Genomic DNA, 107,775 nt, shown 5'->3' on the forward strand with positions numbered 1-107,775 from the left:
ATCGACGGCGATCTGACGCCGCGTCCCAGGTCGCACGGGCTCGCAATACGCCGAAATGGACGCCCGCTCGAAGACGCTCTATGTGTTCGCTTCGCGCATCAGGTGCTCGACGAGCGCTTGGATCGGCGGGCTGGCGCTGAACGAGTGTCCCGTTGCCCTTAACTCGGATCTGCTTCGCTCTCGGTGGGTCTTCCTCAATTTGGGTGGAAGCTCCAACCTAAGGGACCGACTTCATCAAGCGGCGCGTCACCGTCTACGGAGAAGAGGTCAAGCTCACTCTCACGCGCAAGGAGTACGATCTGTTGCGGACTCTCGCGCAACACGCGGGCCAAGTTGTCACGCACAAGCAATTGTTGGCTGCGGGCTGGGGCGCCGCGGTGACAGACACGCAATTCGTGCGGGTCTACGTTGGGCAGTTGCGCCAAAAGATCGAGGAGGATCCGAGCGCGCCAAAGCTCATTTTGACCGAGCCCGGCATCGGCTATCGCCTGCAGGACGAGTAATTGGGGCTTTGTCGCAGATTATAAGGGTCTTCGTCGCTTTCCGGGGAGCCGATTGTCGAGGTTGCGCCTTCCATGCACTCGAAGGGGGATGCGAAAGGACATCAAACTGTCAGTCGGTCCCGGAACGGAAGTCGAAGGCGGCGCGTGCGCGCAAGGCGACGGGTTGATGCGTCGGCTCGCGTTCGCTACGGAAAGATCGCTCTTCCGATCGAGCCCGCATGCCTCTCTCCCATCGACGGCGCCCTCTAGCGCGCTTTTGGCAGAGACAAGCGGAAGGTCGCGCCGCCGCCCGGCGTGTCCTCGACCCAGATGCGGCCCTGGAGCTTGTCCATCAGCTCGCGCGCTATGGCGAGGCCGAGGCCAGAGCCCGGCGTCGCCTCGTTCTTGCGCCAAAAGGGCTCGAAAATCGCCTCGCGATCTTCGAGCGGCACGCCTTCCCCGTGATCGATCACGCTGACGATCGCATCGGCGTCCACGTTTAATATCACGGCGCCGTCGCGCGGCTCGGCGCGCAGCGCATTGTCGAGGAGATTCGCGACGACCGATTCGATCGCACGCCGATTTCCGCGAACGATCACGGGCGCATCGCTCGCCTCGAACTCGATGAATCGGTCGCAGTCCATGGCCAGCGGCAGCATATTGGTGACGATCTCGCGCGTCGCCTCGCAGAGATCGACCTCCTGCTCGAGGGACACTTGGCCTTCCGCGACGCGCGCGGCGATCAGCATTTGCTCGACGATGGAGCGCAACCGGCCGGCGTCGACCAGAAGCTCGTTGTTGAGCGCGGTTTCCCGCGCATTCTCGAGCCGCGCGCGCATGATTGCGAGCGGCGTGCGCAGCTCATGCGCGGCGTTGGCCGTGAAGAGGCGCTGCCGTGCGACTCCCGCCGCGAGACGCGAGAGCGCCTCGTTGACGGCGTCGACCAGCGGCGTGATCTCGGTCGGAACCGCATTGGTCCCGAGGCGCGAGCCGAGCGAATCCATGTCGATCTGCGCTGCTTCGCTGACCGTCGCGCGAAGCGGCTGCAATCCCTGTCGCACGGCGATCCAGGCGGCTGCGGTCGAGGCCACCAGAGCAGCGGCGACATAGGTCCAGACCCATTCGAAATTGGCCACCGTCTGGAGCAGCACGTCGATCGGGCGGACTTGCAGGCAATAGTGCGCCAGATGCATCTTGCCGTAGCGCGTCCAGCTCGTCGACATGAAGCCGAGAGCCGGCGTGCGCGGATCGCCGGGCAGAACGAAATGCGCGTGCTCGGAGCTGATGTCGATGATCTTCGCGAGCGGCGCGACGAGCGCGGGCGACGAGCCGGGAATCGGCGCCCCGGTGATAAAATCGAAGGCGGCGAATTTGAATCGTGGGTTTCGCCGCATTTCTTCCGCAAGCTTGGGCTCTGGATCGATTCGAACGATTCCATCCGCGTCGCGCACGAGCGACGACTGGATCAGCATATTCGCACGAAAGCTCGCCAGCTCGTCGAAGGACATCGAATATTGACCGATCTCCAGCACGCCGAGAATAATCGGAATTGCCCAGCCGACGAGATAGGCGAGGAGCTGCGAGAGAAGGAGATAGCCGACCGTGCGACGAACGAGCGAGGGCGGCGGCGTCACGAATCATCCTCTGCGGCGCCGCGCGACTCCTTGATGCGATAGCCGAGCGAGCGGGCAGAACGGATTTCGACGCCCGCGTCGAGCTCGGCGAGACGGGCGCGAAGCCGCGAGACCAACGAGGTCAGCGCATGCTCCTGAACCTCCATCCCGCGGCCGTAGAGCTGCGCATAGAGCGCCTCCCGCGAGACGACGCGATTGGCGCTCCTCACCAGCGCCTCCAGCAGCAGCAGCTCCTGGCGCGTCAGCAGCGCCTCCGCGCCGCGGATGGAGACGACGCGCTGATCGAGATCGAAAGACAGCGCTCCGATCTCGACCGGGCGCAGCGCTGTCCTGCCCTGCCCGCGGAGCTGGACGCGAATGCGCGCGACCAGCTCGTCGAGGTTGAATGGCTTGGTGAGATAATCATCCGCGCCTGCCTCCAAACCGTCGATGCGGGCGTCGACAGCGTCGAGCGCCGTCAGCATCATGATGCGGATCTCTGGCTGCTTCTCGCGAATGCGTGGGATGATGGCGATCGCGTCGCCGTCGGGCAACCGACGATCCAGCAGCGCGACCGAATAGCGGCAGTCGTCGAGCGCCTGGATCGCCCCCTCGATCGTGCCCACATGATCGACGCCATAGCCGGCGCGCTCGACCTTCGAGGCCACTTCCCGCGCCAAAGGCGCATGATCCTCCACCAGCAAGATACGCATCGACGCCGCTCCTCGAACGAACCCGGCCGAGCATCCGGCCCCGCGCCTCCCAAACTGGCCGAAATCGAGGATCGAAACTGTGGCTTTTATGCAACAGACAGTGCGCCTTGTGGCCTTTTTTTCAATTTATGAGGTTTCCACGACTTTCGCCACTTAGGTTCGGCTGGCCGAGTGTCGTTTCGACAGAGCCAAAGGAACGAACACTCGGCGATTCTATGTTCGTGATGCGGAAAATTCATGAAGGCCGAGCGGATTAGAGATTTGCGTCGCGCGCCTTTGTGGCGAATGCTCGCGCTCGGCCTCCTCGCCCTTTTTCTCGCGCTGCCGCCCATCATCGCTATCGTCGCCGACACGCGCGCGCATGCCGGAGCGGATGGCGGGATCTCGGTCGATCTCGGCGAGGCCTGCAGCGTCGATAGCGCGAATGGCCGCGCTTCGGAGCATCGGGATCATTCGCAATCCTGCCGCTTTTGTCCGGGCCTCTCCTGCGCCGGCGATGGATTGTTTCCAGACCTCGGCGCCGGCGCGCCGGTCTCCGTCGGCGCGCAGAACGCCGACGTCGAAGCAGGGCTTCCTGCCATCGCCCCCGTCCTCGGCGCGAGCGGCTGGGGCAGCTCCTGGACGGCGCAGGCGCCTCCCGCGTTCGGCTGATTCGTCACGCCGCCTCGCGGCGGTCCGCGTCTCGACCCGAACCGAGCGGCACAAGACCGCTTTCAGGAGATTTTCATGCCTCGCCTCCAATTGTCGTGCGGCGTTTCCGCCTGCGCGCTCCTCATCTCGCTGCTATCCGCATCCGCCTCGGCGCAAGAGGCCCTGCCCACGATCGATATCGCCGGCGGCGGCCCGGCGACAGGAACGCAGACCAGCGTCGCCGCGCCCGCCAAGGAAAGCGGCTATCGGCGCACGACCTCCTTCGGAGGCTCCAAGACCGACACGCCGCTCTTGAACACGCCCGTCGCCGTGCAGATCGTCCCGCGCGAAGTGATCGTGGACAAGCAGGCGCTCGACACGATGGAGGCGGTCAAGAACGTCTCCGGCGTGCAGGCGTCCACCGGCACATATTATGATCAATATCTCATTCGCGGCTTCACCAGCGGCAATGGCGTGACCTGGCGCGACGGCCTGAAGCTCGAAGGCATGATCGGCGGCGAGGAGATCGCCTTCACCGAGCGCGTCGAGATTGTCAAAGGTCCAGGCTCGGTCCTCTACGGACGCATCGAGCCCGGCGGCTTCGTCAATGTCGTCACCAAGCGCCCGCAGGAGGAATTCAAGGCGGAGATCACGCAGCAGCTCGGCAATTGGGGCCTCGCGCGCACGAGCGCCGACATCACCGGCGCCGTCGACGCCGAGAAGACCGTGCTCTATCGCGTGATGGGCGTCTACGATCACGCGGACAGCTTCACCGATTTCGATCACCGCGACAATGGCGCCGCGGCGCTGTTCCTCACCTTCCGGCCGACGCAGAATTTCGAGTTCAATCTGCAATTCGAGCATTATCAGAAGAAGCAGACGTCGCCGGACGGATCAGGAACGGTCCCGGTCAACATCGTTCAGGGCGTCGTCAATTATCCGATCAATCTGCCGCGTCATTTTTCGGTCGCCGATCCCGGAATATGGAATGATTTCCCTTATGTGGTGCGGCGGACGCTCTATGGCTTCGACTGGACCTATAAGATCGACGAGAACTGGAAGCTGAAGAATCGCTTTCACATCGTGGACGATCGGGAGAATCAGACCGGCATCGGCAATTGGGCCGGATTCGACGGCGCCAATATCACGCGAACCTTCCATAACAGTCCGCTGACCCGCAATATTCTCTCGACCAATCTCGATCTGACCGGCGAGATCATGACCGGCCCGATCCGTCACAAGACGCTCGTCGGCCTCGATTGGTACAAATATCAGGACGACTGGGTCGGAGTCTACGGCTTCGCCCTGCCGGTCGCTCCGCTCAACATCTACGCGCCGGTCTATGGCAATTTCACCGGGCTTTTGCACAATCTCGCCGATTCGGCGCGTAGCAACGTCCAATGGCGTTCGCGTCAGCAGGATTTCGGCGTCTACGCCCAGGACCAGATATCGCTGTTCGACGATCGCCTGCAAATTCTGCTCGGCGGCCGCTGGGACAAGGCGGTTGTCTCTAGCGCGGCGGTCTATGGCGCGGTCATGGCGGACTGCTTTCCGGGCTGCACCGGCTATCCGCTGAACACTTATTCCGACAAGCCGAAACTGTCTCCGCGCGCCGCTGCGCTGTTCAAGGTCACGGACAATATTTCGGTATTCGGCGGCTATGTGCGCTCTTTCGGCGCGAACAATGGCGTCGACGCGAGCGGAAAGGTCTTTGCCCCCGAAGAAGCGTTCCAATGGGAGGCTGGCGTCAAATCAGCCTGGCTCGACGGCGATCTGACGGCGAGCGTTACCTTGTTCGATCTCACCAAGACGAATATCGTCAAGGCCGATCCTATCAATCCGGGCTTCTCGCAGCCGGTCGGCGTCGTGAACAGCCGCGGCGTCGAATTCGACGTCGCCGGCAAGGTCACCGAAAATCTCAGCGTGATCGCCAGCTACACATTCGATGTGGCCAAGATCGTCGACGACAACAACAATGGCAATAAGGGCCATCGCTTCAACAGCGTCGCGCCGCATGTCGGCAACATATGGGCGAAATGGGACACGGCGCCCGGACGGCCGGAAGGATGGGAGCTCGGCTTCGGCGCCTATGCCTCCGACGAGCGCTGGGGCGCCGACGACAATACGTGGAAAATGCCCGCCTATGTGAAATTCGACATGATGACGTCCTATCGGACGCTCATCGACAATCACAAGGTGACGTTCCGCTTCAATGTCAAGAATCTCTCCGACACGAAATATTTCGAGCGGAGCGACGGGTGGATGTTCGCCTATTACGGCGCGCCGCGCACTTTCATCGGCTCGGTGAATTTTCAATTCTGAGACTATGGGGCGCCGTAGCCGCGGCGCCCTTTTCACATCGATCCAGCGCTCGCGCCTCTATGTCCTCGAGGTCGATTCTGCGCCGAAAGCGCCAGTAAGACGATTCGGCGGTCGTCGCCTCCGTCGGCGCTCGGGAAGAGACGCCGAGCGTCTCACGGAACCGGTCGCTTCGCACCGAGAGTGAAGCAGAGCCAGATCGGCGATTCGTTCTCAGAACTGCCAGAGGAAGCGCCCAATCAGCGCATGAGCTTCCGCGCCGGAGGCGAGACGGGACGAATAGACGAGCGAGGCGAGCGCATTGGGCGCGACGGCGGCGTCGAGCCCCGCCTCGATCAGCAGCGCGTCGACCGCGAGCGGCGCGCCAGCGACGAAGACCGGCGCGGATCCAGGAACGAGGGACATTCCGGTCGTCGGAACGATGCGGTCGAAAGCGTGGCTCCAGGCGACGGACGCTCTGGCGGAGACCGCCGCGGCTCCGATCGTCCATGCGGAGGTCCTCGCTCGGACGCCGATGGAGGAGAAGGTCGTGGCGGTCTGCGCTCCGGCGACGGTCAGGGCCGCGGACCCGCCGCTCTCCCGAAACCCATCGCTCGCCACCCTCACATGAGCCACGCCGGCGAAGGTCTCCGCCCCCTCGAGCAACGGCCAGAAGCCGCGGAACAAGCCGCGATAGGAGGCCTCGCCGAAGGCCTGCGCCGTATGCGCGCCATAATCGGCGTGAGGGGCGTCGGCGAAGCCGCGGAAAGCGATCCGGCGCATCGTCGTCACATCGTGATGCGAATAGGCGCCGCCGACTCGCAAGCCGAGATCGCCGGCGCGCGTGTCGCCATAAACGGCCACATGAGCGGACTCCATGTCGCCGCTCGAGGCGCGGGCGTCGACGCGCGCCGCGCTGTGTCCGCCGCCGGCGGCGCCGCCCAGTCGCGAATCGCCGAGCGCCACATCGACGCCGGCGAGGCCTCCGGCCGTGCTCATGCGCGCGGTCGCGGCGTTGCCGTCGCCGCCGAGGCGCGCCCAATCGCCAAAGCCATGGGCCCAGACCGTGAAGACGGGGACGGTCGAGCCGGCGACCGCCTGTCGCTGCCGCTCGAGCACCGTGTCGCGCAGCGTCCGGCTCTCATCGACGAGCAGGGCGCGCAGGCTCGAATGGATCTCGCCCGAGAGCCCGTCGAAGGCGGCCCTCGCCTCCGCCGCGGTCAGCAGCAGCGCCGGCGCGACGATCGGATGCGCGAGGCCGGCGAGCTCCAGCGCTCGGCCTGCGGCGATCTGATCGAGCGTGCCGCCGACGCTCGAGAAATCGACGCTGTTGCGCACGAGCTTCAGATAGACGTTGTTCGCGTCATAGCTCAGCGACGGACTGTAGAAGGCGAGATCGGTGGTCGCCTCGTCGAAAACGCCGGAGCGCCCGCCCACGGCGGTCAGAATCGTGTAGGAGGCGTTCGGCCCATAATCTCCGCTCGCCGCCAGCGCGCGCACCGCGCCGCCGTCGATCCGCGCGGCGCCGGTCACCGAGAGAAGGCCGCTCGAGGCGGGCGTCACGCCGACGGCGAGCGTCGAGCCCGGTCGCTGCACATAGTTTCCGTCGATGGTGAATTGTCCGCTGTCCACCCGCACGGCGCCGGAATTGGCGACCGCGCCGGCGACGACGCCCGCGCCCGTCAAAGTCGCGCCGCTCTGCACCTCGACCGACGGGCTCGCGAGCCGCCCGTCGACGCGGGTGAGGCCGCTCTGCAGCGTCACGCCGCTCGAAAATGCGCCGGTCCCCGTCAGCGTCCAGGCGGCGCCTTGCATGGAGAGCGTCTCGAAGCCGGAGAATTGGGAAATATCCTGCGCTCCGGAGCCTTGCAGCGCGAGCGCATCGGTCCCCGTTCCGCCATTCACGGCCCCGGCGATCGTCGAGCCGGTCGCGAGCGTCAACGTATGGGCCGCGGCGCCGGAGAAGGCGATGGCGACGCCGCTGCCGGTGGAGCGGATGGTCCCGGAATTGGTCACGGAGCCCGCGCCCGTGAAGAGCAGGGCCGCACGGCCGGAGCCCGCCGCCGATTCGATCGAGCCGGAATTGACGATCGAGCCGCCGCCGGCGCCTTCGACAGCCGGACCGCGCGCCGACGAGATCGCGCCCGCGTTGGTGAGGGAGAGCGGCGCGCTGGCGCTGGAATAGATCCCATTATAGCTGCCGAATATCGAGGCGCCCGCGCCGTTGACGATCGCGCTCGCGCCGCCTGCGACGTAAACGCCGGTGGCGAAGGAGGACGCGCCTGTATTGGAGATCACGCCATTGTTGGTCACCACGCGCGACGCGCCGCCGCTGATGGCGACGGCGTTATTGCCATTGGTCGTCGTGATGGAGCCGCCCGCGAGATTGGTCACCGAGCCGCCGCCAAAGAGCAGCACGATATCGGGGCCGCCTCCGCCCGTTATCGAGCCGGCATTGACGACGACGCCGGCGCCCCCGACTCCCGCCACGCCGAGCACGATGGCGCTCGTCGTCGAGGCGATCGTCGCGCCGGCGGCGTTGTCGACCTCGCCGCCCTTTTTGAACGTGACCGTGTTGGCGCCCGACAGCTTCCCGTCATTGACGAGCGTCCAGGGTCGCAGCGTCGCAGTGACCGCCGGCCCGCCGGGAAACGGCGGCGGTCCGAGCGTCACGCCGGCGGCGACATGGGCGGTCGAGCCGGTATTTCCGTCCAGCGCGAGGCTCGCGGCGTTCGCTGTCACCTCCACATCGGCGGCCAGCGCGCCGGTGGCGGACAGAGCGGCCGACAGAATGGCGAGCCGGGCGACGGCCCGGCCGCTTTCGACGGAATGTGTCATCGCGAGCCCCCGAATGCAGGAGCCCGTACGTAGCCGAGACGCCACGATTCGAAACCTCGCCGTTCAGCCAGGTTCGCTCATCGGCCGAGCCTCCTCGTCTGGCGGGCCTCGTCAGAGGAGTCCGTAGAGCGCGAGGCGCGTCACGCATTCGGACCGCGAGGTCGAGCCGAGCTTCTTCTTCGCGCCCTCTACGTGGAAATGGGCCGTCGAGCGCGAAATGCCGAGCACTTGGGCGATCTCCCAATCGGTCTTGCCGACGGCCACCCATTGCATGCATTCGATCTCCCGCGCGGTGAGCTTCGGCATGTCCTCCGAGACGAGGCCGAAACCGATCTCCCTGCGGCAGCGCTCGTGAAGGGCGCGGGACATGAGATCGAGGCAGGCGCGCTCCTGCGGCGAGAAGGTCGCCGTATCGAATGAGGCGAGCGAAACGAGGCCCTGATAGCCCATGGGGCCGTGGATCGGCACGCCGACGACCTCGCGCCATCCATAGGCGCGGCCAATGTCATAGACCGCTTGCGCGCGCGGCGTCAGCGGGCGGCGCTTCTCCACCTCGCTCCACAGATAGAGCGTCATGGAGCGCCGCGCCTCCTCGACGAAAGGATCGTCGGCGAATATCTGCTTCTCATTGTAGAGCGCGAGCCAATCTTCCGGCCAATCGTTGAAGAAGAAACGGTGGACGCGATGCGTCGAAACGCCGGTCCAGGCGCCGCAGACGGAATGGGCGAGGCCGAGCGTCCCGATGAGGTCCCGAAATTCGGCGATCGCCGAATGAATCTCGACGTCGCCGGCGCACGCGCCGGCGAGCGCGACGGCGCGGGCGGAGAAATCGGCGGACATGGCTCGGCTCCCACGAAAATTCGAAAACGCGCCAGAGCCTAGTCAAAGCTTTGGAAACGGTCCAGAAATGGTTGCGCTCTGTCGGGTTTCCGAGGCGGAGGCGCTGATTCTCGATCGCAGCCGCCCGCTCCGTGCGGACTCTTCGAGAGCGACATCACGCGCTATGACGCCTTTGGACGCCGCCTTCGCTTCGCGGTCACGTTGAATTGTCCGGCGAAAGTCTGTGCCGAGGCATCGGGAACAGCGTAAGGGCTTTCGCAAATAGAGCCGACGCCTCGCGTCGACGGGAGAGCTATGCCAGAACGGAAAGACGAGCTAAAATATGCAAATCGGATCCGAAGCCGAATTCCATTCGACAATGCAAAGAGCAAGCGAGCCTTGGACAGCGGCGGCATGCGCAGCATAGCGGCATTGACCAGGACGCATCGCAGCGGCGCGCGCCGGCAGATTGGCGTAGAGCTCGTTGTGGAGTCCCTTGAACACGATGCGATCGGCGTCGGTCGGCGCATAGGTCGCCTTCAGATTGATCGTCTGCGTGTCGTATTGCGTGTGGAGGATGTGTCCGTCGCCACGCACATCGCTGCCGAAGAGAAACACGTCGAACGGACCGGACTTCTTGCCGATGAGCGCGTAATTATTGACATAGCCGAAGCTGCTGAACTCATGGCCGGTCCGCGCTCCGTCGATGTCCGCGCCGTTATAGGTGCGAAAATTGACGGCGCCGCCATTCGCCCAATTGCCGAACAGGCTCGAGGACGGGCCTCGGTAGACGTCGACCGCCGCATAGGCGTGCGGGTCGTTCGAATCCGTGCGTGACGAGCCGGTGGACTAGAAGCCGTCCTCGAGCAGGACGATGTTGCGCAACGAGCCGCCGACGCGCGCGCCGGAGCCGCGAATGGAGAGGGTGACGTCACGCGGGCCATTGCCTTGCTTGAACGACATGCCCGGGCTGTATTGCAGCAGATCGGCGATGGTGAAGAGCGGCGTATGACGAAAGCGGCCGACGTCGATCGAGGTGAACGTCTGGCCCGTCGGCTCGCGATAGACGGGCAGCTTCTTCTTTTTCGCGTCGAGGCCTGGAGCCGCGCGCTCGGCGCGCGCGGCTTCGCCGATATCGATTTCCGGCAGGACTTCTTGCGCCGTGGCCGCCGACGCCAGAAGGACGCAGTTTCTATCCTTTCGTCATGGTTCCGAAGGCGGCCGGCGCGAGGGGCGCCGGCCTCTGGTCATGCAGCGTCGACGAGAACGATCTCACTGTCCTCCAGCGCGGTGACGCGCAGGATCTCGACATCGCTGATCGCCGCGCCGTCGCGGGCGTTCACGCGCACGTCGTCGATCTGCACGGCGCCGCTCGCCGGCACGAGATAGGCTTTGCGCGTGCGGCCGAGCGCATATTCCGCCGTCTCGCCGGCTCTGAGCGTCGCCGCGACGACGCGCGCATCCGTGCGGATCGGCAGCGCGTCATTGTCATTGTCGTATCCGGAGGCGAGCGTGACGAAGCGTCCCGATCTTTCGCCCTTCGGAAAGGGGCGGGAACCCCAGCCGGGCGCGCCGCCGCGCGCGGTCGGCAGAATCCAGATCTGAAAGATTCGCGTCGTGTCGTTCTCGAGATTATATTCGGAATGCGCGACCCCCGAGCCGGCGCTCATCACCTGCACATCGCCGGCTTCGGTTCGGCCCTTGTTGCCGAGACTGTCCTGATGGGTGATCGCGCCCTCGCGAACATAGGTGACGATCTCCATGTCGCGATGCGGATGCGTCGGGAAGCCCGAGTGCGGCGCGATGGTGTCGTCGTTCCAGACGCGTAGATTGCCCCAATGCATCCGCTCTGGATCGTGATAGTCGGCGAATGAGAAATGATGCTTGGCGTCGAGCCAGCCGTGATCGGCTCCGCCGAGGCTGTCGAAGGGTCTCAGTTCGATCATGTGCAACTCTCCGTCGCGTGAGCGTTCGTTGTCGATGGAGACGGATTTAAGGGTTGCGCGCTCTTCTGTTCAGTCGGATAATTTTGGTTGAACTGTTCGAGAAAGTTGAAAAGTGAGCAATCCGGGCGCGCCCAGCCTCGACCAGCTGGCGATTTTTTTGGCGGTTGTCGACGCCGGGAGCTTCGCCGGAGCGGCGCGGCGGCTGAATCGCGCCGTGTCGGTGATCAGCTACGGCGTCGCCAATCTCGAGGCGCAACTGAGCATAGAGCTGTTCGAGCGCGCTGGCACACGCAAGCCGCGGCTCACAGTGGCGGGGCGCGCGTTGCTGGCGGAGGCGCGGGCGATCTCGCGCGGCGTCGAGGATTTGCGCGCCAAGGTGAAGGGCCTGCTCGATGGGCTGGAGGCGGAGGTCGATCTCGCGGTCGATGTGATGTTGCCGACGGAGCGGGTGGGGACGGTGCTGCGGGAGTTCGCGCAGCAATTCCCGACGGTGCAGCTGCGGCTCCATATGGAGGCGCTGGGCGCGATCACGGCCATGGTGCAGGGCGGCGAGGCGATGATCGGCGTTTCCGGCCCGCTCGCGCTCGGCGTCGAGGGGATAGAGAGCGTGGCGGCCGGATCGGTGACGCTGGCGCCGGTGGCGGCTCCCGATCATCCTCTCGGGCGCATGGCCCGCATCCCGCCCGGCGCCGGGCGCGAGCACACGCAGCTCGTGCTGACCGATCGCTCGCGCTTCACCGAGGGGCGTGATTTCTCGGTGATCAGCCCGCGCACCTGGCGTCTTGCCGATCTCGGCGCCAAGCACGCTCTGCTGCGCGAGGGGGTAGGCTGGGGAAATATGCCTCTGGCCATGGTCGAGGGCGATCTCGCGGCGGGAGCGCTGGTGCGGCTCGCCATGCCGGATCACCCGAGCGGACTCTATCGCTTTTCGTGCATTTGGCGGCGTGACGCTCCGCCGGGACCTGCGGCCTCTTGGCTGCTCGATCGCTTCGTCGCGCTCGGCGCGGCCGATCTGCCGGCCGAAGGGCTGAGCGACGTCTGATCCGGGGCGGATTCCAAAGGCAGAAGATAGGGGCTCATCGAGAGTCGCCTTCTGCTTCTTTCGGGCGCGGCGGAGCGCGAAGCTGAATGGTGAGCGCCGCCGCGCTGAATGCCCCGCCCAAGAGGGCGACCGGCGACCATTCGCCGAGCCGCCATGCGATCATCGCGCTGAACGAGCCCGCCGCGCCGCCGAGGAACATGGTCGTCATGAAGAGCGTGTTCAGTCGCCCACGCGCTTCGGCGCGCAGCGCGTAGATCACATGCTGATTGGAAACAAGCGCCGCCTGCATCGCCAGATCGAGCGCCAAAACGCCTGCGACGAGGCCTGTAAGATCGCTCCAGAGGCCCATCGCCGCCCAAGAGGCCAGCGCCAGCGCTGCTCCCAGCCGAACCATCATGGACGGTCCACGCGCGTCGGCCATGCGTCCGGCGAGCGGCGCGGCGATGACGCCTATCGCTCCGACCACGCCGAACAAGCCGGCATCCGCGGCGCCGAGCCCGAGAGGCGGCGCCGCCAGCCGCAGCGCCAACACTGTCCAGAAGGCGGAAAACGCCGCGAACAGCAAAGCTTGCGTGAATGCCGCGCGCCGAAGGGCCGGGAGGTCGAGCCAGAGATGCCGCAGAGAACCCATCAGCTCCGGATATGTGAGACGCAGCTCGCCGCGCACATCGGGGAGAATCGCGTGGAGGGCGAGCGCCGCCAGCAGCATCGCCGGGGATGCGGCGAGGAACATAGAGCGCCAGCCGAATTGCGCGGCGACGAAGCCCGCGAGCGTGCGGCTCAGCAGCACGCCGAGCAGCAGTCCCGACATCACTGCGCCGATGGCGGCGCCTCGCCGCTGCGGGCGCGCGAGCTCCGCGGTGAGTGGAACGATCTGCTGGGCGACGCTCGCCGCGAAGCCGACGAGCGCGGAGGCGATGGCGAGCGTCAGCGCATCGGGAGCCGCGCCGGCCAAGACCAGCGCAAGTGCGAGCAGAACGAATTGCCCGACGATCAGCGGCTTGCGCCGCGTGACGTCGCCCAGCGGCGTGAGCAGCAACAACCCCGACGCATAGCCGAGCTGCGTCAAAGCCGGAACGCTCGTCGCCGCGCCATGGCCCAGCGACGCCTCGATCAGACCGAGCATTGGTTGATTGTAATAGATATTGGCGACCGCGAGACCGGTGGCCGCGGCGAGCGTGAGCAACAAGCCGCGGCCAAGATGCTCGGCCGCGATCTCCGGAGAGTCGCTGGACGCGCCCATGCTAGAGGGCTCGGACTGGCGCGAGAGTGGGACCATGCGAGACGCGCTCCGGCGCCTTGTGCGCCATCGCGTAGGCATAATCGACGCCCATCTCGTCGGCGCCGAGGATCGGCGCCTCAGGGAAGACTGCGAGCAATTCGGGATAGGCATGGCCGGAGAAGCTCTCCATCCCGACGGTCGTGATCGTGGTCTGGATTCCGAACACTTTCGCCGATTTGGCGAGGGCCACGACATTGTTCGTGAGCGCTGGCCGGTCGATGAAGTTTCGCTGACTGTTCCGAGGGGGCAGCAAATGGAGCTTGGTCATGATGTCCTCCGATAGCGAATGGCGGCGCGCGTCAGCGCTTGGATGCAACCGCCCCATCATACCGAGCGCGAGCTTGGTCAGCGTCGTCGTTGCGACGCACGCTAGGCTCTATGACGTCGCTCCGGCAAGCCGAACTAAGCGATCCGCTCGCGTCCGAGCCGCGGCGCCGTCCAATCGAAATTCTCGATGTCTCGAGCGCCGATATTGCGCGCGTCTGTCGCGGTGGGAGCAGTCGCGTCAGCTTCGTCACGGACGGGAGGACGTGCGAGGCGCCGGCGCCGATCGCGACACTCACCAGCCACCGCCCAGCGCGCGATAGAGTTGGATGGTCATGGCGGATTGCGCCATCTGGGTTTCCAGCAAATCATTCTCGCGCTCGAACACGTCGAGCTCTGCATTCAGCACGTCTCCGAAAGTCTTGCGTCCGCCTTCGTATAGGCCTTTCGACATATGATGATTGCGCCTCGCGCCGGCGAGCGCGTCGCCGAGACGCTCGCTGCGTCGATCCAGGCCGCGTCGTCTGCCATAGGCGTTCTCGATGTCCTCGAGCGCCTGCAGGACGGATTTGTCGTAGTCGGCGACCGCCGCTTCGAGGCGCGCGTCATTCGCCGCTATATTGGCTTCGATGCGCCCGGCGGTGAAGATCGGCAGATGCGCGGTGAGGCCGACCAGGCCGCCCGTGCCTTGAAGGCCGGGGATTCCCTGAAAGTGCAGCCGGCCGTCCTGGCCGAGGAACTCGATCTGGAAGCGCGGCAGCAGATCCGTCTTCGCGCTGGTCAGGCTGGCGATGCGAGCGCGCACGACATCGACGCGGGCGCGCACGTCGGGGCGACGCTCCAGCGTCTCGCTCGGGAGCTGGCCTTGCGGAGGCGGCGGGATGAGGAAAGGCCCGGGCGCCGGCAGAGAGACGGGCGGCTCCGGCGGGCGGCCGGTCAAGACGGCGAGCCGGCGTTGGCGCGTCTCCAGCGCAGAAAGCAGGTCCGGCCGCTTGCTTCGCTGGGTTTCCAATCGCTCGCGAACCAGCGTCACATCATAGGCGAGCGCCTGCCCCGCCTGATAGCGAGCCTCCGCATAGCGAAGAAGCTTGCCGAGAGTCTCGACGGAATGGTCGAGAACCAGAAGCCGCCGCTGCAGCCCTTTGGCGTCCTGATAGTTTTGGGCCACCTCCGAGACGACGATCACTCGCGCGCCGTTCGATTGCTCCGCGACTCCGGCGGCGTTGGCGCGGGCGGCTTCGGCGTTGGAGCTGCGGCCGCCGAAAATATCCGGCTCCCAGCTCGCCGCTAGGCCGCCGATATGGGCGTCGACGCGTCGGGCCTTGCCGGGAATGAAATCGACGACTGGATTGCGCCATTTCACATCCGCTTCCCAGAGACCGGCGTCGGCGCCGAGCGTCGGATAGAGAGCGGATTCCGCGACCGTGACCAGGGCGCGCGCTTCCTCGACGCGCGCCTTCGCAATGCGCAAATCGGGATTGCCGGCGAGCGCCTCGGCGATCAGGCGATCGAGCAGCGGATCGCGCCAGACGGTCCACCAATGGGCGAGGTCGAGCGAAGCGGAGGGCGCGCCGATCGACGACGTCTCGTCGAATGACGCCGGCGCCACGACGGTCGGCGACGGCGGCGTGACGTCGAGCTCACGACAGCCGGCGACGAGAAGGGAGATGAGGATGGCGGCGCGCCTCATCCCTGCCTCGCCAGCATGGAGCGGAAGCGCGATAGCGCCAAAGACAGAAATATCGCCCCCGAGACGATCACCACCGCGATCTGCGGCCAGACCGTGTCGAACCCGGCGTTGCGATAGAGGACCGCCTGCGTCATCGAGACGAATTGCGTGGTCGGCGCGAATCTCACCAGTCCCTGCACCGCCTCCGGCATGCTCTCGACCGGAGTCGCTGCGCCCGAGAGGAGGTAGGCGATGGCGTAGACCGGGACAGAGAGCAGGCCGAATTGCGGCATCGTCGGAGCGAGCGTCGCCAGCCACATGCCGAGCGAGGTGACGGAGAAGAGATAGAGCAGCGCGCCGAAGGCGAAGAGGCCGATGGAGCCTGCGATCGGCACGCCCAGCCATTTCTGCACGACGAGCCAGAGGGACAGCATCGTCGCCGCGAGAATGACGAGGCCATTGGTCATGATCTTCGCGATGGCGATCTCGCTCGCCCGCACCGGCATCACCAGCAGATGCTCGATGGTCCCATGCTCGCGCTCGCGGATCACGGCGGCGCCGACCAGGATGATCGACAGAACGGTCAGATTGACGACGATCTGCATCACGGAGGTGAACCAGAAGGAATCGGTGTTGGGGTTGAATTCTATGCGGCTGACGACGCGGATCGGCAAGCTCGACTCTATGCTCCTCGCGCCGAGGAATTTTTGCGTCTCGACGACGAAAATCTCGTTCAGATAGCCGGCGCCGAGGCCGGCCTGCGTCATCGCCGTGGCGTCGACCAGCACTTGCACGGCGGGCTTGCGCCCTGCGAGGACATCGGCCTCGAAGCGCGGGGGAATCTCGATCACGAAAATATAGCGGCTCTGGTTCATCGCAGCCGCGACATCGTCCCGCGCAATCTCGTCGGGCGCGATGAAATAGGGGGGAAGGATCGCGTCGCGCAGGCGTCGCGACAATTCCGAATGATCGCCGTCCATCATGGCGACGGAGGCGTGCGAGACTTCGGCCTTCACGCCTTCGGACATCAGCTGAACGGCGGCGGTGAAGGCGAAGACGATGAGCGCCATCAGCGTCACATCTTGCAACAGGCTGCGGAGCTCCTTCCCGCTGAGCAGAGCGACATTGACGAGCCAGCGTCCCATGGATTGCTACGCCTCCTGCTTGCGGAGCAGAAGCCGCGCGCCGATGAGATACAGCGCCGCGAAGCCGCCGAGCGCGAGGTAGTTCGGAGCAAAGCTCGAAAGGCCGAGCCCCTTGGTGAAGCAGCCGAGGCTCACGATCTGGAACCAGGAGGAGGGAAAGCCGACGCCGACGGCGTAGGCGCCGCCGGTGAGCGTCGAGATCGGATAGAGCAGCCCGGAGAAATTCACCGATGGGATGAGGCAGATGATCGCCGTGCCGAATATCGCCGCGACCTGCGAGCGCACGAACGCCGATATCAAGAGCCCGAGCGCCGTCACCGCGAGAATGAAGAGCAGCGCGCCGAGCGTGAGCGCGAGAAAGGAGCCGTGCAGCGGCACGCGGAGAATGAAGATGGTGATGAGCGTCAGGCTCAGATAGGAGACCATCGCCACGCCGACATAGGGCAATTGCTTGCCGACCAGAAACTCGCCGATCGTGGCGGGCGAGGCGTAGAGATTGACGATGGAGCCGATCTCCTTCTCGCGAACGACGCCGAGCGCCGTCAGCATCGTCGGGATCAGGATCAGCGCCAGCATGACGACGCCGGGCGTGATCGCATAAATGCTGCGGAACTCCTGATTGTAGATGAAGCGAGGCTCGACGGAGATCGGCAGCGAGGCCGCGGCTCTCGCGCGATCGAGGCTCCTGACATATTCGAGGACGACGCCCGTCGCATAGGCGCGAATGTTCGAGGCGGTGAAAGGCGCGGCTCCATCGATGAAGAAGCCGACCTCGGGCTGTCGGCCGGCTTCGAGGTCGCGGCCGAATGAGGGTGGAATCTCGATGGCGAGCTGGGCCTCGTGGCTGCGCAGACGCGCCTCCATCTCCGCATGATTGCGCGAAGGCGCCATCTCGACGAAATAGCGCGAGCCCGCGAAGCCGCGCAGAAATTCCCGGCTGGCGAAGGTCTGGTCGCTGTCGAAATTCGTGAAGCGTATATTCTCGACATCGAAGGAAATGCTGTAGGCGGACACCAGGAGAAGAACGATCGGGCCGAGCAGCGCGAAGGCGAGGCGGGCCGGATCGCGCGCGAGCTCCATCGTCTCGCGACGCGCAAAGGCGAGAATGCGTCCCGCCCAGCCGGTCGCGCGATCGTCGAACAGATCGGACAGCTCCGGCTCGGGCCGCGTTGCTTCTCCCGGCGATGGCGCGGGGCGCGGAGCTGCGGCCGATGCGCTCTCTTCCGCCTGCTCGAGATAGAGGATGAAGGCGTCCTCCAATGTCGCGGCATCCTTCTCGCGCCGCAGCTCGTCCGGCGCGCCGACGGCGAGAACCTTTCCGCGATGCATCAGCGATATGCGATCGCAGCGCTCCGCCTCGTTCATGAAATGCGTCGAAAGGAAGATCGTCACCTGCTTCTCGCGCGAGAGGCGGATGAGGTGACGCCAGAACATGTCGCGCGCGCCGGGATCGACGCCGGACGTCGGCTCGTCGAGGATCAGCACCTCGGGCGAATGCAGGCAGGCGGCGGCGAGCTGAAGTCGCTGGCGAATGCCGAGCGGCAGAGACGCGGGCGAATGGTCCGCATGTTCCGCGAGCGCGAAATCGATCAGCGCGGCGTCGACGAGCGACTGCGCGCGATCGCCTCCGACACGATAGAGCCGCGCGTGCAGCGTCAAATTCTGTCGTACGGTCAATTCTTCGTAGAGGGAGAAAGATTGCGACATATAGCCGACGCGCAGCCGCGTCTGCATATCGCCGGCGTCGATCGTCCGGCCGAGCAGCTTCGCCGTCCCGCTCGTGGCGTCCAGCAGGCCGGTCAGCATTTTCATCGTCGTCGATTTGCCGCAGCCATTGGAGCCCAGAAAGCCGAATATCTCGCCGCGACCGATGCGAAAGCTCACATTGTCGACGGCGACGAAATCGCCGAAACGACGGGTCAGCGCCTCCGCTTCGATCGCCGGCGCGCCGCCTGGGTCGCGATAGGGCGGAATCTCGACGCCTGACGCCTGCGCGCGGCGGCTCTCCGGCAGCAGCGAGACATAGGCTTTCTCGACCGTCGCCGCGCCCGTGCGGGCGAGCACATCCGTCTTGGCGTCCGCGATGAGAATGCGGCCGTTATCCATCGCCACCAGATATTCGAAGCGCTCGGCTTCCTCCATATAGGCGGTGGCGACGATCACCGTCATCTGGTCGCTCTCGCTGCGCAGCTCATCCACGAGCTCCCAGAACTGACGACGCGACAGCGGATCGACGCCGGTCGTCGGCTCGTCCAGGATCAGGAGCCGCGGATCGTGCACGAGCGCGCAGCAGAGCGCGAGCTTCTGCTTCATGCCGCCCGAGAGCTTTCCCGCGGGGCGGTCAGGAAACGGATCGAGGCCCGTCGCCCGCAGCAGCCTGCGAATGCGCGCGTCGCGCCGCCCTGCGCCGAGGCCGAAGAGACGGCCGAAAAAATCGATATTCTCGTAGACGGACAGCGTCGGATAGAGATTGCGGCCGAGCCCCTGCGGCATGAAGGCGACATGGGGGAGGAAGGCCTCCCTCTCCCGTCGCTCGCGCAGATCGGCCCCCAAGACGTGGACCGCTCCCGCCTGAATCTTCTTCACCCCCGCGATGACGCCGAGCAGCGTCGACTTGCCGACGCCGTCCGGGCCGATCATCGCGATCGTCGCGCGCGCCGGCAAGGACAGGGAGACATTCTCGAGCCCGCGAACATCGCCATAGTCGTGGTAGAGGCCCGAGATTTGGATCGCGGCCGGCGTCTTCGTCTCCTCGGCGGCGGTCATTTGGCGTGTCCGAGAGCGAGCGAGGACGGCCATCGGCCCGTCGGGTCGACGCGCACATAGCCGTTGCCGGTCATGCCGGCCTTCAGCCTGCCGTCGAGACGACGGGCGGCCTCGACCGGAATTCTCAGCTTCACGCGATAGACGAGCTTCTCGCGCTCGCTGGCGGTCTCCACATATTTCGGGGTGAATTGCGCTTCGGCCGCGACGAAGGAGATGGTCGCCGGCAAAGGCGGTCCATCGAACGCGTCCAGGGCGACGCGCGCCTCATCGCCGATCGTCAGCCGGCCCGCCACGGCCATGGGGAAAAAGACGGTCATATAGACGTCGTCCGTCTCGAGCAGCGAGGCGATTCTCCCGCCGGAGGGGAGAACCGCATCCTTCTCCACGATTCGATATTCGATGCGCCCGTTCACCGGGGCGCGTATCGTCGTCTCGTCGAGAATGACCTTCAATCGCGCGATCTGCGCCTCCGCCTCCGAGAGCGCATTATGGGCTTCTTTCACGCCGGCCTCGGCGGCGGCGGCGCCGGCGGCTTCCGCATCCTTCGCGATACGACGCCGGTCGAGCTCGACCTGCGAGACGAGCGCCTTGCCGCGCATTGTCGCGGTCTCGGTCATCTCGAGGCCCGCGAGCCGCAGATTGTTGCGGCGGACGTCGAGCTCCGCCTCGGCGCGTCCTATGGCGCTGATGGCGCGCTGACGCTGCGCATCGCCGCCGGCGATCTGCGCTTTGATCTCCGCCGTATCCTGCCGAGCCAGCACTGACCCCGGACGCACGATATCGCCCTCACGGATCGGCAAATCGATGATGCGCCCCGCATATTTGACGGCGATGTCGATGCGCGTCATCTCCAACCGCCCGTTCGCTCGCGAGACATAGGCTGGCAGAGCGGGCGTACGGCTGCGCCACCACCAATAGGCCGCCGAGGCCGCGCCGATGACTAGCAGAGCCAAGACAATTCGGGCGATCCTGCGGTTCATCGAGAGTATCTCAACCGTTCCTCCGGTGGCCGGGCGGCGTCATGGTAGAGCCCGGCGCCTCTCGATGAAACCTGCGGCCCGGCTCTGCGCCACGCATCGGTATACTCAAGTCCATACAATGATTTCGAGCATAGCGGGAGGCCGGAGGGAAGGCCTCTGACGGACGTCGGCCGAAATTCCTGTGGACGCCAGAGAGCTTTGTCGTAGACGGCGTTTCAGCAATCGCTGAGCCGATTTCTCTGACGATTCATCGCGCTCGCCCAGTTGCTTCCAAAGGAAGTGAAACAAAAAAGATCGAGCCTCTTCCCTCACGGCTTCTCACTTTAATGACACCACCGTGCAATTCCACGACTATCTTTGCCAGGTAGAGGCCGACGCCGGTGCCCGTGATACTGGAAACATTGCTTGCCCGATAGTATCTCGAAAAGATACGATCGACATCATGGCGCGGGATCCCTATTCCGCTATCCGTGACGAAAACCTGCAAGGCGGTCCGCCTGCCGCGGACCTCAACTCGCACCAGGCCTCCAGGACAGGAGTATTTGATCGCATTTCCGATTAAGTTGCTGAATACCTGACAAATAAGATTCCTGTCCCCGTAAAACGGCAGTTTTGCATCGCTGTATTTTTCGAGCACTGAGACGTTGGACGAAATTTCGCGATGCAGATCGCAAACGTCCTTCAGCACCGCGGACATGTCGAGATCGGTCGGATGGAAGTAGAGACTCGGACTTTCGATCACACGACTGGTTTGCAACAGTCCTTCGATCATGACGCTCATCCGTCTCACGGCGGCGCGAATCTTGTTGGCTCGCTCGATAACCACGTCGTCCCGAGGCGCCGGACGAGCGTTCAACAAACGCTGAGCATGCCCATCGATGATCGTCATTGGCGTTCGAAACTCATGCGACACCATCGAGATGAAATTCCGCTGATTTTCGCTCAGACGCCGCTCATGCTCCAATTTCTCCTCGAGCATGGAGGCTTCGGTTGCGAGGGCCTGCTGATTGACCTGAAGCTCGATCGCATTGTCACGAAAAACCACGACGGAGCGCGCCATTTCTCCGAGTTCATCAGGTCGCTCGGTGCTCCGGATTTGAATATCGGTTTCATTCCTCGACAGACGCCGCATGCTGGCGGCGAGTTCCAATAGAGGGTCGGTTATCTGTCGAGTTACGTAAAGCATGATCCCGAGGGCCATAGACACGCCGAGAAAGGCGGCGGCGATGATCAACGCGCGAGCTTCTCGAATGGCGTGGTCGGAGCGCTCGCTCGCCAGGCGAGCCTGCGTGTTGGTTCGGTCGGATATCCTTCCGAGGGCCTCGCTCGTCGAAGCAAATGCGTCCCTGGAGGCCGACATGAAGAGATATCCCGCCGCCGCCTTGTCTCCCTTCGACATGACCTCGAGCGTGTGCTTCGCTTCAGCATGATATGATTTCCAATTCTTCTCGAAGAGTCGATAATCCGCCGATTCGATCTCGTCGTGAAGGATGCTCTCATATCCTCTCTGAGCTGTCGAAATCGCCTCGTCGAGAGATTCCATCTCTCTTTCTATGGCGATGGCGTCGATGTTTCTCGCCGCTATGAGAAAAGCGCCCTCCGCTGCGCGGAAATCCGATGTGAAATTGTCGAGGTCGCCGATATATCGTGTGCTCTTCAACCAACGATCCCGGATGTCGGACCATTCGTGATTGACTCGTTCGAGACGACCCAACCCAAAGATGCTGATGCTCGCGATCGTAGCGAACAAGAGCCACAAGGATACGACCATACGGAATTTTATCGATTGCGTCAGTTTCATCTCGTTCTAAGGCTCGATCAATCCGACGAGCGTGGCTTTGACCGCCGCCTCGATCCGAGTCGCGACGCCGAGCTTGTTTCGTGCGTTGTCTAGATGATAATCGACAGTGCGCTTCGTGATGCTCACGATCGATGCGATCTCGTCGGATGTCTTGCCGCGCGCCGCCCACAGCAAAGTCTCGACTTCCCTTTCGTTGAGCTCGTGCAGTGGAGCTTCTGATACGAAAAATCGCACGCCGCCTCTCAGTCTGGCGTCGATGATCGCATGCAGCAGATCGAAGTCGATCGGTTTGCAAACATAATCATCGGCGCCGAGTCTTCTTCCTTTGAGCTCGGTCTCGCGGTCGCTCATGGCGGTCAAGAACACGAAAGGCGTTCTCGCGACATGGGGGGCCGATCGCGCGAAATTTTCCAGCACTTCGAATCCAGACATCGACGGCATGCTGATATCCGAAAGAACGAGATCTGGCCGAAGGTCCGGCAGAAGTGACAATGCCTGTTGGCCGCTGCTCGCGAGAACGACTTTGAAGCCGCGGTCCTCGAGCTCTTCGGCGATCAAAGAAGAGGTCTCGAAATCGTCGTCGATGCAGAGGATCGTCGCCCGGCCATCGGTCGCAGACATTTTTGGTCTCCGAATGCTCGCTCTCTCTCAGAGTCCGTATTATAGGCTGGAACACATCGCCGTTCCAGCACAGTCCGACAATGGGCGTGCACACAACGAGATGCAAATACGGCGTAAACATGGACGCCGGTGTAGCCGATTTGTGTTTTGGCCTCCTCAAAGCCCACAAGGCTGTCAAAGGCCGTCCCTGCCTCGGCCAGGATCGCAAGATCGCTTTTTCGTTGACCGAGCCTCACCAATGCAATCCCATCCCTCTGGGCGGCATCCAATCGGTGAGGCTCCGATGGCGAGCGCTGACGCTTTGAGAGCGAACGAATTGCAAGACATCGAAGCGAGTTCCTTGTCGCGGCTCGAACTTTAGTCATTGCTCAATCGAACGTCGGCATCAGGCTGCCGCTCACTGGCGGGCTCAACGTCTCGATCTGCTCGTTGGTTGGGCCGTCTGGTCCGTTCGGCGGGAGGTCCCGCAGATTTTCGTCTTTCCAGCCGCCGCCCACCGCGATGAACAGCCCGGCTGTGTCCGATAGACGGTTCCCTTCCGCGACGACGCGCGCCACCGAGGCCACCAGATAGGTGCTTTCGGCGTTCAATACCGAGAGCACATTGACGGCCCCGAGGCGTAGCTCCGCGCGCATGATGTCGAGGCTCTTCTTTGCCGTCGCTTCGCCGTAGGCTGCGGCTTTCACAGCTTTGGCGTCCGCCTCGAGCGCGCGCAACGCATCGGCGACATTCTGGAATGCGGCAATGACGGTCGTGCGATATTGCGCATCCGCCTGGAGGACGCTCGCTTCCGCCGCCCTCTGCTTGTTGAGAAGCGAAAAGCCGTCGAAGATCGTATGCGTGACAGCCGCGGATGCAGTATAGAGCTCAGTGCCGGGCGTGAAGAGTTGTGCGAGCCGATAGGCGCTGTATCCGCCATTCGCGCTCAGCGTCACGTTCGGAAGCCGCGCCGCGATGGCGACACCGACTTGCGCGGTAGCCTCGTGCACATTGGCTTCGGCCGTCCGAATGTCGGGCCGCTGCCGGACGAGTTTCGATGGCAGGCTCAGCGGCAGCTCGTGCGGCGCCGAAAGAGAACCGAGATGAAAGGTCTCGGCGATCTCGTCCGGCGCATATCGGCCGGCGAGCGCCGTCAGCAGATCGCGTTGCTGAGATAATTGTTTTTCGAGCGGCGGCAAGAGCTGCAGCGCCTGCGCGAGGGCCGCTTCCTGGGTGAGGACGTCGGCCTGCGCGGCGTAGCCGGCCGCAAATTGCTTGCGCAGCAGCCCGAGCATCTCCCTTTCTATCGCGATCGATCTGCGGACTGCCTCGATCTGCCCCCGAAGCGCGGCTTCTTGGATCGCCGCCGTCACCACATTGCCGGTCAAAGCCAGATAGGCGGCCTCCAGCTGATAGCGCTGCTGATCCGTCTGCGCCTCCGCCGCCTCGACGCTTCTGAGAGTCTGTCCCCAGATGTCGAGCGTGTAGGCGACGGTGAGCTGCTTCAACAGCAAGCCATAGGGGGAATTCGGAGGACCGATGTTGGTGGTCGGCGAAGTCGTGGCCTGGTTGAAGAGGCTTTGATTGATCGTTTCGAGCGATCGATTGTTGGACTGGAGATTGAGACTGTCCGTGGAGTTGAAAATGGCGGTCGGGAGAAACCCGCCCTTTTGCGCCTCGGCGTTGCGATAGGCGACCCCTATCGCGGCTTCGGCCGACTGCAAGGTCGGATTGCTTTCGATCGAGGCTTCGATCAGCCGATCGAGGCCTCGGTTGTGGAAAACCTGCCACCAGCGCTTCGGGATTTCTGCGCCCGGGATGAATCTTGGTCCTCCGGCGAGAACCGGAGCCTTATTCGACGTAAATTTTTCTATCGGCGGAGGGGAAGGCGATACGAAGTCGGGCCCGACCGCGCAACCGGCCAGCGCGGAAAACAACGGCAAGAGCGTGAGGAAAGTCCGGCGCCTGCAGTGAGTTTTCGGAGTGCACGAGCTCAATATTTGCATCTCTATCCGAGTTTCTTTTCCGCGAGCATGCTCTTATCGAACGTCTTCGTTCGCTCCTGTCGCTCCACGATAATGCGAAGACAGGAGCGCTCGGACCGCGTGACTTCATAGTTAGGTAGTTCTCCTGCGGTCCAGGGTCTACTGTTATAAATCACAGTAGACCGATCGACTGCCGAGCCCCATAGAAAGACTGGGATGATTGGAATCGAGATGCGCTCTCGGTCCCGAGAGACCGTTTCACAAGGCCGTCACATGCGTCTGAGCAAAAAACTCATCGAGGGGAGCGCCTTCGCTGCAGCGGTCCTCGTCGCTCTCGCCCTCTCGAATTGGGCGTTCCGTCAACAAGACGACGGAGATCCACGTCCTAAGGTAAAAGCGACATCCGAAACGGAAGTCGGACTGAACGATAAGCAGGCCGGCGCGCTCGAGATCGAAAAGGCGGATGAGCGCATTTTCGGCGAAGAACGACGAGCCGTCGGGAGCGTCGAATTCAATCAGAATCGCCTCGTTCAGGTCTTCACGCCCTATCAGGGACGGATAATCGACGCCTATTTCAATATCGGAGACCGTGTCGAAAAGGATCAGATCCTCTTCACCATTGATAGCCCGGACCTATTGCAGGCGGGGTCCAATCTGATCGCTGCGTCTGGCGTGCTCACGCTCCAGACGCGCTCGCTCAACCGCGTCAAGTCGCTGGTCAAGATCGGTGGCGTTTCGCAGCAAGCGGTCGACCAGACGATTTCCGATCAGCAGACGGCCGAAGGGGCTCTGAAGTCGGCGCGGGACGCGGTTCGCATCTTCGGCAAGACCGAGGAAGAGATCGACAAGATCGTCGCAGAGCGGCGCGCGGATCCGCGCCTCGTCGTGAAGAGCCCGCTCGCTGGCTACGTCACCGCTCGGGCCGCGTCGCCGGGGCTCTTCGTCCAGCCCGGCGTCGGCCCGGCGCCTTATGCAGTCGCCGATACGTCGACCATGTGGATGCTGGCGAATGTCGTCGAGAGCGACGCCCCGCTGCTACATGTCGGACAGGACGTTCAAGTCAGCGTTGCCGCTTATCCAGATCGAGAGTTCCATGGAGCCATCACCGTGCTCGGACCCTCTGTCGATCCGACCACGCGACGCATGTTCGTGCGCTCGGAGATCAAGGACCCCGATCATCTGCTTCGCGCCGGAATGTTCGCCGACTTCGTCATTCACGTCGGGGCGCCGTTTCGCGCCCCCGCGGCTCCCGAAAGCGCTGTCGTCCGCAAAAGCGACGGGACCATGACCGCTTGGATCACGCAGGATCGCCGACGCTTCAAACAGAGGACAGTCAAGATCGGCTTGCGGCAGAACGGTTTCGACCAAATTGAGGAAGGCCTTTCCGTCGGCGAGCTCGTCGTCTCGAAAGGCGCTGTCTTTCTCGACAACCTCGCCGCGATCGGCGCGGCTGAATAGCGCGCCGCTGATCGAACGAGGTTGTGCCCCGTGTTGAAATCCATTCTCGAATTCGGGCTGACGCGTCGCGCAGTCGTCGTTCTCGCTGTCGGCGTGTTCATCGTCGCCGGCGTGACAGGTTTTACGCGGCTCAATATAGAAGCTTACCCGAATCCGGCGCCCGTCATCCTCGAGATCACCGCGCAGGCGCCGGGCCTCTCCGCCGAGGAGATGGAAAAATATTACACTATGCCGATGGAGATCGCGCTCTACCCGACGCCGCGCGTGACGAACATTCGTTCGACCTCCTTCTACGGCCTGAGCTTTGTTCGCGTCACTTTCGAATATGGGACGGATTATCATTTCGCCTACGCGCAGGCGGCGATCGCCCTGCAACAAGGCGCATCGCTTCCGAACAATGTCTCGCCCGTCATTCAGCAGTCGAGCCTCGTCGGCGAGATTTTCCGCTATCAGTTGGTCGGGCCGCCGCACTTCACATTAACCGATCTTCGGACTGTTCAGGATTGGATCGCCACGCGGCGTCTGCTCACCATCCCCGGCGTCGTTCAGATCAATTCCTGGGGCGGTACGACGAAGCAGTTCAGCGTCGAGGTCGATCTCGGCAAGCTCGAGGCCTACAATGTCACCATTCCACAGATCATCTCGGCTCTCGGCAACGCAAATGTCAATGTCGGCGGGCGGGAGATCGAGCTAGGCCAGCAATCGGTGAATATTCGTGGCGTCGGCCTCATCGACGACGGCGGCAATGACGATCTGACGAAAGGCTACCGAACGGACGACATCGAGACTGTCGTTCTCGCGCAATCGAACGGCGTGCCGGTTCAAATCAAGGATGTCGCGAAGGTCACTGTCGGACATGTTCCGCGTCTCGGCATACTCGGACGCGACCACGACGACGACGTTGCTGCGGCGATCGTCGTCATGGGCCGCACGCAGCACACCAATGAGATTCTGCCGAAGGTCTCGGCCGAGGTGGAAAAAATCAACTCCGACGGGTCTCTTCCGCCCGGAGTGAAGCTCGTTCCCTTCTACGATCGCGGCTCGCTCGTCGCCGTCACCACGCACACTGTCCTTCACAATCTCGTGTTCGGTTGCCTGCTCGTCTTCTTCATCCAGTGGATTTTTCTGGGTGATCTGCGTAGCGCGATTATCGTCGGCGTGAATATTCCCTTCGCCCTGTTCTTCGCGATCATTCTGCTCGTGGCGCAGGGAGAGGACGCCAATCTCCTGTCGCTCGGGGCGGTCGATTTCGGAATCATCGTCGATTCCGCCGTCATCCTCGTCGAGAACATCTTTCGTAATTTTCAGGCGGATCGCCCGGCGCGCAATCGTCTCCTGCAACATCTCACCGAAGGCTTTTGGGGCCCCGATCCTACCGCGCCGACCGGTAGCCACGGCAGCGTGCGCCGCTGGACCAATCGGCTCCGGCTCGTTTTCGTCAGCGCGCTACAGGTCGACAGAGCGGTCTTCTTCACCGCGGCGATCACGGTCACCGCTTTTCTGCCGCTGTTCACCATGACGGGCGTCGAAGGGCAGATCTTCGGACCGATGGCGAGAACCTACGCCTATGCGCTTGCTGGCGCTCTGCTCGCGACCTTCACCGTGACTCCCGTGCTCGCATCGATCGTCCTTCCTACACGCGTCGCGGAGACAGAGACAATCATTGTTCGCCGGATGCGCGGAGCCTATACTCCGATGCTGCGATGGGCGCTCGACAATGTAGGGCTCGCAATAGGCGCTGGCGCTGTGTTCCTCGCGCTCGGTCTGCTTCTTGCGACACGTCTCGGTAGCGAATTCCTGCCGGCGCTCGAGGAGGGCAATTATTGGATTCGCGCCTCTCTCCCTTCGACCATGTCGCTCGAAGCCGGCGTCGAATCGACCCGCAAAATGCGGGAAATTCTTCTGCGCCATCCAGAGATCATCACGGTCGTGACGCAACATGGGCGTCCCGACAATGGCAGCGACGCGTCGGCATTCTCGGACGTGCAGATTTTTGCGCCGTTGAAACCGTTCGATGAATGGCCGCGCGGTGTCACGAAAGAAAAGCTCACGGTGGAGCTCCAGAAGGAGCTCGAAGAAGAGCTGCCGGGCGTAGTCTTCGGCTTTTCGCAATATATTCAGGACAATGTCGACGAGGCCCTGTCTGGCGTGAAGGGCGCCAATTCGGTGAAAGTCATCGGCTCGGATCTCGCGACACTCGAAAAGCTGGCAGAGAAGGTGCGCGAGCAGATCCGAACCGTCGCTGGCGTCGAGGATCTCGAGCTTCTCCACACGCTCGGGCAGCCCAATCTCAATATCAAAGTCGACCGTCAGCGCGCCGCGCGCTACGGACTCAATTCGGGCGACGTCAATACGATCGTGCAAGCCGCAATGGGTGGAACGAACGCAACCACCGTGCTCGAGGGCGATAGGCAGTTCGCGGTCGTTGTGCGCCTCGCGCCGCAATATCGGACGACGCTCGCTGCGATTGGCGACATCAAGGTCGGCTACACGCCTCCGGGAAGGACGACAAACGCCTATGTTCCGCTGCGGGAGCTCGCGACCATTTCCCTCGATACCGGCGCATCTTTCATCTATCGTGAACGGAGCCGGCGCTACGTCCCACTGAAATTCAACATCCGTGGCCGCGATCTCGCCTCGACTGTGGCGGAGGCGCAAGCGAAGGTCGCGAGCGCGATCGCGCTTCCGCCGGGCTACCAAATTCTCTGGGCCGGCGAATTCGGCAATCTGCAACAGGCCAAGACGCGTCTCGCCATCGTCGTGCCTTTGTCCTTCCTGCTCATCTTCTCGCTTCTCTACAGTCTGTTCAATTCACTTCGCGACAGCCTGTTGGCGCTTGCGGGCATACCCTTCGCGATCGTCGGCGGCGTGATCGCTCTCTATGTCTCCGGTGAGAACTTCAGCGTCTCGGCGGCGATCGGGTTCATTTCCCTATTCGGCGTCGCCGTGATGGACGGAATATTGAACATCACTTATTTCCGAGAGCTGACGATCCAGGGGATGGAATTCCGAGAAGCGATTTTTCATGGCGCGGAGCAACGCATGAGGCCGCTCCTGATGACAGCGTTATCGGCGGGCGTCGGTCTCTTTCCCGCCGCCGTTTCGAATGGTATCGGCTCACAGGTTCAGCGGCCATTGGCGACTGTCGTCGTCGGCGGCATGCTGCTCGGACCGATCATGCTGCTCGTCGTCGCGCCCGCGCTTCGGCAGAAGTTCTCGAGGGCTTATCGTCCAGCGAAGGAGTCTACCTGATTTTCCGAAATGCGTGCGGCGATCAGCCGCTGCTCGATTGTGGCGCGGAGACGGCTCGCGTCGCGAAGGAGATCGTTCTTCAATGGTGAAGGCGTCCGGGTCTCTCGACAAGCGGCGACCACGATGATCGACGAGCTCTCGTCGAACCTTCGCGAGTTGACCGGACGCGGTCGATACAGGGCGTGGGCTGTCATCTGATGGATCGAGCGCGTCAGACGAAATCCAGCTCTACCGGGCGGCGCTCAGTTCTCGGCGGGCGAGGACAATCGCTGCGGCGGCGTCATCGTCGCGGCCGAGCCGCCCTTCGCCCAGGCGATCAAGGGCGTCCGAGGTTCAGTTCTCTCGTGAGCTTCTCCCAGCTGTCGACGCCCGCGGCCGCATAGATCGCAGCGAGATGCTTCTTCAAAGCTTCATTGCTGATTCCCGTCGCGGAGAGGCTGTCCCCGCGCGATCCTCCGAGAGCCGCGACAAAGGCGATTTTCTGTTGAAGCGGAGAAACGTCGAGTGCGAGCACACGATCGATCGTCTCGAGCCGTCGCGGCTCTTCCAGCTCGAACGTGACGAGAACCTGCTCGGCGCCATTTTCCGGCGCTGGAGCCATCAAACGACGCGCCGTCACCTCGAGGCGGCCGCCGGGGATCGGTAGCGTCTGGCGCACGATCGCTCGGCCCTGGAGCTGCGCGCACAACTCGCGCACGACGCGGGGCGGCGAGCGGATGGGTCCGCAAAGGCTGATCTCTTGTCCCACGAGCGTGCACATCTTCAGCAGCAATTCGGCGTCTTCATCGAGCATCGCTAAGCGCTCGCCCGAGACATCGACCAACATGTGTCCCCTTCTTGCGCTGCTATTCCAGACTTGTTCTGTCACGGGCGAGGCGATGGCCTGCTGCAAATAGGGCGTGACCTGTTCCAGCGCGGCCGCATCGGTCGTCTCGAAAGCGCGTTGACCGCCGCGAAACAGCAGCACGACGGCGCGTGCGCGTCCGTCGAGGTCGATTCTCAGGTCGAGACTGTGATGATGGCCGCTCGCCCTGACCAATAGGTTGTAGGTGTTGGAGGAGAAATAGGCTTTGTCCGGGCGCGCGACGCGACCGACGCGCGGCCCCGGCGTCCGCGCCAGCGCCGTCACGTTCAATTCGGCCGGGCCGATGAACAGCCGCTCGAATTCATTGACGAACAGGTCGCGTGCGCTGTCCGGCGAGTCCTCATGGAAGAAGCCCTGGGGAAGGCCGTTTTCGTCGAGCCAGAAAATCGAGGCCGCATCGGCTCCCACCAGCTCGCGAATCTGGCGGCAGGCCGCGGGGGCGATCGGCGCGATCCCGGCGCCTGCGCGGCACAAGAGATCGAGCGCATGTAGCTTGCGCCGGGCCGTGTTCTTCTTGGCGGGCATTATCGCGCGGACCTCCCCGCGCGGGGAATAGCATTCGACACTCTGAGCGCCTAGACCTCGCCCCCGGCAAATCGGGCGGGAGCGGGAATATGTCGAAATACGAGTTGTTCTTTCCCGCCGTCACACTGATCGCGCTGGCGCTCTGCGCTGGATCGGCCCGCGCCGCGGATGTTCGCGGATCGCAGGATCATCCTCTGGTCGGCCGTTACGCCGGCTCGGAGATCACGGTCTATAAGCAATCGCAGTTCGGCGAAGCGCGACTGCTCGACCGTCCGATGAACCTTAAAGCTTCCGGCGACAAGCTGGCCGGCGTCAGTCTCACGCTGCAGGGCAGGATCGCCGCCATACGGTATGACGGGCCGAAGGATCGCTCGGCCCTCGAAATCGAACAAAATTTCAAATCCTCTCTCGAGACGAAAGGGTTCGAAATTCTGTTCGAATGCGGCAATCAAACGTGCCTCGGCGGCGAAAGCTCCTATTTTCGTCTCGGCGGGGAACTCGAAGGGGCCATGGTCAATGCGCGCTTCGGCTCGGGCGTGCGTTATCTGCTGGCCAAGCTCGCGCGCGCGGAGGGCGATGTCTACGCCGCCATATTGGTGGGCGAAAGCCGAAGCGCTCCGATCATCTCGGTCACGACCGTGGAATTGAAGCCGATCCAGGTCGATCGAATTGTCTTTCTCGACGCCGGCGCCATGGCCTCCGGGCTCGACGCCTCGGGCCGTGTGGCGCTCTACGGCATATTCTTCGACACCGACAAGTCGGATCTGAAGCCGGAGTCGAAGCCGACGCTGGTCGAAATCGCCAAGCTGCTCGCGGCCCAGCCCGGCTCGAAGCTGATCGTCGCCGGGCACACCGACAATCAGGGGGAGTTCGCCTATAATCTCGGCTTGTCCGATCGCCGCGCCAAGGCCGTTGTCGCCGCCTTGACACGCGATCATGGCGTCGACCCCTCACGGCTCACATCTTTCGGCGCCGGAATGTCGTCGCCGATCGCCCTCAACAATGACGACGCCGGACGGGCCAAGAACCGTCGCGTCGAACTCGTCGCGCGATAAGGACACGAGAGCATGAAGAGAATTATGTTCGCCGCATTGGCGCTGTGCGCCGTTGTTCCGGCGATAGCGCAGGAACGTCTGGAGCCCGGCTTGTGGTCGGTCACGCCATTGCTGCAGGGGCAGCCGATCGGCGCGGCCACAGAGCGTTGCATCACCGCGGAAGAGGCCAGGAGCGCCAATGGCGATGAAAAAGGGATCGCCGCCGCCCTCGACGCAGAAAATCGGAAGAGCAAATGCACGACCAAGGATCTCAAAATCGACGGACCGAGAATCCGCTTCTCGACCGTCTGTCAGGGCATGGCCATGGCGTCCGACCTCACTTACGCCAAGTCGAGCTATGAAGGGACGATGACGATGTCGGGGCCGAGCGGCGATCGGCAGGTCGTCGGGACGAGAGGCCGGCGCATCGGCGCATGTCCTTGAGGGGAGGCCAGGGGTTGCACGCTCGGTTTTTCGTTTCGCTGGCTGTCTGCCTGGGACTCTCGTCATCCGAGGCTTTCGCCGGGGAGGATGTTTTCTATGAGCCCCAGCAGGGTTCGACGGAACGCGCGGCCATCCTCGACGCGCTTCGCCCTTCCGCCGAGGCGGCGTTCGGCAAGCCGATCGAATTTCGCGTCCTCTGGCTGCGCGTCGCCAAGGGGCACGCGCTCCTCCGCGCGCATCCGCAGCGACCCGGCGGCAAGCCCATCAAACTATGGGAGAGCTGCGAGCAATCGGCCGAGGAGTTGGAGCTCGAGGCTTTGATGCGGCGGACGGACGAAAAATGGCGTATCGTGCTTCCGACAAACGGCCGACCGAATATCTGCGGCGACGACGTCACGGTCACCGATTCTGCGTTGAAGGAGCGGGGCCTGCCGCCACAACTCGCTGGCCATGATAAATATCTCGCGGAGTGAAGCGCGACCCGTCTGCGCTGACCTGCCGCTGAAAAATCCGGCTGTGGCGCAAATTTCGCGAACGGCCATCTCGGAAACGGAGCTCGCCGCGCAGACCGGCGACGGTCGGTTGTCTCCGCGCAGCACAAAAGGGGATATCCCCTCGGGCGTCGAAAACCAGTTTTGCGACACGCGCCAGTGGCGCCTGCGGCCAGGCTTGCTCGCTGCTACGGCGTCGGCGCATGCCACCCCTTGGCCGCGACCTCGTTGTCGCGCGCGGAATAGTATTCGACCAGTGATTCCAGCTCGCGCAGCCGCAGACGATAGGCGATGTCGACGCAGGTTTCGACAGCCGTTTCCCCGAAATGCTCGAACAAGCCCTCCTGGATGATGTGTCCGCTGGCGCCGATATACGCGGTCGGCGCCCGCAGACGCCGTTCGCAGCTGTTGCGATAGGCGATCCACCGCGCCTGCTCGCTGTCGAGGCGTTGGGCGTCGACCCGCCCGTTCAGCGCCTGCAATGCGGCGGCGATTCGCACCTCATTGCGGTTGAAGGGAAGGGCGCCGCAGACGATCGTCTTGACGGTGGCGGGCGCCGCCGCGCTCGCGCAGTCGAGCGTCTTCACGACGCCCGCGTCGAACATCTGCGCCGGCCTGGCGGCGATGGTCACGATGTTCCAGTCGCGCAATTGCGCGTCATCGACCAGCGCGACGCCCTTCGAGCCGAACTGCAGCGCCGCGTCCGCCATGGCGCTGCTGCCGAGCATTTCGCGGGTGTAGAGGATGAACATCGACGACAGCGCCTGCACCTCATCCAGGTGCTTGGCGGCCGAGCCGCCCTCGGACGCCGCTGCGTCCGGGTTGACCGACATGGCGTGAATGCCGAATTTTCCGAGCACCGTCCGCGACACGCCGCCGATGAACGCCATGGTGCAGGCGGAATGGCACGCGGCGCCGGCCGCGACCAATGTGTCGACATCGGCCTCTCGAAGGTACGCGCCGAGCCGCAAGCCGCCGACCGCATTGCCGCCGTTGGAATCGAGGCTGACTTGCGGCCGCCGGCGGGCCTTGGTCAGGCTCTTTAGCACGACGTCTTTGCCATCGACGCCCTTGTTGGCGGCGATCAGCGCCTGAAGCCGCTCCGTGTCATCGAAGGCCACGACGCCGGTCGCGACATAGACGGTCCTCGCGGTCGCCAGATCAATTTGTTTCGACCAGTCCATCGCGGCGGCGGGCAATGCGCACAGACACCCCAGCCAGCCAGCGAGGCAGGCGGCAATTCGTCGGGCTTGCGAGAGCATTTCCATATCCGTCTGTCCTTGTGAATGCGGGATGCCGCCCGGGCGGCGGCGGCGCCGCTGCGATCATGACGGCGGCTTCGAGCGGGTTCAGCGCGCAATGCCCTTTTGGAGATGCAGAGGCGCGGAGTCGGCGAGCGCCGCGTCGACCGGCGTGGCGCCGCAGGCCGCAGGCTTCGGCAGACCGACCGCCGCAGTCGCAGCGGCCGCGCCGGTCGCAGGCTTCAGGGCGGCATTGTCGGCCAGAAACTGCAGCAGGCGCGCTTCGGTCGCCGCACCGGCCACTCGCGCCACCGGCGTGATCTCCTTGTTTTTGACGCTGACGATCTCGACGGTGGGAAAGCCTTCGATCTTCAACAGATCGATGAAATGCGCCGCTTCTGGATGCTGCGGCCGAAAATCCGCCGACGTCCGGCGCTCGTGGGTGAGAAGGATAAAATGCGCCCGGCCAGCCAAACTGTTCAACCCATTGCAACGCAGGACATGGGTCAGCGCGATCCGGCACCAGCCGCAAGGTTCGGTCACCACGACGACCACCAACGGTTTGCCGTCGCGCGACGCCTGCTCGAGCGCCGGCGCGATCTCGTCGAAATGCCAGCCGATCCTTTGTCCGGCGACGCCCTCGGCGACCTTCGGCAGCACCAGCGCGCCGGCGTCCTCGGCCCAGGTCGGCGTTTCGATCGCCGATATTGCCCAAATCATCGCCGAGGCGGTGATCCAGCCCCGCCATCGGCGTGTCGACGCCTGTTTCGATCTGTTCGAACGCATGAGTTCCTCTGTCGGCGGGCGGCCGACCTCTGAGGCCGCCGCGGTTCTCTCCGATTTCAGCATGGACGACGGCCGGATGGAATTGCTTTCCCCGGCGGCCGTCGGCGCGGATCGCGGAGAAGCGCGCTCGCCCGCCCTGCTCGGGTCGCGACGAGCCGCGCCGCAGGAGCGTGTCGTGCGTCGGGCCGAGGAGCGCCGTGGATCCGGCCGCGCGAGCGAGGTCTCGCAATGTCGCGGGGCGGTTGCTCGGCGGCAGGCTCGGTCTATTGTGGGCGGGCGAAGCGAGAGGGTCGATGAGCAAGGCCAGGGAGCCGTCGAAGCCGATCTATGCCCTGTGCGGCGTCGAGTCCGGCGGGCAGCGTTCCTCCAGCCCGCGCTCGGTCCAGACCACGTTGATCGGTTCGCGGCAGGCAAATTCCCGCGCACCCCGATCAATGAAGCGGCACTCGCCCGGGTTCTTGGGATAGAGTTCGCGTGACCAGAAACGCGAGTGCCGCTTCCACGAGGGCGGAAATCACAAGCGCATCGAATTCGCTCATCGTCGCACCCTGCTTTCGTGTCGGCGATGGGTTCGCTCAGCCAAACGGCGCGAGGTCGATCTTCTGTTTATATTCGCGCGATCGTCATCCAGGAGGAACGGCGTCGCCGCCAGATTGGAGATGGCGGCGTAGCGCGGATCGACGCTGCGGGTGATGTTTATCGGATCGCCGCAAACCTCTTCGCGTAGCCCGATGGCGAAGACGTGATTGCGAAGCTTCCGAAGCACGATCCCCAGGGTGCGGTCGCTCTCGTCCTCCGGGAACAGTCGGACGGTCCCCTCCTCTATCGCCACTTTCATTTGAGGGCCGTCAGATCGGCCGCTCGCGCGGCATTCCGCTTGCAGCGGCGCAGCCTCCAGCGACGGCTGGCAGATTCCGCCGTTATCGTCGAAAAGCTGGCCGTCATGGACAGCCCCTTTTCATACTCTTCGCGCGACGCTTCCGAGCTGCGCGTTCAGGCGGCGCTTTATCGAGGCGGCAGCGAATTATTGCTGTTCCGCTCGGCGCCGCGTGATCCATTCCAGATCCCGTCGGCGTCATGGCGCGGGAGGCCTGGAAGGGTGACATTTTCTTTTCTTCATTTTGACGGTCGCTTCGACAAGGCCCAGTCCAGCGCGGGATTTTGGCCGCTCGGCCTGTCGGGCTGCGGCGTGTCGGGCGGAAGCGTCGAAAGCGAATTGCGAAGCGCGCGATCCTTGGCGAGAGCATCATCGACGGCTGCGTTTACCCGCGCCTCGATCGCCTTCTGATCCTCTGAATGCCAGCGATCGAGGATCAGAGTGATCGGCCAGGTCGAGCCTTCTACTATCGCCGAGATTGTACTGCGGTTGGCGTGGTCTCGCGTAGCGCCGAACCAGAGCGCGATCAGGAGATACGCGAACATGGCCAGTTTGAGCATGGACCCAAAAAACGTGTCAAAGAGCTTTCCCATCGACCCAATTCCCCAGTTTTTGCTCCCGCATGTGTCGCGGCGCGGAAGGCCCGAACCGCCGGTCCGACGCCCCGGGGTATGATCGCGAGACACCGAAGTGCAGAAAGCACATGCGGGATTCCATAAACGCGATGTCGCCCGAAAACGGATCGCATCGGGGCTCCAGCGCGATCGGCGAGGCAACACGCTCTCCGGCCAGTTCATAGAACAGGAGGGACGGCCGTTTGTCGATGCGCACCTGTGCGGCGGTTCGTTCGGAAAGGCGGAAATCTTCTCGGTGGCCGGTCGTCACGGGGCTTCTCCGTCGGACGCGACAGGAATGGTCCGCCTCGACCGGCGGCCTCTATCCGGCAGCTCGCCACGCAAACCTCGTCGACGGTGGATAGAGAGCTTGCAGCCGCTCGAGCTGACGAGTCCCGCTGAGACTATCATGTGATCTCGGCGCGCTCGTTCGCGCTCGAGAAATCGAACCGCGTGTCGAGGTCCATGCGCTCGGTGACAGACCAGATCGCCGACACGATCGGCGACGTCGGATCATTGTCGAGCGTGACGATCCCGATCTTCCGGTGGAGCTCGGGCGTCAGCGGAACGACCTTCAGCTCCTCGCGCTTGTCGAAATGCGCGAGGAGGCTGTGCGGCATGATGCTGCAAATCTCCGTGCAGAGCACATTGGAATAGAGCGCGAAGACGGAATCGGTCTCGACGACCACATGGGGCCGCGCGCCGGCGCGCTTGAATGCGGCGTCGATGATGCGCCTGTTCTGCATATTGCGCGTCAGCAGGCATAGCGGCAGCTCGGCGGCCTCCTTCCAGCTCAGGGACGAGCGCGCGCCGAGCGCCGTTGCGTCCCGCGTCAGCAGCACGTAACGCTCGCGATAGAGCGGCAGCACGCGAAAGCGATCGAGGTTCTGATCCTCGAGATAGGTCACGCCAATGTCGAGCTCGAAATTTTCGAGCTTGCGGATGATCGCTTCATTGCTCATCGATTGCAGCAATTGCGTCAAATCTGGATAGGCGCGCCAATAGGGACCGGTCAGAAGCGACATGACCGGCATGGTCGTCGGAATGGCGCCGATCCGCAGGCTGCCGCTCAATCGCTTGCGCGATAGAGACGCCTCCTGCCGCAGCCCGTCCCAGGCGACGAGCGTCTGCCGCGCCCAGCTCAACAGGCGCTCGCCATCCTCGGTGAAGCCGACGAACTTGTGTCCGCGCTCGACGATGACGACGCCGAGCTCCTCCTCGAGATGTCGGATCGCGGCCGAAAGCGCCGGCTGGGACACGCAGCAGGCTTCGGCGGCGCGCGCGAAATGACGTTCGCGGGCCAAGGTCACGAGATAGTCGAGTTGCCGAATGAACATGACGAGCGCCGCCGACCTCTCGCGCGCTCAACGAGAAAGCGATGTCCTGCGCGCCAAACGATTGTAGAGCAGGCCGAACCAGATGATCAACACGGCGCCGGCGAGGGTCGGCGCGAGCAGAAAGCTCCAGGACGGATGCGTCGAGAAGATGATGACCGGATTTGAGCCGGCGGGCGGATGCACGGTCTTTGTCGCCATCATCGCCATAATTCCAGCAGCGACCGCGAGAGCCATAGACCACGGGGTCGCGTCCAGCAGGGTGAGGCAGACGAGGCCGATGAAGGAGGTGAGCGCATGCCCGAGTATCACATTGCGAGGCCGCGAGAAGGGCAGCTCCGGGAAGCCGAAGACGAGCACGCAGGTCGCGCCGAAGGAGCCGAGCACCAAGGGCTGGTTCAGGCTTTCACCGAGCCAGCCGAGCAGGAAAATCAGCGCGAATCCGCCGATTCCTGCCGCGATGATCGGCCGAACGTCCTGGACGACGCGCTCCTTTATGACTTTCAGCCGGCACATAGTCTCGCCTTATGTTCGCGGACGCCGATGCGCGCGAAGCGGCCGGCGTCCACACGTTTCAAAGAAAAGCGGCTCACGCCTTCTCAAAGCGAGCGGCTTCTTCCGAGCCGCCGGTGGCATCGCCCTCGCTATAGGAATGCGCGCCGACGCCGGCGAGCTTTCCGCTTTGAACGACGAGATATTCGTTCCGAATGGGACGCTTGTCGAAATAGCTCTCCAAAATCTCCCGCACGCCGGCCGCGTAGCGCGTCTGCGCCGAGAGGCTGGTGCCGGAGATATGCGGCGTCAACGCATGGTGCGGAGCCGTGCGCCAGGGATGATCCTTGGCCGGCGGCTGCGGGAACCAGACGTCGCCCGCATAGCCCGCGAGCTGGCCGCTCTCGAGCGCGCCGACCAGCGCGTCGCGATCGACGAGCTTACCGCGCGCCGTGTTGACGAGATAGGAGCCGCGCTTGAAGAACTTCAGCGACTGCTCGTTGATCATATGCTCCGTTTCAGGATGCAGCGGGCAGTTCAAGGTCACGACGTCGCTGGCTTTCACGAGGCTCTCGAGATTATCGTGATAGGTCAGATCGAGCTCTTCCTCGACCGCGCGCGGCAGGCGATGACGGTCGAGATAATGCAACCCGACGCCGAAGGGCTTCAGCAGCCGCAGCACGCGCAAGCCGATGCGTCCCGCGGCGACGGTGCCGACCTGCATGGCCTCGAGGTCATAGGAGCGCGACACGGCGTCGGCGATATTCCAGCCGCCCTGCAGGATGATGTCGTGGGACGGAATGAAATTGCGCACCAGCGCCAGGATCGACATCACCACATGCTCGGCGACGGCGTTGCTGTTGCAATAGGTGACTTCCGCGACCGTGACATTGTTCTCGATCGCCGCTTGCAGGTCGGTGTGGTCCGAGCCGATGCCGGCGGTGACAATCAATTTGAGCTTCTTCGCTTTGGCGATCCGCTCGGCAGTCATATAGGCCGGCCAGAACGGCTGCGAGATCACGATTTCCGCGTCGGGAAGCTCACGGTCGAGAACGCTGTCCTCTCCGTCCTTGCTCGAGGTGACGACCAGCTGATGGCCATTCGACTCGAGGAATTTGCGCAGCCCTAGCTCGCCCGAGACGCTGCCCAGAAGCGCGCCCGGCTTGAAGTCGATCGCCTTGGGCGTTGGCAGCGTCTGGCCGTCGGGATAGATTTTCGGCTGCGGGACATCGTCCCGCGCGTATGAGGTCGGATAGCCGCCGACCGGATCGTCATAAAGAACGCAAACCACCTTCGCCATATGCGTTTCTCCCTTTTCAGATGGATGATGCGCGGCGACCCGGCCGTAGACGTCGCGCAGGGGCGACATTTCATTTCGAGCGCCGGGGTGTCCATTCGTTCCTGCGGATGCGTCGATAGGCGAAGATTATGATCGCCTGCGACCATCTGGCGACGCGGGGTTTTTGCGCGGGGCGTCGTGAACAGAACGCGCGTAGAGACGGCGCGTTCTCGCGTCGATCGCAGGTTCGTAGGCGAAGGAGAGGGCGTATCGAGGTCGAAGCCACAAACGAGCCCTCGCCGGGCTTCGTTTGCGGACTTCGATGCAACCCGGAGCGAAGGGCTTCTGGCCGGTCCGGGAGGGGCGCGGACGCAATAGGCGACCGGCGCCGACAGTAGCCGAATAGCTAGTGTCCGACATTGGCGAGGCGGCCGAGGCCGCTCGCTTTGGGTCTAGTTCGAGCGGAACGCGGCGTCCAATCCGTTCCTTTTATCGCTCGATAAGGATTGGTTATCGAGCTACTCGTCGCCACCCTATTGCGGCTTCCAGCCACGTCCCCCGCTGCGCCACAGCAGCCACAGAAAGATCGGCGTTCCGACGAGGGCGGTGAGCAGTTCGATCGGGATCTCCTGAGCGCTGACTGTGCGAGCGAGATCGTCCATCGCCAGCATGTCGATTCCGCCGACCAAGGCGGAGACGGGCAAGAGCGCGCGACTCCAGAAACACGTCCGGCCGAGCCGGCCTATACTAAATTATTATTTAATGCTGGCGCCGATCAAAACCTATATCGATCGGTGGAGATTTCTGTAGACTGCAGTGGCCGACGGAACGCGCGCTCTGCAATCGAAGAGACCGTGTACGTGGGGTCCCGTCGCCGACATCCTCGTCGCCCTCGCCGATAAGAGCGCCGCGTCAGAGATCTTATTGGGCGGTTTTGCGATTCGGATGACGCAGGGGAGTTTGTCGAGGCCCCTGCCGCGAGAATATTCGCCGCCGACGAAAAATGAGGAGATCCCGGCCGTGCCGAAAATAGCTCTCTTGCTCTCGCTCGTTTTTCTCGTCGCGGGCGGACAATATGCAGGCGCGGTTTGCCAACATCATCGTCATCGACGACAAAAATGGATGCGATTCGTCCCAGAGGATGAACGTCGCATACAGTCCTCGAGAATCGTCCAAGGACATATGCCGAGCGCTGGAGAAATCTACGGCAATTCTAGCGGTCACTCGGAAGGCCAGGGTCTCTCCATCCCATAGACCTCGGCTCGCTTTGTTATAGGTCTCGTCCGCGAGACCCAAATTCCTTTGTCCTTCGAGATATGCGGAAACTCCCAACGCCTGGTGCTCCAAGAGCGCTCGAAACCGTCCGACCTCCCTTGAAGGCAAATTCCAATACAAAACGCCGAACAGGATGAGCGCGCGCGTCACATAGGCGATCACGGAAATGATCGCGCGGCGAACGACGGCCAGGATATTTTATTCGTGATAGTCAAATATGCGTGCGGACAGCAGCGGATCATGGGAGGGCCGGAATGGAGCCCGGCTGGCGAATTTGAACTCCCAGCGCGATGATCTACGCGCTGCTCCTGCGGGAGAGTGGCCGCCGAACGCCGTTGCGGATGCGGCGCGGACACGTCCGTGTCACGCATTATTTCGTGGCTTTCGCCCGTTCGCCGCACCGAGCCTCCATTTCCGCGAAGACGCGCTCGATCCACTCGATCACGAGCTTGATGCGCGCGAGACGCTTCAAGTCGGATCGAACCAACAACCAGAGGTCTCGGGTGAGGACAGGTTCGGCTCCACTGAGCCGTACGAGACCTTGGTCATGGTCTCCCACGCAAATCGGCATCAGCGAGCGACCCAATCCGGCATGAACGGCATTCATGGCCAAATCGGAGTCGTTGACGATCAAACCCGGGCCCAAGTCCGGCTCCTGCTTGACCGCCTCGGCGAGCCAGCGCGCGAGCGGCAGAGCGGAAAGGCTCTCTTCATAAGTGACCCACGGGAGCTTCGCCGTCGATGATCCGGCGGCTCCGAAAACCCCGTAAGGCAGTTCGCAGATGCGACGGGCGACCAGGCGATAGTCCTGCTCGGGTCGGGCGAAGCGCACGGCGATGTCGATCTCCCTGTTGCCGAGATCCAAATTTCTCGGCTCCGAGACGAGGTGCAGCTGCAACTGAGGATGAGCCTGCAGAAACTCCGGGAGCGCAGGCATCAGGATCCGGTTCATGATCAGGGCCACCGAGGTCAATCTGACCGTTCCCGCGGCCCTGTCGTCGAGGCCCGTCGCGACGCTTTTGATGCCGCAGACGCTCATCTCGATCTGCTCGGCGTGCCGGAGAACCTCCTGACCCATCTCCGTGAGGAGCAACTGCCCATTGGCGCGCTCGAACAGACGCGAGCCCAGAGCTCGCTCGACGCGGGCCACGCGCCGGGCGATCGTCGTTTCGTCGACGTGCAACTGCCGCGCCGCCTTTGCCAGGCGACCAGTCCTCGACACGACAATGACATAGCGTAGATCGTCCCAATTCAGATTCTGCATTTTTGCAGACTGCTCCTGCAAAATCACTTCTGGCAAGGCAAAATTGTCGGTGCTAGCTTGCCTCGGGTCAAGGTGTGGCGTCGACGCTTTTTTCAACGGCTTGCCGGGCCGCCGGATGGATTCGATCCGCCCAGCGGGCGGAGGCGTCGCGTCGCCGATAGGCCCAAGCGTCGAATCCGTCGGCCGCCCAGCGCAGGCCGCCGTTTGTCCGACAAGGACTTCGAAATGCTCCAGCTCGTGCTGATCGCTCTCCGGCGCCCGTACACTTTCGTCGTGGCGGCGATTCTCATTGTCATACTCGGCGGTTTGGCGATTTTCAGGACGCCGGTCGATATATTTCCGGCGGTCGGCATTCCTGTCGTCTCTGTGATCTGGACCTATGTCGGCCTTTCACCGGACGATATGTCCACCCGCATCCTCTATCCCTACGAGCTCGCCTTGACGGCGCTCGTCAACGATATCGACCACGTCGAATCACAGAGCTACAGCGGCATCGGCGTCAACAAGATCTATTTTCAGCCGAAGGTGAAAATAGATCTCGCGCTGGCGCAGGTGGGCGCGGCGGGCCAGACCGTCTTGCGTCTGCTTCCCCCGGGCGTGCAGCCGCCACAGGTCATATTGTTCAACGCATCGACCGTGCCGGTCATACAAATCGCTTTTTCGAGCGCGACGCGGACCGAGGCGGAGGTCGCCGACGCCGTCTACACGCTCATTCGGCCGCCGCTGACGACGGTGACCGGCGCGGCCGTCCCTTTTCCTTACGGCGGCAAATCGCGGCAGGTGCGCATAGACCTCGACCAGGAGAAGCTGCTCGGGCTCGGCCTCACGGCGCAAGACGTGGTGACCGCCGTCGAACGGCAAAACCTCATCATACCCGCCGGCACGCAGAAGATCGGCGACTATGAATATGCCGTCCTCATCAACGACGCGCCCGCCGAAATCGCCGCGCTGAACGATTTTCCGATAAAGCGCGCCGATGGCGCGATCGTCTATCTGCGCGACGTCGCCCATGTCCACAACGGCAACGCGCCGCAAACCAATCTGGTGCGCGTCGATGGCGCGCCGGCTGTGCTGCTGCCCGTGCTGACCTCCGGATCGGCGTCGTCGCTCGACGTGATCAACGGCGTCAAGGCGATGCTTCCGCGATTGAAGCTCGCGCTGCCGGACGGGATCGAAATGACAGTGATCGGAGACCAATCGGACTTCATCAATGGCGCCGTCGTCAGCGTCGCGCGCGAGGCGGCGATCGCCGCCGGGCTCACAGGCCTCATGATCCTGCTCTTTCTCGGCAGCTGGCGCTCGACGATCATCATCACGATCTCGATCCCGCTCTCCATCCTCGCCGCCCTTTTCGCGCTGTCGGCGCTCGGTGAAACCGTCAATGTGATGACGCTGGGAGGTCTCGCGCTCGCCGTCGGCCTCCTCGTCGACGACGCGACCGTCACGATCGAGAATGTCAACCGTCACATGGAGGCGGGCGAGGCGATCGACGACGCGATCGTCAAGGCGGCAAAAGAGATCATCACGCCCGCCACAGTGTCGCTGCTTTGCATCTGCATCGTGTTCGCGCCTCTGCTGCTGCTCGGCGGCGTCGCTGGCTATCTGTTTCGGCCCCTCGCCGAGGCCGTTGTCTTCGCGATGATCGCATCCTACTTTCTTACCTATACTCTGGTCGAGACGATGGCGCGTTATTTCCTCAGCGCGCAGCAGCGCGAGACGCTGCGCGAGGCGAAATTCGGCCCGGCCAGGCGCGGCCTCGTCATCGCGACGCTGACGCGCGCGCAACTGGCGTTCGAAAGAGGCTTCGAAAGACTGCTCGACGCTTACGCGCGCGTGCTCCAACTGGCGCTCGCGCGCCCGAAGGCTTTCGTCGCGATGTTTTTCGCGGGCGTCGCGCTCTCCTTCACGCTGATTCCCTTTCTCGGTCGCGATTTCTTTCCCGAGACCGAGAGCAGCTCTTTGCGGCTGCACGTTCGCCTCCCCACGGGAACCCGCCTCGAGCAGGCTGGCGTTCTCTGTGATCGGATAGAATCGGAGATCCGCGACTCTCTGCCGCATGGCGCGCTGACGAGCATCGTCGACAATATCGGTCTGCCGATCTCGGGCATCAATCTGAGCTACAACAACTCCGGCACCATCGGCACGAACGACGCCGATCTGACGCTGAGCTTCGATCCCGAGAAGGTCGCCGATGCGAGTCCCTTCGCGGAATTATTGCGCGAGCGTCTGCCACGCGCCTTTCCCGGCGTCGTCTTCTCCTTCCTGCCGGCCGACATAGTGACGCAGATCCTCAATTTCGGCCTGCCAGCCCCACTCGACATTCAGATTTCGGGAAGCAAGCGCGACGAAAACCTCGCCTATCTGCAAAAGACACTGGAGCGCGTCGCTCGCGTGCCGGGGGTCGCCGATCCGCGTATGCAGCAGGCGGGCGATTTGCCCACGCTCCACGTCGACGTCGATCGAACGCTCGCGCAGGAGGTCGGACTCTCTGAGCGCGACGTGACGGTCTCCTTGCAGACTATGCTCGCCGGCTCGTTCCAGACCTCGCCGGCCTTTTGGCTCAACGTCAAGAGCGGCGTCTCCTATCCGATCGTGACGATGGAGCCGCAGTTTTGGAACACGAGCCTAGATGCGCTGGCGAGCAAGCCGGTGGCCGCAGGCGAGGGACAACAAATTCTCAGCGGCGTCGCCTCCATTCGGCGCGGCTGGAGTTCGGGCGTCGTCACGCATTTCAACAGCCAGTCGGCGTTCGACATCTATGCCGGCGTGCGCGGCCGCGACCTCGGCGCGATTGCGGACGACGTTCAGAAAATATTGGACGACACCCGCAAGGAAGCGCCGGCCGCCTCCAATCTCGTGCTGCGCGGTCAGATCGCCACGATGCGCAGCGCCTATGCGGATCTGCTGGTCGGCCTCATCCTGTCGATCGTGTTCGTCTACCTCATCATCGTCGTCAATTTCCAATCCTGGCTGGACCCGTTCTTGATTGTCTCAGGCCTTCCGACGGCGTTGGCCGGCATCGTCTGGATGCTCTTTTTGAGCGAGACGACCATATCCGTTCCTGCGCTGACCGGAGCGATCATGTGCATGGGCGTCGCGACGGCGAACAGCAATCTCGTCATCGCCTTCGCGCGTGAGCGGCTCGATCACGGCGACACTCCGCTTCATGCGGCGGCGGCGGCGGGCGTCACGCGCTTTCGCCCCGTCATCATGACGGCTCTCGCCATGATCATCGGCATGGCGCCGATGGCGCTCTCCGCCGAGCAGAATGCGCCGCTCGGTCGCGCCGTGATCGGCGGCCTGACGTTCGCGACCTTGGGCACGCTGCTGTTGCTGCCGGTCATGTTCAGTCTCGCGCATGGCTTCCTCGCCTGCGGCAGAGCGTGGCGCGGGCAGGACGACGCGCCGGAGAATACGGAATTGGAGCAAGCGAATGTCGCACCCTGAGCCGCCTCGTCTCCATCCGCCGGACCCGCTGGCGCAGGCGGAGCTCTTGCGCAGGCTGCGTCCGAGAGGAATCGTCGCCATAGGCGTGTTTCTCATGCTCGCCGTCTTCGGCGTGGCCTCGCGTCACGCGCGCGACGCCGAACTCGCGCGCGTGACGCAGGAAGCGGTGATTCCGACGGTCGAATTATGCGCGCCGACGCTCTCGACGGCTACCCAGGAGCTCGTGCTGCCGGCCAATGTCGAGGCTTTCGTCGACGCGCCGATCTATGCGCGCGTAAACGGATATTTGAAGAGCTGGGCCTACGACATCGGCGCGCAGGTCAAGGCCGGCGACGTGCTGGGCGTCATCGACGCGCCCGACCTCAACCAGCAGGTGGAGCAGGCCAAGGGTCTCTTCGCGCGCAGCAAGGCGGAGCAAAATCTCGCGCGCGCAACGGCGAAGCGCTGGACCACGCTCCGCAACGAGGCCGCGGTCTCGCCCCAGAGCGCGGACGAAAAGACCGGAAATCTGGAAGCGGCGGCCGCCTCGCAGAATGCGGCTCAGGCCAATCTCGACCGGCTCGTCACTCTCGAATCCTATCTCAATTTGACATCACCTTTCGACGGCGTCGTCATAGCGCGCAACGTCGACGTCGGCGCCTTGGTCGACGCCGGCGCCGGGCGGCGCGAGCTGTTTCGGGTCGCCGACATTCACAAAATGCGCATCTATGTCCGCGCGCCGCAGGCCTATGCGGCGAAGATCACGCCGGGACTGACCGCTCGGTTGACGTTGCCGCAATATCCGACGCGGGAATTTTCGGCGAAGATCATGACGACCGCGAGCGCGATCGCCGCGGGCTCCAGAACCCTGCTCGTGCAATTCGAGGCGGACAATCCCGATCGCGCGCTGCTGCCGGGCGCGTTCGGGCAAATCAGGATTTCGCTTCCTCCCGAAGGGGCGCCGCTGCTTCTGCCGGCGAGCGCTCTCGTCTTCGTCAACGCGTCGCCGCAAGTGGCGACCGTCGACGAGCGCGGCGCCGTGCGCATGAAGACCGTGAAGATCGCGCGCGATCTCGGACCATCGCTCGAGATATCGGCGGGTCTCTCCGAGACCGATCGCGTGATCCGCACTCCATGGCAATCCGTGCATGACGGGATCGCGGTGAGAATAAAGAACGGCGAGAAGAAGGAAGCGCAGGCGAGATGAGATTTTTGCGTCGTTTCCTCCTGATGACGGCATGTGTGTCTTTGAGCGGCTGCGACCTCGCGCCGGCCTATATCGCGCCGACAGTGGAGACTCCGGCGAGCTTCAAGGAAGCCAAAGGAGACGGATCCGCCGCCGAGAAAACGCGCGCCCTCCCGAGCGATGGCGGCTTACAATGGTCTTCCGCCGACCCGTCGGATCTACGTCCGCGTGGATCATGGTGGCGGGCTTTCCAAGACAAGCGCCTCGACGCGCTGGAGCGCGACCTCGACCAATTCAATCCGGACCTCGGCCAGGCCATGGCCGTCATGGACCGGGCGCACGCCTTGGCCGCGAAAGCCGCCGTCGGACTTTCGCCGACGCTGACGGCGAGCGGCCAAACGACCGAGAACAAGGAGTCGCTTCATCGCCCGCTTCGATTGGCCAATTCTTATCCGAGCGGCTCCGATTTCGCGCGATCGGCGCAGTCCCATGGCCTGCCAACGAATGCGCCGACCTTTTACGGCGACAATCAGCTGTCGATGCAGTCGAGCTATGAGATCGATCTTTGGGGGCGCGTCCGCAATCTCGCGTCCGCAGGCGTCGCGCAGGCGCAGGCGTCCGAAGCCGATCTCGCCGCCGTCGCCTTGAGCCTACACGCCGAGCTCGCGCGCGACTACATCAACCTGCAAGGCGCCGACAATGAGATCGCGCTGCAGAAGCGCATCGTCGCGGCCTATGGCCGCTCACTCGCCCTCGTGCAGAAACGTGTCGGCGGCGGCATCACCTCGCCGGCCGACGTGACGCGTGCGCAGACCCAGATCGGCTTCGCGAAGGCGCAGCTCTCCGAAATAGAGGCGCGCCGCGCGTTGCTCGAACATGTGGTCGCCATTCTCGCCGGCCATATGCCAGAGAGCTTTTCTCTGCCGTCATCGCAGACGCGCGTCGCCGCTCCGAGAATTCCGCTCGACGCTCCGTCGCAGCTGCTCGAGCGCCGCCCCGACATCGCCGCCGTTGAACGACGAGTCTATGGCGCCAATCTTTCGATCGGCGTCGCGCGCGCGGCGTTCTTCCCACGCTTCACGATCAATCTTTCCGGCGGAACGCAAGACACGGGTCTCAGCCTCTTCAACGCGCGCAACAGCCTCTGGTCGCTCGGACCAGCCGTGACGCTGCCGATCTTCGACGGCGGCGCGCATTCGGCCGATCTGCACGACGCGGAGGCCGCCTATCTCGAGGCCGTGGCGCATTATCGGAGCGTCGTCCTGCGCGCCTATGGCGAAGTCGAGGACGCGCTCGCGCTCATTCGTTATTTCGATCGTCAGGAAAAGGACATCGCCGCCGCCGTCGTCGCCGGCAATAAGACGCTCGATATCTCGCTGAAGCTCTATGAGGAAGGCGTCGTGACTTATGTGGAGGTGGTGACGGCGCAGTCCGACGCCTTCGCCGCGCAGCGTCAAGCGATCGCATTGCGCACGGGACGCTTGCAGGCGGCGTTGTCGCTGATGACGGCGCTCGGCGGCGGTTGGAGCCGCCCGGTCTTTCCGCCCCCCGTCGCGGAGTCGCCCTGCGCTCTGTGCGAAATGGCGACGCAGGCCGCGACGAAGTCCTAAGCGCGCGTCGAAGAACGCGCGTGACAGCGGAATGTCGTGACGGATCGCGCCGTCTCGGATCGCGCCGTCTCGGCCTCCCCCGATCATTCTCTCGCTCGCTGTTCTCGACCTCGGGGTTTCGGGTCTTCCTATCGGCCCGTCGACGCCGGCCGGCCGGTCAAGGATCAGCCTGTCCACCGGCCTTCGAACGCTTCATCGCTTCGAGCTTGTCGCGGATCGGCTGAAATGGGCCGAATTTGTGCTGGGACAGAGAGAACCCGTCGACATAGGGTCCATATCCGGCGTCGACGAATTTCTCGACGCCGACGGGAAAATCCTTGTCTATGCCGACTTTGTGCGGCCGATCCATCGTAGCCATATAGGCCGCTATGTCCCAAGCCTGCTCGACCGTCAGCGCCGGATGATCATAGGTCGCGCCGAAGGGCATGTTCGCATGGATGAAATTCGCCACGGCGATCAAACGCCCCATGCCGGCGCCGTCGTTGAAACTGTCCGAACCCGATAGCGGCGGAAACTCATAGCCTTCGGCGTCGCCGACGACGCCTCTGCGCTTGCCCAATCCGTCGGCGCCGTGACATGCGGCGCAATTCTCGGCGAAGGCCTTAGCGCCCTCCTTTGGATCGGCCGGGCGCGTCAGCTCAGCCATTTGGCCAGCGCCACGCCCTACTTTCTCCGCGCCAGTCGAAAGAAACGCGATATAGGCGACGATCGCGTTCATCTCTTTGGAGTCGATGGGCAGAGGTCGACCGTCGAGGCTGCGTGTCAGACAGCCGTTGATGCGGTCCTGGATCGTTTCGATCGCGCCTTCACGCGCCGCATAGCGCGGATATTCACGGAAGACGCCGACCAAAGGAAGCCCATGCGGCTTCGCGCCGGCTTCGAGATGACAATTCTGGCAAGACAGATTGTTGCCGGCGAATCGGCTCTGCGGATCGTGGCTTTCCGGTCCGATATACTTATACGTTTCCATGATGAGGGCTCGGCCCATTCGCACCGCGCGGCCCCGGGAATCGTCGGGAAGCCGGTCTACATCGGGCGCGATCCTGGCGGCGTCTCGGGTCGGCGCTTCCGCCCGCTCGGCGGCGATCGCTTTTTCGGAAGCGCGCGCGGACGCCTCGATGAGGCCGACACAGGACAGAGCCGCCACTATGATGAAGGCGCCGGCATTAGGCCTATTCACGCGACCACCTCGGCGCTCTTTTCTCGACCTTTCGCCGCCCCTCTGTCGCGGTCGACTCTGGAACTGGAGGCGTCCAAATTTACCGGCGCCGGTCGAACGAGAGGATGCGCGATCGTCGGGATTGCGCCCGGATCGCTTTCTGGATGTAAGGCTTCGCGTGAAAATTAGGCAATTAAATTTTCGATTAATGGGGAGCGCGAGCGCCGCCGCCGGTCTGGGTCGAGTCCGATTCGCGATCGTTTCGCCATCATGACCTTCGGAACAGTTGGACCACGAAGACGCAGCCCTGCGCGACGTCTTTGATTTCCACCTGGAACCCATGCAGGCGAATAATTGCTGCGACCAGAGTCAAGCCGAGTCCGCTGCCTGCCACATGTCTCGTCTCCGGAGATCTGTAAAATCTCTTGAAGACTCGGTTTCGTTGATCGGGCGAGATGCCGGGGCCGGAGTCGTGAATTTCGACGATCGGGCCCTGTAACGTGCTCATCACGCGGATTTCGACCCTCCCCTGCTCCGGAGTAAATTTGACGGCATTGTCGATTAAGTTCGCGAACGCCTCCTGCAGTAGGTCCCGATCGCCGCGCGCAAACCCTTCCGTCTCTTTCTCAACGACGAGTGCTACCGCCTTGCATTCGGCCGCAGGCTGATAGAGCTCCACCAGCTCTTGCAACATTTGTGAAACGTCGAATTCGCTGAAGTGGGCGCCGGTCGATCCAGCATCGAAATGGGCCACACGAAGCAACGCCGAAGTTGCATTCAAGCTCTGATCCAGGCCGTTCATCGCTAGCTCGATCCGGTCATGCGCTTCGGTAGGCAAGACGAAATCGGACTGCACTTGGTCGAGATGAGCTCGCACGCGGCCAAGTGGCGTTCTCAAGTCATGGGCGATATTATTGCCGACGTGTTCCAGCTCGTGCATCGCGGCCTCGAGCTGAGCGAGCATCTCGTTCACAGAATGCGCCAAGCTGTCCAATTCATCGTTCGAATTGCTGACCGTCAAGCGCTCGTGCAAGGCGCCTCTTTTGATTTCGTCCAATTGCTGTTGGGCCGCTCTGAGCCGCCCACTCATCTTACGGCTGCTGAGGGCGCCGATCATCAAAGCGACGACCGAGAACGGAAAAACGCCCTCCATAAAGACGCGCTTCACGGCCTCTTCGAGAACGGCGACCTCGGGCGTTTCTCGACCGATCACGAGAATCCGCTGATCGGGAAGCCGCGCTCCAACGAAGAGGGTCTGTGTCGCAAAACCGCGTTTAGAGCGGACATTCGGGTCGAGAATGAGATGCGCCTTGCCATCTAAAAGCAGGCTCGATGGAATCTCGCGCAGATTCCCTTGCGCGTAAGACCCATCGCGTTCGAACAGGCCAGATACAGATAATCGATAGGCCTGATTATAGGCCTTGTCCTCTAGGCTCAGGTTCTTCTGTCCTTCGAGATATGCGGAAATTCCCAATGCCTGAAGCTCCAAAAGGGAGCGAAATCGTCCAACTTCCCAGGTCGATAAGTTCCAATACAGAAAGCCGAATAGCACGAATGTACCTATGACGTAAGCGATCACGGCCATGATCGCTCGGCGGAACGATGGCCAGGATATTTTAGCCGTGGTGGTCAAATATATGTCCCTGACCTCTGACATTGAGGAAAAATCGGCTGGTGCTTCCCCCTTCGATTTTGTGCCTCAGCTTGCTGATATGCTGGTCGACGACGTTGGTTTGCGGCACAAAGTGGAATTTCCACACATCCTTGAGCAGCATTTGCCGCGTCACCAGCCGACCAGCGTTCGACATGAAATATTCGAGCAGTTGGAACTCGCGTGCCGACAGCTCTATCTTTTCGTCGCCGCGAAACGCGATTCGTCGCAGCAAATCGAGCGTCAGCGGGCCGACTTGAAGTTTGGTGGCGCTGCTCTGCAACGGTCTTCGCAGCAGCGCATCGACCCTCGCTCCCAACTCCTCGAGACTGAATGGCTTGATCAAATAGTCGTCTGCGCCAGCCTCGAGACCGAGAATTCGCTCGTCGACGGCGTCTAGCGCGCTGATAATGAGAACCGGAACGTTGAAGTTTTGTCGGCGTAGCTCCTGAACGATGTTGATTCCATAGACTTCAGGCAAGATGCGATCGATGACGAGGATGTCGAAGCCTCCCTCGCCGACCTTGGAGAGGCCTTCGCTTCCGTTGCAGATATGCAGGACCTCATATTGCCGCTTTGCCAGCGCGTCGATAATAGCGCCCGCGAGCTCCTCGTCGTCTTCGACGAGCAGCACTTTGGCGCGCGGCAAGAAGCCTGTCTGCGAAGCTTTATCGACGCTCAACGCTTTTCGTCCCCTTCCACGATCACTGGCGCTCGCGGAGCCGCTTCCCACGAAAAATGGACGTGGCATTGGCGCTGTCGGGGGAAGACGGCTCGGCATTGCACTGGCGACATCGCTTTCTCGATACCAAAGAATAAGTTATGTAACATGCGGCATGCTGCTCCACAAATAAAATATCGAATCACATATGCACCGCATCGCCGCGACTTGTGCGCATATTGCAGGGTCAAAGCCAGGGTATCGCTTGGCTGTGGTCGTAATAAATATTTACATAGATGATCGTATCGCGCCATTATTGTGCTCCATCGCATGTCATATATAACTATATGCGTGTTCGCACGTATGCTAGTGTTGCATTTACATATGAATGCCGAATATCGAGCGCACGACAAATTGCGCCGAACCCGCAGATCAGAGCGCCTCACCATCGTAGCAGCCGTCACTTTCATGAGTTGCGCGCCAGAACGCCCTGTTGCCCGGCTGGGCGTCCGGCGACGGCGCAGTGCGAATGCAGTGCCCGGCATGAGCCCACCAGTCCTGCAGCTGATCTTTGCGATCGAGTGGGATTATTCCTTGCTTGGGATGTCGCCAGTGGACACAATCGCCACAAGATAAGGTCGCGATTGGACGATCTGGGCTCCATTCGCCACATGCATCGTCCGCGTGGGTGCGCGGCCAATGCGCGACTTCGTCGCCACTACTGCTCGTGCTTGGAGCGCGTCGGTGGCAGCTGCCTCCCTCTCTCTCCATACGCCTCCAAAAAGCGCAGCTGTCGCAGCGCGGCTGCGGGCGTAACCGAGTCGTCATGGCTCGCCTCCCGTTCTCTCATTGCTGGACAGCGCGGCAGTGCGTGGATTGTCGAAATGCCGAAGGTCGGCGGAGGACCAGCCGCCGCCGAGCGAGAGCATCAGCGCAATCGCCGCCTGAAGCCTCTTCCCTTTGAGGCTCAGCAAAGCGTCTCGCGCATCGAGGGCTGCTGTCTGCGCTGTGATCACGTCTAGATAATTGGTGGCGCCGTCTCGATAGAGGACCAGCGAAATGTCGAGAACTTTTTGCGTTGACGCCACGGCCGCACCGATGCTTCTCTCTTGCTTGGCGAGCCAGCGCAAATTCGAGAGATTGTCCTCGACCTCTTGGAAGGCTCGCAGCACGGTCTCCCGGTACTCGGCGACAGCGTGAGCATGACTGGCCTTCGAAGCGTCCAATTCGGCCACTCGTGCTTCGCCGTCGAAAATAGGCAGGGTGATCGCCGGGCCAACCGACCAGACGCTGTTTTTGAAATTGAGCAGACTGAGGCCAGTGTCCTGCGTTCCGCCCGAAAGGTTGATGGTCAGCCGAGGGAAAAATGCAGCCCTCGCCACACCGATCGTCGCATTCGCCGCCGCCACTCGTCGTTCGGCGGCGGCGACGTCGGGCCTGCGCTCGAGCAAGGTGAGCGGAACGGCCGAGGGAATCGTCGGCTGAGCATTGGACCGAGACGAAGGCCGAATCGAGAACGAAGACGCCGCTCTCCCGACGAGCGTCGCAATGGCGTGCTCATACATTGCCCGTTTCGCTTCGAGCTCGGCTCGACGAGCGCGTGCGATCTCGAGCTGCGCCATCGCCCGTGGCTCATCGGAAGGGGCGCCGACATTGCCTTTTACAAGCGTCTTTGTGAGATCGAGCGCCAAGGCATAGCTCGCGACGACGTGATCATATAGGGCGATCTCGCTATCGACGGTTCGCAGAGCGACGTAGTCGCGCGCCACTTCCGCCTGAAGGCTGAGACGGATCGTTTCGAGATCGGCCGCACTCGCCTGCGCTTGCGCTTCTCGCGATGCGATCGAATTTCTGACTCTTCCCCAAAGGTCGACCTCGTAGCTCGATTGCAGGCTCAGCATATTGTTTCCGTAATGGGATGGCTGATCGAATGGCCGGCCATCGATCAACGCCTGCTCGAGTCCTTGAGGCGACGCCACGCGATTGGAGTTTCGAAGCGGTCGATGCGCAGATTGCTTGTTCGACGAATAGCTGTTGCTGAAATCGATGGTCGGCATAAGCCCCGCTTCTGCTTTTGCCGCAAAGGCGCGTGACTGATCCAGCAAGGCGACAGACGCCGCCAAGCTCTGACTGCCGGTGTCGATTTGCCCTTCGATCTCGTTCAGCGTTCTGTCGCTCAGGGCGCGCCACCAGGGTCCTCTCGACTGGTCGTCGCGCGGGCGTGCTTCGGCCCACGATTTGTTTTCCTTGAATTTTGCCGGCGTTTCCACGACAGGAGGGGAATAGTCCGGTGCGAAGCTACAGCCAGAAAGGCCAACGGTCAGGAAGGACAGCATCGGCAGCAGCCCAGAACGAACATTCATTTTCTCCGCTCTCCGCCGACCGGCGACGCTTCCTCGCCGTCGACCGTCGGCTGCGAAATCTCGACGACATCGCCGTCTCTCAGCAATTCGGACGGATAGTCGATGATCTTATCCGTCGCCTTGACGCCGGACGTCACCAGAACCTCGGTCCCAAGATCTCGATCCACGAAAATTTTCTTGAACGAAACTTTGTTGCCCGTCCCGATCGTGGCTACCCGCAGCTCGTTGCGCCGGAACAGCAGAGCGGTCGCGGGAATTCGGATGACGTTGGGGTCTTCAGGAATCTGAAAATGAACCTCGGTAAACGAGCCGGGCAATAGCGCGCTGTTGCTATTGTCCACGAGCAGCTGAACGAGCAGCGTCCGCGAGCTGCCGGCGATTGCGTCGGAGGTGGCGACCACGGAAGCGTCGAACTTCCGGTCGGGGTATTGTGAAAGCGTCAAGGTCGCCGTCATCCCTTGCTTGATACGGTTCGCGAAAGATTGCGGAACGCGCACATAGACACGCATCTGATGAATGTCGGCGATGTCGAAGAGCTCGATCGGGTTTCCCGGGCCGACCAATACGCCCACGTCGATTTTTCGCGCCGTCACGATGCCGGAGAATGGCGCTGTGATCGAGGTGAAGCCTTTCAGCGCCTTCAGCCGATCCATATTCGCGCGAGCGGAAGCGACATCCGCCAATCTCGTGTCGACCTCCCCTCCTTTTTCGTCAACGCTCTGCTGCGACACCGCGGCCGAAGCGCGTAGCGCGTCCCATCGCTTCGACGTCAATTTGGCGAGCCGCACTTGCGCCTCCGCTTTACTTAACTCGCTTTTCGCCTGCTCGTATTGCTGATCCAGCTCCGGAGCGTCGATCGTCGCGAGGACCGCGTCCGCCTTCACGCGAGCGCCGATGTCGTAGTTCCAGCTTTTCAAGTAGCCGCTCACCCGCGCGCGAATTTGCGCCTCGTTGAACGCCTTGACTTCTCCGGGCAGGATCAACGCTTGCCCGCCGCTCGCCGCCTTGATCGCAGCCAGCCGCACCGAAGGCTCTGCCTGCTTTTGCGTCCAATCCGCCAGTCGCGCTTCTTCGCGCCACCGCAGTGCTATGCCGCAGGCGCCCAACGCCACCGCCATTAGCGCGCCGAGGATCGGCCACAGCATGCGCCGCCCCAGGGTCGTCGACGTCGTTGCCGAGACATGTGCAGGCCGATCCGTTATCCATATGGGTTCATTACTCATCCGACGTCCTCGAGCCGCGTGTTTCAGAGTGGATAAGCGAAAAAACGACAGGAACGAGGACCAGCGTCGCGACCGTCGACCACATGAGTCCTCCGATCACCGCGCGTCCGAGGGGCGCATTTTGCTCGGCGCTGAGCGCCATCGGCGCCATGCCGATCATCATCGCGAACGACGTCATCAACACCGGTCTGAAGCGGGAAAAGCCGGCGTCCACCGCTGCCGTCAGCGCTTCGGCCCCTTCCGCCAAGCGGTCGCGGGCGAAGCTCACCACCAGAATACTGTTCGCCGTGGCGACGCCCATGCACATGATCGCTCCGGTCAAGGCCGGAACAGACAACGTCGTAAAGCTCAGGAACAGGACCCAGACGATGCCCGCCAATGCCGTGGGAAGCGCGCACACTATGACGAAGGCGTCGAGCCAAGACTGAAAATTTACGACGATCAAAAGGTAGATGAGCACGATAGCGAGAGCGAGACCGCTATAGAGCTGCGCATAGGTCGCCGTCATGGTCGACACCTGTCCGCGCAACGCGACAGTCGAGCCCGCGGGACGTTGCGCCGCCATCTCGTCGAGAATTTTCTGGACGTCGTCCGCGACCGCTCCCAAATCGCGTCGGTGAACACTGGCGTAGATGTCGATCGCTTGCTGAACATTATAGTGCGAGACGACCGCCGCGCTCTGCCCGCGGGAGATCTCGGCCACGCCTTGCAAGATTTGCGGGCCTTTGGAGGAAGACATCGGGGTCGTCCGCAGCGCATCCATGCTATTCAGCCACATCTGTGGCGTCTGCGCGACGATAGGATACGAAACGCCATTCTTCGGATTGAGCCAAAACGTCGGCGCCGTTTGCACGCTTCCCGCCAAGTTCACCTGCAGAGTCACCGCGATATCACGTTCCGTCAGTCCGACGTCGAAGGCGGCTGGCCGGTCGACATCGACGTTGAGAGTGGGCGTGTTGAAGGCTTGCTGAATGCGCGCGTCCGCGATGCCAGGAATTTTGGCGATCCTGCGAAACAGCTGTTCCGCGTAGGCGCGGTTGGCGTCGACATTGGTCCCGATGATCTGCACATCGATAGGCGCAGGCAATCCGAAATTGAGAATTTGCGTCACGATGTCTGCCGGGAGAAAAGCGAAAGAAACCCCCGGGAAAAGTCTCGGAAGCCGTTCTCGGAGGAGCTCGGCGTAATGTTCTGTTTCCTGCTCTTGGCCCTCACGGAGCGTGATCATGACATCCGTGTCTGCAGCGCCGATCGTTCCGGAGTTGCCGTACGCGAGATTGATGCCGCTGATCGGCAGTCCGACGTTGTCGACAATCGACTCGAGCGCAGATGGTGGAATGAATTGGCGGATTGCCCCCTCGACTCTGTCGCAGATTTTCGTCGTCTCTTCTATCCGAGCGCCGGTCGGCGCCCGAAGATGCAGCTTCAGCTGCCCGGCCTGAACGGTAGGAAAAAAGTTACGTCCGAGAACAGGCGTCAGAACGAGAGAGGAAAGGACCACCGCCATGAAGGCGGTGACGAAGGCGCGTGGCCGCAACAGAGCCGAATCGAGAAATCGCTTGTATTGCGCCCGAACCGCTTCGAAGCGGCGCTCGAAAGCTTGCTGGACACGCACGAGCGGATTGGCCGATCTCGAGGCTCGTTCGTGATGGTTGACCGGGGTTGAGAGCAGGTAGTGCGCGAGAGTCGAGACGAGCGTCCGCGAAAGGACATAGGACGCGAGCAGTGCAAAGAGGACCGCTTCCGCCATCGGCCTGAAGAGGTAGCCGGCGACGCCGCCGAGGCCGAACATAGGAAGAAACACGATGCAGATGCTTAGCAGTGAGACGGTCGCCGGGATAATGATCTGTCGCGCTCCGTCCATGATCGCATCCTCGATCGCTTTGCCTTGCTCGAGATGCGCATTGATGTTTTCGATCGTGACAGTCGCATCATCGACGAGAACTCCGACCGCCAGCGCCAATCCGCCGAGCGTCATGACATTGATCGTTTCGCCGACGAGCGAAAGCGCGATAATGGAGGACAGGATCGCCAGCGGAATCGAAGTGATGATGATGATGGTCGAGCGCCAGCTACCCAGAAACAGCAAGATCATAAGCCCCGTCAGCGTGGCCGCCATCAGACCTTCGGCAATGACGCTAGAGACGGCGGAGTTGACGAATGTCGACTGGTCGCCGACCGCGACGAGCTGGATTTCTGACGGCAACCCTTCGCGAATCTTCGGCAGCAAGGAATTCACGCCATTGATGACGTCCAGTGTCGAAGCCGAGCCGGACTTTTGGATGGCCAAGAGGACCGCGGCTCCGCCATTGACGCGAACGACATTCGTCTGCGGAGGGCTTCCGTCGTGGACAAACGCGACATCTCGTACGAAAACAATAGCGCCATCGGCCGCCTTTATAGGCAGCTCGTTGAGCTCCTCGATCTTCCGAGGGGCGTCGTTCAACGACACGACATATTCGTAGACCCCGATTTTTTGGGTGCCGACGGGCAATATAAGATTCTGGCGCGCTATAGCGTCGACGACGTCCTGCGCCGAGAGCCCGTAGGATTGCAGCTTACGTGGATCGATATCCGCCTGCACTTGGCGAACCTTTCCACCATAGGGAGAGGGAACGGCGGCTCCGGCAACGGTCGCGAGCTGTGGCCGAATGAAGTTTTGCGCATAATCGAACAATTGTGTCTCGGACAAGGTTCGACTCGATAGCGCGAGCTGGATAACCGGAACGCTAGAAGCGTTGAACGTCAGCACGTAGGGGGGCGTAATTCCGGCCGGAAGAAACTTCAGGACCGTCTGCGACGCTGCCGTCACCTGCGACAGAGCCGTGTCGATTCTCGCGGTGGGCTGGAAGTAGACTTTGACGATGCCGTATCCCGCTAGAGACTGCGACTCGATATGCTGAATGTCGTTGACCTGAGCGCTCAGCGCGCGCTCGTAGAAATATATGATCCGACCGGACATGTCTTCCGGCGGCAGGCCATTATAGGTCCACACCACGCTGATCACCGGAATGCCGATGTTCGGAAAGATGTCGGTCGGCGTGGACCTCCATGCCTTCACGCCGAAGATCAATATGAGAAGAGCCGCGACGACGAATGTGTATGGACGTTGTAGGGCGACGCGAACGATACCGAGCATAGCAGCTTGCATACCGGTCGGAACTCCGACGATGGATCGCAATGATGGCGGAGCGATACGGAACCGTTGAGGTAAGGCCTCTGAGAGGATTTGCGGCTCATTCGCAACGCCAGTTCGAGACACGACCGCAAAAGGAGAAGCAGCTTCTCCCGTGGAAGAACTTCGACCGAAAGAAGCCACGCTGCAAGCAATCAAATATAAAAAAAAAATTAGAGTTCAGAGAGTTGAGAAAGTTAGATGGAGCGCGCCGGCTAAATTTTTTTTTAATAACCTGTGGCGGGTCGGTTTGCTAGGTATGTCTGTGCCTGGACACGAACCGAATACGACCCGTTTCGGCGGCGGCGCGCGTCGGAGGGACGAGTGACGCGGGAGTCCCGATATGTCGAGCTATAGCTCGTGCTGAACAGGTGAGTCCAATGCGACGCCTCTTAGTGGCGTCCGCTTTCGGAAGGAAGCGTCTGCCAGCTCGGAAGCTCGAGGCCAGTCGAAATGATTGGCGAGGCATCGCGGTAATATCTTCCTTCGACGATGCGCGATGCGGCCTCTGCCCGTCAGGGACGATCTACGCTCACAATGTGTGATGGGGTCATCATGAGTTCCGATATTCGCTCCAAATTCGCCTATGCTCCGGATCATTCCAAAATGGATGCGGAGAGGCCGACAGGCGCGTCGGGGCCGAACGGCGCCGAAAGGCTTTTCATAGGCGCCAGGAAGCTCATGGAGCTGGCGGCCAGGGCTTTCGAGCGGCAAGACTATGCGCGTTCGAAAATGTTGCTTCTCGACGCTCTCGGCGCCTGCGAGGCATCAAAGCAATCGAGCTATCGGGATAAAGGAGACATTCTGCTTCGTCTCGCGTTGACCGAAGGCAAGCAAGGCGATTTAGATGAAAGCAGAGAATGCCTCCGACGCGCGCTCTTGGTTTTTGAAGAGAACGCAGGGGCCGACGAAGTCGAAGTGGCCGAGCGCTTTGCTGAAGCCGCCATCGTGTTGCATGCATTGAACCAACGCGTCGATGCGAAAATTTATAGCGAACGCGCGTTGACGATTTACAACGCGCTGCTGGACGAACAGCACCCCGACGTTCTCGCCTGCCTCGACGGGTGCGTCATTATCCATGTCGTGTGTGGGGACCACAGGGAAGCGGCGAAGCTGCTCGAGCGCGCATTGGCGTACCGCGAGGAGGCTGTAGATGTGACGCGAAAGGACATAGTGGCGTTCCTCGATCAGTTCACAGAGCTCTTCTATACGCATGGCGGCGGAGGCGAGGTCGAGCCGTTTTTGAGAAAAGCGTTGTCGATCCGTGAGAGCTTGCTCGGTCCCGACCATCTGCATACGTTGATGACATTGAACAAGCTCGGTTTGGCGCTATTCGAAAAAGGGGCTTACACGGACGCTATGCTGATATTGGAACGCGTTTATGCGACTTGCGAAACGACGATGGGGCCGGCGCATCCGGACACGGCGACGGCCTTGAGCAATATAGGTGATCTGCTCTGCGCGACAGGCCATCTGGCGGAGGCGCAGCTCTGGTTCGAGCAGGCGATCAGCGTGCTCGAACGGGTTCTGGAGGTCGAGAATTCGACAGGAAAGCGGATGCCGCGAAATTTGAAAAGGCTGAATAAAAGCGCCGATCATGCTGAATATTCGGGTGAGGCAGGTCATTGACGCAAGAAGAGAGTCGCGCAACGAGCCGATAGAAAGGCCGCAATCGCTGCGAGCCGCGCAAGCTGACGGTCTTTCCGGCGAAGGCGTGGTTCCGCCATACGGCGTGGGAGCCGTTCAACAAGACCGTGCTGCGACTGGAGCGCGCAATCTACCGCCGGGATCCGGCGACTGGTCTTTTGAAGCAGACGATCGAGGTCGTCTATTGGGCGTCCTCGGCGGCCAGTCCGACGCCCGAGCGCTGGAGCGAATGGATCAGAGGCCATTGGCGCATCGAGAACGGCAGCCATTATGTGCGCGACGTGGCGTTCGCGGAGGATGCTTCGCGCATCCGCAAGAATCCCGATATCGTCGCGCGGCTGCGTTCCTTCGCCTATAATCTCCTGCGCGGCGACGGCTGCCACAACATCAAGAACGCCAGATGGCGCGTCGCTCTCGATATCCGAGCCGCCTTTGAAATAGCTCGGTGCTATTGAGAACTCAACGCCCTGGGGGTGTCCACCCCATCAGAGCCATCGCGAGCCATTCTCCCGCTTCGCCCGAAACGGGAGAATGCCGCGACCCGACCTCAGAGATGATAATTCAGGCCAGCCCGAAGAACATTCCCATTGAACGGAGCTTTCCAGGCGCCGCTCGAGAGCCCTGCCTTATCGGCATAATACAGAGGCCCGATATTGGCGGTGTTCGCCGTTCCGAGATCGTAACGCAGATATTCCGTCTTGACGCTCCAAGAGGGGCTGAGCATCCACTCCAATCCGGCGCCGGCCGCCCACCCCAAACGCATGTCGACATAACCGACCAGGCCGTTGTTGCCGACGCCGAAGTTGAGAACCGGCGAGCGGAGGGGGCTGAAATAGGTTGGGTTGAGAACGGCTTCGCCGAATGCGAGGCCGCCCGTGCCATAGGCCAGAATGGTGGGCGTGACGAGATAGCCGAATCTGGCTCGGACCGTTCCGAAGTTATGCTGATTGCGTTGCGCCTGAAGGAAAGTCGAATCGGCGCCGGACCCGCTCCACGCGCCGACGGTGCTATTGCCGACCGTCAGGCCTTGCAAGTCCGCCTCCACTCCGGCAAGCGTCTTGTCGCTCGTGTCGAGCGTATAGCCGATCTGAATGCCGCCGATGAAGCCACGGCTGTCGAGATCGACATTGGGAGCCAGCGCGCCGGCCGCCGCCAACGCGGCGAAGCCGCCCGCGCCTCCATAAGTGAACGTCGTCTGAGTGTCGCCGGCCGATGTGTAGCCGCCGTTCACGCCGAGATAGAGACCGCTCCATTTGGCGCCGGGCGCTGCTGCGGCGACGAGAGGACGTTTCAGCGCGCCGACCCGGGCGGCGGCGACCGCAGGTCCATGCTCGCCGAGCTTCCAACGCATGGCCAGCGCCGCCTGCCAGGCGCGCGCCAGCTGCGGACCATCGAGATTCTGGTAGACCGGGAGGCCGCCTTCTAGACCGACGGAATAGCCCGGGGCGCCGAACAGCTTTCCATCGATATCGATCCCACCGTACATCTCGATCTTTTTGCCGCCATAATAATTCGGATTGGCGCTTTGGAGCTTTCCGCTCATCCAATAGTCTTTGCCGTCGATCGGACTTTGAATGTTGAAGTTCGCGCGCACAGTCGTCGTCAGGCCCGGGATCCAGCTGTAGCCAGCCCAAATGTTCGCTTCCTGATAATGACCCCACATGTAGCCTTCATTGTTGACCGCCAGGGGTAGGCGCGCGCGATACGAGACGCCCCATGACCAGGGAGCGATTGCGCCGGCGTAGAGGACGCCGGGGACAACGTCGAAGGTGCCACTCCCCGATTGCATCCCGTAGAACGCCCGACCGATATTGTATGTGCCGTCGGTCCTCGACACGGCGCCGCCTTGATTGTAGGTGCTCGCGGTCGGAAACGACATTCCCAGATTGACCTTGATCCTGTTGATCGGATCTTGATAGGCGCGCCAAACGACCGACGCTGTCATATCCTCGAGGCTGTCCGTGCCGGGAAAGCTCATGCTGCGTGGCGTTACGCCGGACGCCCCGTCGAACGTCATCAGATGCGAGTGCTTCTCGACGACGCCGGCGGACAGCACGATCGAAAAATTCTTGGCGAAGCCATAGGCCAGAGTCACCGTCTGCGATTCGATGAACTGATATTGCGGGACGATGCGCAAGGTCGCGGCGAATGGATTCCAATACCAGGGAATCGCCCCGGCGATATATTGCGAGGACACGCGCTTCGTGCCGATGAGCGAATTGGCGTTGGTGACGAACTTCGGAATGATCGAAAGCGTCACCCGGCCCGGCTCCGGCAAATTGTCGCCGAAAACCCCGAGAGGCACAGGCGCCAGCGCCGGAGGCGCCGTTTCCGGTTCGGACGAGGATCGAACCGTGGCGTGTTGCCCGGCATCGGCCGTCGTGGCTTGCGCGACGAGCGCGCCCGCCGTGAGAGCAAGTAGCAGGACGGGTTCATTTACGAGATGGGAGCGTAATTTCGATCCGGTTTTCATTTTCTCATTTCCGATCTAGCGACGATTCGCCGATCGCGGGCCCGGCGATCCTCTGGAAGATTCGAACGAGCCTGCGCGGCGCCAATACGTAATATAAATGCGATCTATATCGAATGAGAGGCCGGCGTGCGCTTTAAATGACAATATTTGCGGATTTTGACTCGCTGTTGCAAACGTACAACAAGGATACATATCTAATCAGCATGCTTGTATTTTATACAAAACATTATTTATATATGCACATAGAAAATCTAAACAAGCACGTACAGCATCGCTTAAATAGATACATTGTATCTATTTAAGCGATGCTGTACGTGTAATCGATGCTGCTGCCCTACCAAGATTTTAACGTCATCGGCGCGTCCAGCTGAGCAAGCGATATCAATCTCTCGGAGATTGCTCGATCGGCGAGGAGACGACGGAAACGCACGCGTGCTGCGGCCGACTTCTGCGCGAGCATACCCACGACATTCACGCCTACACAGGTATATACTTCTTATATGCAGTTATACTCGTGCTATCGAGAGCCTAACAACACAGCTTTTTGCCCACCGATCCTATCGTTGCCATTTGGAAAAGTCGGCAAATGACTGTGTATTAAGTATCGTATTACACAATACCGCCTCGTGACGTTATTAAAAAATAATTTAATATTCCTTCATGGGAGCGTCATTCGCTTGCCGTTAGTCCAGCTCCGGTTAGGGTGGGAGGTGCTCGGATGAAAAAAGCGATCAACATGGCAATGACAGTCGAATACTTGAGAAGCAGCAGTGCTCGCCATTGTTGTGCAAGAATTCCGCGCTCGGTGCTGCTGGCGGTATTGTTTACCTCCTGGAGCTCTATGGCTTCCGCCTCAGACGCCGAAATAAGAGCGGAGATGGAGTCCCTGAAGGCGCAAGTCCGACGCCTCGAGCATCGCCTCGAATCTCAAACGAAAGACCGAAAGGCGACGAATCACGTCGCAAAGAGCGACGCGAGCTCTACGAAATCGGATGCGTTGTGGCCCGACGTGTTCCATTACAAAAATGTCTCGCTCAAGCCCGGAGGCTTTTTCGAATTCGGCGCGGTGCATCGCGATCGATTTATGGGCGCAGACCTCGCAACGCCGTTCGGCAATATGCCTTACGCGAATAATCCGACGGCTCATGACGGCGAAACCAGATTCACTGCCCGCCGCAGCCGCTTCACTTTGCAAACCGACGCCAATCTCGACGACGAAACGCATGCAAGACTTTATTTCGCGGCCGACTTCCTCTCGGCTGCGCAAACCGCGAATCTCACGCAGAGCGACTCGTTCAATTTGCGCTTCCGTGAGCTCTACACGAGCTTGGACCGTTCGGACTTTGGGCTCCATGTCTCCGCCGGTCAGATGTATTCTCTCGCATCGCTGAACTCTCGCGGCACGACTCCTGATGCATTCTTGGTTCCTCCGGTGATCGACGATCAATATTTGCCCGGCTACACATGGTCCAGACAGCCTGGCGTGCGCATCAGCAAAGATCTCCCATATGATCTGCAAATCGCGGTGGGCGCTGAGGCGGCCTATACGAACTTCGCGGCGCCGGGCATGAACTTTACCGGCACCGTAGCGCCCATTCCCGCAAATGGCGTGTCGCAAACGCTTCCGGGAACCTATTATCCTGGCGCCTATTCGCAAAACCCGATCGGGGGATCGCTCTACAACAGCCTCAACGCGGTCACCTTCAACCATGTTCCGGATCTGATGACGAAAGCGTCATGGGATCCGACGCTATTCGATCGCAAGATACACATCGAGGGCGGCGGCATGCTGCGTAACCTCAATGATCGTACCTTCGGCGGCAACCACGATGTTTGGGCGGGCAGCGGCTTCATCGGCGTGACGGTTCCGGTGATTCCGAAATTGATCGATTTCCAATTGTCGGGCATCACGGGACGCGCCAACGGCCGCTACGGATCCGCCTCGATCGCCGACGCCACGTTCGACTGGACCGGCGCCCCGCAGCCCATTCACGAGCGTCAGCTGCTCGTCGGCGTAACCGTCCATCCGAATCCCAAGACCGATGTCTACGCCTTCGCGGGCGGGGAATTCGCCGGCGCCCAATATTCGACCGTCAGCCTCCCGAAAACTGCGTATCTCGCCGGTGGCGTCTATTCATTCGGCTACGGCAATCCCGGCTTTATGAACAGCGGCTGCAGCATCGAAGGCTCCTACACCGGCGGGCCCTACGGGCTCATCGGCTCCTGCGTCGGGCAGACCAAATCGCTACGCCAGCTGACGGGCGGCGTTTGGCATAATTTCTATGACGGCCCGGGCGGAAAAGTTCGCGTCGGAGCCCAGTATTCCTACACGATCAAAGACTCGTTCATCGGCGTCGGAGGCGCGCCCAAAGCGACTGAGAACATGATTTTCCTGAGCCTTCGCTACATGCCGTTCAACTGATGGTCACGCGTCGTCGCTCGCCCAGAGCCCCTGCCTCATGCAAAACAAAAGTACTGCGTCACACATAGACAAAGGGCCTCGGCGTCGCACGCGGCGTGATCTACGACCAACGCCGCCCGGTCATGACCGGGCGGCTCGAACTTTTCTCCGCTTTCCCGAACATTGGTTGAAAGCGTGTTGCATTGCCGTCTGCCTATCCGCGGCGATTTCATCGCCCGCACGCTCCGATCAAACCCCGGTTGGCGACCGCGCTTCGAGCGCACGCGATGTCGAACCGAAAAGGCCGGACGAAATGGTGAGCGTCTATCGAAAGGCGCTGAAGGAGCTTCCTCGCGAACGCGATCCGCTCGAGTCCGCCCGAGTGCAAGCCGCTTTGGGAGCCGCTCTCGCCACCATCGGCGAACGCGATGGCGATCCACATATGCTATCGGAGGCCACGGCTTCTTATAAAGCAGCGCTGAAGATTTTTTCGCGCTGGGGCGCCCCGGTCGACTGGGCCAACACACAGTTTCTTCTCGGGCGTTCCCTCGCTCTGCAGGGCGCAAGCGAAAGCAGCCCCGGGAAGCTCGAAGAGGCGGAATCCGCCTTTCGACAAGCGCTCGAGGAATATGGCCGCCGAGAGCGCCCGATCGAGTGGGCAACCACCGAGCTATGTCTCGGCGATGTGTTGATAAGGCTCGGCAAGACCTATAATCGGCCGGAACATTTGGCCGGCGCGATCGATGCGAGCAGCAAAGCGCTGACCGTCCTCGAGCGCGATTGCGCTTCGTTCATATGGCCGAGAGCGCAGTCAATTCTCGGCGACGCTCTCGGCGCTCTCGGAACGGCGGAAGGCCGCGACGAAGCCCTAGAAGAGGCGGCTTCCGTCTTCTATGACAGCTTGAAGGAATGCACGCGTGAGCGGAACCCCTATTTTTGGGCAACCGCGCAAGTCGGGCTCGGCAATATCCTCGCTACACTCGGCGCGCGGCAGGCCAGCGCGAGCAGGCTGACCGACGCAGTCGCGGCCGATCGCGAAGCGCTGCAGGTATTTACGCGCGAGCGCTATGCGACTTTATGGGCGATGACGCAAATGAACCTGGGCGATGCGCTCGCGGCCCTCGGCGATCGCCAATCCGATGCGGACCGACTGAAAGAGGCCGTCGCGGCGTATGGTGAGGCCCTGCAGGAGCTGACGCGCGCACACACTCCCTCGGATTGGGCGGCGACGCAAATGAAGCTCGGCAACGCGCTCACCGCGCTCGGAATGCGAGAAGACGAAATAACGCATATCGAGATGGCCGTCGCGGCCTATCGTGAGGCCTCGAAGGAATATACGCGGGATCGCGCGCCGATGGACTGGGCGGTCGTGCAAGGCAATTTGGCTAACGCCCTGGTGCTGCTCGGCACGCGTGAAAAGAACCTCGAGCGATTCGACGCGGCCGTGACGGCCTATGGCGAAGCCTTGGAGATATTGACGCCTACGGCCGCTCCGTCTCAGAACGAGGCCATCCGTAAGAGCTTGGCGCGCGCCCACGCAGCGATCCTCCAGTGGCTGAAGGAATGACGCCCGGCGTCGACCCGGAGCATCGAGGCGCCGCCGTGTGAATGGTCCGAGAAGCGAGGGGCCGGATGTCGTCGTCTCTTCGAAAGTCCCAACTGAAGATAGCTCGGAAGGGACGACCCGACGGTCGAGCGTCGAATGGTCGACCTCGACGCCGCGCTCTTCCAATATTTCTTCGAGTCGGCGATAGCGCATCGGATATGACACATGTCAGCGGACGCTCATAGGATCACGTCGCGTTCAAAGTGGAACCATCAGAAGTCCCTTCAAATTCTCGATAGAAACCGTCCTGAAAAGCCCGTCTCGATTTTTTCACTTCGCCGACGCGCGCCGCTCGGATGAGAAGCGGCCATAGCCGAAGGAGCGTCCGTTTGCCTCCACGGCGAGCAGCGCGTCGATGGCCTCGTCGTCGAGTTCATAGCCGAACGCGTCATGATAGGCGCGGCGCAACGCCGCGCGCATATCTCCTGCATCGACGCCTGGATGCAGCAGCTCGGCCAGCCATCGCACGAGCAGCGGATCGAACACGGGCGCGAGAAAGCTCGGGAAATCCGGCATGCGATAGACTTTGCCGGCGCGAACCGCGCGGAGCAGCCGCCAGGCGGGATCGTCGAGGAAAGCGCGCGGCTCGAGCGGCGCAGGAAACGCCTGCAACAAAATGACGTCCGGATCGAAGAGCGCCAGCTGCTCGAGCGAGAAAGTGGCGGTCGCCGCGCCGACGCGCGCGACATTGACGCCGCGCACGAGATCGAGCCGCTCATTGAGATAATATTTCGATCCTCCGACCCAGCTTTTCGCGGAATTGGACACGACGGCGAGCACGCTCACGGGCTTTTCGTCGCCGCGCAGGCTCGCCGCGATCGCCGCCATATCCGCGTCATAGCGCGCGAGAGTGGAGCCGACGATCGCCGAAGCCCCGCAGAGTTCCGCCATTTTGCGCCACAGCTCCATTTCGCTCCGCATGAGCGGAAAGCTGTTTTGGAAGGCGACGAAGTCTAGGGCGGGCGCTTTTTCGAAAATGCGGAATTGCGCCGCCCAGCCGAGCGCCGCGTCCGGCGACAGCTTCAACGTTTCCTCGAAATTGGGGTTGTCGAAGCCGCCGACCCGAGCGAGCCCCCCGGCCTGCGGAAATACCCTATCGAGAAGGCCGGCTCTCATCGACGACAGGCCGAGCTCGCTCGCGCCGACCACTCTGTCGAGACTGTGAGTCAATGACAGAAAGGCCGGTAGAATATTGGCGGTGAAGACCATGCGGCGCGGCGGCGCGGAAAAATCATGGGCGTGGCCCAGCATGTCGACATAGGGCGACGTCGAGGCGCGCGCGGCTTTCGGCCGGACCTTCGGCGCGAGCAGTCCGATGACGAGAGCGAGCCCGCAAGCGACGGCGAAGCCGGCGCTTTGCAGGCGACCGTCACCGGCTCTCGATCGCCGATGGCGCATCTCAGTTTCCCATTTGCAGATGGGTGAGCTGACGCTCGAAATCGGTCGGATGCTCCGCGAGATGGAGATCGAGCCATTTCATCTCCACGCAGCGCTGGAGCGGATAGATCTTCGTCCCGTCACGATCGCCGTAGCGATCGCATAATTCCGCGAGCGTTGGAATGGCGGCATAAGCGGCGCGCGTGCGCGTCCGGTAATCGTCGACGATCGCCGCGCCGCTCATGCTCTCCAGCGCATCGATATTGTCGTCGTCGACATTGATGATGAGATCGAATTCGCGCGGCTCCGCCCCCTCCGACCGAATGCGCTCGATCCATTCGCGCTCGGATCGCCAGACCTCGTCGCGCATAGACCCTTCCGGCAGAGACTCGAGCCATTTGCGGAGGGTGTCGCGCGTCCTCTCGTCGATCCGCTCGTCCTCGTGCCGCACGCCCCAGCCGAAATAGAAGAATGGGCAGAGATAGCGCCACCCGCCTGGGTTTTGCGGCAGCCGATCCAATCGCGCATTGAGCGCGGGCAAATCGGCGAGCGTGCTCGTGGCGACGAAGAGCCGCGCGCCGAGCGCCATGCCGAGCGCGCCCGCCACCTCCAGCGTCGTCATGATGAGATCGAAATTGCCGCGCCTGCCGTTCCAACGATCGTGAACCGCGCCGACGCCGGCGAGCGAGGCATGCACCGTCTTGCAGCCGAACGTCTGCCGCTCGAGCAGCCACTCGCGCAGCTCGTCTCTGCTTCGCTCGCGCAGGCCGCCGAGCGTGATGCCCGAAAGGGGCGGATAGCGTCTCGGAAAGCGCCGATCCAGCGCCTGGATGAGCTCGAGCGTCGCACGATCATAATCGGAGGTGTAGTTGAGCACATAGCCGACGGAAGCGGCCTCGCTGTTCTGCTCCTCCCATTCGAGCAGCCGCTCGACCACTCTGGAGAAGCGCGCCGAATCCATGCGGGCGAGCGTCTTGTCGCCCATCAGGCAATATTTGCAGCTATGGGCGCATGGAAAGAGCTTCGCATGCACATGTATGGACTGGCGTCGCATCGTCATGCGCCCATCTTTCCCGCGTCAGAATTTGAGCTGCGCCGACACGGCGAAGGTGCGCGGCGAGCCGACATAATTGGAGGCGATCCAATAGGCCTTGTTCGCCACATTGGAAACATTGAAACGCAGCACGAGCTCCTGTCCGAGCGGTAATTTCCGGCCGAAGAATTCGGAGGTGCGATAGCGAAAGCCGACATCCTCCGTGGCGAAGGAGGGCAGATATTCCGTGTTGAGGCGATCGACCGCCTGCTGGCCGGTGAAATAATAGCCGCCCGTCAGCGTGACGCCGGGCAGGAAAGGAAGATCATATTCCAACGTGACCTTTCCTTCGGTGCGCGCAATGTCGGTCGGGACTTTGCCGTTGATGGTGGGCGCCGTCGCAGACGTATTGCTCTGCGTGACGCGCGGGTCGAGCAGCGTCACGCCGCCGAAGATGCGCAACCCTTCATAGAGATTGCCGGTGACGGTGAGCTCGACGCCGCGATTGCGCTGTCGGCCATCCTGCACATAAGTATAAGTGCTGTTGCCGTTGTAGCGCGCATATTGCAGCGCCTGCTCGATCTGGAAAAAGGCGGCGGTGAGCAGCAGGCCGTCGACGTCGGCCTTGGCGCCGATCTCATATTCACGGCCGACATAGGGCGGGAGCGTCTGTCCGCCATTGGTGTAGACCGGCGTTCCGCTGCTCGGCACGACCTGGCCGCCCTGCAGCGATTCGCTATAGGTCGCATAGGTCGAAATCCAGTCGAGCGGCTTGAAGATCAAGGATGCGCTCGGCGAGAGCCGGCTCTGGTCATAGGCGGAGGTCACGGCGCCGGTCGTGACATTGAAATTCGTGCCATGCACCCAGGTGTAATTGCCGCCGACGAGCAGCGACCAATGATCGTCGAATTTGATTTCGTCGCCGAGAATGACGTTCTTCTCATTATTGTAGCCCGACGTCCTGTTCGGCCCGACGGTCGACGAATACCAGCCGGGCGCGGCGAAATAGAGCGGCGTCGCATAGGGCAGGCCGTTGATCGTCCAGGAATTGAAGCTCTCCGGATCGCGCACGGAGCGATAATCGTCGCCGTAGAATCCGGCCGTCACCTTGTGATGGATGAAGCCCGTGTCGAAGATGGCGTCGACGAAAGCGTAGCCGGAATTGCCGAACTCGCGCGAGTTGGAATTATGCGCGGTGGTCTGACTGTAAGTGAGATTGAGATTGGAGACGGAGTTGTTCGTATAGAAATTATTGCGCGTCATATCGATATTATAGGAATAGGCTGCGCGCGCGGTAAAGACGTCGTCGATCTTCCATTTGAAATCGAGACCGACGCGATCGCGTTGCGTGTCGAAGGCGGACAGAGGTTGACCGTAATATTTCGTCGGGTCGGGCGCGCCGGGATGGCGCACCTTGCTGGAGCCGTCGGAATTGGTCGCGAAGTTCCAGAAGGGATCGGCGCCGCGCACATCGAAATCCATATGCGAGGCGATGAAGGTGAAGGACATGTCTTGAACCGGGCGCCACGCCAGAGCGGCGGTGAGAACGTCGCGCTTCACGCTCTGCTGGTCGACCGGCGCGTCGCCGGTCTGGCCGACGATATTGAGCCGATAGGAGAATTGTCCATCCTTGTCGATCGGCCCGCCGAAATCGCCATGCAGATAGGGCGACAGGCCGCCGTAATTGCCGATGGTGACATCGGCGAGCGGCTTATCCGTCGGTCGCTTGTAGACGTAGTTCATCAGCCCGCCGACATTGTTCGGGCCATAGAGAAAGCTGGTGAGGCCGGTGTAGATCTCCACCCGCTCCTTGTCCTCGAGCGGGATGATCGCGAGATTTTGCGTGCGCAAGCCGTCTTCCGCGCGTCCCGAGCTATTGGCGAAAGCGAAGCCGCGAATTTTAAAATTCGGCGAGGCGCCGCGGGCCGTCGTCGTACGCAGCTGAATGACCGGGCTGACCTTGAAGATGTCGTCCGGCTTCCATGCCTGTAGATTTTCGAGGAGATCGGCGGAGAGAACATTGACCGAATAAGGCGTGTCGAGAATGGCCTTGGCGCCGAACGGACCGAGATTGCTCACTTTGCTCGGCTTATAGCCTGCCGCTTCGCTCCCCTCCGCGGCGGGCTCGGCGCGATCGGAGGCGATGCTGATCGGGGGCAATGGCGTCGCCTCCTGCGCGGCGGCGTGATCGAGCCCGACGATCAGCGCGACGCCGGAGGCGAGAGTCGTCATCGCCGGGCGTCGAGCGGTCTTGGCCTTCAGGTCGAATGCGTTCATATCCCCATTCCCCATTTTGCTGCGCGCGTCGCGACGCGCGCGTCCCCGTTCGGCGCCTCTCGCGAGTCGCCGTTGCCGTCGTCTGGTCGCGCGTGGAATTGCGCTAGTCGCTCATGAAAATTCGAAAGCGTCGCGCCGCTTGCGCGCCGCCGATTGCGATCGGCCGTCGGCGCCGGAGGACGAGAGCCTCGGAGAGGTCTCCGCCGTCCAGGGCGCGCGGAGCAGCCCACGCCAGGGCGCGGCGAGATGGCGGTCGAGCGCGTCGGCCAGTCGCGCGAAACCGTCATATCCCCAATAATGATTGCCCTTGCGATCGAAGAGCGGCGACAACGGCAGCGCGGGGAAGCCGCGCTTGCGCCAGTCGTATTCGTCGCGCTCGAGTCCGAGAACGAGGTCCGGCGCCGCTTCGGCGAGATAGGCTTCGACAGCGCCGGCGCTCGGCGTCTCGCCGTCGCAGACGCGCCGTGGCTGGCGCCGGGCGCCGGTCTTGCCCGTCCATCCCGTGACATCGCCGATCCGCATGCCGAGCAGCCGGAAGGGCTCGAGCTGATCCTGCGTCATGGGCTTGAAATGAAGCAGCAGCTTTCCCTGCAGCCGCGGTCGATAGCGCGCGACGACAGCATCTGTCGCGGCGCGATTTTTCGCGATCACGCGTTCGGCGCGCGCCTGAATCTGCGGGCCGAAATGCGTGGCGACGGCGCGCAGCGCGGCGTCCGTCGCCGAAGGCCCGGCAAAGCAGGTCCATTGAATCGGCGCGCCGAACCAAGTGTGGAGAAGCTGCGCATAGCCGCCCGCGCGCAGGTCGCGCGGCGGCTCCTGGCCGAGCGAAAAGCCGATGACCAGCTTGCAGCCGCTCGCCTTGGCGAGATCGCTCGAAGAGGAGCCTGTCAGCACATGGATCGGCCGCAGGCCGATGTCGCGCAGCAGCCGATCGACGATCCAGACGAGGCCGACGGCGTCGCGATAAAAGGTCAGAGCGATGTCGCGCGCGCCCGAGCGCGCCTGCTTCTCGCGGCTCTGCGCGGCTTTCAGCGCCGCGGCGGTGTCGACGACATAGGTGCAGTTGATCCGCGCGGATTCGCTCGCGATCGGAATGATCTGCATGTCGAGCGCGCGCGCCTTGATCTTGGCGACGCCGCGCGCATTGGCGTTCATCAGAGCGATCGGGTCCTCGTTCAGTATGGTCGCGCCGCGCGCCAGCGGAAACAGCGTCTTCAATTCGTCGAGCGCGCGGGCGAGACGCGCATCGCCGTCGTCGTCCATATCCTCGGCGCGCAGATCGGTGCAGGCGTGCAGCTCCGCGAATCCATCGACGCCTTGCACGAAACCCGGCGCGACGAACCGCGTCGCCTGCGAGAAGACGCCGCAGCCGACCGGGCCGTGGACGAGTGGAGCCATATCGAGATTGGCGCCCCAGCCGCTATTGCTCTCCCCTATGAAAGAACCCGTGCAATAGCGCAGCAGCCCGGCGTCGGCATGGGGCCGCGTCGGCGGCTCGGGCAGTCGATCCATCGACATGCGCTCGCGCGGCGGTTCGACCGGCCGCGCGCTCTTAGGCTTGCGGCCGCGCGGGTCCTTCTTGTAATCGGCCGCCGCAGCCGCGCTTGCGGGCGTCGCCGCGGACGGCGATCGCTCCGGCGTGATTCCGACCATCCCCGCGGACGGGCCGGTGCGCCATCGGATCGTGAGACCCTTCTGCTTTTTCGGGAGGAGTGGGTTGAGCGAACGCATGCCCGGATTGGCGACCTTCGTCATGTATGGCTCCTATATAACGGGAGCCGCCGGCGTCGCTGTCAACATTTTTTTATTTGTTTGCAAGCAGATAATCGCTTGTCTGAAAGATGACAAACGATCTTCCGGTTTGTGACGCGGCGTAGCGCCCGCAAAAATCAGGACAGAGCGCGCCTTTCGCCCATCACGCGGGCCTTCCGCACGCCGAGCGCGCCGTCGCTCCGCCCTCATCGGGGACGCCAAATATCGGGCGGAGCGCAAGAAAATGCCATCGGCGCCGCAAGAATCGGCTTTTGCGCCATGGCGCGCTCGTGCCATATATCTCCCCTACACAGCGTGAACGAGGAGTGGGGCAGTGGCATTCGCGGCCGGCGTCGATTCGAGGACGACTCACGGGCCCTTCGTCGAGAGCCTGCCGATCCTGCTCCATGGCCTGCTCTTTCTGCTGATGCTCTTCTCGCTGACGCTCGGCCGCTATCCCGTGCCTTTCGGGGATGTCGCGCGCATCGTTCTCACCACATTTCCGATCGACGCCGTCGGCGACTATGACAACGCCCCCTGGGTGGTGGTCGAGATCGTGCGCATGCCGCGCATTCTGCTCGTCACGCTCTGCGGCATGGCGCTCGCCATGTCGGGCGCCGCCATGCAGGGCGTCTTCCGCAATCCGCTCGTCGGGCCGGAGATCGCCGGCGTCTCGTCCGGCGCCTCGCTCGGCGGCGTCGCGGCGATCGTGCTCTCCTGGCCGCCGCTCGGCATCGTCGGCCTCGCCTTCGGCTCCGGCCTCGCCGCGCTCGCCGCGGCTTTTGTTCTGGCGCGGCTCGCGGGACGCGGCGGCGCGCTCGCCCTCGTGCTCTCGGGCGTCATCATCGGCGGCTTCTGCAGCTCGCTCGTCGGCCTGTTGAAGACGCTCGCCGATCCGCTCGTGAAGCTGCCCTCCATCGTCTACTGGCTGCTCGGCAGCTTCGCCGGCGCGACCTATGAGAAAGTGGCGATCGTCGCCGGCGTGACGCTCGTCGCTGGAACGCTGCTGCTGGCTCTGCGCTGGCGCATCAATCTCCTGTCGCTCGGCGAGACCGACGCCAAGGCGCTCGGCGTCGATGTCGACGCTCTACGCTGGGGGCTGATGGGGCTCGTCGCGCTGCTCGTCGCCGCGCAAGTCTCCGTCTCCGGCGTCGTCGGCTGGGTGGGGCTCATCGTGCCGCATCTCGCGCGCATGATGGTGGGGCCGGAGCACACGCGCCTCTTGCCCACGGCTGCGGCGCTCGGCGGCCTCTATCTCCTCGCCATCGACGATATCGCGCGCAGCCTTACCGAGCAGGAGATTCCGATCGGCCTGCTGACGAGCGCGGTCGGCGCGCCGATCTTCGCTTTCCTGTTCTGGAAGACGCAATCGAAAGGCTGGATGCGTGAGTGACGCGGCGATCTCCCTTCGCGATCTCGGCTTTTTCTATTCGCCGGAGGTCTGGGCGCTGCGCCATTGCGAGGCGACGATCACGCGTGGCCGCGTGTTCGCTCTGCTCGGCCCCAATGGGCGCGGCAAGACCACGCTGCTGCATCTCGTCATCGGCGCGCTGAAGCCCTGCGAAGGCTCTCTCGAGGTGAAAGGGCGCGTCGCCTTCGTCCCGCAGCTCTTCGAGGTGAGCTTCGACTATACTGCGCTCGACATGGCGATGATGGGCCGCGCGCGACACATCGGCCTGTTCGCGCAGCCCTCGCGCGCCGACGAGGCGGCGGCGTTGGCGGCGCTCGATCGCTTCGGCATGGCGGCTTACGCCGAGCGCCCGTTCCACGCGCTCTCCGGCGGCCAGCGCCAGCTCGTCATTTTCGCGCGCGCGCTCGTCGCCGAGGCCGAAATTCTCGTGCTCGACGAGCCGACCTCGGCGCTCGATCTCGAGAATCAGGCGCTGGTGCTGGAGCGCATCGCCGCGCTGACGCGCGACGACGGCCTCACCGTGGTGATGACGACGCATCATCCCCATCACGCGCTGGCCATCGCCGACGATGTGCTGCTGATGCACGGGCAGGGCGACTACCGCGTCGGCGCGTCGCGCGCGCTGCTGACCGAGGACAATCTGCGCGCCCTCTATGGCGCGCCGCTGAAGCGCCTCGCCTTCGAGCACGAGGGGCGAAGCCTAGAGACGATCGCCCCGGTGCTGACTCCCGCGCGGCGAGAAGCTGCCCGTACGATCACGAGGAGCGCATGATGTTGCGACGCCGGAAAGAAGCATCCTCGCTTTCCGTGCTCGGCGATCGGCGAAATCGATAACATGCGTGCGCGCAGCGGTTCGGCGCCTGCGCGACCATACATCGAGCGCTTCAGCGTTTTCAGGCGATTGACAGGCGGTCGACGATGGCGCGAGGCGAGACGACGACGCCCGCCTCCTCCGCTTCGTCGATCGCGAGCGAACGGTCGAGGGCGCATTCGGCGTATGTTCGGCCTGCGCGTCGAGGAGATCGCAGAGCGTGATCGATTGAACCGCGCGCCTCGTGTCTTTGGCCGCCGCAAACCACGCCGCGTCGTTCTCCGTCATGAGCCATGTCGATCCAATGATCGTCGACATATTGCATGCATTGCCGCCGCGGTCCCGGCCCGAAGACCCGGCTCCATCCTTGTTCAATTTATCGAATTAACGACAGCTGTGAATATAAATTGCCGCCACTACCCATATTGGAATATTTATAAAGAAGCGCGTATTGTATTTAATATAACAACATATGGCGCCGCAGCAGCTAAATGTGGAATTAGTTTAGTTTCAAACAAGCATGATCGATCGCAGCAGGGACATCATTGCAGAGCTGCCAGCACGGATCCGCGATCGCAGAATTAAAACCTACGAATCTTTCCAAAGAGACCAGGATATAGGTCCTCATTGGAATTGTTTTAGCAGCTATATGCTTGTTTATCTTTCTTAACGACCGTAGTCGTCGGCCAAGAATTGCAGCCGAGCGAGGTCGAACTCATGTCGCACGCCACTCTCCAAGCATCCTCCACTGTCGCGTCGGCGCTCGTCGTGTCGCTCGTCATAGGCCCCGCTCGCGCGCAGGAGGCGTTGCCGACGATCGACGTGGCGGCGCAACCAGCGGATATCGACGCGAGCCGGAAGGAACGACGGCCCATTGTCGGACCGCTCGGCCCTGCGCCCGCCGAGGCCAAGAGCCTGAAGCAGATCACGCAAACAATCTCCGTCGTCGATCGGCAGCAGATCGAGCTCACCAATCCTACGGGCCTGCTCGAAATCCTCGCGCAGGCTCCGGGAGTCGCCGTCGCTCGCGCCGGTGGAATCGGCGGACAGATCTATTTGCGCGGTTTCAGCTCCAACACGATGCGCTCGCCGCTCTATGTCGACGGCGATCGGCTGCACGGCCGCAACACGCTGCAGCTCAATTATTTCGCGCCCGAGGAAATCGAGCAGGTCGAGGTGATCCGCGGGCCGGCCTCCGTGCTCTATGGCAGCGATGCTCTCACCGGCCTCGTCAATGTCGTCACGCGGCAGCCGTCCAGCAATGTCGATGGGCCGTTCCGTTTCCGGCGCGGCGGCGCGTCATTCGGTTACGGAAGCGCGGCGACGGCGCTCAGCACCTATGAATGGGCGGAGGGCGCAGGCGATGGGTTCTCGGTGAGGGGCGGCCTCGCGGGACGCAAGGGCCTCTCCTACGAAACGCCGTGGGGGGTGGCGCGCAACGGCGATTACCGCAGCGTCGGCGGCGATTTCTCGCTCGGCTATTCGCCGACGCCGGATCAACGTTTTGTGGCGAGCTTTCGTGGCTATGTCGAGACCGACGGACGCGCGGGCGGCGTCGGCGGCGCGCCCGGATATCCGTACCTCAATGTGCGGCAGAGCCCCAACGAGCTGCTGATGGGCCGCCTCGCCTATTCGGGCGATTTCACCGGCGGCCTGATCTCCCATGTCGAAGCGTCCGCCTATGTGAATTATTTCGACACGCATCTCGCCACGATCAACACCACGAGCGCAAAGCAGACGGTGTTCTCGGACAGCCATGTGATCGGGCCGGTCGTCATTGGCGGGCGCGTGCTCGCCGTCGCGCCCTGGTCGATCGACGGATTCGGCTCGGTGGTGACGAAATTCGGCGGCGACGCCTTCTATGAGCGCCGCCCCGGCAGCCTCGGAACCTCCATCACCGCGACGCTTTCCAATGGCGTGGTGACGGCGCAGCGTTATTCGCCGCTCACCCAATCCGTGCCGGAATCCTTCCAGACCAACGGCGGCATTTTCATGCTGCACGAATGGACGCCGTTCGAAGCGCTCACCGTCTCCGCCGGCGGCCGGCTCGACTATTTCAACACGCGCACACGTCTGTCGCCGCTCCCTTCCGCCGCGCTGCTGTCCGCCTATGTGGCCAACAGCGACACCGACAGGCTGGCGCCGACAGGCAGCGTCGGCGCCGTGCTGCGCGTCGCGCCCGCCCTCGACGTCGTCGGCAACATATCGACGGCCTTCCGCCATCCGACCAACTCCGAGCTGTTCAATTCGACGGCGACCTCGCTGCCCAATCCCAATCTACAGCCGGAGACCGGCGTGACCTATGAGGGCGGGCTTCGCCTCCATGTCGCGGAGGCGACCGCCAGCATCACCGGCTTCCACAGCGTCTATCACAATCTTCTGCAGACGCAGTCGGTCACCTATATGGGCGTGTCGACCTACACGCAGAGCCAGAACGTCGGCCGCGCCGAAATCGATGGCGTCGAATTCGAAGGACGCTGGCAGGCGACGCCGGAGCTCAATCTCTTCGGCAATTTCACCGTGCTCGAGGGCACGAACACGACGACGGGGCGGCCACTCCCCTATATCGCGCCGTTCCGCGCGCGCTTCGGCGCGCAGGTGGCGCCGCCCGGCGCGGGCTATTCGCTGCAGGCCGTGCTCAACGCCGCCGCCGGCAAGACGCGCATCGACACGACGCAGGAATACAAGACGTCCGGCTATGTGGTGCTGAACCTCTATTCGAGCTTCGATCTCGGTGTGCTGATCTCGCCGAAGCTCGGCGACACCCGCCTCAGCGTCGGCCTCGAGAATGTGTTCAATACCGCTTATGTCGACGCCGCGACCTTCGCCAACATCAATTATTCGCGCAGCTTAACCAATCCGCTGTTGGAGCCCGGACGCAATTTCATCGTCAAGCTCACACATAATTTCTGATGCGGCTTTTGCTCGCACGCCTCTCATGCGGAGGCGTGCGAGCTTATGGCTCGCGCCAGGAATAGCTCACGAGAGCGGCGCGCCGAGCGAAAGAAGGCGAGCCATAGGCCCGCCTTCTTTGTCGTCCTCTCGATGTCCGAGCCGATCACGAAGCCGCGTGTGGCTCCGCATCATAAGCCTCTTCCGCCGGCAGGCTCATCAGGCGATCGGCCATGTCCTGCTTCAGCCATTCGAGCCGCTCTTTGTCTTCCGGCGTCGTTGCGCCACGACGCGCGAGCTCGATGAATTCGGCGTGCACGACGCCCGGACGCACGGTCACATCGACGCTGGCGCCGCGATAGGCGAAGCGGAAGAAATAGCGCCCACGCGGGCTCTCGACGACATCGGCGCCGCCGAGATCGAGATCGACCGTATAGCGCCCGCCGGTGAAGGAGCGCGTCGCCATCTCGATCGCGTCGCGGCCGCCGGGACCTGGAAAAGCGGTGGCGATCGTCACCTCGTAGCGCTCCGGGCGGCCGTCGACGCAGAGCAGCGGAAAGGCGCGCTGCATCGCTTTGAAGCCATGCGCGGCCCCGCCGATGAAGCTGCGGCCGTGATATTTGAGAATATCCGCGAAGGAGATTGCAATCGGCTCGCCATGGTCGAGCACTGTCAGCGAATCGTCGGTCATGTTCTCAGAACTCCTCCTTCAACCACGGCAGAAAGCCGTCGAGAAATCGCGTCGCCGCCGGCATGAAGTGCGATCCGTGATGATAGAAAGGGTCGAGGCTCGTCACGAGCATGCGGCCCTTCGTCGTCACCTCGTCGAGATAGAGAACGGAACGTCCCTCGGCGTCGTCGATCAACGAGCGCGCGCCATCCGGCGGAGAGAAGACGCCGTGCAAATGCCAGGCGATGTCGTTTGCGCCGATTCGCGCGAACAGCGGATGGCGCGGATCGGCGATCGAAAGGCCGAGGCTCGCGTCGGGCTCGAGCCACCACCACCAATTGGTCGGCACGCTGATGAAGCGGATCGACGGCAGCCACAAATGCTGATCGGTCTCGCCCATGGCGACGACGGCGCCGCCCATAGCGAGATAGGCTTCGAGACGCGCGCGATGCGGCGCGAGCCGGCTCGCGGGCGTTCGGCACGGCGCGAGCACGATGTCGAAGCGCGACAGATCGACGTCGCCGAGATCCTCCGGCCGCACGAGCGCGTCGAAGAGACGCGCAAAGCGCGGCGCCTCCAGCGTCTCGCAGTGATAGGCCGTTCCCGGATGAATGGCGAGAATGCGAGTCACGCCGTTGCTCCTGCGCACCAGGTGACGATTCGCTCGGCGAGCGCGACATTGACGGAAGGCTCGTCGCAGACGGTCCAGAGATCATTGCCGGCGTGCATCAGTAGCGCGCCGCCGGCGGGCCGCTCCCAGACCCAATCGATCGGCGCCGCCTGCGGGCCGACGCCGGTCAGCGCGCGGCCGCCGGGCGGCGGCGGCGCATGTCCGCGGCCATAGAAGCCGGCGACGCCGCGGCGCGTCTCCAGCCGTGCGCGGTCGAGCCCCTCGAAGACGGCGTGCTCGCCGAGCGCGACCAGCGCGAAATCGGCGCGACGCCCGGCGCCGAGCGGAACGAAAGGCGCGAGCTCCGGCAGGAATGGCCGCGCGAGATGGCCCATGAAGGCGAGCCGCCCGCCGCGATCGAAGAAGGCTTCGAGCGCAGCCGAGCGGCGCGCGAAATCCACCTGGTCGAGATGCATCGTCGTGACGAGGCCGCGCGCCGCCGCGAGGCGCGCGTCGTCCAGCTCCGACTGCGGCACGATGGCCAGCGCGCCAGCTGCGAGCGGCGCATCGAAAGCCTTCGGCGGCGGTCCGTCGCCGCTCAGCACGAGCAGATTTTCGCGGCCGGCGGCGGCCGTCATGGCGCGGCTCCCGCGAACAATGGGACGACGGTCTCGATCGGCGCGCGGCCTTCATCCTCAAGCGTGACGCGCCGCACGGGCAGCCCATAGAGGCGCGTCAGATTGCCTTCGCTCAGAATCGCGCGCGTCGGGCCGATCGAATGTTCCGAGGGTCCCAGCATGAGCAGCGAGTCGTCGGAGACGCTCAGCGCATGCTGCGGCAGATGCGTCGAGAACAATATGGCGTGACGCCCCTGCCGCTTCACCTCGCTCAGCACTGTGAGCAGGCGGTTCTGATTGGCGAGATCGAGCGCCGAAGCCGGCTCGTCGAGAACCAGCGCCGGCGAGCCGGTGGCCAGCGCGCGGGCGAGCAGCACGATCTGCCGCTCGCCGCCCGAGAGCCGGTCGAACGGCCGCTCGGCGAAATCGCGCGCGCCGACGAGCTCCAACGCATCGAGCGCGGCGCGATTGTCGGCGGCGCCCGGCGCGCCGAACAGGCCGAGGCCGCGCGCCCGGCCCATGACGACGACATCGAGAACGCGATAGGGAATGTCTGCGCCGACCGACTGCGACACATAGCCAATGACAGATGGCGCGATGCGGCGGCCGGCGGCGAGCGGAACGAGCCCGGCGAGGGCCTTGATGAGCGTCGTCTTGCCGCGCCCGTTCGGACCGAGCACGGAGAGAATGCGGCCCGCCTCGAGCATGAAGGAGATGTCGGTGAATATCCACCGCCGGCCGCGCTGCGCGCCGGCCTTCTCGAGACCGATCATCTGGCGAGCTCCTTGCGGCGCATCTGCCGCAGCAGAGCGGCGAAGACCGGCGCGCCGATCAGCGCGGTGATGACGCCGAGCGGTATCTCCGCCGCTGTCGCGCTGCGCGCGAGGCTGTCGACGAGCAGGAGATAGGATGCGCCGAGCGCCGCGGAAACCGGCAGCAGCGCCCGCTGATCGCAGCCGACCAGGAGACGCGCGGCGTGCGGCACGACCAGCCCCACCCAGCCGACGACGCCGGCGACGGCGACCGCCGCGCCCTCTATGAGCGCGACAGCGGCGAAGACGAGCCAGCGGTCGCGCTCGACCGGAAGGCCGAGGGCGCGCGCCTCCTCCTCGCCGAGCGAGAGGACATTGATGCGGAAACGCATGAACCAGAGCATCGCTACGCCGGCGAGGACGCCGGGCGCCGCAATGCCGAGGCGCGCCCAGGTCGCGGCGGAGAAGCTGCCCATCAGCCAGAACACGATCGCCGGCAGCGAGCTGTTCGGATCGGCGAGAAACTGCAGCAGCGAGACGAGCGCCGCGAACAAGGCGCCGATGACGACGCCGGTCAGCACCAGCATCACCGTGTCGCTGCGGCCCTCGACGCGCGCCAAGGCTCCGACGAGCGCAAGCGCGACGGCGCCGGCGGCGAAAGCCGCGCCGATGAGCGCGAAGCCGCTGAAGCCGAGCGAGATGGCGAGCGCGCCGCCGAAGGCCGCGCCGGGCGACACGCCGAGAATTTGCGGCGCCACCAACGGATTGCGGAACACGCCTTGCAACGCTGCGCCGCTCACGGCCAGCCCCGCGCCGCACAGAGCGGCGAGCAGAACGCGCGGCGCGCGCACGAGCAGAATGATGCGCTCGTCCATCGCGCTCCAATCCGCCGTCATTGGCGCGACGCGCGACAGCAATATTGCGATCGCCCTTTGCGGCGCGATCTGAAAGCGTCCGATGCAAAGCGCCGTCAGCGCGGCGACGAGAAGCAATGCGAGGACGGCGAGCGCTCCGGCCCAGCGCGGGAGCGCTCGCTTTTGCGGCGTGTCGCCGCTCGCGGTCGCGAGCAGGCTCATTTCGACGCGCTCGCGGCGAAGCGATCATAAAAGCGCGCCTCGCCATTGATCGGCATGCGAAGCGCCTCGTCCAGATCCGCCTGCGACGGCGTCTGGCCGTAGAGCAGCCGATAGGCGCGCGCAATCTCCGCGCGCAGATCATAGTGGAAGGCCTCTGGATAGAGGAGATCGGCGAGCCACATCCAGGTCAGCGGGCTCTCCTGGCTGGGCGGGTCCCAGCGATAGCCTCCGATCGGCATTTTATAGACGCGCCGCTCGCGCGCGGCGCGCGTCGCCGACAATATCTCGTCGTCATAAATGCGCGCGGGCGTGAGCCTCTCCTCGAAGCCGTTGAGCAGGATCACATCCGGGTCCCATTGCGCGATCTGCTCGGCGTTGATCGAGGGCGCCCCCGCGAGACCGTCGGCGGCGTTGCGGCCGCCGACGAGGCGGATGTAGAAATCATAGTAGCTGTTCGCGCCGGCCGCCGCGAGGCCGGTCGCGGCGCGCTGCAGATAGACGACACGAAGCCGCCGCGCTTCTGGAATGTCGCGCGCCGTCTTCTCGATGTCGGCGATCGTGGCGGCGCGCCAGGCGATCAGCTCTTTCGCGCGCTCCGGCTTGCCGGCGATATCGGCCATCAGCGTCAGATTGCCGCGCGCGAGCGGCTCCGTTCCATAGCGCAGCAGCGCTGTCCGCAGACCGGCGTTGCGTAGGGGACCGACGATGTCGTCGCCGCGATCGCCCCATTGCACGACGACATCCGGATCGAGCAGAGCGAGCGTCTCCACATTGGGCATGAAGCCATCCGCGCCGACGCCGGCGACCGACGCGTCTATGGCGCGCGCCTGCGGAAACATGCGTCCGAGCAGGCCTTCGTCGATCGCTCTCTTGGAAGACGGATGCATTCCGACGAGCCGCTGCGCCGAGCCGTCCACGGCGATGAAGGTCGAGGCGGATGGCATGGGAATGGTGACGACACGCTGCGCTGGACGTGGCAAGCACACCTCCCGCCCCGCGAGATCGCCGAAGCAATCGGCTTGCGCGCGCAACGGCGCGCAGGAGGCGACGATAAGGGCCGCGCCGCCGATAATTCCCGCACAACTCATGCCCACCTCGCCGAACGCGCTGCGCAAACACACTCGTCTCGATTGTTCGAGAAGCATCCGAGCTGCATCGACCCGATTCGAGATCGCAATGGCGCGCTCATCGGTTCGATCACGAAGCTGGTGGAGCCGGCTCCCCAAGTCAATAGCGTCTCTTGGTCCTTGGAATTGTTATAGTATCTATGATCGTGAACGTCTCTCGCTCCGAGTGTGGAATGCTTCGAAAGACGCCTCGGCTCTCACGCGATCCGAGCGCCGTGATCGAGCGCATGCGCATCTGGAAGGGCGTCCCTGCTTTTCTATAATTCGGCCGAAACGCGTCGCTGACTTGGCGCAGCCATGGTGCGATCCGGCGGTGCGTTTATCAAATCCTGTCTGTGCATTCTCCAGTTCTGCGTCTCGCGATCTTACCCCGGGGGGTCGAGCCGGCGGTTTCGGACTTGCGCGCCGCGACACATCCGGAAGCGGCCTTCGGCTCCGCGCCCCACGGAGCCCTCCCGCTCGCCGCCGAGGCATTGCGTGAGGTGACACATGGCCTCGAAGCACACGCGCAACGGCAGTTTGCGCGACGCGAAAATCGTCCCCGCGCGTCTATGGCGAGATCGATCGCCTCCTTCGCCGCCGAGCTTCTTCATGGATCTGGCCAATGGCCGAATATGAGAATGGCTTCGGTTCAAATCGATCTGATTCAACGGCGCGACGAAGACGGCGGGGGCGTTCGACGCATACGCGAGCGCGATCCGGCCCATGAGTCCGAACGGCTCGCCAGCGTCGAAGACGTCGATCACCGTGAGGCGGGGCGAGCGTCGGACATCGATCGAACGACTACGCGAGAAGGACAATAGCGCGGGTCGTCCGCTATCGTGAAACGAGACGGATCTATCGCAGCCCGAGCCTAGCCAACATTTTCAACAGCCCGACGCGTGAGACGCCGAGGCGACGGGCCGCGGCGCTGTGATTGTGCTCGGTGGCGGCGAGCGCGGCGCCGATCATGCGGCGCTCCAATTTCTCCTGCGCCTCGGGAAGCGTTTCCATAACCATGTCCGAGGCGGGACGAATTCCGCCGCCGCGCGCGAAATTCAAATCCTCGGCGGAAATCGTCGATGATTGCGGATCGGCGAGCGCGGCGGCGCATTCGATCGTCGCTCTCAGCTCGCGGACATTGCCGGGCCAGGACTGCGCGACGAGCCAAGCGAGCGCCTCCGGCGAGAAGCGCAATTTGCGCTTCTTCGCCGCCTGCGCGAGGAAATAGGCGGAGAGAAGGCCCACATCTTCGCGTCGCTCGTCCAGCGTCGGCGTGCGAATGACGACCCCGCGCAGGCGGTAGTAGAGATCTTCGCGGAAGGCTCCGGAAGCGATCATCGCCTCCAGATCGCGGTGCGTCGCGCTGACGATGCGCACATCGGCGCGCTTCGCCTCACGTCCGCCGACGGGCGTGAAGGTTCCGTCTTGCAGGAAGCGCAGCAGCTTTATCTGCATGGACGGCGGCGTCTCGCCGATCTCATCGAGAAACAGCGTGCCGCCGCGCGCCGTGGCGACGAGGCCGGGGCGATCGGCGTGGGCGCCGGTAAAGGCGCCTTTGAGATGGCCGAATAATTCGCTCTCGATCAGCTCGGCGGGAATAGCGCCGCAATGGATGGAGACGAAAGCCCCGCGACGCGCGCTCGCCCTGTGCAGCGCATGAGCGACCAGCTCTTTGCCGGAGCCGGTGGCGCCGAGGATCATCACCGGCAGCTCGGCCAAGCCAATGCGGCGGATCATGTCCTTCACATGCGTGATGGCGTGACCATTGCCGATCAGCCCGTCGTCGGCGCTCGCCTTTTCGGCGCGGAGCAGCGCGATCTCGCGCTCCAACGCCGCTTTGGCGAGCGCGCGCTCGACGCAAAAGCGTAGGAGGTCCGGCTCCACGGGCTTGGCCAGAAAATCCCAGGCGCCGAGGGAGACGGCGCGCAGCGCCAGCTCATGCTCGCTATGCGCTGTCAGCACGACGGTGACGACGCTCGAAAAGTCCGGCAGCAGTGACAGACCCGCCTCCGGCGTGCGTTCCGGCGGCATGACGAGATCGAGAAGCACGAGATCGGGCCGCGCCTGCGCGAAGAGTTCGCGCGCCGAGACGGCGTCCTTCGCCGTCACGACTTGATAGCCCTCGCGCGTCAGAAAGGCGCCGGCGACGCGCGCGAAAGCGGCCTCGTCGTCGACGATGAGGATCGTCTCGCCGCTCATCTTTGAAACCTCAGAGTGACGCAGGTGGAGAAACCGTCGCGCGCGCCGAGCGCGACGGAGCCGCCATGCGCCGCCATGATCTTGGCGACAATGGCGAGGCCGAGTCCGGTGCCTTCGCTGGAGCGCGAGACGAAAGGCCGAAACAGCCTGTCTTTGATTTCCTCCGGCACGCCGGGGCCGTCGTCGCAGACATGAACGAGCGTCGCATCCCGCGTCGCCTCGACAAAGATGGCGACACGGCCGCCGGCGGCGCGCGCATTGGCGACGAGATTGTCCATCGCCTGGGCGAAGCGAAACGGATCGGCGCGCAAATGCGCATCGCTGGAGATGTCGGTCTCGATATCTCCGAAGGCCGCGGCGAGGTCGATATCCGCCGGCTCGACCTTCCAGGGCTTGGCGTAGTCGAGCAATTCGGCGACGAGACGATTCATGCGCCGCGTCTGCTCGATGATCTCGGCGCGCGTCTCCGCCGGCGCGGCGGCGGCCGCCATATTCACGATGTTGAGCGGATTGCGCAGATCATGCGCGATCGTCGATGCGAGCATTCCGAGCTCGGCGAGCCGCTCGCTCTCGGCGCGGCTTCTTCGGCGCTCGATGTCGTCGAGGCTCTGCGTCAGAAGATCGGCGTAGACCACGGCGAGGCGGCGCGCGCCCGGCGGCGAATTTTCAAAGCCTGCGAGCTTCGCCATCCATTTGTCGCCCGTATCGACGCAGCGAAGCGCGGGCTCCGGCCCTTCGCCGGAAAGAGTCACATCGACCAATGGCCGCAAGGCTACGCGCAAATGCTCGCGCGCGATCTCGATCGCTTCGATCGTCGTGTCCCCGCCGGCGAGGTCGCTGCGCCATTGCGCCATTGTCTCGGCGGAAATCTCCGGGCCGGCGTAGACGAGCCGATCCGCCGCGCGGCGAATGGGCTCGCCGAAAGCGAAGGCCAGCGCCATGGCCGTCGCGACGACGAGCCACAGGGATACGAAATCCATCGACGGCGCGACAAAGCTCAAAGGCGCCGCGGCGAGCAATCCGGCGACGGCGGCGGCGAGCAGCAGCACGAGCGCATAGGCGGCGGCGTGGCGCGCCCAGACATTGGCGGCCATCAGCTCGTAGCGCAGAATGCCGTAGACGAGCAGCGCCGGATAGATCGGCAGAGCGAGAATGGACCAGGGCGCGACCGCCACGCCGAACAGTGGCGGCGCGAAGGAGACGACGGTCGACAGGCCGACGAGCGAGGAGACGAGAACGATGGCGATCTCGCGTCGTCGCTTGCCCTCGGCGCGGCGTAGAGCGAAAATCATCAGCCCATTGCCATAGGCCGCGAGGCCAATCGCCACGGCGACGCCGAAGAGGCCGGCGCCCTCATAGCGAAAGCCGCGCAGTCCGGCGTGTGTTTCGAAAAAGGCGCCGGCGCCGAAGATGAAAAGCAATAGGGTCGCGCCGGCGCCGAGCGCGTGGACGATCGCACGCGTGCGCGCGCCCCGCCCCGTCAGCCGGATCGCGAAATCGACGGCCATCGCCGAGCCGAGCGGCGCCAGCGCCATGGAAGCCGCGCCGATGCGCTCGGGCAGAATCAAGCCGAGGGCGAAGAGCCCGACGATCACGACAAAGGCGGCGAGCTGCTTCGCGCCCGGCGCGGCGCCGGCCCGGACGAGGAGAAAGCCCGAAAGCGCAACGCTCGACAGGAAGGTCGTCGAGATCGAGAGGGTGAACGGCAGGCTCGGCGTCATCGCCGGACTGTATCCTCAGTTGACAGCCAATTCAATGAAATCTGTCTCTGCCGTTTACAGCAATCCCATTGCTGCGCCATAAAAACAGATAGTTATGCTGTGGCGCCGCCATTGCCCATAGGTCTCCCGAAGGCGAAGCCCTTTCGCCCTATTGCCGAGGAGACCGATCATGGCCCGCATTCTCATCATCGGCGGCAGCGGATTCATCGGACGGCATATCGCCGGCCGGCTTCGCGAGCGCGGCCATAGGGTCGTCGCGGCCTCGCGCCGCGAGGTCGATCTCGCGCGCGACGGCGAAGCGCGGCTTCGCGACAAGCTTGCGAGCTTCGAGACCGTGGTCAATTGCGCCGGCCTCGTTCGCGACGACGGCGCCAATAGCATGGACGCCGTCCATGCGGAGGGCGCGTGCAACCTCTTTCGCGCCTGCCTCGCTGCGGGCGTCGCGCGGCTCATTCACGTCTCGGCGCTCGGAGTCGAGAGCGGCGGCGAGACGCTCTATCAGCGCAGCAAGGCGGTCGCCGAAGAGCAGCTCGCAGCGCTCGATCCCACGGGCGCGCGGCTCGATTGGCGCATATTGCGGCCGTCGCTCGTCGTCGGCCGCGGCGGCGCCAGCACGCGCTGGCTGCTCGCCGCCGCCGTATTGCCATGGCTGCCGAGCTTCGGCGCTGGCGCCTGGCGCTTTCAGCCCGTGCATGTCGGCGATCTCGCCGAAGTCGCGGCGCGCCTCGCGGAAGGCGCACACTCGCCGCGCCGCCTCGATGTCGTCGGCCCGGAGCCGATGACGACGGATGCGCTGCTCGCGCTATTGCGCGAATGGCTCGGCCTGAAGCCGACACGCTTCTTTCGCGTTCCCTATCGGCTCTTTCTGCTCGCAGCGTCGGTCGGCGGGCGCGTCTCGACCGGCCCGCTCAATCGCGAGGTGATAAAGCTTCTCTCGCGCGGCAATGTCGCCGATTGCGCGCCGCTGACGGCGGCGCTCGGCCGGCCGCCGCGGCGCATTCACGACGCTCTGGCGCTGGAGCCGGCGTGCGAGGCGGACAGGAGGGCGGCGCGGCTGTTCTTCCTGCCGCCCGTGCTGCGCTGGAGCCTCGGCCTGTTGTGGATCGCGACAGGCCTGCTCTCCTTCGGCCTCTATCCGCAGGAGAAGAGCGATGCGCTGCTCGCCGAGATCGGCGTTCACGGCGCCATCGCCGACATGGCGCTCTATGGCGGCGCGGCGGTCGATCTTCTGCTCGGCGCGCTGCTGCTGCTGCGCTGGCGCCCGGCGCTCACCGGCCTCGCGCAGCTGACGACAATGTTCGTCTTCACGCTGATCGCGACACGGCTTCCCGCCGACTATTGGCTGCATCCTTTCGCGCCGCTGCTCAAGAATTTGCCGATCGCCGCGGCGATCCTCGTCATGATCGCATTGGAGGCCTGACCCATGCTCGATCCTCTCACTCTGAAGACAGCGCATATCGTCAGCTCGACGATATTGTTCGGCACGGGGCTCGGCACGGCCTTTCACGGCCTCGCGAGCAATCTGCGCGGCGATCTGCGCGCTATCGTCACGGTCAACAGAAATGTCGTGCTCGCCGATTGGCTGTTCACCACGCCGGCCGTTATCGTGCAGCCCGTCACCGGGGTGCTGCTGGCGTTGGATCAAGGCTGGCCGCTCGATACGCCCTGGCTGCTCGCGGCCATCGCGCTCTATCTCTTCGTCGGCGCCTGCTGGCTGCCGGTGGTGTGGCTGCAAATCCGCATGGCGCGCATCGCCGAGCAATGTCTCGACAAAAACGCGTCGCTGCCGCCGATCTATGGAACCTACTTTCTCTGGTGGTTCGCGCTCGGCTGGCCGGCCTTCATCGCCATGATCGCGATCTTCTGGCTGATGGTCGCCAAGCCGCAATTTTAAAAAATGGAGATAGACATGACCACGCTCTTTCAAGACCTTCTCGCCGAGCGCTTCGATCTCCTGCCCGCGCCCGTCCGTCGCTTCCACACGCTCGAGCGCGAGATCTTCACCGGCGGCCGCGCCAAAATCTCCGCGCAGGGCCGAAGCCTCGGCGCGGCGATGCTCGCCTTTGTCGCCGGTCTTCCGGCGCCGGGCGAGAATGTCGAGACGCACGTCCGCTTCACGCCGCTCTCTGGAAAGCGGGAGTTCTGGCGGCGCGACTTCGCCGGACGGCGCTATGAGAGCGTCATGCAGGCGGCGCCGGACAGACGCCTGATCGAGCATTTCGGCCCCTTCGATCTCTATTTCGATCTCACCGCCTCGCGCGCCGGGCTGCGCTGGTCGCTCGCCGAATGGCGCCTGCTGAAAATCCCGCTGCCGCGAGCGACCACGCCTACGATCGAATGTTTCGAGAGCGGCGAGGGCGAGCGCTTCGCCTTCGACATAGACGTCGTCTTTCCGATCGTCGGCCATGTCGTGCATTACAAGGGCTCGCTGACGGAGACGCCGGAGGATGCGCCGGTCTTCGTCTATGACGGCGTCTGCGCCCTCTGCGACTGGACTGTTCGCTATGTCCTCGCACATGAGATCACGCCGTCGATCCGCTTCGTCGCGATACAATCGGAAGAAGGGCGCGCCTTGGCGCGAGAGGCGGATATCGACCCGGACGCGCCCGAGAGCTTCCTCTTCATCGAGAACGGCCGCTGGATGAAGGACTCCGAGGCGCTGCTCGCGCTCGCCCGGCAATTGCGCGGACCGGCGCGCGCCGCCCCTCTCGCCCGCCTGCTGCCACGCTTCGTCGCCGATGCGCTCTATCGCCTCGTCGCGCGCAACCGCTATCGCTGGTTCGGCCGAAAAGCCGCCTGCGCTCTGCCCCTCTCGCGAGCGCCCGGCGGCTGCGCTTTGGCGAAGCGCTGGCGCATGTGAAGGGCGAAAGGCTGGTCTCGTTCACGCTCGCTTCGATCCGCGCGAGATTGCGTTCCGCGCGGGTCTCCGCAGCGAATATCCGCCGGCTTTGCAAGACGCCGGCCTTTCCCTTTCTTTGTCAGCGGGGCGTCGGCGCGATCGATTTTCCATAGGCGCCGAGTATATTGGCGACCTCTGGAAGCTGGTCGACGAGCCGTACGGCTGGTTCGACCTCGAAGGAGGTCCCTGCCCTCTCGAAAATCGCTAGGCAGAGCTGGTCGGGATCGTGTCGCGAACGGAAGGCGACGCCATCCGGCGCATCAGGATGCGCCCGCAGCGCGTCGGCCCAGGCGCCGCAAGGCTCATAAGGTCCTGTCGAGATGGAATTGTCGAGGCCGAGTATCTGTAGCCCGGCGCTGTGCAGCTGCACAATACGGAGCGCGCGCCGACAGCGCACGACGCTCGAAGCACGGGTTTCGATGTCGGCTTGAGCGACCATTTTTCTGCGTGGATTGCGCAGCAAGGTCTCGACCAGCGCGCCGGCGAAGTGAAAGGCGACATAAAGCACGCCAAATGAGCCGGAAGCGCTATCGAAACGATAGGTCGGCGGCGCGCCCGGGCCTGGGCCGAAGAATATCGGATGACGCTCCGTGCGATGGATGCGGTGGAGCTCTGTCCGAGCCGGCAGAACCTCGATCGGTAGCGTCGCAGTGGCGAGAGCGGCCGGCGGGAAAGCTGCGACGCCCGAAGGGCCTCGGACCGGGCTCACGCGAAGCCGTCGCCTTGCTCGATCCGGGCGAGACGTTCCAGCTCCGGGGTCAGTCCTTCACGCCGCAGCCTTTGCATCGGCGTCTCGTTTCCGAGAGCTTCGTCGGGCGCCAATAGAAAATCCAACGCGACCCAAGGACCGGCTTCGGCGAAGACGTCGAGAAGCTTCGGCAGTCCGGCGACGACCGTTCCCTCGGACTCGTCGAACTGGCAACGGGGATAGCGCCAATCGCCGCCTATGCGCACGGCGAGCAGCGTATTGGCGCGACGGCGCTTTTCGATCGCCTGCCGGCTGACTCCGAGCAGTTGCGCGACCTTGGTCGAGGCAAGCGCGCCTCCAGCGGCGTCGAGGAGCTGGACGCGATGTTCCGCGTTCCGCGCCACGAGCGGGGCGAGCGGGTCCTGGTCGACAAGCGCGGCTTCGATGGGCGCGGTGTCCGCCAGCACGCGCGCGAGGGCGCCGAAACCAGTCGAGGCGGCGAGCGCTTCAGAGAGTATTTTCAGATCGGCATGCGCGGCAATCCGCGTGATCGTATCGATGGAGCGGCGGAGAAACGCCGCACGCAATGGGTCGGCGTTCGTGGCGTCGCGGAAAGCGGTCTCGTGCGGGGTTTTCATTGGCACCTTGGTTGTCTTTGGGAGAATATAGCGCAGTGCATACATCGTCAACCGCGGTCCGGCCGACAGTCCCCATCTCTCTGGCTTGTCGCGACAAGGGCATTGACCACCACGCTCGTTTGCGCTAAAAGGTGTATGTCCCAGGTAGTCCGAGACGGAAAATTATTCAGGGAAGACCTGAATATGAGCGCATCGGCGCAAAAGCACGATTATCTCGTGTTCGTCGAGCGTTTTCAGCCCCTTCACAACGGCCATCTTCATGTCATGCGACGGGCGCTCTCGGCCGGACGCAAGCTCATCGTGCTGGTCGGCTCGTCCAATGCGGCGCGGTCGCCGCGCAATCCTTTCACCTATGATGAGCGGCGCGACACGATCCTGGCGGCGCGCGGCGCGATCGAGGCTGCGCCAGATCGGATAATCGTCCGGCCGCTGCCGGATTTTCTCTACAATGATCGCGCCTGGATCGCCCATGTCCAGCGCAGCCTCGACGAGGCCTTAACCGAGGATGGCGGCTCGGAGCGCGCCTCGGTCGGCCTCATCGGCCACAGCAAGAACAAGTCTTCCTATTATCTGCGCATGTTCCTCAATTGGGATGCTGTCGATGTGCCGACGCAGCATGGCGCGCTCAATTCGACCGATCTGCGCGAGGATTATCTGCGCCGCGCGCCACGCATTTCCGCCGCGCCGCGCTCTGTCCTGCCGAGACCAGCGCGTTTCTCGCCCGCTTCATGCTGGCCGACGCCTTCAAATGGCTGGTCGGGGAGACAGAGTTCTATCGCCGCCTGAGGCAAGACGCCCTACCCTGTCTTCATCAATTGCGTCGATGCGGTCGTCGTTCAGTCGGGCGATATTCTCCTGGTGGAGCGCGCACGCCACCCCGGCGCCGGGCTGCTCGCCCTGCCCGGCTGCCATGTCGATCCCAATGAGAGCTTTCGCGACGCGGCGGGCATGCTGGCGCGAGCTCGGCCGCTTGAGCGCCGATCCGTTTTTCGAGGACCACGCCGCCATCGTCCGCGAGATGACGGGCGCGTTGATCGACTGATTTTTACTTTGGCGTCCGGGGAGTCCGACGTTGACGTCCGCGATGAAATTGTGGACAGCTCGGCGAAACTCCGCTCCATGGTAGCCGCCATCGGCATAGAGCTTCAGCAGAAACGGAAACGCTCCGAATAAGGTCGCCCATTCAAGTCCCATAGATCAACGGCGCGATCAATGACGATTCGTCGTCGGTCAGATCATTCGGATAACGCAACTTGCTACGGTCGTCGCGACCTCGATTTTCGTCGCGCCACATCGCGACCCCCGGCGGGCTCAGGCCGAGCTGATAGAATCGCAACGGATTCATCGGATTCAAGCGCCTCGCGGACGGGCTCTCAGGTTCAAATATAGACAATGGCCGATGCACAAATGGCGATACCTTCGAGTTGCGCGGGAACGCCGTTCGAACGAATATAGGTCGATCGTGAGGCGCAGGCCTTGATATGGTCGACAGCGCGAATATGGGACATTAGATGACTGGAACCGTGTTCGATTCATCGCCCGCCGACGAGCGTCGGTATGGAGTCGCGATCGTCGCCAATGACAAGGTGATCGAATGGCTGCTTCCCTTTCTGGAAAGCGATCACGACACGAACGCATCGTCGCGTCGCCGAGCTTCGAATATGTTTACAACGAGAACCGAAGAAAGCACGCGTTCTTGAACGGCGCGCGGCTGTTCAACGATGGGTTTTGGGTATCGAGCCGCTTTCCGAGTCTTTCCGACGTTCTCGAGACGATCCGGAGCGACATCGATATTTTCCACGCGGCTCCCAAGCGAGACCAATTGTTCGCGCAGCCACTGATGAATTTCGTCGCGCATAGGCGAGGTCTGAAGACGGCGCTTCTGCCTCATTGCGTCGAGAACGCCTCCCATGAGAACTACTACAAGGCCCCGGGTATCACCTTCTCGAAGGGTAAGCCGCTCGATCCAGAAGGCAAGGAACTCTCTCTCGCCCATTGGGCTGGAGCGATCGGCCTTCCTTCTCACGACGTATTTTCCGGCGCCTGGAAAGAGTTCTCGAGAGCAGCCCTGGCGAGAGTTCACAAGCGCGACGACTCGTATTCGCATTTCAGATGAAGCGGACCGTTCGCCGACGGACGCATAGGTGAGAGGTTCATAAGGCCATGATGACGAGGCAGGCTGTGATATTGGTCGGCGGCAAAGGAACGCGGCTCGGCACGCTTGCATCCACGACGCCAAAGCCACTCATGGCGATCAACGGCGATATGGTGTTTCTCGATGCATTGCTGCTCGAGATCGTTCGCCACGGCTTCGATGACATTCTTCTGCTAGCCGGACACTTGCACGAAAGCATCCTCGAGCGCTACCGAGGGCGTTTCATTCGCGGCGCGTCCTTGCGAGTCGTGGTCGAAACTGCGCCGGCAGGAACTGCGGGGGCATTGAAAAATGCGGCGCAGTTGCTCGATCCCGTATTTCTGTTGGCAACCGGCGATACGCTGTTCGATGTCAATCTCCGTCGTCTGTCGGCCTGTCTGGAGAAGAGGCCGGATGTTCTCGGCGTGCTCGCGCTGCGACGGGAGTCGGATGCAACGCGCGATGGCAGCGTGAAATTGCAAGATGGATATGTCGTCGCCTTTCACGAAAAAGCGCGTGGCTCGGGACCGACGTCGATCAATGCTGGAGTGGGCGTGTTTCGGCGAGAGATATTGACCTTTGTCGAGAGGGAGCCCAGCTCGATCGAATTGGACGTTTATCCGCGGCTCGCCGCGGCCCGCGCTCTTCTCGGGGAAGAGTTCGAGGGATATTTTATCGACATTGGGACTCCGGAATCGCTCATCGTAGCGCGTAGAGATCTCGCTGACAGGCGCCGACCTGCGGTTTTTTTCGACCGTGACGGCGTGCTAAATCGCGATGCCGGCTATTGCTATCGCGTCGAGGACTTGGAGTGGATTCCGGGGGCCGTCGAAGCAATCCGATGCGTGAACGAGTCGGGAGCTTTCGCCATCGTCGTCAGCAATCAAGCCGGAGTTGCGCGCGGGCGGTTTCGCGAAGCGGATATCGACAGCTTTCACTCGGCCATGTCCGCGCAGCTCGCTGCCGCGGGCGCTCACATCGATGCATTCTATTTCTGTCCATACCACCCGGACGCAATCGACGCTGAATGGCGGCATCCTGATCATCCTGATCGAAAGCCCAATCCCGGGATGATTCGGCGGGCTTCGACCGAGTGGCCGATCGACATGGCTGCGAGCTTGCTCATCGGCGATAAAGGAAGCGACATGGAGGCCGCGCGGCGCGCAGGAATTCGTGGGCTCTTGTTTCCGGGCGGCGATCTCTATGCGTCGACCCGATGGGAGATCGAGCGCATGGCGACTCATCACGCTCGCGTACGCCCATGATGATGGGACTTCGGCGCCAGTGAGCGCATTCGAGTTGCGCAGAGTGGGCGTCAACCTGCGTTTCAATCGGCCTGCGCCGAGCCGGCGCCGCCACGCGGCGTCTTTGCGTTCGAACGCAAACCCTCAGAGGATGCAATATGATTAGAGCCGAAGAGCGGAGCTCGATTCGTGCCTGGCTGAAAGAGAAAGCGCTTCCACTGTGGGCTTCGAACGGATGGGATGAGCGCACGAATTCATTCGTCGAACGTCTCTCATTCAGAGGCGCGCCGCTGCTCGATACGCCCAGACGAGCCATGGTGCAAGCGCGACAGATTTACACTTTCAGCGTCGCGCATCGAGCAGGCTGGTTTGGGGAAGGAGCGGAGTTGGTCGCGCGCGCAGGCGCGGCGATGATCGAACGCTATTATGAAGCCGACGGCGCTCGCGGCTGGGCGTTTTCCGTGGCGCGCGACGGCGCCATCGTCGATGGTCGTCGTGATCTCTATACGCATGCATTCATCCTGCTCAGTCTCGCGAACGCATACGAGACGACGCGCGATACCGCCTATATCGCGCTCGCCGACGCGACGCTGAGCTTTCTAGATCGCGACATGGCTTCGGAACACGGCGGCTATGTCGAGACCCTTCCTGCGAGCGATAGCCCACGCCGTCAGAACTCGCATATGCATTTGTTCGAAGCATTGCTCTCGCTGTTCGATGCGACCAGAAGCTCGGCGTATCTGGAACGAGCCAGGGTGGTGCGTGACATTTTCTTCAGGCGATTCGTTCAGGCTGAAAATTCCATTCTCGTCGAATTTTTTGACGAACATTGGCGTCCTCTCGACGGCCCGCTTTTTCCATTCGAGCCCGGCCATCATTTCGAGTGGATCTGGTTGCTCGAGCAAAACGAGGAGCTTCGACATTTCGATCAGATGACGACCGTGACGCGGCTATGGGAAACCGCGCTTCGCGCCGGCGTCGGTGCGGACGGCCGAATTTTCGCTCGCGCGACGGTCGACGGAGCAGTGGATCACTCGACCCGGCTTTGGTTCTATACAGAGGCTGCAAAGGCCGCCTCGGTAATGCGGTCGAACTATAAGAGGTCCGACGGTCCGACGCCGAGCGATTTTCTCGATGAGATGCGCGTTCGATTTCTCGAGCCAGCCACGTCGGGCAGTTGGATCGACGAGTTCGACGCCTATGGCGCCGCAAAAGTGGATTTTGCGCCCGCGAGCTCCCTATATCATATTTGTTGCGCGATCCGAGCCTCAGGCAGTGATTGAAAAGGGGCGCGGCTCAAACAAGGATAGCGCCAAGTGGAAACTTTGGCACGGACATTGGAGCGTTTGTCTCGGATGCTCAGCGGGCCCGAGACATTGGCTCGACGCGGCTCATGTCAGTGATATGCCTATCTTCACGCCAATCGGCTCGCCCTCGTGAACGACGGACGACGGCGCCAGGATCAGCCGTCATTTTCATCGGCCTTCCTGTCGAAAGGGCCGTCAACGAATTTCTCTCGATTTCACCGGCTCACTCAGAGCGCGTCCACACAGATTTCTGATCATACAACGAGAATTGTCTCGAAGCGGTTGTCCGCGCAACGAACGCCACGACTTCTCATGCTCTCCAATCGATGCCGATAGGCGCTTTCAGTGGCAGCTCAGGAGCCTTTGAAGAGATCATTGATGCTCAGCATCGAGGTCCCCGGCAATATCGATACTCGTTTCGAGCGGTTACGCCGGTCTCTCGCCGTCTGCGCCAGAACCCGAGCGACAGCATCACGATCTGGCCAAGAGGCGTGTCGTCGATTGGCCTTCGACAATCGCGGCGCGCTCGACCCGTCCGCCGCGTGCGCGCACGATATCGGCCCCGACGATTTCATGTTCCAGATAGTCCGCGCCTTTGACGAGCACGTCCGGATGCAAAGTGTTGATGAGCTCTAAGGGCGAATCTTGATCGAACAGCACAACGGCGTCGACCCCCTTGATTGAGCCCGCGACCTTTGCACGCGACGCTTCATTTTGGACCGGCCGCGTCGGTCCCTTCAAGCGGCGCACTGACGCATCTGAATTCAACGCCAGGATGAGCCTGTCGCAGGCGGCCGATGCCTGCGCCAGAAGCGAGATGTGGCCGGGGTGCAATAGATCGAAGCAACCGTTCGTCACCCCGACACTATAGCCATTGCTGGCCCAAGCGAGGCGCAATCTTGCGGCCTCGTCGAGTGACAATATCCGGCCGTCTTGCACGTCCTCCAAGTCCGGCGCCGTCAGAGCCACGACAAGTTCGTCGGGCTCCAGGACCGTCGTGCCGAACTTGCCGACGACGATGCCGGCAGCATGATTGGCGATCTTCATCGCGTGGATTATCGGCAGGCCGACGGCTAGGCACGGTGCGAGGAATGCGACCACCGTGTCGCCGGCGCCCGAAACGTCGAACACCGCCTTTGCCGTGGTTTGCAGATGGATGGCGTCGGCCGCGCCTGAGATATAGGACATGCCTTTTTCCGATCGCGTCAGCAAAAAATCGCTGTCCGTCGCTTTGCGCGCTTTCATTGCCGCCGCCTCCACCTCTTCGTCCGTCTCGCAGGGCAGGCCGGTCGCCGCGGTCAGCTCGGCCCGGTTGGGCGTGATGATGGTCGCGCCGCGATAGACCGACAGGTCTTGGCGTTTCGGATCGACAATGACCTTCTTTCCACTTGCGCGCGCGCGCGCCACGCACTTTGCGATGACTCGATCCGTCAACGCACCCTTGCCATAGTCTGAGAGCACGGCGATGTCGCACCGGTCAATCGCCGCTAACGCATTTACGATCAGCTCTTTCTCGACCGTCTCCTCTAGGGGGCCGACATCCTCGCGATCGATGCGCAGCATTTGCTGCGCATGTCCGACTATGCGCAGCTTCTTCGTCGTTGCGCGGTTGCGCGTAAGCACCACGCCGCCGAGGTCGACGCTTCCGATGCTTTGGAGCAAAGCGCTGAGCTCTTGGAAGGCGTCATCGTCTCCAGCGATCCCGACAAGAATGGATGTCGCGCCGATCGCCGCGATATTTGCTGCGACATTGGCGGCGCCGCCCGGCGCCGCACGCTGCGACTTCCAGCGGACGATCGGAACCGGTGCTTCGGGAGAAATTCGGTTGACGTCGCCATGGATATAAATATCTAGCATCAGGTCGCCGATGACTGCGACTTTGCAGCAGGCTAGGGCTTTCATCAGCGTTGTGACCATGACGCGTTTCCTTGTCGAAATGAAAAGGCCCTATCGGTAGCGATCCTCGCGCGAAAGATAGTTGTGCACGTAGTGCATCACGCCTTGCTCGAGCGAGTTGAACGGCGCCGCGTAGCCGGCGGCGCGGAACCGCGCCGTCGAAGCCTGCGTGAAATATTGATAACGGTCGCGCAAAATGTCAGGCATCGGCGAATATTGGACGGCGGGCTCCTTGCCGACGGCAGCGAACAGCGCCTGCGTCATCTCTGCGAAACTACGGGCTTCGCCGGTTCCAATGTTGAAGACGTCGACCGTTGCCATAGCGTCGAGGCACCACAGCACAGTGCTCACGACATCGTCGACATAGATGAAATCGCGGCGCTGACCGCCGTGCGGCACACCCTCGCGGCAGCTCTCGAATAGGTTGACGGTCTCGCCACGGCGCGCGGTCTCGAACATCTTGCAGACGACACTCGCCATGTCGCCCTTGTGATATTCGTTTTGCCCATAGACGTTGAAGAACTTCAGGCCGATGCACTTTTGAGGCAGAGCTCCGCCCGAGCGCCGGCGGTGAGCGACGAGTAGATCGATCTGGTGCTTGCTCCAACCATAGAGATTGAGTGGGCGAAGCTTGCGGAGAGCGTCGAAGGAGATGTCATCGACAAAACCGCTTTCGCCGTCGCCATAGGTGGCGGCCGAAGAGGCGTAAATCAGGGAAGCATTTGTCTTCGCGCACCAATCGATCAGGCTCAGAGTGAAAAGAAAATTCTTGCGCATGATCTCGTCGCCGTCGCGGACCTTCGTCGACGAGATGGCGCCCATGTGGATGATGGCCTCCACGCAACTCCGGCCTTCGAGCCAACGCGGCAGATCCTCGGGAAAAACGAAATCCGTGAAAGCGCGCTTGCGCAGATTCTGCCAGCGCAGGTCGCTCAGGAGCCAGTCGCATAGCACGACATCGTTGATCCCTCGATCGTTCAGCGCCGCGACGATGTTCGAGCCGATGAATCCCGCGGCGCCTGTCACGATGATCACGTTCTTCCTCCTTCGATGGCTTGTATTCTTCGTCGCAGAGAATGATATTGGGCCAATAGGCCATGGCACACACGCTGCGCCGCCACGTTGAACCAACATTGGCGTTAGTGCGCTAAGTGTCGCACGACGCCCACGAGCTGCGCGAAAGAACGTCGAGCTGCTCGCGGACTTGCGACCGCACATATTCAAAATCTATCGTCGCTATGCATCTGTGCTGCGCGCGACAGTGGTCTAAATTCGGGAGGTAGCAGGGGGCGCATTCGACAGGACTGTGCACGATCTTCAAATTTCGCCCAATGGGCGCCCAGGCTTCGATCGGCGCGACGCCCGAGAAAATCGCTATGGACGGGATATCCAGCCGCGCAGCGACATGTGTGAGTCCACTGTCGTTACCGATAAAAAGGTCCGCGTCCGAAATCAGGGTGATCGCTTCCACGAGGCTTGTCTGGCCGACGAGAGACCTCACGCCGAGCTCCGCACATCTATCGGCGAGATCGGCTACGGAATTGGATTCGGCTTTCGTGCCGAGCATTACGACGGTCGCTCCCATAGCGCTTGTCAGCCAACCGGCGAGGTGCAGGAATTTCTCTATCGGCCAGTTTTTGATCGCCCGCCTGGAGAACGGATGAATCACAACGAGCTTCTTGCCTTGGTGGATCGAAGGGTCGATTTTGGCCTCGCCGGTCAACTTGGCGCGTAACGCCGGCCCGCTGAACTCAGCGTCTGTCCCGTAGAAAGCTCCGACAGCGTTGGCGAGGCTCAGCATCAGCATACGCTGGTTGAGAGCGAGGCTATCGCTGTGAACGTTGATCGGCTGCGGTAGTTCGACCGTGAGCCGTGACTGGCTGGCTCCGCTCGCGTAGCCGCATTTATGTGACGCGTTAAGATGATCGAGCACCCAGCGCGTTTCGGGATAGACTCGAAAATCCACCGCCAGATCGAACGGCGTGTCGATCAGATAGCCGAGACTTTCCTTGACGAAAGAAGGCAGCGACGATTCCCCTGTGCCCCCAAAAACATCCGCAGTTTCTATCCGATCGAAAACACCGAGGGATCTCGCCAACCCGGCATTCCAGGGACCGCACAGCAGGGTTATCGACGCCAAAGGGAACGCAGCGCGAACTGCAGCAAAGGAATCCAACGCGAGAATGAAATCACCGATGTGGTCGAGCTTGACGACGACAATCGAGCTAATTTTGTTGGCGCCAGTGTATGTTGCATATTCCCGCTCATTCCATATGCGCGGCTGTCCAAAATGCATATTCCTTTCCGGTTGTTTGAAATTGTTTAGGTACTCCTCACTCTGCGTAATCTCGTCTAGGATAGCTCCGATTGAAGCGCCCCTGGCTATCTTTAAGGCAATATGGTCCAGACTTACGGGGTCGACATTCCTGCCGAGCAGTGCGCCCAACAGCACGTGAGCGTACTCTTTCGCCGTCCGTCTTGGCCTACTCAACATTCGCAATAAAGACATAGGCAATTCGTCCTCTACTAGAGCGCAATCAGATCAAGTTGGATCACAGGCGAAGCTCGCGAAAAAGGTTCGAGCATTCTGATAGCGTGAAGCTTTGCGGCGCTTTGGCAATCGCCGCCGCGATCGTTCGCGAGCATCCATCCTTCGACGCGGCGGCCGGCCGGCGGCGCAAAACTCTCTCCGTTCGTCTTTTGAATTTGCGCAATGTTGTTCAATCCGCTCTCCTCGAAAGAGGCTCCCGACAACATCGTAGCGGCCTTGTCGAGGAGAAGCATTTCTCGATGTCGTCTGTTTCGCGTTGAAATGGATACTTCGTCGACAAACGGGCGCTTGGTCCTCTTTCTGCCGGACGACCGCATTTTCGCCACCTGCCTAATTTCGCGCTGGCGCCCGGCTTTCTATATCCGCTTATGTGAGCCTAGCATCACAGCTGTGGTTTTTGCGGACCTCTGAATCATAAGATCGCCATGATTCGTCAGAGCCGGCCTCGGAAATCCGGACAGTAGCTCGAGTGGATGGAAAGCCGGGCCGAGCGCGGCAGGGCGCCCGCCAGGATCTCGCCCTTGCGGACTCCTGCCTCGGCGAGGGCGCGGGTCGATCGCGCGACTTGCCGGTGCATTTGTGCAACGGTCATTGGAAGCGGCGGAGATCTGATCCGCCATTCATATGCCGGGCTGCGCCGCGATGAGCGGAAGCATCTGCGCAGCGGCGCGCGGCCGCTCTGGAGCGATAACTGCGAGGACGATTTGTGGTCCTGCGAAAAATCGAATGGTCATGAAACAATAATGCGTACGGAAAGGCCTTTCAGCCGCCCGCCTCGGCGCGCGGGCGCATGTCGATCCAATGATCGTCGACATATTGCATGCATTGCAGCCGAGGTCCCGGCCCGAAGACTCGCCTCCATCCTTTCGGATCGGCGGAGAAATCCGGCCACAGCGCGAATTGCGCGCGGGAATTGACGAGAACGACGAAGCTCAGCCGCTTGTCGTCGAACGGATTGATCTGCGCATCATCCATGGATGTCGTCTCCTTCACCGGCGCCGACCGTGGCGGCGCATCTGTACGAAGAAAGTGGCGTTCGGGTGTCTCGCGCGTCGGCTAGACGCTATCCGTCGGCCCCAGCGCGGCGCGCGGTCGCGCCCGCCCCAGAGAGTCCGCGGAAAATATTGTTTGCTGGAATCCGGCGCGGCGGCGACGCCCGTTCCCGTGAAGCTTGCCATCATCGGCACGCCTCCGCGGGCGATCTCCTGGTTAAAATATGCATCGAGCGCGATGTGCAGCTTCGCGCCGCGATAGCCGCCGCTGTAGCGAATGCCGAAGGCGTCGTCCTGACCGAAGCGCCTGCCGACATCGATATGCGTTCCGAATTGCGCGTTCGACGTATAATCGCAGGTGACGCTCGTCAGCGGCGCCTCGCCGGCCTGCCTGGTGACGGTGAAGCGCACGGAAGGATCATTCTCGAGCACATCGGAAAGCGTGCGCGGCTGCCTATTTTCGAAGAGCTTCGACGTGTAGCTCGTCATATTGAAGGGCGTGTCGAGAAAATCACGATTGCCGAGCATGTCGAGACGCGCGCCGTGCGCCGCTTGGCCGCCTACATATTCTTTCGGCAAATTGCCGAGCTCGGCTTGCGGCGGAGCCGTAAGCAGCGCGGACGATGCAGAAGGCGTCGCGGCCGCGGAAGGAGACGATGCGCGGCGCTTCGCCGGGTTCGTCGCGGCGCGCATTCGCTTTGGCCCGACGCGCGCAGCGGTTGCGTTTTGCCGAACGAGCGCCCGCTGCTTTGCTTTGGGCGCGTCGACGGCGACCGCGGGCAAAGACGTGACGCTTGGCTCCGCCTGCGCCGGGCTATCCGCGCCAAGAAGCAGAAGCGCAGTGGCGCTGTGCAATCTGCCCCCGGCGATGCGGCTATCAGACCGCCTTTTCAAGGGAAATCGACTTGGTGACTGGAGCCAAGGAGAGCTGCGCATTCCTATCGATACCTTTATTGAACATATAGTATCGTTATAGGTATGGTATTAAATACAGATACAAAGATCAATTTCGGCCAGGCCCATATTGAAACATTTATAAAAAATCAACTCCTGTATTTAATATAATAACATACGGGGCGCGTGCTTTTAGATATGGAATTGTTTTACTTTCAAACAAGCGCGATCGTCTCGCTCAATCAGCGTCGTATCCGATTGATGGGAGTCGTAGGGTCGGTTCCAAATTTCCCGTGAGGAGTCGCCAACAATGGAACGGCGCGCTCCTAGCCGAGCCGCCGGGCCGGCACGACGTCGGCGCGCGAGGCTATGGGAGCTGAGAGGTTGCGATCGTCGATCGGCTCCCGTAGGTGGCACGATAAGAGCCAAATTATCGTGAGCGTCGATACATTGGCCCTCGGCGAGCTTTTTGAGCAGGGCGTCCGTGCGTTCGGGCCATGAACTTTCGTCGCGCCTTGTTTCGGGAGGGCGTCGGCGTCAGTCTCGTCTCGGTGGCTGGACGCGCGCTGATTTTTAGCGGCGCTTTTAGAGCTAGCTCTACGTTATAAGCGCCCCACCTGTCTGGCGGTCATTGATGTCCGATAATCTGTGGGCAGAATAGCCGTATTCGAGTTCCAAGAGCCCGCCCCTGTTCGGCGCATCCGGCCGATCCAATTGTCCGGCGAGGCGATGAAAGCCCGAAATTGACCCGCGTAGCGAAAATGTCCGCGGCTCGGGAGACTCGGCCGGGACGTGAGCCGACAACCGGGCTCATCAAACCCATCCGCAACTGTTCGGTTATTCACGGCTGCGCAGTGCCGAGCTGACGGAGGCTGTTCTCCGCGATCGGCGTGATCGGCAATCTGCCGATTGCCGAAGCGGAATTCCATAGCGGCCATTGTGCGGAGATCGAAGTCGCGGCCCCATTCGCGATGGTCGATCTGCGAGGCGACGGCGTATCATCATGGGCGTTCGGACGGACGTTGCGAAGGGCTTCAACCAAACGCTGGCCCGGGCTTGGTCCGTGGCCTTCTACGAGGACCTCGAGAAGCCAGATGGGATCATCTATCCGTCACGACTGAACGGTCATATCAATTTGGCCGCCGTCGTGAAGCTTCGCATAGTCTGGAGGATCAAGCTGATCGCTGCGCCTGTGCTGGCCTCGGTCCTGAGCGAATTGAAGGTCGTCATAGTCGAGCCTGATTCCTGACCAGATGGGCGCGGCGGACGGTCTCGACGGGCGGCCATGGGTTAGCTCGCGCCGTCGTGGACGGGGAGTGACAATCACTCTCTCTCGATCGCGCGCTCGAGATCGAGGACTTCGAATTACGATGCTCCGAGCTGGTTCGCGATCAGCAGCGTGTCTGCCTAGCGTGCCGTGGCCCGCGATGGCATCGATCGGGCGCGCCCGAATAGTCGCGAAAATGGGCCGATGTCATATCTTGCTCGAACGCGCCGGATGACGATCTCTTCGCGCTCCCCTGCCCTCTTCTGTGAACCGTTCGCAATCGACTCTGGCGCCGTCTTGCGGGGCAATTCTCTCCGACGAATGCAGACGCGATGGCGTGTGACCTCGTGAGGTCGCGAGCGAGATGCCGGGCCTCGGTTGTCGACGCTTGCCGAGTGAAGTTTTGATCGGGCGGCCGAGAACTCTCCTGCGTTCTGTCTAGCTTTGAATTCGACTCGGAGATCCCAGGGCCGTTGATCGACGTCCGCCGAGTTGCACGCGGACAACTATAGGAGCGAGCGCAACGTGCTGTGGATTACGGAATGGCTGGTGAGCGGCCCTGGACGCCTCCTGCCGCAATTGTGGATGGTTTGCTTGCAAGGCGACATTCGCCCCTGGTGAGGGTCGCGCGCGGGCGTATTGCTATGCGCCGGGAAGAGCCGGCTGCGGCGAGCCCCGTAAGCGTTCAGGAAACAATGAGCGCTTGGTCGCTCCCCTGGGTCGGCTCGATCCAGGAGAGTCGCTCGATCTCGGTCTTTCGGCGTGCGCGGTCCGAAGCGCTCTGCTGCGCCGCACTTCGCATTGTGCTCGCGACCGCGCACGACTCGTCATGAACCTCAGAATAGCGCAGGGGGCGGCGTCGACGAGATCGCATGGTTGATTTGTGAAAACGGCCTCATCGAGCTCATGGGGAACGGCGGAGCTTGTCAAGCGAACTGCCCGAATCGCCGCGGCATTCCGGTTTCCCCAGCCTCCCGATCGAGGCCAAGACAGCTCTAGCAATGCGGCGTATCCTTAGGATGTGGAGCCTTGAACGCATCGATTCGAGTTGCACGCGTACAACTACTCGACGCTGGCGCAACGAAGCGGCCGAGTTGTCCGCGTGCAACTGGCGAGTAGAGCTGCGTGGCGGCGAAGGCGTTAGGCGCGGCGGTAATCTCTCGTTAAATAAAAACTCCTTGCGGCGTGGAGCGAATCGGCCCTTATTCTCCGATCAGCGCATTTCAGGGCCAACAGCTGAAATTTCCGCAGATCCAGGGAAATCGAATGCCGACATCGATCATAAGCCAGCAGCGGGGTCCCGACGACCTGCGGTCGCTGATCAATGCCGACGCCGCCGAGCTGTCGATGCGCCTTCGCGCGCAGCAGATCAGGGATTTTCCTCCAGCCGCGCAGAAGACCATTCGGCGATTTTCCCCTGCGGAGGCCGCGCGCTTCATCGGGATACATGAGGGCTATTTGCGGCAGCTCGTCGCGGAAGGGAAGGGGCCTCCGGCCCAGCCCAACAATCGGCGGACCTATTCGATCGATGACATCGACGGGCTCCGCGCCGAGCTGGACCGCAATGGCAAAGGCGCGCGCCGCTATGTGCCGCATCGCAAGGATGGCGAGCCTCTGCAAGTCGTCTCGGTGATGAATTTCAAGGGTGGAAGCGGCAAGACCACGACAGCCGCGCATCTCGCGCAATTTTTGGCGTTTCGGGGATATCGCGTGCTGGCGGTCGATCTTGATCCGCAGGCCAGCCTCTCGACCTTTTTCGGCCATCAGCCGGAGCTCGACGTCGGCGAAGGGGAGACGATCTACGGAGCCATTCGCTATGACGCGCAGCGCCGCGACATGGCGGAGATCGTCCGAGCCACGTACATACCCAACTTGCACGTCGTTCCCGGGCAATTGGAGCTCATGGAATTCGAGCATGAGACACCCAAGGCCCTCATGGGGCGGCAGGAAAATAGCTCGCTGTTTTTCGCGCGGGTCTCAGAAGCGCTCTCGCAGGTGAGCTTCGCTTACGACATTGTCGTGATCGACTGTCCGCCGCAGCTCGGCTTTCTGACGCTTTCCGCACTCTGCGCCGCGACTGCGGTGCTGATCACCGTGCATCCGCAAATGCTCGACGTGATGTCTATGTCGCAGTTCTTGAACATGACAGGCAGCCTGCTCGACGTCGTCGCCAACGCCGGCGGCGAGACGCAATATGATTGGATGCGATATCTGGTGACGCGCTACGAGCCGAGCGACGGCCCGCAAACGACGATGGTCGGCCTCCTGCGGTCGATTTTCGGCTCGCGCGTGCTCACGCATCCGATGGTGAAGAGTACCGCGATCGCCGACGCCGGACTGACGAAGCAGACTCTCTATGAGGTCGAGCGGCAGCAGTTCACGCGGGGAACCTATGACCGCGCGGTCGAGGCGTTGGATCTCGTCAATGGCGAGATCGAAGGCCTCATTCGCGGCGTTTGGGGGAGGAGCTGACGATGGCGCGAAAAATCAGCTTCGACGCGCCTTTAGAGGAGACGCGGCCTCAGGAGGCGCAGGCGCGCGCCGCGTTGCCGCAACCGGCGCGTCCTCTTCTCGGTCTCGATCGGCCGATCAAGCAATCGAGCGCTCTCGGCGCCATATCGCAGTCCTTGGGGGATATTTCCGAGCGCGTGAAGCGGGCCGAGCAGATCGAGCAAAAGCTGGTCGCGGGGCAAACCGTCGTCGAGATCGATCCCGATCTCATCGACGCCTCCTTCGTGCCCGATCGCATGGACGCGACGCCGGAGCAGAATGCGGCGTTTCGCGAGATGATCCGCGAGCATGGGCAGAATGTTCCCATTCTCGTTCGCCCGAAGCCCCCGGAGCGTTTCGAGGTCGCCTTCGGCCATCGCAGATTGCGCGCCGCGCGCGAGCTCGGCGTCAAAGTCCGCGCCGTCGTGCGCGATCTGACCGATGAGCAGCTCGTTATCGCACAGGGGCAGGAGAATAGCGGACGGACCGATCTCACTTTCATCGAGCGCGCCCGCTTCGCTGCGCGGCTCGAGGATCGAAAATTCTCGCGCGAGATCATCATGGCGTCTCTCAATGTCGACAAGGCCGCGCTGTCGCGCCTCATCGCCATTGCGACGCGCGTTCCTGGCGTGCTGATCGATGCGATCGGCCCCGCGCCCGGGTTTGGCCGCGTGCGCTGGCAGGAGCTGACCGAGCTTCTCGATTTGGAAGACAATCGCGTGCGGGCGCGCGCCATTGTGGCGGAGCCTTCGTTCGGGGATTTGGACACCGATAAAAGGTTCCAAATCCTCTACGAGCGGCTGCGCATTCGCGAAGCCCGCCTTCGTCCAGAGACCTGGAATGCAGAGGATGGGACGCGCGTCGCCCGCATCATGCGCTCTGGCAAAAAGCTGACGCTCACATTCGACGATCGTGTGGTCCCGCAATTCGGCGACTTCGTCGCCGAAAGGCTGCAGCTTCTCTATGAGCAGTACAAGGCCGGCGGAGATTGCGGGAGCTAACGCTTCTTTCGCGCTGCGCATCTGGCGCTGTTCGAGCGTTTCACGAAACCAACGGAGACTTATCGCAAAAGAAAAAGGCCCCCGTCACGTCGCCGTTCCGGAAGCCCCTTCTTTGTGTTGGCGCTCGAAGAATCACACTTCCGCGAATCACTGTCAAGCATTTTGGCGCCGTTTCGGCGAGCGGATTTCTTTTGCCTGAACGAGGCAAAGGATCATGCAGACACGTCCAACGACGCCCTTCGGGCGGCGGCCGTTGTCGCTCGCCATGGTGGCGAGCCAGACCGCGACCGAAAATTTCGTCGCAAAGCCGGGCGCATCCGAGACCGTCGTCCACAAATGGCGATTGTTTCGCGCGCTCACCGAAGCCAAGGAGCCGCTCGGCGTCACCGAGCGCGCGCTATCTGTATTGCACGCGCTGCTGAGCTTTCACCAGGAGACGGCGCTCTCATTGCCCGGGAATGATGCGCGCTCCGAGGAAGCGGCCGGAGCCGCCGGCGGCATCGTCGTGTTTCCCTCGAACAAGGAACTGTCGATCCGCGCCCATGGCATGGCGCCGGCGACGCTACGGCGGCATCTCGTCTGCCTGGTCGACGCCGGGCTGATCATCCGCCGCGATTCGCCGAACGGCAAGCGCTTCGCCAGGAAAGGGCAGGGGGGCGCGATAGCGGACGCTTTCGGCTTCGACCTCGCGCCGCTCGTGGCGCGCTCGAGCGAAATCGAGAACCTCGCCGAGGAGGTGCGGGCAGAAAACCGCGCGATCGCGCTGCTGCGGGAAAAGATCA

86 protein-coding genes and 3 pseudogenes are annotated in these 107,775 nt (G+C 62.7%); 32 read left to right on the forward strand and 57 right to left on the reverse strand.

Going from position 1 to position 107,775, the window contains the following annotated elements:
• Nucleotides 1–227 precede the first annotated feature (227 nt).
• A pseudogene (locus VIF40_RS10480) lies at nt 228–503 on the forward strand (winged helix-turn-helix domain-containing protein); the annotation flags it as partial.
• Between the two features lie 245 nt (nt 504–748).
• Here the strand turns inward: VIF40_RS10480 and VIF40_RS10485 are convergent.
• The gene (locus VIF40_RS10485) at nt 749–2,116 is read right to left on the reverse strand and encodes a HAMP domain-containing sensor histidine kinase (protein WP_331937460.1); all 1,368 of its coding nucleotides are present in this window, start codon (nt 2,114–2,116) and stop codon (nt 749–751) included.
• Complete coding sequence (locus VIF40_RS10490) at nt 2,113–2,808, reverse strand: response regulator transcription factor (protein ID WP_331937461.1); 696 nt, start codon at nt 2,806–2,808, stop codon at nt 2,113–2,115. Before VIF40_RS10490 ends, VIF40_RS10485 begins: the two co-directional genes overlap by 4 nt.
• A gap of 261 nt (nt 2,809–3,069) precedes the next feature.
• Here VIF40_RS10490 and VIF40_RS10495 point away from each other — a divergent pair, with 261 nt between their 5' ends.
• A complete protein-coding gene (locus VIF40_RS10495) occupies nt 3,070–3,459 on the forward strand; it encodes a hypothetical protein (RefSeq protein WP_331937462.1) in 390 nt (129 codons plus the stop codon).
• A gap of 75 nt (nt 3,460–3,534) precedes the next feature.
• Nucleotides 3,535–5,760 carry a TonB-dependent siderophore receptor gene (locus VIF40_RS10500; RefSeq protein WP_331937463.1) on the forward strand — a complete coding sequence of 742 codons (2,226 nt, stop codon included), beginning with the start codon at nt 3,535–3,537 and terminating at the stop codon, nt 5,758–5,760.
• 210 nt (nt 5,761–5,970) lie between these two features.
• Here the strand turns inward: VIF40_RS10500 and VIF40_RS10505 are convergent, their stop codons facing one another.
• Together VIF40_RS10505 and VIF40_RS10510 are read right to left on the reverse strand one after the other, a co-directional pair.
• Nucleotides 5,971–8,574 (reverse strand): autotransporter outer membrane beta-barrel domain-containing protein, encoded by a 2,604-nt coding sequence (locus VIF40_RS10505; RefSeq protein ID WP_331937464.1) that lies wholly within the window; start codon nt 8,572–8,574, stop codon nt 5,971–5,973.
• A gap of 111 nt (nt 8,575–8,685) precedes the next feature.
• The gene (locus tag VIF40_RS10510) at nt 8,686–9,414 is read right to left on the reverse strand and encodes a LuxR family transcriptional regulator (protein ID WP_331937465.1); all 729 of its coding nucleotides are present in this window, start codon (nt 9,412–9,414) and stop codon (nt 8,686–8,688) included.
• Between the two features lie 393 nt (nt 9,415–9,807).
• On the opposite strand from VIF40_RS10510, the gene VIF40_RS10515 reads away from it, so the two are divergent.
• Entirely contained in the window at nt 9,808–10,230 is a 423-nt protein-coding gene (locus VIF40_RS10515; protein ID WP_331937466.1) for a hypothetical protein, read from the forward strand.
• A gap of 12 nt (nt 10,231–10,242) precedes the next feature.
• Here VIF40_RS10515 and VIF40_RS10520 read toward each other — a convergent pair whose 3' ends face one another.
• Together VIF40_RS10520 and VIF40_RS10525 are read right to left on the reverse strand one after the other, a co-directional pair.
• Nucleotides 10,243–10,572: a Plug domain-containing protein gene (locus tag VIF40_RS10520; protein WP_331937543.1), complete on the reverse strand. Its 330-nt coding sequence runs from the start codon at nt 10,570–10,572 to the stop codon at nt 10,243–10,245.
• A gap of 68 nt (nt 10,573–10,640) precedes the next feature.
• Complete coding sequence (locus VIF40_RS10525) at nt 10,641–11,339, reverse strand: pirin family protein (protein ID WP_331937467.1); 699 nt, start codon at nt 11,337–11,339, stop codon at nt 10,641–10,643.
• 112 nt (nt 11,340–11,451) lie between these two features.
• On the opposite strand from VIF40_RS10525, the gene VIF40_RS10530 reads away from it, so the two are divergent.
• Nucleotides 11,452–12,381 (forward strand): LysR family transcriptional regulator, encoded by a 930-nt coding sequence (locus VIF40_RS10530; RefSeq protein WP_331937468.1) that lies wholly within the window; start codon nt 11,452–11,454, stop codon nt 12,379–12,381.
• Nucleotides 12,382–12,415: 34 nt separating this feature from the next.
• Here the strand turns inward: VIF40_RS10530 and VIF40_RS10535 are convergent, their stop codons facing one another.
• From VIF40_RS10535 to VIF40_RS10575, 9 genes and pseudogenes are all read right to left on the reverse strand, one after another.
• Nucleotides 12,416–13,624: an MFS transporter gene (locus VIF40_RS10535; protein WP_331937469.1), complete on the reverse strand. Its 1,209-nt coding sequence runs from the start codon at nt 13,622–13,624 to the stop codon at nt 12,416–12,418.
• Nucleotides 13,625–13,712: 88 nt separating this feature from the next.
• A pseudogene (locus tag VIF40_RS10540) lies at nt 13,713–13,931 on the reverse strand (hydrolase); the annotation flags it as partial.
• Nucleotides 13,932–14,222: 291 nt separating this feature from the next.
• On the reverse strand, nt 14,223–15,617 hold the full coding sequence (locus tag VIF40_RS10545; RefSeq protein ID WP_331937471.1) for a TolC family protein: 1,395 nt from the start codon (nt 15,615–15,617) through the stop codon (nt 14,223–14,225).
• Nucleotides 15,614–16,741 (reverse strand): ABC transporter permease, encoded by a 1,128-nt coding sequence (locus VIF40_RS10550; protein WP_331937472.1) that lies wholly within the window; start codon nt 16,739–16,741, stop codon nt 15,614–15,616. The genes VIF40_RS10545 and VIF40_RS10550 overlap by 4 nt, the downstream gene beginning before the upstream one ends.
• Before the next feature lie 6 nt (nt 16,742–16,747).
• Nucleotides 16,748–19,507, reverse strand: a complete 2,760-nt coding sequence (gene rbbA, locus VIF40_RS10555; protein ID WP_331937473.1) for a ribosome-associated ATPase/putative transporter RbbA — start codon at nt 19,505–19,507, stop codon at nt 16,748–16,750.
• A complete protein-coding gene (locus tag VIF40_RS10560) occupies nt 19,504–20,460 on the reverse strand; it encodes an HlyD family secretion protein (RefSeq protein WP_331937474.1) in 957 nt (318 codons plus the stop codon). Before VIF40_RS10560 ends, rbbA begins: the two co-directional genes overlap by 4 nt.
• Before the next feature lie 274 nt (nt 20,461–20,734).
• Complete coding sequence (locus VIF40_RS10565; protein WP_331937475.1) at nt 20,735–22,288, reverse strand: sensor histidine kinase; 1,554 nt, start codon at nt 22,286–22,288, stop codon at nt 20,735–20,737.
• A 6-nt stretch (nt 22,289–22,294) separates the two neighbouring features.
• Nucleotides 22,295–22,909 carry a response regulator transcription factor gene (locus VIF40_RS10570; RefSeq protein ID WP_331937476.1) on the reverse strand — a complete coding sequence of 205 codons (615 nt, stop codon included), beginning with the start codon at nt 22,907–22,909 and terminating at the stop codon, nt 22,295–22,297.
• A gap of 368 nt (nt 22,910–23,277) precedes the next feature.
• Nucleotides 23,278–24,894 (reverse strand): efflux transporter outer membrane subunit, encoded by a 1,617-nt coding sequence (locus VIF40_RS10575; protein ID WP_331937477.1) that lies wholly within the window; start codon nt 24,892–24,894, stop codon nt 23,278–23,280.
• A gap of 252 nt (nt 24,895–25,146) precedes the next feature.
• Here VIF40_RS10575 and VIF40_RS10580 point away from each other — a divergent pair, with 252 nt between their 5' ends.
• The 3 genes from VIF40_RS10580 to VIF40_RS10590 are packed head-to-tail and all read left to right on the forward strand — an operon-like array spanning nt 25,147 to nt 29,781.
• Entirely contained in the window at nt 25,147–26,331 is a 1,185-nt protein-coding gene (locus tag VIF40_RS10580; protein ID WP_331937478.1) for an efflux RND transporter periplasmic adaptor subunit, read from the forward strand.
• 30 nt (nt 26,332–26,361) lie between these two features.
• On the forward strand, nt 26,362–29,583 hold the full coding sequence (locus tag VIF40_RS10585) for an efflux RND transporter permease subunit (protein ID WP_331937479.1): 3,222 nt from the start codon (nt 26,362–26,364) through the stop codon (nt 29,581–29,583).
• A gap of 9 nt (nt 29,584–29,592) precedes the next feature.
• Nucleotides 29,593–29,781 carry a helix-turn-helix domain-containing protein gene (locus VIF40_RS10590; RefSeq protein ID WP_331937480.1) on the forward strand — a complete coding sequence of 63 codons (189 nt, stop codon included), beginning with the start codon at nt 29,593–29,595 and terminating at the stop codon, nt 29,779–29,781.
• A 118-nt stretch (nt 29,782–29,899) separates the two neighbouring features.
• On the opposite strand, the gene VIF40_RS10595 is transcribed toward VIF40_RS10590, so the two are convergent.
• Nucleotides 29,900–30,973 (reverse strand): hypothetical protein, encoded by a 1,074-nt coding sequence (locus tag VIF40_RS10595; protein ID WP_331937481.1) that lies wholly within the window; start codon nt 30,971–30,973, stop codon nt 29,900–29,902.
• A gap of 89 nt (nt 30,974–31,062) precedes the next feature.
• On the opposite strand from VIF40_RS10595, the gene VIF40_RS10600 reads away from it, so the two are divergent.
• Genes VIF40_RS10600 through VIF40_RS10610 form a run of 3 tightly spaced genes read left to right on the forward strand, consistent with a single transcriptional unit; the run spans nt 31,063 to nt 32,924 of the window.
• Nucleotides 31,063–32,028 (forward strand): OmpA family protein, encoded by a 966-nt coding sequence (locus VIF40_RS10600; RefSeq protein ID WP_331937482.1) that lies wholly within the window; start codon nt 31,063–31,065, stop codon nt 32,026–32,028.
• A 12-nt stretch (nt 32,029–32,040) separates the two neighbouring features.
• Nucleotides 32,041–32,451, forward strand: a complete 411-nt coding sequence (locus tag VIF40_RS10605) for a DUF3617 domain-containing protein (RefSeq protein WP_331937483.1) — start codon at nt 32,041–32,043, stop codon at nt 32,449–32,451.
• 14 nt (nt 32,452–32,465) lie between these two features.
• Entirely contained in the window at nt 32,466–32,924 is a 459-nt protein-coding gene (locus VIF40_RS10610) for a hypothetical protein (protein ID WP_331937484.1), read from the forward strand.
• 206 nt (nt 32,925–33,130) lie between these two features.
• Here the strand turns inward: VIF40_RS10610 and VIF40_RS10615 are convergent, their stop codons facing one another.
• The 11 genes from VIF40_RS10615 to VIF40_RS10665 all read right to left on the reverse strand — a co-directional run bounded on the left by VIF40_RS10615 (nt 33,131) and on the right by VIF40_RS10665 (nt 42,104).
• Complete coding sequence (locus VIF40_RS10615) at nt 33,131–34,204, reverse strand: hypothetical protein (protein ID WP_331937485.1); 1,074 nt, start codon at nt 34,202–34,204, stop codon at nt 33,131–33,133.
• An 87-nt stretch (nt 34,205–34,291) separates the two neighbouring features.
• On the reverse strand, nt 34,292–34,969 hold the full coding sequence (locus tag VIF40_RS10620; protein ID WP_331937486.1) for a hypothetical protein: 678 nt from the start codon (nt 34,967–34,969) through the stop codon (nt 34,292–34,294).
• Between the two features lie 535 nt (nt 34,970–35,504).
• Nucleotides 35,505–35,807, reverse strand: a complete 303-nt coding sequence (locus VIF40_RS10625; protein WP_331937487.1) for a hypothetical protein — start codon at nt 35,805–35,807, stop codon at nt 35,505–35,507.
• 278 nt (nt 35,808–36,085) lie between these two features.
• On the reverse strand, nt 36,086–36,439 hold the full coding sequence (locus VIF40_RS10630; protein ID WP_331937488.1) for a hypothetical protein: 354 nt from the start codon (nt 36,437–36,439) through the stop codon (nt 36,086–36,088).
• Nucleotides 36,423–36,731, reverse strand: coding sequence for a hypothetical protein (locus VIF40_RS10635; RefSeq protein ID WP_331937489.1), 309 nt, complete (start codon nt 36,729–36,731; stop codon nt 36,423–36,425). Before VIF40_RS10635 ends, VIF40_RS10630 begins: the two co-directional genes overlap by 17 nt.
• Nucleotides 36,732–36,867: 136 nt before the next feature.
• Entirely contained in the window at nt 36,868–37,797 is a 930-nt protein-coding gene (locus tag VIF40_RS10640; protein ID WP_331937490.1) for a LysR family transcriptional regulator, read from the reverse strand.
• A gap of 27 nt (nt 37,798–37,824) precedes the next feature.
• A complete protein-coding gene (locus VIF40_RS10645) occupies nt 37,825–38,310 on the reverse strand; it encodes an HPP family protein (RefSeq protein WP_331937491.1) in 486 nt (161 codons plus the stop codon).
• 73 nt (nt 38,311–38,383) lie between these two features.
• The gene (locus tag VIF40_RS10650) at nt 38,384–39,586 is read right to left on the reverse strand and encodes an NAD-dependent formate dehydrogenase (protein ID WP_331937492.1); all 1,203 of its coding nucleotides are present in this window, start codon (nt 39,584–39,586) and stop codon (nt 38,384–38,386) included.
• Between the two features lie 512 nt (nt 39,587–40,098).
• Entirely contained in the window at nt 40,099–40,269 is a 171-nt protein-coding gene (locus VIF40_RS10655) for an iron chelate uptake ABC transporter family permease subunit (protein ID WP_331937493.1), read from the reverse strand.
• A 217-nt stretch (nt 40,270–40,486) separates the two neighbouring features.
• A complete protein-coding gene (locus VIF40_RS10660) occupies nt 40,487–41,002 on the reverse strand; it encodes a hypothetical protein (protein ID WP_331937494.1) in 516 nt (171 codons plus the stop codon).
• Between the two features lie 208 nt (nt 41,003–41,210).
• Nucleotides 41,211–42,104, reverse strand: coding sequence for a LysR family transcriptional regulator (locus tag VIF40_RS10665; protein WP_331937495.1), 894 nt, complete (start codon nt 42,102–42,104; stop codon nt 41,211–41,213).
• 225 nt (nt 42,105–42,329) lie between these two features.
• Here VIF40_RS10665 and VIF40_RS10670 point away from each other — a divergent pair, with 225 nt between their 5' ends.
• The 3 genes from VIF40_RS10670 to VIF40_RS10680 are packed head-to-tail and all read left to right on the forward strand — an operon-like array spanning nt 42,330 to nt 48,326.
• Nucleotides 42,330–45,551: an efflux RND transporter permease subunit gene (locus VIF40_RS10670; protein ID WP_331937496.1), complete on the forward strand. Its 3,222-nt coding sequence runs from the start codon at nt 42,330–42,332 to the stop codon at nt 45,549–45,551.
• Nucleotides 45,538–46,737 (forward strand): efflux RND transporter periplasmic adaptor subunit, encoded by a 1,200-nt coding sequence (locus VIF40_RS10675; protein ID WP_331937497.1) that lies wholly within the window; start codon nt 45,538–45,540, stop codon nt 46,735–46,737. Before VIF40_RS10670 ends, VIF40_RS10675 begins: the two co-directional genes overlap by 14 nt.
• Nucleotides 46,734–48,326 (forward strand): efflux transporter outer membrane subunit, encoded by a 1,593-nt coding sequence (locus VIF40_RS10680; RefSeq protein WP_331937498.1) that lies wholly within the window; start codon nt 46,734–46,736, stop codon nt 48,324–48,326. Before VIF40_RS10675 ends, VIF40_RS10680 begins: the two co-directional genes overlap by 4 nt.
• Before the next feature lie 157 nt (nt 48,327–48,483).
• Here the strand turns inward: VIF40_RS10680 and VIF40_RS10685 are convergent, their stop codons facing one another.
• From VIF40_RS10685 to VIF40_RS10710, 6 genes are all read right to left on the reverse strand, one after another.
• Nucleotides 48,484–49,296 (reverse strand): c-type cytochrome, encoded by an 813-nt coding sequence (locus tag VIF40_RS10685; RefSeq protein ID WP_414684784.1) that lies wholly within the window; start codon nt 49,294–49,296, stop codon nt 48,484–48,486.
• 457 nt (nt 49,297–49,753) lie between these two features.
• Entirely contained in the window at nt 49,754–51,070 is a 1,317-nt protein-coding gene (locus tag VIF40_RS10690; protein ID WP_331937499.1) for a HAMP domain-containing sensor histidine kinase, read from the reverse strand.
• Between the two features lie 31 nt (nt 51,071–51,101).
• Nucleotides 51,102–51,818, reverse strand: a complete 717-nt coding sequence (locus VIF40_RS10695) for a response regulator transcription factor (RefSeq protein WP_331937500.1) — start codon at nt 51,816–51,818, stop codon at nt 51,102–51,104.
• A gap of 803 nt (nt 51,819–52,621) precedes the next feature.
• Nucleotides 52,622–54,160, reverse strand: a complete 1,539-nt coding sequence (locus VIF40_RS10700) for an efflux transporter outer membrane subunit (RefSeq protein WP_331937501.1) — start codon at nt 54,158–54,160, stop codon at nt 52,622–52,624.
• Nucleotides 54,157–55,305 carry an efflux RND transporter periplasmic adaptor subunit gene (locus VIF40_RS10705; protein ID WP_331937502.1) on the reverse strand — a complete coding sequence of 383 codons (1,149 nt, stop codon included), beginning with the start codon at nt 55,303–55,305 and terminating at the stop codon, nt 54,157–54,159. Before VIF40_RS10705 ends, VIF40_RS10700 begins: the two co-directional genes overlap by 4 nt.
• A 70-nt stretch (nt 55,306–55,375) precedes the next feature.
• Nucleotides 55,376–58,522 (reverse strand): efflux RND transporter permease subunit, encoded by a 3,147-nt coding sequence (locus tag VIF40_RS10710; protein ID WP_331937503.1) that lies wholly within the window; start codon nt 58,520–58,522, stop codon nt 55,376–55,378.
• Between the two features lie 591 nt (nt 58,523–59,113).
• On the opposite strand from VIF40_RS10710, the gene VIF40_RS10715 reads away from it, so the two are divergent.
• The gene (locus tag VIF40_RS10715) at nt 59,114–60,187 is read left to right on the forward strand and encodes a tetratricopeptide repeat protein (RefSeq protein ID WP_331937504.1); all 1,074 of its coding nucleotides are present in this window, start codon (nt 59,114–59,116) and stop codon (nt 60,185–60,187) included.
• Between the two features lie 176 nt (nt 60,188–60,363).
• Entirely contained in the window at nt 60,364–60,660 is a 297-nt protein-coding gene (locus VIF40_RS10720) for a hypothetical protein (RefSeq protein ID WP_331937505.1), read from the forward strand.
• Between the two features lie 92 nt (nt 60,661–60,752).
• Here the strand turns inward: VIF40_RS10720 and VIF40_RS10725 are convergent, their stop codons facing one another.
• A complete protein-coding gene (locus VIF40_RS10725) occupies nt 60,753–62,465 on the reverse strand; it encodes an outer membrane protein (protein WP_331937506.1) in 1,713 nt (570 codons plus the stop codon).
• 931 nt (nt 62,466–63,396) lie between these two features.
• On the opposite strand from VIF40_RS10725, the gene VIF40_RS10730 reads away from it, so the two are divergent.
• Nucleotides 63,397–65,100 (forward strand): hypothetical protein, encoded by a 1,704-nt coding sequence (locus tag VIF40_RS10730; RefSeq protein ID WP_331937507.1) that lies wholly within the window; start codon nt 63,397–63,399, stop codon nt 65,098–65,100.
• A 37-nt stretch (nt 65,101–65,137) separates the two neighbouring features.
• On the forward strand, nt 65,138–66,646 hold the full coding sequence (locus VIF40_RS10735) for a hypothetical protein (RefSeq protein WP_331937508.1): 1,509 nt from the start codon (nt 65,138–65,140) through the stop codon (nt 66,644–66,646).
• Between the two features lie 309 nt (nt 66,647–66,955).
• Here the strand turns inward: VIF40_RS10735 and VIF40_RS10740 are convergent, their stop codons facing one another.
• From VIF40_RS10740 to VIF40_RS10755, 4 genes are all read right to left on the reverse strand, one after another.
• Nucleotides 66,956–68,083, reverse strand: coding sequence for an ABC transporter substrate-binding protein (locus tag VIF40_RS10740; protein ID WP_331937509.1), 1,128 nt, complete (start codon nt 68,081–68,083; stop codon nt 66,956–66,958).
• Between the two features lies 1 nt (nt 68,084).
• A complete protein-coding gene (locus tag VIF40_RS10745; protein ID WP_331937510.1) occupies nt 68,085–69,122 on the reverse strand; it encodes a hypothetical protein in 1,038 nt (345 codons plus the stop codon).
• Between the two features lie 18 nt (nt 69,123–69,140).
• Nucleotides 69,141–71,372 (reverse strand): TonB-dependent receptor, encoded by a 2,232-nt coding sequence (locus VIF40_RS10750; protein ID WP_331937511.1) that lies wholly within the window; start codon nt 71,370–71,372, stop codon nt 69,141–69,143.
• Nucleotides 71,373–71,483: 111 nt separating this feature from the next.
• Nucleotides 71,484–73,127: a nitrogenase component 1 gene (locus tag VIF40_RS10755; RefSeq protein ID WP_331937512.1), complete on the reverse strand. Its 1,644-nt coding sequence runs from the start codon at nt 73,125–73,127 to the stop codon at nt 71,484–71,486.
• 388 nt (nt 73,128–73,515) lie between these two features.
• Between VIF40_RS10755 and VIF40_RS10760 the strand changes: the two genes are divergently transcribed.
• From VIF40_RS10760 to VIF40_RS10770, 3 genes are all read left to right on the forward strand, one after another.
• Nucleotides 73,516–74,517 (forward strand): iron ABC transporter permease, encoded by a 1,002-nt coding sequence (locus VIF40_RS10760; protein ID WP_331937544.1) that lies wholly within the window; start codon nt 73,516–73,518, stop codon nt 74,515–74,517.
• Nucleotides 74,510–75,307, forward strand: a complete 798-nt coding sequence (locus tag VIF40_RS10765) for an ABC transporter ATP-binding protein (protein ID WP_331937513.1) — start codon at nt 74,510–74,512, stop codon at nt 75,305–75,307. The genes VIF40_RS10760 and VIF40_RS10765 overlap by 8 nt, the downstream gene beginning before the upstream one ends.
• 756 nt (nt 75,308–76,063) lie before the next feature.
• Complete coding sequence (locus VIF40_RS10770) at nt 76,064–78,259, forward strand: TonB-dependent receptor (protein ID WP_331937514.1); 2,196 nt, start codon at nt 76,064–76,066, stop codon at nt 78,257–78,259.
• A gap of 145 nt (nt 78,260–78,404) precedes the next feature.
• Here VIF40_RS10770 and VIF40_RS10775 read toward each other — a convergent pair whose 3' ends face one another.
• From VIF40_RS10775 to VIF40_RS10815, 9 genes are all read right to left on the reverse strand, one after another.
• Complete coding sequence (locus VIF40_RS10775) at nt 78,405–78,929, reverse strand: FmdE family protein (RefSeq protein WP_331937515.1); 525 nt, start codon at nt 78,927–78,929, stop codon at nt 78,405–78,407.
• A 4-nt stretch (nt 78,930–78,933) separates the two neighbouring features.
• On the reverse strand, nt 78,934–79,539 hold the full coding sequence (locus tag VIF40_RS10780; protein ID WP_331937516.1) for a hypothetical protein: 606 nt from the start codon (nt 79,537–79,539) through the stop codon (nt 78,934–78,936).
• A complete protein-coding gene (locus VIF40_RS10785) occupies nt 79,536–80,156 on the reverse strand; it encodes a hypothetical protein (RefSeq protein ID WP_331937517.1) in 621 nt (206 codons plus the stop codon). Before VIF40_RS10785 ends, VIF40_RS10780 begins: the two co-directional genes overlap by 4 nt.
• Nucleotides 80,153–80,908: an ABC transporter ATP-binding protein gene (locus VIF40_RS10790; protein WP_331937518.1), complete on the reverse strand. Its 756-nt coding sequence runs from the start codon at nt 80,906–80,908 to the stop codon at nt 80,153–80,155. Before VIF40_RS10790 ends, VIF40_RS10785 begins: the two co-directional genes overlap by 4 nt.
• Nucleotides 80,905–81,963, reverse strand: coding sequence for an iron ABC transporter permease (locus VIF40_RS10795; RefSeq protein WP_331937519.1), 1,059 nt, complete (start codon nt 81,961–81,963; stop codon nt 80,905–80,907). The genes VIF40_RS10790 and VIF40_RS10795 overlap by 4 nt, the downstream gene beginning before the upstream one ends.
• Nucleotides 81,960–83,051: an ABC transporter substrate-binding protein gene (locus VIF40_RS10800; RefSeq protein WP_331937520.1), complete on the reverse strand. Its 1,092-nt coding sequence runs from the start codon at nt 83,049–83,051 to the stop codon at nt 81,960–81,962. The genes VIF40_RS10795 and VIF40_RS10800 overlap by 4 nt, the downstream gene beginning before the upstream one ends.
• Before the next feature lie 404 nt (nt 83,052–83,455).
• Complete coding sequence (locus VIF40_RS10805) at nt 83,456–83,836, reverse strand: hypothetical protein (RefSeq protein ID WP_331937521.1); 381 nt, start codon at nt 83,834–83,836, stop codon at nt 83,456–83,458.
• 91 nt (nt 83,837–83,927) lie between these two features.
• On the reverse strand, nt 83,928–85,271 hold the full coding sequence (locus VIF40_RS10810) for a sigma-54 dependent transcriptional regulator (protein WP_331937522.1): 1,344 nt from the start codon (nt 85,269–85,271) through the stop codon (nt 83,928–83,930).
• On the reverse strand, nt 85,268–86,992 hold the full coding sequence (locus VIF40_RS10815; protein ID WP_331937523.1) for an ATP-binding protein: 1,725 nt from the start codon (nt 86,990–86,992) through the stop codon (nt 85,268–85,270). Before VIF40_RS10815 ends, VIF40_RS10810 begins: the two co-directional genes overlap by 4 nt.
• 169 nt (nt 86,993–87,161) lie before the next feature.
• On the opposite strand from VIF40_RS10815, the gene VIF40_RS10820 reads away from it, so the two are divergent.
• From VIF40_RS10820 to VIF40_RS10830, 3 genes are read left to right on the forward strand one after another with little or no spacing between them, the layout of a single operon-like run.
• Nucleotides 87,162–88,412 (forward strand): NAD(P)H-binding protein, encoded by a 1,251-nt coding sequence (locus tag VIF40_RS10820; protein WP_331937524.1) that lies wholly within the window; start codon nt 87,162–87,164, stop codon nt 88,410–88,412.
• A gap of 3 nt (nt 88,413–88,415) precedes the next feature.
• Nucleotides 88,416–88,886 carry a DUF2269 domain-containing protein gene (locus VIF40_RS10825; RefSeq protein ID WP_331937525.1) on the forward strand — a complete coding sequence of 157 codons (471 nt, stop codon included), beginning with the start codon at nt 88,416–88,418 and terminating at the stop codon, nt 88,884–88,886.
• A 15-nt stretch (nt 88,887–88,901) separates the two neighbouring features.
• Nucleotides 88,902–89,852 (forward strand): DCC1-like thiol-disulfide oxidoreductase family protein, encoded by a 951-nt coding sequence (locus tag VIF40_RS10830; protein WP_331937526.1) that lies wholly within the window; start codon nt 88,902–88,904, stop codon nt 89,850–89,852.
• A gap of 118 nt (nt 89,853–89,970) precedes the next feature.
• Here the strand turns inward: VIF40_RS10830 and VIF40_RS10835 are convergent, their stop codons facing one another.
• On the reverse strand, nt 89,971–90,600 hold the full coding sequence (locus VIF40_RS10835; RefSeq protein WP_331937527.1) for an RES family NAD+ phosphorylase: 630 nt from the start codon (nt 90,598–90,600) through the stop codon (nt 89,971–89,973).
• A complete protein-coding gene (locus VIF40_RS10840) occupies nt 90,597–91,217 on the reverse strand; it encodes a helix-turn-helix domain-containing protein (RefSeq protein WP_331937528.1) in 621 nt (206 codons plus the stop codon). The genes VIF40_RS10835 and VIF40_RS10840 overlap by 4 nt, the downstream gene beginning before the upstream one ends.
• Before the next feature lie 183 nt (nt 91,218–91,400).
• On the opposite strand from VIF40_RS10840, the gene VIF40_RS10845 reads away from it, so the two are divergent.
• Nucleotides 91,401–92,003 (forward strand): adenylyltransferase/cytidyltransferase family protein, encoded by a 603-nt coding sequence (locus VIF40_RS10845; protein ID WP_331937529.1) that lies wholly within the window; start codon nt 91,401–91,403, stop codon nt 92,001–92,003.
• On the opposite strand, the gene VIF40_RS21600 is transcribed toward VIF40_RS10845, so the two are convergent.
• Both VIF40_RS21600 and VIF40_RS10855 read right to left on the reverse strand, forming a co-directional pair.
• Nucleotides 91,962–92,411 (reverse strand): hypothetical protein, encoded by a 450-nt coding sequence (locus VIF40_RS21600; RefSeq protein ID WP_331937530.1) that lies wholly within the window; start codon nt 92,409–92,411, stop codon nt 91,962–91,964. The two genes, VIF40_RS10845 and VIF40_RS21600, sit on opposite strands and share 42 nt — an antisense overlap.
• Nucleotide 92,412: 1 nt before the next feature.
• Nucleotides 92,413–92,511, reverse strand: a pseudogene (locus VIF40_RS10855) (IS5/IS1182 family transposase); the annotation flags it as partial.
• Between the two features lie 300 nt (nt 92,512–92,811).
• Here VIF40_RS10855 and VIF40_RS10860 point away from each other — a divergent pair.
• The 3 genes from VIF40_RS10860 to VIF40_RS10870 all read left to right on the forward strand — a co-directional run bounded on the left by VIF40_RS10860 (nt 92,812) and on the right by VIF40_RS10870 (nt 95,878).
• Entirely contained in the window at nt 92,812–93,333 is a 522-nt protein-coding gene (locus VIF40_RS10860) for a hypothetical protein (RefSeq protein ID WP_331937531.1), read from the forward strand.
• A gap of 47 nt (nt 93,334–93,380) precedes the next feature.
• Complete coding sequence (locus VIF40_RS10865) at nt 93,381–94,616, forward strand: HAD-IIIA family hydrolase (RefSeq protein WP_331937532.1); 1,236 nt, start codon at nt 93,381–93,383, stop codon at nt 94,614–94,616.
• Nucleotides 94,617–94,753: 137 nt separating this feature from the next.
• Complete coding sequence (locus VIF40_RS10870; protein WP_331937533.1) at nt 94,754–95,878, forward strand: AGE family epimerase/isomerase; 1,125 nt, start codon at nt 94,754–94,756, stop codon at nt 95,876–95,878.
• 495 nt (nt 95,879–96,373) lie between these two features.
• On the opposite strand, the gene rfaE1 is transcribed toward VIF40_RS10870, so the two are convergent.
• The 6 genes from rfaE1 to VIF40_RS10900 form a co-directional block, all read right to left on the reverse strand.
• Nucleotides 96,374–97,819, reverse strand: coding sequence for a D-glycero-beta-D-manno-heptose-7-phosphate kinase (rfaE1, locus tag VIF40_RS10875; protein WP_331937534.1), 1,446 nt, complete (start codon nt 97,817–97,819; stop codon nt 96,374–96,376).
• 30 nt (nt 97,820–97,849) lie between these two features.
• Nucleotides 97,850–98,833, reverse strand: a complete 984-nt coding sequence (gene rfaD, locus VIF40_RS10880) for an ADP-glyceromanno-heptose 6-epimerase (RefSeq protein WP_331937545.1) — start codon at nt 98,831–98,833, stop codon at nt 97,850–97,852.
• 112 nt (nt 98,834–98,945) lie between these two features.
• Nucleotides 98,946–100,250: a glycosyltransferase family 9 protein gene (locus tag VIF40_RS10885; protein ID WP_331937535.1), complete on the reverse strand. Its 1,305-nt coding sequence runs from the start codon at nt 100,248–100,250 to the stop codon at nt 98,946–98,948.
• 74 nt (nt 100,251–100,324) lie between these two features.
• Nucleotides 100,325–100,582 carry a hypothetical protein gene (locus VIF40_RS10890; protein ID WP_331937536.1) on the reverse strand — a complete coding sequence of 86 codons (258 nt, stop codon included), beginning with the start codon at nt 100,580–100,582 and terminating at the stop codon, nt 100,325–100,327.
• Nucleotides 100,583–101,111: 529 nt separating this feature from the next.
• Nucleotides 101,112–101,324 (reverse strand): MbtH family protein, encoded by a 213-nt coding sequence (locus VIF40_RS10895; protein WP_331937537.1) that lies wholly within the window; start codon nt 101,322–101,324, stop codon nt 101,112–101,114.
• A 14-nt stretch (nt 101,325–101,338) separates the two neighbouring features.
• On the reverse strand, nt 101,339–101,920 hold the full coding sequence (locus VIF40_RS10900) for a hypothetical protein (RefSeq protein WP_331937538.1): 582 nt from the start codon (nt 101,918–101,920) through the stop codon (nt 101,339–101,341).
• 1,318 nt (nt 101,921–103,238) lie between these two features.
• On the opposite strand from VIF40_RS10900, the gene VIF40_RS10905 reads away from it, so the two are divergent.
• The 4 genes from VIF40_RS10905 to repC all read left to right on the forward strand — a co-directional run.
• The gene (locus VIF40_RS10905) at nt 103,239–103,484 is read left to right on the forward strand and encodes an RES domain-containing protein (protein ID WP_331937539.1); all 246 of its coding nucleotides are present in this window, start codon (nt 103,239–103,241) and stop codon (nt 103,482–103,484) included.
• A gap of 1,284 nt (nt 103,485–104,768) precedes the next feature.
• Nucleotides 104,769–105,974: a plasmid partitioning protein RepA gene (gene repA / locus VIF40_RS10910; RefSeq protein WP_331937540.1), complete on the forward strand. Its 1,206-nt coding sequence runs from the start codon at nt 104,769–104,771 to the stop codon at nt 105,972–105,974.
• A gap of 2 nt (nt 105,975–105,976) precedes the next feature.
• On the forward strand, nt 105,977–106,993 hold the full coding sequence (gene repB, locus VIF40_RS10915) for a plasmid partitioning protein RepB (protein ID WP_331937541.1): 1,017 nt from the start codon (nt 105,977–105,979) through the stop codon (nt 106,991–106,993).
• Between the two features lie 214 nt (nt 106,994–107,207).
• On the forward strand, nt 107,208–107,775 hold a 568-nt coding region (gene repC / locus VIF40_RS10920; protein ID WP_331937542.1), incomplete at its 3' end, for a plasmid replication protein RepC.

The organism is Methylosinus sp. (assembly GCF_036560965.1).
Lineage (GTDB): Bacteria > Pseudomonadota > Alphaproteobacteria > Rhizobiales > Beijerinckiaceae > Methylosinus.

Bases quoted from the DNA above. Each gene is read 5' to 3' on its own strand.
- VIF40_RS10795 (WP_331937519.1), bottom strand. From the start codon at position 81,963: ATGAGCCTGCTCGCGACCGCGAGCGGCGACACGCCGCAAAAGCGAGCG.
- VIF40_RS10785 (WP_331937517.1), bottom strand. From the start codon at position 80,156: ATGACGGCCGCCGCCGGCCGCGAAAATCTGCTCGTGCTGAGCGGCGAC.
- VIF40_RS10575 (WP_331937477.1), bottom strand. From the start codon at position 24,894: ATGCAAATATTGAGCTCGTGCACTCCGAAAACTCACTGCAGGCGCCGG.
- rbbA (WP_331937473.1), bottom strand. From the start codon at position 19,507: ATGACCGCCGCCGAGGAGACGAAGACGCCGGCCGCGATCCAAATCTCG.
- VIF40_RS10700 (WP_331937501.1), bottom strand. From the start codon at position 54,160: ATGAATGTTCGTTCTGGGCTGCTGCCGATGCTGTCCTTCCTGACCGTT.
- VIF40_RS10890 (WP_331937536.1), bottom strand. From the start codon at position 100,582: ATGCTTCTCCTCGACAAGGCCGCTACGATGTTGTCGGGAGCCTCTTTC.
- VIF40_RS10710 (WP_331937503.1), bottom strand. From the start codon at position 58,522: ATGCTCGGTATCGTTCGCGTCGCCCTACAACGTCCATACACATTCGTC.
- VIF40_RS10620 (WP_331937486.1), bottom strand. From the start codon at position 34,969: ATGCGTTCGAACAGATCGAAACAGGCGTCGACACGCCGATGGCGGGGC.
- VIF40_RS10870 (WP_331937533.1), top strand. From the start codon at position 94,754: ATGATTAGAGCCGAAGAGCGGAGCTCGATTCGTGCCTGGCTGAAAGAG.
- VIF40_RS10535 (WP_331937469.1), bottom strand. From the start codon at position 13,624: ATGGGCGCGTCCAGCGACTCTCCGGAGATCGCGGCCGAGCATCTTGGC.
- VIF40_RS21600 (WP_331937530.1), bottom strand. From the start codon at position 92,411: ATGGGACTTGAATGGGCGACCTTATTCGGAGCGTTTCCGTTTCTGCTG.
- VIF40_RS10735 (WP_331937508.1), top strand. From the start codon at position 65,138: ATGCAAAACAAAAGTACTGCGTCACACATAGACAAAGGGCCTCGGCGT.
- VIF40_RS10845 (WP_331937529.1), top strand. From the start codon at position 91,401: ATGAGCGCATCGGCGCAAAAGCACGATTATCTCGTGTTCGTCGAGCGT.
- VIF40_RS10755 (WP_331937512.1), bottom strand. From the start codon at position 73,127: ATGACGAAGGTCGCCAATCCGGGCATGCGTTCGCTCAACCCACTCCTC.
- VIF40_RS10675 (WP_331937497.1), top strand. From the start codon at position 45,538: ATGTCGCACCCTGAGCCGCCTCGTCTCCATCCGCCGGACCCGCTGGCG.
- VIF40_RS10685 (WP_414684784.1), bottom strand. From the start codon at position 49,296: ATGGAAACGTATAAGTATATCGGACCGGAAAGCCACGATCCGCAGAGC.
- VIF40_RS10800 (WP_331937520.1), bottom strand. From the start codon at position 83,051: ATGAGTTGTGCGGGAATTATCGGCGGCGCGGCCCTTATCGTCGCCTCC.
- VIF40_RS10840 (WP_331937528.1), bottom strand. From the start codon at position 91,217: ATGAAAACCCCGCACGAGACCGCTTTCCGCGACGCCACGAACGCCGAC.
- VIF40_RS10665 (WP_331937495.1), bottom strand. From the start codon at position 42,104: ATGCAGAATCTGAATTGGGACGATCTACGCTATGTCATTGTCGTGTCG.
- VIF40_RS10810 (WP_331937522.1), bottom strand. From the start codon at position 85,271: ATGAGCGGCGAGACGATCCTCATCGTCGACGACGAGGCCGCTTTCGCG.
- VIF40_RS10830 (WP_331937526.1), top strand. From the start codon at position 88,902: ATGACCACGCTCTTTCAAGACCTTCTCGCCGAGCGCTTCGATCTCCTG.
- VIF40_RS10775 (WP_331937515.1), bottom strand. From the start codon at position 78,929: ATGACCGACGATTCGCTGACAGTGCTCGACCATGGCGAGCCGATTGCA.
- repB (WP_331937541.1), top strand. From the start codon at position 105,977: ATGGCGCGAAAAATCAGCTTCGACGCGCCTTTAGAGGAGACGCGGCCT.
- VIF40_RS10770 (WP_331937514.1), top strand. From the start codon at position 76,064: ATGTCGCACGCCACTCTCCAAGCATCCTCCACTGTCGCGTCGGCGCTC.
- VIF40_RS10670 (WP_331937496.1), top strand. From the start codon at position 42,330: ATGCTCCAGCTCGTGCTGATCGCTCTCCGGCGCCCGTACACTTTCGTC.
- rfaE1 (WP_331937534.1), bottom strand. From the start codon at position 97,819: ATGGTCACAACGCTGATGAAAGCCCTAGCCTGCTGCAAAGTCGCAGTC.
- VIF40_RS10750 (WP_331937511.1), bottom strand. From the start codon at position 71,372: ATGAACGCATTCGACCTGAAGGCCAAGACCGCTCGACGCCCGGCGATG.
- repA (WP_331937540.1), top strand. From the start codon at position 104,769: ATGCCGACATCGATCATAAGCCAGCAGCGGGGTCCCGACGACCTGCGG.
- VIF40_RS10515 (WP_331937466.1), top strand. From the start codon at position 9,808: ATGCGCAGCATAGCGGCATTGACCAGGACGCATCGCAGCGGCGCGCGC.
- VIF40_RS10590 (WP_331937480.1), top strand. From the start codon at position 29,593: ATGCGTGCGGCGATCAGCCGCTGCTCGATTGTGGCGCGGAGACGGCTC.
- VIF40_RS10625 (WP_331937487.1), bottom strand. From the start codon at position 35,807: ATGAAAGTGGCGATAGAGGAGGGGACCGTCCGACTGTTCCCGGAGGAC.
- VIF40_RS10600 (WP_331937482.1), top strand. From the start codon at position 31,063: ATGTCGAAATACGAGTTGTTCTTTCCCGCCGTCACACTGATCGCGCTG.
- VIF40_RS10550 (WP_331937472.1), bottom strand. From the start codon at position 16,741: ATGGGACGCTGGCTCGTCAATGTCGCTCTGCTCAGCGGGAAGGAGCTC.
- VIF40_RS10500 (WP_331937463.1), top strand. From the start codon at position 3,535: ATGCCTCGCCTCCAATTGTCGTGCGGCGTTTCCGCCTGCGCGCTCCTC.
- VIF40_RS10615 (WP_331937485.1), bottom strand. From the start codon at position 34,204: ATGCTCTCGCAAGCCCGACGAATTGCCGCCTGCCTCGCTGGCTGGCTG.
- VIF40_RS10545 (WP_331937471.1), bottom strand. From the start codon at position 15,617: ATGAGGCGCGCCGCCATCCTCATCTCCCTTCTCGTCGCCGGCTGTCGT.
- VIF40_RS10510 (WP_331937465.1), bottom strand. From the start codon at position 9,414: ATGTCCGCCGATTTCTCCGCCCGCGCCGTCGCGCTCGCCGGCGCGTGC.
- VIF40_RS10730 (WP_331937507.1), top strand. From the start codon at position 63,397: ATGAAAAAAGCGATCAACATGGCAATGACAGTCGAATACTTGAGAAGC.
- VIF40_RS10815 (WP_331937523.1), bottom strand. From the start codon at position 86,992: ATGACGCCGAGCCTGCCGTTCACCCTCTCGATCTCGACGACCTTCCTG.
- VIF40_RS10715 (WP_331937504.1), top strand. From the start codon at position 59,114: ATGAGTTCCGATATTCGCTCCAAATTCGCCTATGCTCCGGATCATTCC.
- VIF40_RS10565 (WP_331937475.1), bottom strand. From the start codon at position 22,288: ATGAAACTGACGCAATCGATAAAATTCCGTATGGTCGTATCCTTGTGG.
- VIF40_RS10865 (WP_331937532.1), top strand. From the start codon at position 93,381: ATGATGACGAGGCAGGCTGTGATATTGGTCGGCGGCAAAGGAACGCGG.
- VIF40_RS10505 (WP_331937464.1), bottom strand. From the start codon at position 8,574: ATGACACATTCCGTCGAAAGCGGCCGGGCCGTCGCCCGGCTCGCCATT.
- VIF40_RS10905 (WP_331937539.1), top strand. From the start codon at position 103,239: ATGGGCGTTCGGACGGACGTTGCGAAGGGCTTCAACCAAACGCTGGCC.
- VIF40_RS10630 (WP_331937488.1), bottom strand. From the start codon at position 36,439: ATGGGAAAGCTCTTTGACACGTTTTTTGGGTCCATGCTCAAACTGGCC.
- VIF40_RS10680 (WP_331937498.1), top strand. From the start codon at position 46,734: ATGAGATTTTTGCGTCGTTTCCTCCTGATGACGGCATGTGTGTCTTTG.
- VIF40_RS10705 (WP_331937502.1), bottom strand. From the start codon at position 55,305: ATGCTGTGGCCGATCCTCGGCGCGCTAATGGCGGTGGCGTTGGGCGCC.
- VIF40_RS10860 (WP_331937531.1), top strand. From the start codon at position 92,812: ATGGCTGCTTCCCTTTCTGGAAAGCGATCACGACACGAACGCATCGTC.
- VIF40_RS10690 (WP_331937499.1), bottom strand. From the start codon at position 51,070: ATGGCCGTGATCGCTTACGTCATAGGTACATTCGTGCTATTCGGCTTT.
- VIF40_RS10825 (WP_331937525.1), top strand. From the start codon at position 88,416: ATGCTCGATCCTCTCACTCTGAAGACAGCGCATATCGTCAGCTCGACG.
- VIF40_RS10595 (WP_331937481.1), bottom strand. From the start codon at position 30,973: ATGCCCGCCAAGAAGAACACGGCCCGGCGCAAGCTACATGCGCTCGAT.
- VIF40_RS10570 (WP_331937476.1), bottom strand. From the start codon at position 22,909: ATGTCTGCGACCGATGGCCGGGCGACGATCCTCTGCATCGACGACGAT.
- VIF40_RS10525 (WP_331937467.1), bottom strand. From the start codon at position 11,339: ATGATCGAACTGAGACCCTTCGACAGCCTCGGCGGAGCCGATCACGGC.
- VIF40_RS10745 (WP_331937510.1), bottom strand. From the start codon at position 69,122: ATGACGATGCGACGCCAGTCCATACATGTGCATGCGAAGCTCTTTCCA.
- VIF40_RS10645 (WP_331937491.1), bottom strand. From the start codon at position 38,310: ATGTGCCGGCTGAAAGTCATAAAGGAGCGCGTCGTCCAGGACGTTCGG.
- VIF40_RS10490 (WP_331937461.1), bottom strand. From the start codon at position 2,808: ATGCGTATCTTGCTGGTGGAGGATCATGCGCCTTTGGCGCGGGAAGTG.
- VIF40_RS10740 (WP_331937509.1), bottom strand. From the start codon at position 68,083: ATGCGCCATCGGCGATCGAGAGCCGGTGACGGTCGCCTGCAAAGCGCC.
- VIF40_RS10820 (WP_331937524.1), top strand. From the start codon at position 87,162: ATGGCCCGCATTCTCATCATCGGCGGCAGCGGATTCATCGGACGGCAT.
- VIF40_RS10790 (WP_331937518.1), bottom strand. From the start codon at position 80,908: ATGATCGGTCTCGAGAAGGCCGGCGCGCAGCGCGGCCGGCGGTGGATA.
- VIF40_RS10650 (WP_331937492.1), bottom strand. From the start codon at position 39,586: ATGGCGAAGGTGGTTTGCGTTCTTTATGACGATCCGGTCGGCGGCTAT.
- VIF40_RS10895 (WP_331937537.1), bottom strand. From the start codon at position 101,324: ATGGATGATGCGCAGATCAATCCGTTCGACGACAAGCGGCTGAGCTTC.
- VIF40_RS10605 (WP_331937483.1), top strand. From the start codon at position 32,041: ATGAAGAGAATTATGTTCGCCGCATTGGCGCTGTGCGCCGTTGTTCCG.
- VIF40_RS10640 (WP_331937490.1), bottom strand. From the start codon at position 37,797: ATGTTCATTCGGCAACTCGACTATCTCGTGACCTTGGCCCGCGAACGT.
- VIF40_RS10580 (WP_331937478.1), top strand. From the start codon at position 25,147: ATGCGTCTGAGCAAAAAACTCATCGAGGGGAGCGCCTTCGCTGCAGCG.